Raw genomic sequence first — 111,898 nt, 5'->3', positions numbered from 1 at the left:
CGGGTTGTACAAGTCATGGACGCGGCCCCCGCCGAGCACGTAGCGTGCTGGTTCGCGCAGGGTTGCGCAGCAGTTGACCAGCTGCGATTGAGGACAGCAGGGCGGGTTGAGGGAGTGCTGGGGGACGACGCGGAGCTGACCGCCGCGGTGCTCGCGGCACAGGACGGGGACGAAGACGCCTTCCGTGCTGTGTACCGCGCCGTGCAGCCACGGCTGTTGGGCTACATACGGACACTGGTCGGGGAGCCGGACGCCGAGGACGTGGCGTCCGAGGCATGGCTGCAGATAGCCCGTGACCTCGGCCGCTTCAGCGGTGACGCCGACCGTTTCCGGGGCTGGACCGCCCGGATCGCGCGCAACCGCTCGCTGGACCATCTGCGGATGCGCAGCCGCCGCCCCGCGATCGGCGGCGACGAGACCGAGCTGACCGCGCGCCCCGCCGCGTCCGACACGGCACAGGACGCCATCGAGGCGCTGGACACCGGCCGCACCATGTCCCTCATCGCCCAGTTGCCGCAGGACCAGGCCGAGGCCGTCGTGCTCCGGGTCGTCGTCGGGCTGGACGCGAAGAGCGCCGCGCAGACCCTGGGCAAGCGGCCCGGCGCCGTGCGCACCGCCGCTCACCGCGGCCTCAAGCGGCTGGCCGAGCTCCTCGGCGCGGAGCAGCACGCGGTGGACCGGCCCGAGGGCGGCTCCCTCCCGGGTGCCACTTCGGCCCCGGAATCGGTTTCCGTCCCGGGCCCGAACCCGGCGGCGCTCCAAAGCCCGATCCCGGCCCCGATCCCGATCCCGGCCCCGATCCCGGCCCCGGTTGCGGGCCCGGCGGCGATCCCGGCCGTGAACCCGGGCCCGGCCTCGGCACGGGGCCCGGCACAGGCCCCGGCGCAGGGCGCCGACGGTGACGCGGGTCCGGAGGCGTGCGGCGGCGCGAGCCTCCGTGCCGTGCCCGCGCAGCGCCCCGGCCGGGGCGGTCCGGCAGCGCCCGCCGGGGTCGTTCCCGGTGTGACGCATTCGCGACCGTGGACGCAGAAGGACATGTGATGGCCGACGAGCACTACGAGTGGCTTGATGAGGACGCGGCGGAGAAACTGCTCCGCGGCGAACCTGTCGACCCCGTCGGCGACCAGGCCCGCACGGACGCCTTCCGGCTCGCGGAAGCACTCGGCACGGTCCGCGATGTTCCGCGGCCCCCGGCGGGTGAACTCCCCGGTGAGGGCGCGGTCCTCGCCGCGTTCCGGCAGGCCGGCCACGGCAGCGGCGCGGACCGGCTCGCCGGTGCCGGCCGGCCCGGCACGGCGCACGCCGTGCGTATCGGCTCCGCCCCCGAGAGCCCGGCCCGCCGCCCGCGCTGGAGCCGGCCGGTCCGCTTCGGCCTGGTCGCCTCGCTCGCGGGCTGTGCGCTCGGCGGGGTGGCGGTCGCCGCCGGTACGGGTGTGTTCACCGGGGCCTTCGGCGAGCTGGGCCCGCCCGCACCGGCCGCGTCCGTATCGGCTGCCGCGACCCCCGGTCCGCTGACGACCGACGGGTCCGCCGGCGATCCCTCGTCCCCGGCGGACCCGTCGGCGGCCGGCGAGCCCGAGGCGGCGTCCTCCGGGCCCGCGACCCGGGAATCCGAGAGGCCCGAGGAGTCCGACGGCGCGCGAACCGGCGACACCGGCCGTGAGGCCGGCGAGGACCGCCCGGGGCGCCCCGACGCTCCGGGCGGCGACGGCCCCCAGGAGACGGCCGGGGCCGGCGACGGCTACGACGACCGGCCCGGTGGCTCCGGCGACGACACGGCGGCCGGGGACTGGTACGGGAAGTCCGTCGAGGCGTGCAAGGACTTCCGCGGCGGCACTCTGGACGACCGGAGCCGACGCCTTCTGATCCGGGTCGCGAAGGGCGAGAGGAACCTGGAGAACTTCTGCGACCGCGTCCTCGACGGGGGCGACGGAAACGGCGGCTCCGGTGGAAACGGCGGCCCCGGCGGCTCCGGCGGGAACGGCGGGAACGGCAGCGGCCGGGACGACGAGGACGGCGGTGGCGAGAACAGGCCGGGCGACGGCGGCTCGCGGCCGCACGTCTCCTTCCGGCCCGCGCCGCGCTCCGTCGCGGCTCCGGCGACCGGGGGGACGGAGACGAGGACGGATGCCACGGCGGACACCGAGGCCCCGCCGCTCACGAACAGCACCGGCGCGGCCTCCGCGCTCACGCGCTGACCTGTGGTTCCGGGGGCGGGCGGGCGTCCCGGACGGCCAGGTGTGACGTTTTTCGGAAGCCGGGCGCTGTACAGAGTGAGCCGACTGGTCATCGGCCGCGCGACGAGCCGGGGTTCCCCCCGTACCTTCGGCTCCAGCGCATCGGCGCGGGCGGGACTCGTTCCCCCGGTCCCGCCCGCGCCCTCTCCTCTCCTCCGGCCGAGCGCCGGACGACCGGCAGCGGACCGACCGCGGCGGGCCACGGGACCACGGACAGCGGACTGCCGGCGGCGGACCAACCGTGAAGGGCCACCGGCAGCGGGCTGCCGGCGGCGGGTCCTGTCACCGGATCACCAGTAGACGACGACCTTGTCGCCGTTCTTCACCTGGTCGAACAGCGCCGCGACCTTCTTCTTGTCCCGTACGTTGACGCAGCCGTGCGACGCGCCGCCGTAGCCGTTGGCCGCGAAGTCGGCGGAGTAGTGCACCGCCTGGCCGCCGCTGAAGAACAGGGCGTACGGCATCGGGGTGTCGTAGAGCGTGGACACATGGTCCCGGGACTTCCAGAACACCGGGAAAACGCCCTCGCGGGTGGGTGTGTACTCCGAGCCGAAGCGCACGTCCATCGCGGAGACGACCCGGCCGTCGATCATCCATGCCAGGGTCCGGCTCTTCTTGCTGATGCACAGGACCCGGCCCGTCATACAGCGTTCGTCCGGCGCCGCCACCGGCCGCTCGGTCGGCGGGTCCAGCTCGGTGGCGGTCGGCACCCGGGTCATGGCCAGCAGCCGCTGCCAGGTGACCGCGTCGGTGCTTCCGGTGACCGCCAGCTTCCGCTTGGCCTGAAAGGACCGTACGGCGTCGGCGGTGACGGTGCCGTAGTAGCCGGTGGGGGTACGCCCGAAGTGGCCGATCTGCCGGAGCCGGGCCTGGAGCTCCCGCACCCGGTCGCTCTCGGACCCGATCCGCATCAGGACGCGCGGCGGAGGCGGGGCGCTCGGCTCCGGGGCCGGCCGGGCGGTGCTCGGGGCCGGGGCGGCGGTGGAGGCCGATGGAGCGGAAGGCGGCGCGGTGCGTGGCTTCGCGTCCTCCGTCGCGGGGGCGGCGGAAGGAGAGGAAGAAGGTGGGGGAGAGGCGGTCGGCGCGGCGGCCCGCGTGGCCCGCACCGGCGGCGGCGCGTCCTGCGCCCCCTCGGCGGTCCCGGGCTCGCATCCTGTCGCGAGGGCGGCCAGCGCGACGAGGGACACGGCGGCGACACGACGCCCCTGGGGCCTCGCCTCCCGCCCCGCGGCCGGCGCCGGAGCCCGGACTGAGGAGCGCGCCGGAGCCGGCGGCGGGACCGAGGCGCGCGCCGGAGCCCGAACGGGAGCCGGAACGGGGACTGAAGCGCGCGCCGGGGCCGGAGCCTGAAGCGGAGTCCGGGCCGAGGGCAGTGCCGGTCGTGCCGGTAGGGCTCCACCGTTCGCTCCCGCCGCTCGCGTCCCGCCCGCGCCCGTCGCTCTCCCCGTCCCCCGGCCGTCCCACCCGCTGTTCGTGTCCGCCATGATGCGGTCCCCCCTGGCTCACCCCGTCGGCCCCCGGCGCCTCCTGTACGGAATCCCGTCCGGCCCGGTCACCGAATCCTCCGTCGGACCCCCGCCGCGCGTCCAGCCCCCCCGGAGGGCCACCCGACGGATCCGGCCGGTCCGCCCGCCGGGCCCCCCGCCCCTTCGCGCGCGGCGGGGGCGGCCGGTGGCGCCCGGTGCAGCCCCCGGCGAGGGCCCGCACCGAGTCGGCGACCCGCACGGACGTGCGAGACTCCGTTCATGCTGGGTGTCACCGATCTTCCGACGTATCTCGCCGGTCTGGCACTGATCGTTCTCCTGCCGGGGCCGAACTCGCTGTACGTGCTCTCCGTCGCCGCCCGACGTGGCGTGCGCACCGGCTATACGGCCGCCGCGGGCGTCTGGACCGGGGACGCCGTCCTGATGACGCTCTCCGCGCTCGGCGCGGCTTCCCTGCTCCAGACCACGCCCCTGCTCTTCGCGATCGTCAAGTACGCGGGCGCGGGCTATCTGACCTGGATGGCGATCGGGATGCTGCGGGCGGCCGCGTCCCTGTGGCGCGAGCGGCACCGGCGTACCGCCGAGATGGTCGAGACGGCCGAGGCTCCCGGGGCGACGGCCTCCGCGGAGAGGCCCTACCGCCGGGCGCTGGCGGTCAGCCTGGTCAACCCGAAGGCGATCCTGTTCCTGATCTCCTTCTTCGTCCAGTTCGTCGACCCCGCCTACGCCTACCCCGCACTGTCGTTCCTGGTGCTGGGCACGCTGCTCCAGCTCGCCAGCTTCGCGTATCTCTCGGTGCTGATCTTCGGCGGCACCCGCCTGGCCGCCGCGTTCCGCCGTCGTAAGCGGCTCTCGGCGGGGGCCACCTCGGCGGCCGGCGTCCTCTTCCTCGGTTTCGCGGCCAAGCTTTCGATCAGCAGCGTGTAGCAGCGCGCGAGCCCGGTCACCCGGCGGACGCGCAGAGTTCACCCGCTGTCGTGGCGGGCGTCACCCGATCCTTCCGCCGTCGCCCTACGTTGTCGGGACCATGATCGAAGGCGAGGGCACGCGTGCCGAAACTGTCCGTTGTCGTACCGTTCCACAATGTCGCGGCCTACGCTCCGACCACGCTGGGCAGCCTGGTCCGCAACGCGGACCCCGGCATCGAGTTCCTGCTGGTCGATGACGCTTCCACCGACGGCACGCAGGACATCGTCGACCACTGGGCCGAGCGGCTGCCGCGCGCCCGGGTGATCAGGCACGGTACGAACGTCGGCATCGCGGCCGCCCGCAACAGCGGCATCGACGCCGCCGAAGGCGACTACCTCACCTTCCTCGACGGCGACGACTGGTACGCCCCCGGCCACCTGGACCGGCTGGTGCGCGCCGCCCAGGACCTCGACTGCGACTTCGCCCGCACCGACCACGTCCAGTCCACCGGCACCACCCGCGTCGTGCGACGCGCGCCCGCCCCCCTCCGGGACACCCTGCTCGACCCCCGCGAGGGGATAGGGGTGCCCGAGCGGGAGACCATGGTCGACTACCCGTTCGTCTGGGCCGGCATCTACCACCGGCGGCTCTTCGCGGACGGCGCCCAGCGCTTCGCCACCGAACTGCGCACCGCCGAGGACCGGCTGTGGATCTGGCAGCTGCATCTGCGCGCCCGCACCTACGCGGCGCTCGGGCTGTACGGCATCTTCTACCGGCGCGGGGTCGCCACCTCCCTGACCCAGATCAAGGACGCCCGCCAGCTCGACTTCTTCCCCGCCTACGACGCACTGCTCGACCAGCTGCGCGCGGACCGGGACGCCGCCACCCTGCTGCCGAAGGCCGTCCGCACCTACTGCGCGATGATCGCCTTCCACAACGAGAAGGCCGACGCCTACGAGCCCGCCACCGCCCGGCGGCTGCGCGCCGAGTCGGCCGCCGCACTGCACCGGATGCCGCAGGACGTGCTCGACCGCACCCTGACGATGATCGACGACAAGCGCGGCACGCTGCTCAGCCGCCTGCGCACCAAGCAGAAGGCCGCCTGACCCATGCCCGTGCGCACCCAGATCTTCCAGGTATCCACCCTGTACGGGGCGGCCACCCTCGCCGCCGCGCTCGACGCCGGACAGTTCGGCCGGGCCACCGACAGCCACCGCATCCTGCTGGTCTCCAACAACGCGGCCGTACCCGAGACGGCCCTGCGGCTGGAGGAGATGCGCGGCTACGGCTCCCTCGCCGCCCGCTTCGACGCCGTCGTCGACTGGAACGAGGCGATCAGCCCGCACCACCCCAGCGGCTGGGGCCCCCGCTCCGAGGAGACGGTCCTGTGGCAGCGGGCCTTCCGCCTGGCCTGGGACATCGCCCCCGAGGCCCCCGTCGACCTGGCCGTGGAGTCCATCCAGGTCAACCCGGCCCGCGCGCTGGCCGCGATCTTCTCCGAGAGCGCCGTGCACGTCTACGCCGACGGCCTGATGAGCTACGGCCCCACCCGCAACCGGCTGCCCCAGTCCATCGCCTGCCGCATCCGGCGCGTTCTCCACCTGGACCTGGTCACCGGTCTGCGCCCGCTCCTCCTCGCCGAGGCCGGCGTCGAGCCCGAGCTGGTCCCCGACGACGCCTTCCGCGCCGTCCTCTCCGAGATCGCCGCCGCGGCCGACGGGGACAAGGGCCTCGCCGCCGCCGAAGCCGCCGCCCCCACCGCGATGCTGCTCGGCCAGTACCTCGCCGCGCTCTCGATCCTCACGCAGGAGGAGGAAGAGGAGCTGCACATCCGGATGCTCCGCGGAGCCGCCCGGGCCGGGCACACCTCCATCCTCTTCAAGCCGCACCCCACCGCCCCGGCCAGCTACTCCCGCGCTCTGGACGAGGCCGCCGCCGACGCCGGCGTACGGCTCACCACCCTGGACGGTCCGCTGCTCGCCGAGACGCTGTACGAGCGGTGCGCGCCCACCCTGGTCGTCGGCTGCTTCTCCACCGCGATGTTCACCGCCGCCGCCTACTACGGCATCCCCGTCGCCCGCGTCGGCACCCGCCTGGTCCTCGACCGCATCACCCCGTACGAGAACAGCAACCGCATCCCGCTGACGATCACCGACCACCTCGTGCCCGACCTGGACGCGCACGGTGCCGGAGCAGTCCCCCTCCTGCCGCGCACCGCGCCGGACACCCTCGCCCCGCTGGTGCGGACCGTCGGCTACTGCATGCAGGCCAAGCTCCACCCCGGGCTGCGGCCCGAAGCCGAGGAGTGGCTGCGGGAGCGGCTCGACAACAGCACCCAGCACTACTTCAAGCGCCGCCGCCTGCAGAGCCTCACCCTGCCCGGCGGCGGCCCCCGGGGAGCCGCGGTCCGGCTGCGCCGCACCGTACGGCGCACCCGCAGCACCCTGGGCCTCTGACCCGGGGCCGGGGCGCGGACCCCGGCCGGCGGCCGACTCACAGAACGGCGGAACGAGCATGGGCCAGACCCTCACCGGGCTGCTCACGTCAGTACGTGCGATAGCGGGACGACCGGGGACGCCGGCCCCGGGGCGCCCCGGCGGCGGCCCGGACCCGGCGCTCCTGCCCGCCCTGCGGCTCTGCGGCGACCACCTCGCCGCCCTCGCCGCCTCCGGCCCCCTCACCGACGCCCGCCGCACCCGGCTCATCGCGTCGATCGGCACCCTGACCACCGCGTGCTCCACCCCGGGAGCCGACGCGTTCGACGCGCTGCTGCGGACCGGGCAGCAGGCCCTGGACAGCGGGGGCGACGCGGAGGCCCGCCTCGCCCTGGCCCTCGCCGAGGAGGCGACCGCCCTGCGCACCCGGTCCAAGGGCGCCTGGCGGCTGCGCGGCAACGCCCTGGACGCGCTCGGCCGGGGCGAGGAGGCGATCACGGCGTACGAACGCCATCTCGCGCTCCAGCGGAACATCGCCGCCTCACGGGACGTCGAACGCCGGATCGCCACCCTCCGCGCCGCCGGGGACCGCATCGACGAGGCGCTGGCGCTGTTCCGGGCGGGGGCCGGCACGGAGGCGTCCGGCGCTGCGGCCCGGCTGTCGCGCCACCTGCCCGCCGCCGAGGCCCGCGCGGCCTTCACCGACCTCGTCCGGCTCCTTACCGCCGAACGGGGCACCGCCGACCCGGCGGTGCGCCGCCTCGCCGCCCTCTACGCCGAGCACCGTCGCCTGTCGGACCGCGATCCGATGGCCGACCCGCTGCTGGGCGGCGCCGAGCCCATCGGGGTACCCGGTCTGCGCCGGCTCGTCGCGGGCCGGACGGTGTGCCTGGTCGCCGACACTCCGCGCACCGCCGAGCAGGAGCGGCGGCCCGGCAGCCCGCTGGCCGCCCTGATCGAGGGCTACGACCTCGTCGTGCGCTGTGACGAGGCGCACCACACCGCCCCCGCCGCCCGCACCGATCTGCACGCCTGCACCCTGCGCGGCGACGCCCCCTGGAAGGGCCCCCGCTGGGACCGGCGGGCGGGGGTCCGGCTGGTCTTCGGAGACCCGCTCCCGCAGTGGCGGCTCGCTCTGCGCAGCCGGCTCGTCCCGGGCGCGCAGGACCGCGTCGGCGACGCCTCGCTGCGCCGCCCGCTGCACGATCCGGCGCTGCTCGGCGAGGAGGCCGCCGGCGGCGCGGGACCCGCGAGCACCGCCTACACCGTGCTGCGGCTTCTCGACTTCCTGGGCACCCCCGCCCGGGTGGACCTCATCGGGTTCGAAGGACCTGCGGCCCTGTCCCCGGGCGAGCGGGAGTGGATCGGGGCGCGGACCGGGAACACGGACGACGCCGCAGTGAGGATCAGCCTGAGATGACGACGACCGAATCCGCGGCGGCGGCCCGTTCCGTGACGGCGGCCGGCTCCGTGACGGCGGCCGAGTCCGCAGCGGCGGGCGAGTCCGCCACCGGCACCGCCGCGACGGCCGCATCCGCCGACGACCGCCGCGCCGTAACCGGGAAGCGCCGGATCGCCTTCGCCGTGCACGTCGCCGGCGCGGACGACCTGCCCGGAGTCGGGACCCTCCTGCGCAGCCTCGCGCTGAGCAACCCGGCCCTCTGCGAGGACGTCGTCGTCCTGCACCCCGGCCTGCCGGACGCCGCCTTCGACGCCGCCCGCCGCCTGCACCCCCGGCTGGTCCCGCGCACGGCCGGCGGGCGCGACGACGTGTTCGGCCTCGACGGGTACGACACGGTGCTCGCCCTCACCCCCGCCATGGTCGTCCTCGGGCGGCTCGACGCCCTGCTGAGACTCCGTACGGGCGTGGCCGCCGTGCCGCGCCCCGGGCCCGACGGCGTTCCGGACCCGCGCGGCGGCGTCCCCGACGACGGGCTGCTGGTGATCCAGCGCCAGGACCTCGGCCCGGTGCCGTCCGCCGCGAAGGACCTTGCGGAAGACCTCCTCGTACCCCTGGCCTCCCGTGACGATTTCCGGGCGCGGCGGCTCCACGACGACCTGCCGGTTCCCGAGGACGTCGTCGTCCTGAACTTCGCCGGCGTCCCCGCGGCCCGTACCGGCCTCGCGCCCGCCCACGCCGCCAGGGACCGCTTCGACCTGGACGACGAGGCGTTCCGGGCCGCCTACCTCGCCCTCCCCGGCGCCAGGCACCCCGACCTGCTGCTGCACCTCGCGCTCCCGTTCCCCGCACGGACCCGGCCGCCGATCGACCTGGTCCGGCAGCTCGCCGAGATCCACCGGGGGCGCGGCCATCACGACCTGGCCGTCGCCCTGCTCGGCGAGGCCGTCGCGGGCCGCCCCGACCTGCCGCGCTGCCACGAGACGCTGGGCGTCTGCCTGATGGCGCTGTCCCGGTACGAGGAGGCCGAGACGCACCTGCTGCTGGCGACCGCATCGCCGGACTTCGCTCCTCGCGCCTTCGGGCAACTGGCCCGCCTGGCCTGGCTGCTGGGCCGGACCGAGGACGCCCGGGGCTACGCGCTCGCGGGCCTGGAGACCGACCCGGCCGACGCCAACTGCCGCGCCTGGTACGCCCGTACGTCCCAGATGCTCGCAGTCGGAGACAACCCCGGCGGCACCCCGCCCGGCGAACAGCTCGCCCACGTGGCCCTGTTCGCGGACGGCGAGGAGAACGCGGGCGACAAGGTGCTGCCCGAGGCGGTCCGCAGCTGCTTCACCGCCGACACCGGCCCCGGCAGCTGGCACCAGCAGCACGCGCACCTGCTGGTCGACGAGGCCGCCCTCGAACGCCTCAACGCCCGGCGCGCGGTCATCGTGGGCGGCGGGGGTCTCTTCCTCCCCGACACCGCGCCCAACGGCAACAGCGGCTGGCAGTGGAACATCCCCGACGACGTCCTCGCCCGGATCACCGCCCCCCTGGCGGTCTTCGCCGTCGGCTACAACGTCTTCGACGGCCAGCGCTACCGCCGCGAGCGGTTCGCGGCCTCCCTGCGGGCCCTGGTCGAGCGGTCCGCGTTCTTCGGGCTGCGCAACCACGGCTCCGTCGCCCGGGTCCGGGAGCTGCTGCCCGCGTCCCTCCGCGAGAAAGTGCGCTACCAGCCCTGCCCCACCACGGTCGCCCGGCACCTCGACCCCCGCCTCGCCGAACCGGCGGCGCGGGAGGACACCGTGCTGATCAACTGCGCGTACGACCGGGCCGGGCTCCGCTTCGGCCACGACTACGGGCACTTCCTCGCGGAGATGGCCACGGCGGTCCGGGCCGTGTCCGCGTCGGCGGACGTCCGTTACGCCGCCCACATGCCCGCCGACGAACGCTTCGTCGACGACCTCCGCCGGGAGCACGGCCTCACCCTCCCCGTGGAACCCCTCTACCTGCTCTCCAACGACGCCATCCGGGACCTCTACCGGCGCACCCGGCTGGTGATCGGGATGCGCGGGCACGCCGGGATGATCCCCTTCGGCTGCGGCACCCCCGTCATCAGCCTGGTCTCGCACCCCAAGCTGGCCTACTTCCTCGCCGACATCGACCGGCCCGACTGGGGCGTTTCCGTCCACGAGCGAGCCCTCGGCGCCCGGCTCGCGGAGCGGGCCCGCGCGATGCTGGAGGACCACGCGGCGGCGGTGGCCGACGTGCGGGACCGGCAGGACCTGCTGTGGTCGGTGACCCGGGACAACCTCGCGCGGCTCCGTGAACTGACCGGCCTGCCCGACCCGTTCGGCGGTACGGACGTGGTCCCCGCGCCCCGGTCCGCCGCCGACCGGGACCGTGCCGCCCGCCCCCGGAACCACGCGTGAGCCGCCCCGCCCCGTCCCGCCGAAGGCCGCGCGTGACGCGCCGGTCCCGCCCCGTAAGCCCTCCATGCGCCCCGCCCACCCCCTGAGGACCATGCCGACCACACCCCCCGCCGCCGCCCCGGCGCCGACGGTCCCCGAGACGCCCCGTCCCGTCCGCGAGCACCGCTACGACATCGACCTGATCCGGCTGCTCTGCTCCGTCGGCGTGATCGGCCTCCACGCAGGCTCCGCCTTCGTGAACGCCGTGGGCCGGACGGCGTCGCAGGGGCCGGGCACCTACTGGGCCGGGCTGACCGCCGATTCCGTCGGCCGCTTCGCCGTGCCCCTCTTCTTCGCCATCGCAGGCTGGGTGGTCCTGGTCGGGGCGCCGCCGAAGGACGGCGCACGGCTGCGGCGGCGCATCGTGCGGATCGTGGTGCCCCTCGCCGTCTGGACGGCGCTCTACCTCGCGTGGGGCAGGCTGCGCGGAACCAACGACGACCCGGTGGGCGAGCTGGCGCTGGACTCCCTGTTCGCGTCGGTCCGCCCCGCCTACCACCTCTGGTACCTGTACGCCTACCTCCCCGTGATCATGGTCCTGGGCCTGGTGGTGCTGGTCAGGTCGGGCAAGCGGCCGTGGGGCCTCGGCGCGATCCTGCTGGTCCTGGCGTCCGCCCCGTCGCTCTTCGGCGATCTGGCCGAGGCCACCGGACGCGAACTGCCGCGCTTCGGCTGGGCCTTCGGCCCGTACCAGCTGATCTACGCGGTGCTCGGGGCGCTGCTGCTCGCCGCCCCGGCCGGCACGTTCGGCCGACGACGGCTCCCCTGGCTGCTGCTGGCCGCGGCCGGACTGGCCGGGGTGATCGCGTACCAGCACGAGGTGCACTACGCGATCCCGTACGCGCACGTCCTGGTGGCCCTGTTCAGCTGCGGCGTCCTGGTCTCCCTGCACGGCCTGCGCGTTCCGGAGCGGCTGCGTCCCACGCTGACCCGGCTGGCCGACGCGTCGTTCGGCGCCTACCTCGTGCACGTCCTCGTGCTCGGCGTCCTCACCGACGCCTTCGTCCGGGCGGACCTGAGCGGCCCGGCCGCCGCGGCGCTCGTGGTCGGTGTCACCGCGGCCACGACGGCCCTGTCGTTCGGCGCGGCCATGGTGTGGGGCCGGGCGGGAGCGAGCAAGGTGCTGGGCTGAGTACCGCCCGGGGGCCGGGGCGCCTCGGCCTTCGCGGCTCCCGGGCCCCGCGCCCGGTCCGGGTGCACCGGGCCCGCTCCCCGGGGGCCTCGGCTCCCGGGCTCCCGCCGCTTCTCAGCTCCCGCCGCTTCTCAGCTCCCGCCGCTTCTCAGCTCGCGCCGCTTCTCAGCTCGCGCCGCTCCTCAGCGCCCGTGCCCGCCGGGCCACCCGGCGCAGGGTCGGGTTGCCGCGCAGGAACGCCAGCCGGGCCGGCACGACTCCGGGAAGCGCCAGCGAGGCCAGCCGGCGGCGCTTGAAGTAGCGCCAGGTGCGGCCGTCCAGCCGGTCGGACAGATAACGCTCGGCGGCCGGACGCAGATCGGGGCGCACCTTCGGCCGCATCGCGAAGCCGACGGCCGCGAGCAGGCCGTCCAGCCCGGCCTCGGCGCCGGGCCGCTGCCGGGCCACCGCGTCCGCGTCGGCCAGCTCCGGCAGCAGGGCGTCGGCGAGCGTCGCCGGTATCCGCTCGGCGTTCTCGTACGGGGTCAGGCGCTCCAGGAGCAGCCCCGTGCCGACGGTCGCCACCGGGAGACCGTGGAACCGGGCCGCGGCGAACAGCGCGGTCGAGGTGCAGCCGACGACCAGGGCGGGCCGCAGCCGGTGCAGCAGCACATCGGCCGTCACCGGCAGCGGCGTGTCCAGCACGGTCAGCTCGACGCCCAGCCGGCCCGCCTCGGCGAGCAGCGCGGCCGGGTCCTGCCGGGGCGTGTACGGATCGGGCGCGAACACCAGCCGGGTGTGGCCGAGGGCCGCGGCCCCGCGCACCATCTCCAGCCGCAGCCCCGCCTCCTCGGCCGCCGGGATCAGCCCGGCCCCGGCGAGATCCTGCCCGAGCAGCAGTGCGGGCGCCTCGACGGACGGCAGCTCCGCACCGGTCGACGCCACAGCCGCGTCCGCGAGTTCGGCGACGACCTTGCCGATCGCCTCGGCGGGCACGGTCTGCGGCTCCACCCCGTACTCGCCCAGCAGCAGCGGGCGCACCCCGGGGACCAGCTCCGGGTGCAGCAGCCGCCGCACCCGGGTCCCGGTCAGCGGCGGGATCTTCTCCCCGGTCGGGCCGAGGCCGCGGGGTCCTTCGGCGTACACATCGACCGGGACACCGGCGAAGACCTGGGCGAGAGCCCGCGCGGGGCCCGCGTGCGGCGCGTCCACGACGAGCTCCAGCCGCTCGTCACCGAGACCCCAGGCGCGCCGGAAGTGGCGCTCCCACAGAGGGGCGTCGTCCGCCCGGGGCAGCCAGCCGTCCGGATGGAAGGGGAAGATCGCCTCGTTCCACGAGAGGACCTCGTCGAACCGGGTGCGCAACCGCTCGAAGCCCGCGGTCTCCGAGACGTCGGCGACGGCCTCCGGGGCCGGGCCTGTCCGGGACAGCAGCAGCATCCGGCGGCCGGGCCCGGTGAAGCACCCCGCGTCGACCGCCGCGGCGAGCAGCAGCGTCGCGTCGGGCGTGGAGGCGTGGAAGATCCGGGTGGTCATGCGGCCGAGGCCCCCTTCGCGGCGACCGGACGGCGGCGCAGCCTGCGCACCCGGGTCGCCCGTGTCACGTCCATGGAATCGAGAGCCTCGTCCAGCAGCCGCTGCGGCAGGCGTCCCAGGGCCGCCGTGCCGCGCGACTTCAGTTCGCGGGCCACGGCCGGCTCGAATTTCCCGAGGTCGCCCAGATGGTGGGCGATGACCGCGCAGTAGGTGCGCACGGCCTTCGGCAGCAAGGTGTCCGCGTCGCGGTCGGCGGCCGTCTCGGCCACCACCTGGTCATAGGCGCGCAGGAAGTCGAGCTGGCGCACATCACCGATCTGGGTCAGCGAGGTGGCCACCCCGCGCCGGTAGAAATGGCTGAGCAGGCCCAGGGTGGCGAAGGATTCCGCCTCCCGGTGCAGACGCCAGATCCACGGCCGGTCCTCGGCCGTGCGCAGCCCGTCGGTGAAGTGCAGCAGACCCCGGTCCAGCAGCCGCCGGTGGTAGAGGCCCGCCCAGGCGAACGCGTAGTCCACCGACGTGGTGCGGTGGGCGGGCAGGATCGCGGCCCGGGGATCGCCCACCACCCCGTGCGTCCCGTGCGGAACCCGGCGTACGGACCGCGAACTGCCGTGCGCCTGGACGTGGTCGGTGCGCACGAAGTCGCAGCCCAGCGCCTCGGCCCCGGCCACCAGCCGCTCGTAGTGCCCGGGGGCCAGCCAGTCGTCGCCGTCCAGGAAGGCGATGTACTCGCCGCGAGCGGCGTCCAGGCCGGTGTTGCGCGCGGTCGCCAGCCCCCCGTTCACCTCGTGCCGCAGCAGTACGGCCCCGGGGATCTCGTCTGCGGCCCGGCGCAGCAGGCCGGGGGTCCCGTCGGTCGAGCAGTCGTCGACGAGAAGGAACTCGAAGTCCTCACGGGCGTTGGCCCGCAGACTTCTGAGCGTGTCGGGCGCGTAGGACCGCACGTTGAAGAACGGCACGATGACGGAGAGCTTAACCACGCGCATCACGTTAGGTGCGGCACCGGCCCTTTCCTTTTCCGCGAAGCGCCCGACAGGTGAACAACGCCCGACTCTCAGGTGAATCACCCTTCCCGGAGCGGGAATTGGGCGCGCATTCGGGGCCGTCCCCCAATCGTCGGCTCGCTGTTAACCATCTGTTGCCACCACGTTGGGCCGCGCATCGAAATGCCTTCCTAACTTCTAGGACGTGCCCCCACGTACCAGCAATGAGGCCGAACCGGCCGAAACCCCCGCCGTGCCCCGACCGGCGCTGCGGGTCGCCGTCCTCGCCGACTCCGACACCCGGTGGAAATGGGGCGCGCTCACCGCGCGCCGTCTGACCGCCGAGGCGGACGGCCGGGAATCGCGGCCCGTCGAGGTCAACGGGCTGCTGCTGCGCGGCCGGGCCACCCCGACCCCCCGCCAGCTCGCGGAGGTCGGCGAGGTCGGGATCGACGCGGAGCGGGTCCGCGAGGTCACCGCCGTCGAGTTCCTGCACACCGTGCGCGACGAGGGCTTCGACCTCGTCGTCCTCGCCCTCGTCGGCGGCGGCGTCCAGGCCATGCTGCACGGCCTCGCCGCCCTCGGCCTGCCGCGCCGGCCCGTCGTCGTCACCGGATACGTGGGCGTCGTCTACGAGAAGCTCGCCGACGGCCTCCTGCTCCGCCACGGCGCGGACGTCGTCCTCGCCAACTCCCGCCATGACGCCGAGCGTTTCCGCGCCGTGTACGAGGGAGTGGGCGCCGACGCCTCGGCCGTCACGGAGGCCGCCCTGCCCTTCCTCGGCGGAGCGCCCTACCGTCCCGAAGAGGGCCGCGACACCGTGGTGTTCGCCGCCCAGCCCTCCGTGCCGGCCTCCCGCGCCGACCGCACCTACCTGCTGCGCAGGCTCGTCGAGCACGCCAGGCTGCACCCGCGCCGCGAGGTGCTGCTCAAGCTGCGCTCCAAGCCGGGCGAGCACACCACGCACATCGAGGAACTGCCCTACCAGAAGCTCGCGCAGCGGCTGCCCGGCGGCCTGCCGCCCAACTTCCGCCTGGTGTACGGGCACATGGGCGAGGTCCTGGACCGCACCGACCTCCTGGTCACGGTCTCCTCGACGGCCGCGCTGGAGTCCCTGCACCGCCGGATCCCGACCGCCGTCCTCACCGACCTCGGCGTCCGCGAGACACTCGGCAACCACCACTTCGTCGGCTCCGGGCTCCTCACCTCCTGGGACCGCCTCGACGGAGGGACGCGGCCCCGGCCCGACGGGGAGTGGCTGGCCGGCCAGGGCGTCGCCGCCGACGGCTCCTACGGCACCGCCTACGACACGGCCCGCGCCAAGGTCGCCGCCCTCCTGGACGACGCCCGGCTCCCGCCGCTCGCCCCCTACTACACCCCGGCCACCGCCCCCGGCTACCTCCCCGGCATCCTCGGCCGCCACCACCTGGCCCCCGACGGCACGCCTCTGCCCGGCGCGGCCGCACCGCAGGAGACGGGGCGGGTCCGGGGCGCGGTGCGCGAAACCGTCCGCAACGCCGCGCGCGGCGCCTACCGCCAGGGCGTCCAGCGCGTCGCCCCCGTGATCCGCCGGATGGGCGACCTGTGACCACGCCGGCCGGGGGAGCCGCCCCCGCACCCGAGAACCGACCCACCGGGCGAACCGCGGTCACCACCTCGGAAGCCTCCACGACCCCAGGAGCAGCGATGCAGCCGCCCCCGACCGTCCTCGCCGTGATCCCCGCCCGCGGCGGATCCAAGGGCGTCCCCGCCAAGAACCTCGCCGAGGTCGGCGGCATCCCCCTGGTCGCCCGCGCCGTCCGCGCCGCACTCGGCGCCCCCGAGGTCACCGACGTCGTCGTCACCACCGACGACGGGACGATCGCCGAGGCCGCCCGGAGCGCCGCCGCCGACCTGGGGGCCGCCCACCGGCTGCACTGCGTCGAGCGCCCCGCCGCCATCGCGGGCGACACGGCGACCAGCGAGGCGGCCGTGCTGCACGCCCTGGACGTCTACGAGGCCGAGCGCGCCCGGAGCGTCGACGTGGTCCTCCTCGTCCAGTGCACCAGCCCGTTCGTCTCCCACGAGGACATCGACGGAGTCGCCAGGGCGGTGGCCCACGAGGGCGCGGACACGGCCGTCACGGTCGCCCCGTTCCACGGCTTCGTCTGGCGCGACGGGCACGCGGTCGAGGAGGGAACGTACGGCGTCAACCACGACAAGTCCGTGCGCCCCCGCCGCCAGGACCGCCCCCAGGACTACCTGGAGACCGGCGCCGCCTACGCGATGGACGCGGCGGGCTTCCGTACCCACCGCCACCGCTTCTTCGGCCACACCGCCCTCGTGCCCACCGACCCGGCGCGGGTGCTGGAGATCGACGACCCGCACGACCTGGCCCGCGCCCGCGCGCTCGCCCCGCTCCTGGACCCCTCGCCGCTGCCCTCCCTCGCGGACGTGGACGCGGTCGTCCTGGACTTCGACGGCACCCAGACCGACGACCGGGTCATGATCGACTCCGACGGCCGCGAGACGGTCGCCGTGCACCGGGGCGACGGGCTCGGCATCGCCGCGCTGCGCAAGGCCGGGGTGCCTCTGCTGATCCTCTCCACCGAGCAGAACCCGGTCGTCGCCGCCAGGGCCCGCAAGCTCCAGATCCCCGTGCTGCACGGCATCGACCGCAAGGACGAGGCACTCAAGCGCTGGTGCGACGAGCAGTCCATCGCACCCGACCGGGTCCTCTACGTCGGCAACGACGTCAACGACCTGCCCTGCTTCTCCCTCGCCGGCTGGCCCGTCGCCGTCGCGAGCGCCCACGACTCGGTACGCGCCGCGGCGCGCGCCGTCACGACCACCCCCGGGGGCTACGGCGCCATCCGCGAGATCGCGGCCTGGCTGCTCGGCCCCACCCTCACCACCACTTCCACCCCCGCTGTCCCCACCAAGTAAGGAAGCACCACCATGAGCACCTCCCGCCTGCGCACCTTCGGCACCCGCACCGCCGGCCCCGGCAACCCCGTCTACATCACGGGCGAGATCGGCATCAACCACAACGGCGAACTCGACAACGCCATCGCGCTGATCGACGCCGCGGCCGAAGCCGGCTGCGACGCCGTCAAGTTCCAGAAGCGCACCCCGGAGATCTGCACCCCGCGCGACCAGTGGGACATCGAGCGCGACACCCCCTGGGGCCGGATGACGTACATCGACTACCGCCACCGCGTCGAGTTCGGCGAGGACGAGTACACCGCCATCGCCGAGCACTGCGCCAAGCGCGGCATCGACTGGTTCGCCTCCCCGTGGGACACCGAGGCCGTCGCCTTCCTGGAGAAGTTCGACGTCCCCGCCCACAAGGTGGCCTCCGCCTCCCTCACCGACGACGAGCTGCTGCGCGCCCTGCGCGCCACCGGCCGCACGGTCATCCTCTCCACCGGCATGTCGACCCCGAAGCAGATCCGCCACGCGGTCGAGGTCCTGGGCAGCGACAACATCCTGCTCTGCCACGCCACGTCCACGTACCCGGCGAAGGCCGAGGAGCTGAACCTGCGGGTCATCAACACCCTCCAGCAGGAGTACCCCAACGTCCCGATCGGCTACTCCGGCCACGAGACCGGCCTCCAGACCACGCTGGCCGCCGTCGCGCTCGGCGCCACGTTCGTCGAGCGCCACATCACCCTGGACCGCGCCATGTGGGGCTCCGACCAGGCCGCCTCCGTCGAGCCGCAGGGCCTGACCCGCCTGGTCCGCGACATCCGCACCATCGAGCAGTCGCTCGGCGACGGCGTCAAGAAGGTGTACGAGTCCGAGCTCGGCCCGATGAAGAAGCTCCGCCGCGTCGCGGGCGTCGTCGCCGAGACCGAGAACACGCCGGCCCCCGAGCCGGTCGCGGTCTGAGCGCCGACCGGTGAACCTCGCCTTCGTCGAGAGCCCGGTCCAGCTCCTGAACGTCCTGGAGTGGGTTCACACCCAGGGGGGAGACGATCCGGCCGCCACCACGGTCGTCGTCCTCCCCCCGGTCGACCCGATGTCGCGCGGTCAGCTGCGCCGGATGGCGGAGCTGGCCCGCGACGAGGGCATCACCGTCCGCTGGCAGGAGGCGCGCGGCGAGTCCGGCGCGCCCCTGAAGGCCCTGCGCGCCCTGGCCGGTCTGGTCAGGCGCGCGGACCACATCGTCATCGGCGACCCGTTCTCCCGCTATGTGCAGCTCCTGCTGACGATGGTCCGCGCCGATCACCTCACGGTGGTCGACGACGGCACGGCCACCATGGAGTTCGTCGCCCAGCTGGCCCGGGGCGAGCGCCTCACCCGCTGGCACCGCCGGGGCCGCACGGGACCGCGCGAGCTGGTCCTGGCCCCGGTCACCGCCACGGCCCGCCGCCGCTTCACCCCGACGGCGAACCACACGGTCGACGTGTTCACCGCGATGCCGGTCGAGGCTCCGCCCGGCATCGCGGTCATCCCGAACACCTTCGCCTGGACCCGCGCCCGCTTCGGCCCGCCCAGCATCGGCAAGGGCGCGGACCTGGTCGGCACCTCCCTGGTCGAGACGGGCGTCGTCGACCCCGTCCCGTACCAGGAGGCGGTCACGGCCCTGGCCCGCACCCACGGAGCCACCCGCTACTTCGCCCACCGCCGGGAGTCCGCCGACAAACTCCACGCCCTGGAAGCCGCCACCGGCCTGGAGATCGTCCGCCCGGACCTCCCCCTGGAACTCATCGCCCGCCGCGGCCCCATCGGCCGCACGATCGTCAGCTTCCCCTCCACGGTCGTCCACACCCTCCCGCTGGCCCTGGCCGGCACCGGTGTGAACGTCGCGGTCTGCGACATCGACCCGCAGTGGCTCCGCTCCACCGCCTCACCCAGGGCCCAGGGCTTCCTGAGCGGGGTCACGGAGACGGCGCGGGGGGCGCAGCGGCTGTCGTCGACGGTCCACGCGTAGGGCTCCCGCATCGGCGGGAACCCTCAGGGCTGTCCCGCAATCCCTGGCGGGCGCGCGACGACGGCTACGGCACCTCGCCGCGTTGTCGGGACATCCACATACATCCGGTACGCGGACGCCCCTCCGCCTTGCGATGCACCGCATCCGACGCCGCGCGCCGATCCACCAGGGACTACGGGACAACCCTCAGCGGCGTGGCTCCAGCATCCTCTCCACCAGGTTCCGGGTGGCCCGCCGGACCTGCGGGTTGAGGTGGTCGGGTTCGTTCAGCGCGAGCGGCCAGTGGAACGTGCCCGCGACGAAGACGAGCGTTCCCTCGGCGTTCTCGCACAGGCTGGTGTTGTGCTCGCGACGGCCGCGGCCCCAGCTGTCGGTGTACGGGGAGGCCGCCAGGAGCGTCTGCTCGCTCCCGGCCGGGCGGGGCATCGAGGGGTCGAATCCGTCCGCTTCCACCCCCACCAGGTCCGGGATGCCGTCGCCGTCCCGCAGCCCGGTCCCCTTCCAGAACCAGTGGCCGCTCTCACGGACGACGAGAGGCACGGGTTCGGCGAGGATGCCGTTGTACTGCACGCCGAGCAGGCCCTGTTCGGCCTTCCGGCGCTTCTTGGCCAGTTTGCGCCAGCGCACGGTGGGGCCCGCCTCCCCCGCTTCGGGGTCCGACGCCTCCTTGTAGCAGGCCACCACCCGGCCCTCGCGGCCGTCGGCCGAGGGCTCGACGCGGATGTGGAAGTAGATGTTGTTCGAGGCGAGGAAGGCGAGGTGGGTGCCGGCCGCCACCGCGTCCTCGGCGCAGTCGCGCATCTCCTTGGACCAGTACTCGTCGTGCCCGGAGAAGACGACCGCCGTGTACGCGCCCGGGTCGATCCGCCCCTCGTGCAGGTCCACACTGCTCGCGTAGGTGATGTCGTACCCGGCCTCTTCCGCCCACCGAGCGGTGGCGGTGTCCATCTCGAACCACCGCGGCGCTCCGGTGTTCACGTACGGCCGGTCGAAGGAGACCCGGAAAGCCCGCTCGTCGTTCCCGCCGATCTCGCCCTCGGGGGTGTAGCCCTTGTACAGGTTCTTGCCGGTGCGGCCGTCGAAGGGCCAGATGTTGTACGCCTGGTACGTGGTGAAGGGCAGCACCATCAGCAGGTCGGACCGGCGCTCGGTGTCGCGTACGACGAACGGGGTGAAGCTGCGGAAACCCTCGCCCGAGGTGAAGACGGCCAGGTATATCCCCGAAACCCAGGCTTCCGGGACGTCCAGGGTCCAGGCGACCGGCCAGTCGCAGGCTATGAGCCCGGTGTCCGGATCGGGAACCGGCCGCTTCCCGGGTTCCACCCGGACCGGGTCGCTGGTCAGCAGATGCCGGGCGCCGTCGCCGCCGTAGTGCCCCACCCGGTGGACCGCCACGGTGCATTCCTGGGCGCGGTGGGCCGATATGTGAAAGTCGATCGATTCGCCGCGGCTCACCGACGTGGACGAGGCGTACCCCTGTATCTGCATCGTTCTGTCGTCGGCGGGGCGTGTGCCACCCTGCCCGACACGCCAATCCCGGCTTCCGGCGGAGCGGTTCTCCCGGGCGACGGGATTCTTCCCCGTACTGGCCGCCGGCCGTTTCGGCAGGGATTCGGCCTCGCCGCGCAGTTGGTATCCGGCTACCGCTATGGCTCCGACCCCGATGGTCCCGAGGGCGACACGACGGGACACTTTCGACACAGCACACACTCCGGGGCCCGGACGCCGGGCCTCACGCCGCACGCGTCGATACGTAGGCGACGGGTGGAGTACAGGGTTCGTGCCGCACCTGTCGACGATCGTTCATCGTAGGTGTGAAGAACAGAAGAGGGAGGTGTGGTGCATGTGTGCCTGGACACATCGCGGGGGCCGTCCGCCGATGCCGGTGCCGGTTCCCTCCTTCGAACACACTCCTCGGCCGCGTTCTCCCGTGCCGGCGCTCAGTGACGCGGCCCGGCGGACGCACGGATGTCAACGTCCCGCGCACCGGCCCGCACCGCCTGTGGAAAGCACCCGGTATACCCCCAACCCCCCTCCGTCACACACCCTCCCGGGAATTTTGTTCGCCTGAGCGGCTGAAGTTTTGGTGATCCATGGCCAGTTGAGGGGCCAAGGGGCCTACGCTTCGTAAGGTGAACCAGTTGAAGTCCCGCGCCTCCCGCCCCCACGACCCGGCCGGCCGGCCCGGGGGAGGTGAGCTGCCCGGCAGGCTCTCCGACGAGCTCCGCTCCGAGCTGATCGCCTTCCGCCGGGATCTGCACATGCACCCCGAGCTGGGAAACCAGGAGTTCCGCACCACCGCGGCGATCAAGGACCGGCTGGAGAAGGCCGGGCTGAAGCCGAGGGTCCTCGCCGTCGGGACCGGGCTCGTGTGCGACGTGGGGGAGTGGGACGGTGTCACGCCCATGCTGGCGCTGCGGGCGGACATCGACGCGCTGCCGATCCCGGACACCAAGGCGGGCGTGCCCTACCGGTCCACCGTGCCCGAGCGGGCGCACGCCTGTGGGCACGACGTGCACACCACCGCCGTGCTCGGGGCGGGGCTGGTGCTCGCCGGGCTCGACCGGGAGGGGCTGCTGCCCAACGCCGTGCGGCTGGTCTTCCAGCCCGCCGAGGAGGTCCTGCCCGGCGGAGCGGTCGACGCGATCGAGTCCGGGGTGCTGGAGGGCGTCGGCCGGATCATCGGCGTCCACTGCGACCCGAAGGTCGACGTCGGACGGATCGGGCTGCGGATCGGCGCCATCACCTCCGCCTGCGACCGCCTGGAGATCACGCTCGACGGGCCCGGCGGGCACACCGCCCGCCCGCACCTGACCACCGACCTGGTCACCGCCGCCGCCCGGATCGCCGTCGACGTGCCCGCGCTGCTCGCCCGCCGGGTCGACGCCCGCGCCGGGCTCGCGCTGACGTGGGGGCGGCTGGAGACGGGGTTCGCCCCCAACGTCATTCCGCAACACGCCGAGCTGTCCGGCACCGTCCGCTGCCTGAACCTGGACGCCTGGCGCGACGCGGCCGATCTGGTACACGCCGCCGTGGACGAAGTGGCGGGAATGCATCGGGCCAAGACGGTCATCAACTACGTGCGCGGCGTGCCGCCCGTGGTGAACGACGCCGAGAGCATCGGTCTGCTGGATGCCGCGATGACCGAGCGCCGCGGGTCGTACGCGATCGAGGACACCGAGCAGAGCCTGGGCGGCGAGGACTTCTCCTGGTACCTGGAGCGGGTGCCCGGCGCGATGGCCCGCCTCGGCGTCCGGACCCCGGGTGACACGCGCGGGCTCGACCTGCACCGCGGCAACTTCGACGTGGACGAAGAGGCCATCACCGTAGGAGTCGAACTGTTCACCGCCTCGGCGCTGCTCGACGGGAACCGTTAGCGGAGCGTTGACGCAGACTTCGCGGGCCGTTCGTGGACCGGCGGGGGGCCTTCTGTTCACGACGATCCGATAACGGCTTCCGTACGTGCTCTTATCTGACATCTACGCGCGTTACGATCGCCGCGAAACCAGCGCCGGAAGAGGCGCTTCGGTCAGGTTTGAAGGAGCCTTCCCTTGCGCCGGATCACCAGGATCACCACCGTGGGCATTGCGTCCGCGGCGCTCGCACTCAGCGTCACCGCCTGTGGCGGAAAGTCGTCCTCGGACGCCGATTCCGGCTCGGGCGGCGACAAGGCCGCCATCGCGTACGACATCGGCGGCCGTGGCGACCAGTCGTTCAACGACGCCGCCTACGCCGGACTCGCCAAGGCGGAGAAGGAACTCGACGTCAAGGGCAGCGAGGCCGAGCCCTCCGACGGTGAGGGCGACGCGGACAAGGTCCAGCGTCTCACCGAGCTGGCCCGCTCCGGCAACAACCCGGTGATCGGCGTCGGCTTCGCCTACGCTCCCGCCATCAAGAAGGTCGCGCCGAAGTTCCCGAAGACCACCTTCGGCATCATCGACGACGCCTCGGTGTCCGGCGACAACATCGCCAACATCGTCTTCAACGAGGAGCAGGGCTCCTACCTCGCCGGCGTCGCCGCCGCCAAGGTCACCAAGACGAAGACGATCGGCTTCATCGGCGGTGTCGAGACCCCGCTGATCAAGAAGTTCGAGGCGGGCTTCATCCAGGGCGCCAAGGACACCGACCCCGCGGTCAAGGTTCTCCCGCAGTACCTGACGCAGCCGCCGAACTTCGACGGCTTCTCCAAGCCCGACCTCGGCAAGGCCGCCGCCCAGGGTCAGCTCGACAAGAAGGCCGACGTGATCTACTCGGCCGCCGGCCTGGCCGGCTCCGGTGCCATCGAGGCCGCCTCGAAGGCCGGCAAGTGGAACATCGGCGTCGACTCCGACCAGTACAAGCAGAAGGGCCTCGCGGCCTACAAGGAGTCCATCCTGACCTCGGTCACCAAGGACGTCGAGGACTCGGTGTTCAACCTGATCAAGTCGGTCCAGGACGGCAAGCCGACCACCGGTGAGATCCGCTACGGCCTGGACAAGGACGGCGTCGGCCTGTCGATGTCCAACCCGGCGTTCGTCGAGATGACCGACGTCATCGCGGCCGTCGACAAGGCGAAGCAGGAGATCATCGACGGCAAGATCACCGTCAAGACCGCTCCGTAAGCAGCTCGGAACCTCCTGCCGTACGGCTGGTTTTCCCTGGCCCTGTCCGTCCCTCGCGCCGCGTTCCGGCCGGTGGACGGGCAGGGCCGCGGGCCCGTCCACCCCGGACGGACCGCAGCCCTGCGGCAGGAATGCGAAGTAGATCCGCCTCTCGCAGTGCTCCCCACCCGGTCCGGACCCCGCGTCCGGGCCGTGACGTGCAGCTGTGTTTCACGATTCGGCAGCGCTACGCGTGTAGACAGCCCTCCGGCGCGATAACTTCACCCCCGCCCCCCGGGGAGTGCCCCGCACTCCCGCCCCTCCGCCCCCGCTCCTGTCCGGCCAAGGAGAGTGCGTCATCAACGCGTCCAGCAGTCCCCCTGCCGTAGAACTGCACGGCATCACCAAGCGCTTTCCCGGCGTCGTCGCCAACCACGACATCGACATCACGATCGGCACGGGCACGGTCCACGCCCTCGTCGGTGAGAACGGTGCCGGCAAGTCCACCCTGATGAAGATCCTCTACGGCATGCAGAAGCCGGACGAGGGCACCATCGCGATCAACGGCGAGCAGGTCTCCTTCTCCAATCCGGGCGACGCCATCGAGCGGGGCATCGGCATGGTGCACCAGCACTTCATGCTCGCCGACAACTTCACCGTCCTGGAGAACGTCGTCCTGGGTGGCGAGAAGCTGTACGGCATCGGCTCCGGCGCCCGGAAGAAGATCAAGGAGATCTCCGACGCGTACGGCCTGGGCATCCGGCCCGACGCGCTCGTGGAGGACCTCGGGGTCGCCGACCGGCAGCGCGTGGAGATCCTCAAGGTGCTCTACCGGGGCGCCCGCATCCTCATCCTGGACGAGCCGACCGCGGTCCTCGTGCCGCAGGAGGTCGACGCCCTCTTCGCCAACCTGCGCGAGCTCAAGGCCGAGGGACTGACGGTCATCTTCATCTCGCACAAGCTGGGCGAGGTGCTCTCCGTCGCCGACGAGATCACGGTGATCCGCCGCGGCACCACCGTGGGCACCGCCGACCCGGCGTCCACCTCGACCAAGCAGCTCGCCGAGCTGATGGTCGGCAGCGAGCTGCCTTCGCCGGAGACCCGCGAGTCCACCGTCACCGACGTGCCGATGCTGCGCGTCCAGGAGCTGGCGCTCACGGTCGCCGACCCCGACGGAACCGTCCGCGATGTGCTCGCCGGCATCGACTTCACCATCCACCAGGGCGAGGTCCTCGGCATCGCCGGCGTCGAGGGCAACGGGCAGACCGAGTTGATCGAGGCCCTGATCGGGATGCGCGACCCGGACGCCGGGGTCATCACCCTCGACCAGGACGACATCTCGCACGCCCCCACCCGCAAGCGGCGCGAGGCCGGCATCGGGTACATCCCCGAGGACCGCCACCGCCACGGCGTCCTGCTGGACGCCCCCCTGTGGGAGAACCGCATCCTCGGCCATGTCACCGAGAAGCCCAACAGCCGGGGCTGGCTGCTGGACAACGGCGCGGCCCGCGCCGACACGGAGCGGATCGTGCGCGAGTACGACGTGCGCACCCCCGGCATCGACGTCACGGCGGGCTCCCTCTCCGGAGGAAACCAGCAGAAGCTGATCGTCGGCCGCGAGATGAGCCACGCCCCCAAGCTCCTGATCGCCGCCCACCCCACGCGTGGCGTGGACGTCGGGGCGCAGGCCCAGATCTGGGACCAGATCCGCGAGGCCCGCCGCGAAGGGCTGGCCGTCCTGCTGATCTCGGCCGACCTGGACGAGCTGATCGGGCTCTCCGACACCCTGCGCGTCATGTACCGCGGCCGACTGGTCGCCGACGCCGACCCGGCCACCATCACCCCGGAGGAACTGGGCTCGGCCATGACCGGCGCCGCCGCCGGTCACCTCGAAAGCCCGGAGGACGAGGCCCGATGAAGAAATTCGACAAGGACCGGCTGATCCTGGGCTTCGCCGGCCCGGTGCTCGCCCTGGTCGTCGCCCTCGCGCTGACGACCGTGGTGCTGCTGGCCTCCGGCCGTAACCCCTTCGAGCCGTACCGGATCATGTTCGAGTCGGCCAGCTACGTCGACGTTCAGGTCCTGATCGTCAACCAGGCCGGTACGTACTACCTCGCCGCCCTCGCGGTCGCCGTCGGCTTCCGGATGAACCTGTTCAACATCGGCGTCGACGGGCAGTACCGCCTGGCCGCCATGGTGGCCGCGCTGATCGGTGCGAGCGTCAGTCTGCCGGGGCCTCTGCACATCGCGCTGATCGTGATCGTCGCGATGCTGGTCGGCGCGTTCTGGGCGGGCATCGCGGGCTTCCTCAAGACCACCCGAGGGGTGAGCGAGGTCGTCTCGACGATCATGCTCAACTCGATCGCCACCGCCCTGGTCGCCTGGTTGATCCTGCCGAAGAACTTCGGCGAGCAACCGGCCGGCTCCAACAACCTGACCACCGGCGAGATCGCGGAATCCGGTTGGTTCCCGGGGCTGCCGATGGGCGACATGGCCGGGGAGATCTACGGCTTCACCTTCGTCGCCGCGGGCTGCGGCGTCCTGTACTGGTTCGTGCTGAACCGCACCCGGTTCGGCTTCGACCTGCGGGCCACCGGCGCCAGCGAGAGCGCCGCCCAGGCATCCGGTGTGGACGCCAAGAAGATGGTCCTCACCTCGATGCTGATCTCCGGCGCGGTCGCGGGCCTGGCAGGCATGCCGACGCTGCTCGGTGACACCCACACCTACAGCCTCGACTTCCCCACCGGTATCGGCTTCACCGGCATCACCATCGCGCTGCTGGGCCGCAACAATCCGCTCGGCATCGCCTTCAGCGCCCTGCTGATCGCCTTCCTGGACAAGTCGTCGGCCTCGCTCGACCAGTACGGGTACGAGAAGGAGATCGCCACGATCATGCAGGGCCTGATCGTGATCTCGGTCGTCGTCTCCTACGAGCTGGTCCGCCGTTACGGCATCCGCCGCCAGCAGCAGAAGGTCGGCGAGGAGCTCGCCGCCGGACACGCCCTCACGACCGAGAAGGAGGCGGCCCTGTGAGCACCAGCAAAACCATCGCCGCACGCCCCGCCCCCAAGAAGGGCAACGGCCGCCGCAAGCTCTCCCTGCCCGTCGTCCTGCTGATCATCGCGGGTGCGCTCGCCCTGATCTCGCTGGTCCGCCTCATCAGCGGCGCCAACGACATCACCTCGGTCGGCCAGGTCCGCGGCGCCCTGTCACTCGCCGTCCCGATCGGCCTCGCCGGACTCGGCGGCCTGTGGGCCGAGCGCGCCGGTGTCATCAACATCGGCCTCGAAGGCATGATGATCCTGGGCACCTGGTTCGGCGCCTGGGCCGGGTTCCAGTGGGGCCCGTGGGTGGGCGTCCTCTTCGGCATCCTCGGCGGCTGCCTCGGCGGCCTGCTGCACGCGGTCATCACCGTCACCTTCGGCGTGAACCACATCGTCTCCGGTGTGGCCATCAACATCCTCGCCGTCGGCGCCACCCGCTACCTCTCCAACTTCGCCTTCGACGGCATCCAGGGCGGCTCCTCCAAGCAGTCCCCGCGCATCGAACCGATCGACAGGATCACCGTTCCAGGGCTCTCGGACTGGATGCATGACCTACAGCAGCAGCACTGGTTCCTGATCTCCGACGTCGCCGGCATCATCGGCGGGCTCGTCACCGGCCTGTCGCTGCTCACCGTCGTAGCCCTGCTGCTGATCCCCGCCACCTGGTGGATCCTGTGGCGCACCCCGTTCGGGCTGCGGCTGCGCTCCTGCGGCGAGAGCCCCACGGCCGCCGAGACCCTCGGCGTCAACGTGTACAAGTACAAGTACATCGCCGTCACCGTCTCCGGCGGTCTGGCGGGTCTGGGCGGCGCGTTCCTCGCGATCGTCGCCACCGGCATCTACCAGGAGGGCCAGACCGGCGGACGCGGCTACATCGGCCTCGCCGCCATGATCTTCGGCAACTGGATGCCGGGCGGCATGGCGCTGGGCGCCGGGCTCTTCGGCTTCACCGACAGCCTCAAGCTGCGCGGCGGCGCGGAGAACGTCCACGCGATGCTGCTCCTGCTGGCGATCCTGCTGGTCATCGCGGCGTTCTGGCAGCTGTACCGGAAGAAGTACGTCTCCGCGGTGATCGCGGCGGCCGTCTCGGCGCTGCTGTTCACCTGGTACTTCCTGACCGACCAGGTGCCGAGCCAGTTCGTCGACGCCGCTCCGTACGTCACGACGCTGCTGGTCCTCTCGCTCTCCGCGCAGCGGCTGCGCATGCCCAAGGCGAACGGTGTGGCCTACCGCAAGGGAGAGGGCAAGTGACGCCGTCCGCCGAGGTACCGCCCACCGCCACCGCCACCGCCTTCGGCGAGGCCGACTGGGACGCTCTGCGGGAGGCCGCCCGGGACGCCATGTCCCGCGCGTACGTCCCCTACTCGGGCTACCCGGTCGGTGTCGCCGCCCGGGTGGACGACGGCCGCACGATCACCGGCTGCAACGTGGAGAACGCCAGTTACGGCCTCTCGCTCTGCGCCGAGTGCGGTCTGGTCTCCGCGCTCCACGCCACCGGCGGGGGCCGGCTGACCCACTTCGCCTGCGTGGACGGCAGTGGGGCGGCGCTGGTGCCGTGCGGCAGATGCCGGCAGCTCCTGTACGAGTTCGGCGGGCCGGAGCTCCTCCTGGAGACGCCCGACGGGCGGCGCACGCTGGACGAGATGCTGCCCCAGGCGTTCGGCCCGCAGCACCTCGGCTGAACCCCGTATCTCCCGGCGGTGGCCCTTCCCTCCTCGCGGAAGGACCACCGCCCCTCTCCTCCTCTATGCGCGTAGAGTCAGGGAACTCTCTTGCGCACCCACCCGGCCGGAAGGATTCCCATGGACGCCATCTCCGTCATCCGCACCAAGCGGGACCGAGGCGAGCTGACCCCCGAGCAGATCGACTGGGTCATCGACGCGTACACCCGCGGCGAGGTCGCCGACGAGCAGATGTCCGCCCTCGCCATGGCGATCCTGATCAACGGGATGAACCGCACCGAGATCGCCCGCTGGACCGCCGCGATGATCGCCTCCGGCGAGCGGATGAACTTCGACGCGCTCTCCCGCCCCACCACCGACAAGCACTCCACCGGCGGCGTCGGCGACAAGATCACCCTGCCGCTCGCCCCGCTGGTCGCGGCCTGCGGCGCGGCCGTGCCGCAGCTCAGCGGCCGGGGCCTCGGTCACACCGGCGGCACCCTGGACAAGCTGGAGTCCATCCCCGGCTGGCGGGCCCACCTCTCGAACGCGGAGATGCTCAGCGTCCTGGACGGCACCGGCGCGGTCATCTGTGCCGCCGGTGACGGGCTCGCCCCCGCCGACAAGAAGCTGTACGCGCTGCGCGATGTCACCGGCACCGTCGAGGCGATTCCGCTGATCGCCAGCTCGATCATGTCCAAGAAGATCGCCGAGGGCACCGGGGCGCTCGTCCTGGACGTCAAGGTCGGCTCCGGCGCCTTCATGAAGACCATCGAGGACGCTCGCGAACTGGCCTCCACCATGGTCGCGCTCGGCACCGACAGCGGGGTGCGCACGGTCGCGCTGCTCACCGACATGTCGACCCCGCTCGGCCTCACCGCGGGCAACGCGCTGGAGGTCCGCGAGTCGGTCGAGGTGCTGGCCGGCGGGGGCCCGCGGGACGTCGTCGACCTCACCCTCGCGCTCGCCCGCGAGATGCTGGACGCGGCGGGCCTCAAGGACGCCGACCCGGAGAAGGCACTCGCCGACGGCTCCGCCATGGACGTCTGGCACCGGATGATCTCCGCCCAGGGCGGCGACCCGGACGCCGCCCTCCCGGTCGCCCGCGAGCAGCACGTGGTGACCGCGCGCTCCTCCGGCGTCCTGACCCGCCTGGACGCCTACGACGTCGGCGTCGCCGCCTGGCGCCTCGGCGCGGGCCGCGCCCGCAAGGAGGACCCGGTGCAGGCGGGCGCGGGCGTCGAGCTGCACGCCAAGCCCGGCGACACCGTCACCGAGGGCCAGCCCCTGATGACGCTGCACACGGACACCCCCGAGAAGTTCGACTACGCGCTGAAGGCACTGCCCGAGGCGTACGACATCGCCCCGGCCGGCACGTCGTTCGCACCCCTGCCGGTGGTGCGGGAACGTATCGCCTGACCTGCGGTTTCCTCGTACGGGTGAACGGGACCGGTGGACTGCCTCCGGCACCTGCCGGGTCCTGCAAGCGGTCGAGTACGGCGGGAAGCCGGCCCTCCCCGAGCCGTTCGAGCCGGACCTGGACACCGGCGCCCTCCCGGTCGGCTGACAGGCGGACGGCCCGCCGCACGGAGAGGATCCGTGCGACGGGCCGCCGTCATGTGCGCGGTGAACTACCCGCGAGTCCCCGTCACTTGCCCAGGTACGCGCTGTAGATCTTCACCGACGAGGTGTTGCCCTTCTTGTCGGTGACCTTGGCGGAGAAGGAGATCGCCTTGCCCTTGGCCGGGTTCTTGACGGTGATCTTCCCCTTCTTGACGGCGACCTTCTTCCAGGTCTTGCCGCCGTTGTAACTGACGTACGTCTTCAGCGACTTCAGGTTCTTGCCCGCGGCAGCGCCGTGCACCTTCACCGGCACCGATACGGTCTTGCCCGCCTTGATCCGGCCGTCGGCGCCCACGGCCGGGGTGAACCGGACGGTGGAGACGGGCAGCATCGTGAACGCGGTCTTCTTCGAGCGGAACGTCCAGGCCGCGTCCACCCGGGTGGAGAGCGGGTTGACCTTCGCGCTGTGCCTGACCGTGGTCGTCAGCCGGTAGTCGGCCGCGCCCGCCGGGACTCGGAAGGACGCGCCGCCGCCCACCGGGTCGCCGTTCTGGCCGAGCTTCTTGCCGTTGCGGTACAGGACGGTCCTGGCCGACGTGAACAGCATCCCGCCCGCGTTGCCCCGGCCGTCGGCCAGCAGCGGGAGAGCGCCGGTGATCTCGTTGCCCTCACGGACGATGCCGTAGTCCTCGTCCACCAGTGGGCCGAACACCGCGGTATTCACGGACTTCGTGTACGTCCTGCCCGCCTTGTACGTCACCTCGTCGCCGACCCGGTAGTTGGCCTCGTACGTCGGCCACCCGTCCGCGTCGACCGGGCCCTGCTGGTCGAAGTCGAAGCTCCAGGCCACCTTGTCCGCGGTGGAGACGTACAGCGTGCGGGTGCCGGGCAGCTTCTGATCGATCGAGGTCGCCCAGTTGCCGCCCTGCGTGGGCAGGAAGGGGAAGGCGGTGATCGACCCCTTCTTCTTCGGCGCGGCCGAGCCCATGGTGATCTTCACCTTGGCCAGCTGCGCCGCGGTGAACTTCCGGTCGAAGCCGGTGGCGAGCTGCTTGACCGTGCCGCCGACCGCGATGTCGTACTCGGTCGACGCGCCCCTGCTCCAGGTGCCCGACCAGTGCTGGGCGAGCGAACCGTCGGTGATCTTCGGGCCGGCGTGGAGCGTGCGGATGCCGGTCGGCGACTCCATCACCCAGCCGAAGGAGACCGCGTCGTTCGCCGCCTCCACCACGTAGTCCGGAGAGAACAGCTGAGCCTTCGCCTTCGCGTCCGGCACCGTGACGTTCACCGGCTTCGCCTTGCGGGCGTCGAACGTCAGTGAGGTGCTCCTGGTGACCGCGATCTTGGGCTGCGCGATCCAGTCGGCGCCCTTGGTGACGTCGTCCGGGTCGTTGTAGACCGTGGAGTTGACCACGTACGTGCCCTTGGGCACCCGGATCTTCGCGGTGCCGTCGACGACCCGCGGGCTCAGGAACGGGCCGCCCGCCCCGGCGTCGAAGCGGTAGAGGGTGCTGTCCACGTAGCGAGCCGGACGGCCGTCCCGCCCGATGTGCTTGACGGTGAGGTCGTAGCTCTCCACCTCACGCTCGACCGCGGCGGCCGTGCGCACGGTCTGCCCGCCGCCGGTGGCCACCAGATACGCGGAGTACGTGCCGTCGGCGGTGCCGCCGAGCCGGGTGTCGGCGGTCAGCGTCGCCTCCGCCGTGCCGCCCGCGGGGACGGTGACCCGGTCCGCGCCGAGTGCGAAGAAGCCGGCCGGAGCGGGCTTGCCCCCCGGGCCCGTGCCGGTCACCTTCAGATCGAGGGTGATGTCGCTCGTACCGAGGTTGCGGTACGTGATCTTCTCGGTGGCCGGCTCGTCATCGGTGTGCGGCCACTGCTGCACCCCGAAACTCACCGAGACCGGTTCGGCGACGACGGTCTGGGCGATCGCCCGGTCCACCGCGATCCGGCCGGAGCCCTGCTGGAACGGGTTGTACGCGCCGGGCTTCGTGGACGCGGTCAGCGCGCCCTTCAGCTCGGTGTGCGCCCAGTCGGGGTGCTGCTGCTTGAGCAGGGCGGCCGCACCCGCCACATGCGGAGTGGCCATCGACGTACCCGAGATCGTCGCGTAGCCGGCGGGCTTCTCGCCCACCTCCTTCGCGATCAGCGAGCCGGGCGGGATGGCCGCCGTGGTGTCCACGCCGGGGGCCGTGACGTCGGGCTTGACCGCCCCGTCCCCGACACGCGGGCCCCGGCTGGAGAAGTCCGCCAGCGCGTCCCGGTCGTCCACCGCACCCACGGTCAGCGCGGCCTCCGCGCTGCCGGGCGAGCCCACCGTGCCCGCGCCGTCGCCCTCGTTGCCCGCCGCGATGGCGAACAGGACGCCCTTCTCGGCCGACAGTTTGTCGACCGCCGCCTCCAGCGGGTCCACCTCCGGGGTGTCGGTCCCGCCGAGGCTCAGGTTGACGATGTCGGCGCCCTGGGCGACCGCCCACTCCATTCCGGCCAGGATGCCGGAGTCCTCGCCATAGCCGTCGTCGTCGAGCACCTTGCCCGCGAGCAGCTTGGCGTCCGGGGCCACGCCCTTGAACTTCCCGCCCGACCTCGCGCCGGTGCCCGCCGCGATCGAGGCGACGTGCGTGCCGTGGCCGACCCGGTCCTTCGTGTCGGCGGAGGCGCTGAAGTTCTTCTCCGCGAGGACCTGGCCCTTGAGGTCGGGGTGGGTGGTGTCCGTCCCGGTGTCGAGGACCGCGATCTTGACGCCCTTGCCGGTGAAGCCGGCCTTCCAGGCCGCCGGGGCGCCGATCTGCGGGACGCTCCTGTCGAGGCTCGCCCGGCGCACCCCGTCCAGCCAGACCCGGTCGATGCCGGCGGCGGTGGTGACCCGCTCACCGGCCGCGCTCCGGTCGGTGAGCGCCTTCCAGATGGCCGGCGCGTCCGCGGTCGGTGTGGTCACCGATTCGGCGTTCAGCGAGGTGAGGCTCCGGCCGACCTCGGTGGAGCCCGCGTCGCGGACCTGCGCCTTCGCGGTGGCGGCCTGCTTGCCCCGGTAGCCGACGATCAGCTTCAGACCGTCCCGCTGGGCCCGGAGGTTCTCCGGGCGGCTCAGCTCGGTGACGTCGAACAGCCGCCGGTCGAGCTTGCCGGAGACGACCAGCCGGTGGGCGTCGGCCGGAATGACGAGCGTGTGCCCCTTGCTGCTCATCCGCTGGACCGGGATGTTCTCCCGGCCCTTCGCGGGCCGGAAGGCGACCGGCTTGCCCTGGGCGTCGACGGTGACCCGGTCCCCGGTGACCAGAGTCAGCTGACGCACCTCCCGTTCCCGGTCCTGGGCCCGGGCGCCAAAAGCCCCCCTCGGATCCGGCTGGGCGACGGCGGACTGGGTCATGCCCGCTGCCAGTGCCACGGCCACGGCTGTGGCGACCGCCGGTATGCACGCGTTTCTCACGTGTCTGCGCAACTCTCCCCCTGAGAAAGTCGATGGTTGCTCGATCCGCCGGTCCGCAGAGACGCCGAAAGGACGGCTGCGGCCGTCGGTTCACCGAACTAGAGGGAGAGTTGGGGGAATTGGTTCACAGGATGGGCACAGGGAGTCCGTAGTTGACGCGAAACGGCCCCTCCGCGACGGACGCCGTGCGGAGGGGCCGATGAATTTCGCCCGCCGGTCCGGTCTGCCTGGTGTGGATGCCGAGAATCCGATCGCCCTGACCGTGACCGGCCGGGTCAGCCGTGCCGCCGTGCCCGACCTCTGCGCCGAACTGGAGCGCGCCCTCGCGGCTCCCCGCGAAGCCGCCCCCGCCCCCGGCGTGGCGGTGGACTGCGATGTGGGCGGCGTGATCCGGCCTGATCTGGCCCTCGTCGAGGCGGTGGCCCGGCTGGGGCTCGTGGCCCGCCGCTCCGGACGCACCCTGCGGCTGTGCCGCGTACCCCCCGAACTCCGTGCGCTGCTGGACCTGGTGGGCCTGGCCGACGTGGTGACCCTGGAGGAGGGACCGGAGGAACGGGTACCGGACGACGCGCACTGACGTACGAGCCGGGGGCGTGCGGGCCCGGCGCGCACGGGCTCGCACCGGCGTACGCACGGCCGCCGGGTCCGGGCCCCGGGTGTCCCCCCGGTGCCCGGACCCGCCCCGTGGCTCCTACGCGTCGGCCGGGAGCCGGTCCGGCAGGCCGAACAGCGGGAACCAGCGCGGGACGTCCAGGAAGCAGTGCATCCCGGTGATCGCCCCGTCCTGGATGTCGATGACCTGGACCGCCCACGGCACGAACCCGGACCCGTCCTCGGCGGGCTTGTAGTGCGCGAAGCCGGGGGACCCGTTGGCCGAGACGGGCACCAGCCTGGAGCCCGCGCACGCCGCGCCGATGGAGGTCATGAAGCCCGTGATGTCCCCGGTGCCCCGGAGCCACAGGTCGAACGGCGGCATCGTCATCACCGCGTCCTCGTGGAGCAGCGCGGTCAGGGCGGCCATGTCATACCCCTCGAACGCCTTCACATAGCGCTCCAGGAGCCGCTGCTGCTCCTCGTCGAGCGGGTCTGCCGTATCGCCCGCCCGGGTCTCCGTCTCGGTCAGCGTGGCGCGGGCCCGCTGGAGGGCGCTGTTGACGGAGGCGACGGAGGTCTCCAGCAGTTCGGCCACCTCCGCGGCCTTCCAGGCGAGGACCTCGCGCAGGATCAGCACGGCACGCTGCTTGGGCGGCAGGTGCTGGAGGGCGGCGACGAAGGCCAGCCGCACCGACTCGCGCGCCACGGCCGCCTCCGCCGGGTCCTCGACCGAGGGCAGGATCCGGCCGTCGGGCATCGGCTCCAGCCAGACGTTCTCCGGGCGGGGGCTCAGCGCGGCCTGGGCGAGCGGGGTCGGGCCCGTCAGGTCGACCGGGCGGGCCCGCTTGTTGCCCGCGTTCAGCATGTCCAGGCAGACGTTGGTGGCGATCCGGTAGAGCCAGGAGCGCAGGGAGGAACGGCCCTCGAACTTGTCGAAATTCCGCCAGGCCCGGACCAGGGTGTCCTGCACCGCGTCCTCGGCCTCGAAGGCGGACCCGAGCATCCGGTAGCAGTACCCCGTCAGCTCGACCCGGTGCCCTTCGAGGCGGCTGTCGATCCCGGCGGCATCGGGGCCCCCGTCACCCGCCGCCGCTCCTGTGGCCGTCGTCGTGGTCAGATCGCTCATCGCTCCACCCCTGTCGCGCGCAGCCGCGCTGTGGCATCCGTCACCCGGTACGACGGAAGCTACCGCAGGCCACTGACAGCCGGGGCGGAAAGAGGACAAGGGGAGCCGGGCGGCCGCGGCTCCGGCCACGATCCGCCCGGCGCCCCCGGCGAGGTCCCGCCGTACCGGGCGCGCCGCTCAGGTCCCGGGCTTGCGCCCGTACACGTACACGTCGTCGCCGTTCTTCAGCAGTTTCCAGTATGCCTTCGCGTCGGCGGGGCGCATGTTGACGCAACCGCCGGAGCCCGGGGGGTTGTACATGGACTTGGTGACCGAGTGGAACGCCTGGCCGCCGTCGAAGAACTGGGAGTACGGCATCCAGACCTTGTAGATGGTCGACCAGTGCTTGATGTTGCGCCAGTAGACCTTCTTGGCCCCGGTCCGGGTCTCCGCCCCGTCCCGGCCGGTCCGCACCGGCACCGGCCCGTACTTCAGCTTCTTGCCGTCCTGGATCCAGCTCAGCTGCCGGGTCAGGTCGACACAGGCGATGCGCCCCTTGTCGGTAGGGCACTTCTTCGCCTTGTCGGGATTCTTCCCGGCCGCCTTCTGGGCGAGCATCGTGTTCATCGTGCGCCAGGTCAGCGGACCGGCGTAGCCGATGGTGGGGGTGATCCCGTGCTTCTTCTGGAACTTCTGGGTCGCCCTGCAGTCGGCCGTCGACTGCCGGCCGTCCACGGGCCGCTTCAGGAACTTCTCGACCTGCTTCTGGTACGGCCCCGTCGACGTGGTGCAGGACGCCGCGTGGGCGCCGGTGCCGGTGCCCAGGACCAGGGCGGGAGCGGCCACGAGTCCGGCGACGGACAGTGCCACCCCCTGCCGCAGTCGTCTTCCGGGTATCTTCGCCGTGACAGCCATGCGCGCCAACTCCCCTTCGCCCACAGTGCGTTGTTGGTTACGCCTGGTAGACGAGCGAAGGGGGGCGGTGGTTGCGCGCCGGTATGTCTCGGTTGCGTCCCGGTCGGGCGCGGTCGGGGTCACGGCCTCCGGTTCAGCGCGTGGCCGGGACGAGCGCCCGCCGCTCCGCCCGCGCCACCCGGGTCCCGTACAGGGTGATCGAGACGACGCCCAGGACCGCTAGCAGGCCCAGGGCCACCGTCGCCGCCCAGCCCCCGGCGTGGAAGGCGACCGCGCCCAGCGTGCCGCCCGCGCTGGAGCCCAGGTAGTACGCCGACTGGTAGAGCGCCGACGCCTGCGCCCGGCCCGTCGTCGCGGTCCGGCTCACCGAGGACGAGGCGACCGCGTGCCCGGCGAAGAAGCCGGCCGTGATCAGCACCAGGCCCAGCAGTACGGCGGCCAGCCGGTCGCCCAGCGAGAGCAGCAGTCCGGCCGTCGTGGTGGAGACCGCCAGGTAGAGCGCGCCCCGGCGGCCGAGACGGGCCACCAGGCGCCCGGCGGCGGCGGAGGAGGCCGTGCCGACCAGGTACACGAGGAAGATGGACCCGATGACGCCCTGCGGCAGGCTGAACGGCTCCTCGGCCAGGCGGTAGCCGATCACCGTGTAGACCGCGCCGAACACCGTCATGAACAGTGCGCCGATCGCGTACAGCCGCACCAGCAGCGGGTCGGCCAGATGCGTGGCGACGGTCTTCGCCAGGGCCTTCGGGTTCAGCGAACCGGGACGGAAGTTGCGGGCCTTCGGAATGAGGAAGTGGAAGGCGACGGCGCACACCAGCGCGAGCAGCCCGACCGCCCCGAGCGCGGCGCGCCAGCCCCATGCCTGGGCGACCCATCCGGTGAGGATGCGCCCGCTCATGCCGCCGATGCTGTTGCCCGCGACGAACAGCCCGATCGCGGCGATCAGCGCCTTGGGCCGCACCTCCTCCGCCAGGTACGCCATCGCGGAGGCCGGCAGCCCGGCGAGCGCCGCACCCTGGACGGCGCGCAGGGCGATCAGCGCGCCCATCGAGGGGGCGAAGGGCACCAGCAGTCCGACCAGCACCGCGATCACCAGCGACGCCGTCATCAGCTGCCGCCGCCCGAACCGCTCCGAGAGCGCGCTCAGCGGCAGCACGAACAGGGCCAGCGCCCCGGTCGCCGCCGAGACCGTCCAGCTCGCCTGACCGGCGGTCGCGTCGAACGACGCGGAGACGGCGGGCAGCAGCGCCTGGGTGGAGTAGAGGAGGGCGAAGGCCGCGACACCGGCGGCGAAGAGGGCGAAGCTCATCCGGCGGTAGCCGGGGCGGCCGGGCTCCAGGCGCTCATGGGTGGCGGCGGCGGGCGCGGCGGTGGTGGTGACGGGGGACGACGGGGCAGAGGCATCCACGGTGAGGGTGGATGCCCCGGTACTGGCGGGAGGCATACGTCGAAAGTAGAGGGAGGCGTTTCATGCGTCCAATGCACAAAACTGCCATAATCAATCCCATGGTGCATGAACGCAGCTCAGGGCCTCGGCTGTCACCAAGCGGTTACGAAGAAGACATCCGCGCCGTGCTCGCGCCACGCCTCGCGTACTTCGCGGCGGTCGCCCGGCACGAGCATGTGACGCGTGCCGCGCACGAGCTGGGCGTCCCGCAGTCCACGCTCTCGCGGGCCATGGTCAGGCTCGAAGCGGACCTGGGCGTCGCCCTGTTCGCCCGCAAGGGCCGTACCGTCTCGCTCACCCCGGCGGGCCGCACCTTCCTCGGCTCGGCCGAACGGGCCCTGGGCGAGGTCGAGAAGGCCGCCGAGTCGGTCCGGGCGGACGCCGACCCGACGACGGGCCGGGTCTCCTTCGGCTTCCTGCACACCATGGGCTCGGAGACCGTGCCGGCCCTGATCCGCGCCTTCCGGGCCGACCACCCCAAGGTCCGCTTCCAGCTCGTGCAGAACTACGGCGAGGCGATGATCGAGCGGCTGCGCGCCGGCGGCCTCGACCTCTGCCTCACCTCACCCGTGCCCGACGCCCCCGACCTGGTCGCCCGCCGCCTCGACGAACAGCGGCTGCGGCTGGTGGTCCCCGACGATCACCGCCTCGCGTCCCGCCGCAGGGTCCGCCTCGCGGAGGCCGCCGACGAGACGTTCGTCACCCTGGAGCCCGGTTACGGGCTGCGCCGGATCACCGACGACCTCTGCGCGGAGGCGGGCTTCACGCCGCGCGTCGCCTTCGAGGGCGAGGAGGCGGAGACCCTGCGCGGGCTGGTCGCCGCCGGGCTCGGCGTGGCGCTGCTGCCGCCGCCCGCCGTCGCCCGCCCCGGGGTCGTGGAGCTGACGGTCACCGCACCGCGCGCGGCCCGCGAGATCGGGGTCGCCTGGCTGGACGGGCACCCCGACACCCCGCCCGTCGCCGCCTTCAAGCGCTTCCTGCTCTCGCGCCGGGGCAACCTGCTGCCGGACTGAACCGCCGCCGGACCGGAAGCGGCCGGAGCGCGCGTCCGGGGGCGGGCCGACGCCCGGGTCCGGTACCCCCTCCGACGCCCGGGTCGGACCTTTTTCCGACGCCCGGGTCCGGCCTCCCCTTCTGTTCGTCGTACGGAATGGCGAGAATGCCCCGGTGACCCGTGCCCACTCCGCCGCGCCCTCGTGGCCCCCGCCCCCGACCGCCTCCGCCGGTCCGAAGGGCGTCGTGCTCGCCGCCGTGGTCGGCTCGGTGATGCTGCTGGCCTCGGCGGTGCTCTGCGCGCTGCTGCCCGGCCAGCTCTCCGAGGCCCGCGACTTCCGGGCGGCGCGCCCGTGCGCGGAGATCCGGGGCTCGGTGGCCGAGAACGGCGACTGCCTCGCCGAGTGGCCCGCCACGGTGCTCTCCACGGAGGCCCGCCGCCAGGGCAACGGCTACGCCCGCTGGGCCACCCTCGATCCGGGCCGGGACGCCGAGCCGCTCCGCGTGCGGCTGCGGGGCGAGCGGCCGGTGTGGGAGAAGCTGGCGCCGGGCGTCCGGGTCACCGTCGCCACCTGGCGCGGCACGACGGTGTGGGTGGGAGCGGGGGAGGCGCGCCAGGACGCGGCCGGCCGGCCCGGCCCCGGTGCGATCGTCCGGCTGGCCGTGGCGCTCGCGCTCTTGATCGTCGGAGGCGTCTTCCTGCGGTCGGCGTTCTGGTGGAACGGCCGCCGCGCTCCGGGCACTTCGGCACTCCGTACGGCACAGATCGCCGTGCCGGCGGTGGCCACGGCGTTCGCGGTGGGCATCGCGGTCACCGCCGCGGTCACGCTCGAAAGCCTGCCCCTGGTGCTCCTCGTCACCGCCGCCGGATGCGCGGTCGCGTGGACGGCCGCGGCACGGCTGCTCCGGCGGCCGGCGCACGGCCGCGGGGCCTGAGAGCGAAGCCGTACGGCCTGCGAGCACGAGCACAGCCGCACGGCCCGCGACGAGCCCCGTACGGCCCGCGGAGGCGAGGCCCGTACGCCCGGTGAGGCGCCCGCGCCCGGAGACGTACGGACTCCGCGGCCCTCAGCGCCGCAGCGACCGGCCGAACCCGGCGGCCAGCGGCATCCGCAGCCCCAGCGGCGGTGGCGCGGCGAGCGCGTCCGCGACCGGGCGGGCGTAGGACCGGGCGAAGAGCGAGCCGCGGACGAAGTCGGCCGCCAGTGCCGCGACTTCGGAGCGGTGCTGGCGCAGGGAGTGCCCGTCGGAGTGCACCTCGAAGCGGCAGGTGTCCCGGTTGGACTTCTTCGCCCGCTCGGCCAGCCGGTAGGACAACTCCGGGTCGGTGCGCTCGTCGTTGGTGCCGTGCACGATCAGCACCCGCCGCCCCGCCAGCTGCTTCACCGGCTCCGGCTCGGCCGCCGTCCGCTCCGGCAGCCACGGGGCCATCGCCAGGACGGAGGTGACCGCGCTGTGCCCGGCGGCCCGCAGCGCCGCCCGCCCACCCATCCCGTGGCCGGCCAGGCAGACCGGCACGTCCCCGTACCGGCGCTGGACCTCGTCGGCCGCCCAGACCGCGTCCTCGGCGGGATGCGCGTCGTCCGCGTTCCAGCCGCGGCAGCGGTAGCGCAGCACATGCACCGCCAACCCGTCGCCCAGCCCGGCACGGGCCAGGGAGCGGGCGAACGGCAGCTGTGCCGCGTACGACAGGGTGGAGGGGCGACGACGTGAGTCGGCCTCGCCGTCCGGGAGCAGCAGGACCACGCCGCTCACCTCGTCCGTTGCTCCGGCCGTCTGAACGGCCCGTCCCAGCCTCGCGGGTGCCAGGGGGAGTGCGCGCTGTCCCATGACAGAACAGTGTCAGAAGGAGAGGTGTACTCCACCCGACTTCGCGGTCACTGTTACGTATCGACCCCCAGTGCTCTACGCGCGTAGGCGTTAGAGTGCCAAGATGACGAGCCAGACCCCGAATGTCCCTGATTCCGACCAGATCCGGCGCGCTCCCAAGGTGCTGCTCCACGACCACCTCGACGGCGGCCTGCGGCCGGGCACCATCGTCGAGCTGGCCCGCGCGCAGGGTTACGACTCCCTCCCCGAGACCGAGGCCGACAAGCTCGGCGTCTGGTTCCGCGAGGCCGCCGACTCCGGTTCGCTGGAGCGCTACCTGGAGACGTTCGCCCACACCTGCGCCGTCATGCAGACCCGTGACGCGCTGTTCCGGGTGGCCGCCGAGTGCGCCGAGGACCTCGCCGAGGACGGCGTCGTCTACGCCGAGATCCGCTACGCCCCCGAGCAGCACCTGGAGGGCGGCCTGACCCTCGAAGAGGTCGTCGAGGCCGTCAACGCGGGCTTCCGCGAGGGCGAGCGCACCGCCCGCGCCAACGGCCGCCGCATCCGCGTCGGCGCCCTCCTCACCGCGATGCGGCACGCCGCCCGCGCACTGGAGATCGCCGAACTCGCCAACGGCTACCGCGACCAGGGCGTCGTCGGCTTCGACATCGCGGGCGCCGAGGCCGGGTTCCCGCCCACCCGCCACCTCGACGCGTTCGAGTACCTCAAGCGCGAGAACAACCACTTCACGATCCACGCGGGCGAGGCGTTCGGCCTGCCGTCGATCTGGCAGGCCCTCCAGTGGTGCGGCGCCGACCGGCTCGGCCACGGGGTGCGGATCATCGACGACATCGAGGTCGCCGAGGACGGCTCGGTCTCGCTGGGCCGCCTCGCCTCCTACGTGCGCGACAAGCGGGTGCCGCTGGAGATGTGCCCGACCTCGAACCTGCAGACCGGCGCGGCCGCCTCGTACGCCGAGCACCCGATCGGGCTGCTGCGCAAGCTGCACTTCCGGATCACCGTGAACACGGACAACCGGCTGATGAGCGGGACCAGCATGAGCGGAGAATTCGAGCGGCTGACCGAGGCTTTCGGATACACGCTCGACGACATGCAGTGGTTCACAGTCAATGCGATGAAATCAGCTTTCATTCCTTTCGATGAACGTCTCGCGATGATCAACGACGTCGTCAAGCCCGGATACGCGGAGCTGAAGTCGGAGTGGCTTTTCCGGCAGACCGCTGTGACCAGCGGTTCCGCCGCCTCCGCGGGCTGAGGTCCACGACAGCTGAAAGGGCCGGGAGGCGAAATCCCGGCCCTTTTCCGCGTGTCGGCATGTTTGCGGTGGGGGCGGTGGGATGGCTAGCTTGCAGAGCCGCTCACATCCCCTTCCCCAAGGATGAATTCGCCATGAAGAAGTCTGCTGCCAAGACTCTCGGTGTCGCCGCCCTCGGCGCCGCTTTCGCCGCCGCCGCTGCCGGCAGCGCCTCCGCCGCCCCCTCGCTGCCGCTGGACAGCGCCGCGGGAGTGCTCCCGGTCTCCACGATGGCGCTCGACACCGTCGCCACGTCGGCTCAGAACGCACCGGTCCAGGAGACCGTCGGCAAGATCCTCGGCGGTGACGCCACCGACGCGGCCGCCCCGGTCACCGGCCTGCTCGGCGGACTGCCCACCCAGGGCCTCAGCGCCAACGGGATCCCGCTCGGCGGCTGAACCGTCCCGTGCGCCGGGCCTCCGGCGCCGCCCGCACCTGCCCGTGGGGCGCACACCCTGATCCAGGGCGTGCGCCCCACGGCGCGTTCTCACTCCCCCGCGCGGTGCGCCTCCGGGGCGTCGCTTCACCAGGCCGTCGCGGAGGAGGAGGACTTCTCCGAGGGCAGCAGGGCCCACAGCGCCAGGTAGAGCAGGAACTGCGGGCCGGGCAGCAGGCAGGAGACGACGAAGATGACGCGCATCGTGCTCGCGGAGGTACCGAAGCGCCGGGCGAGGCCCGCGCACACTCCGCCGATCATGCGGCCTTCGCGGGGGCGGACAAGTGCGGCCATGGTGGGCTCCTTCGCGAACCGTTGCGGGAGGAGCAGGGTCTCTGCTCCCTGATGTATCCATGGTGCCGCCGCGAAGGGGTACAAAACATCGCTCTACGGGGCGAGGCCGACCCCGGTAATCGTCGGGGTCGAACCCGCAGGGGCCTCGTTCCTGAGTCGGGTCTCCTGCCGGTAGCGGGGCAGGTCCCGCACCCCCGGCAGCCCCCGGCGGCGCAGCCGCGCCCGGCAGGCCGGGACGACCAGCAGATGGGCCAGTACCACCCCGGTGGTGTTCAGCAGGAGCGAGTCGATGTCGACGGTCTGACCGGGCACCCCGGTCTGACCCAGCTCGATGGCCAGCGAGATCAGCGCCCCGGCGGCGACCGTACGCAGCAGCGAGACCCAGGGGGAGACGAAGATCCGGCCCCCGGCCATCGGCAGCAGCACCCCGAGCGGGGCCAGCAGGAGCAGCGCCCCGCCGATCCGCCGGGCCGCCTCGGCCGGGCCCAGCGCGAGGTCCGCCCTGATCCCGGCGAGCGGCTCGAAATTCGCCGCCGTCATCCAGGGAACGTCCAGCGGGCGCAGCGTCAGCCACCCGACGAACAGCAGATGCGCGACCAGGAGAGTGACGCCCGCCGCGCGGAAGTGGATGACGGTCTGACCGTCCGAGCTCTGACGCACGCCCACCAAGACGCCGCGACCGGCGGGATCGGTTCCGTGCCGTCGCGTCCGCTGTGCGGACGCTCTCCAGGACCGCCCTCCAGGGCCGCCCTCCAGGGCCGCCCTCCAGGGCCGCTCTCCAGGACCGCCCCCTCAGCAGGGCCGGAGCCGCCGGGCCGGGCCGGAGCCGCCCTTCGGCCAGGGCGCAGCCGCCCCCTCAGCCGGGCCGGGGCCGTGTCAGTCCGGACGGAGCGCGTCCGGCGTGGCGAGGTCCCCGGGCCGGGTCTTCGTCTGCGAGGTGCACAGATAGCCGCGCGGCGGGTAGTCCCCGGGGCCGCCCAGGACCACCGAGCCGTCCCGGACCAGCGTCTCGCTCTCCGCGTACGTGCACACCAGCTGGGCCAGCGCCTCCGCCGTCAGGTCCTCCGGCTGGCTGCTCAGCCGCAGGGTGCCCGCCGGGTCGCCGTCCCGGGACGGCTCCACCCGCAGCCCCGCCGGCACCGCGGTGGCGAACCCGGCCCTCCGCTCGCTCGCGGGCGGCGCCTGCTGGACCTCCTTCAGCAGCGCGCGGGCGACCACCACCGGATCGGTGCCCGCCGCGTCCGCCGGAACCGGACGGTCCACGGTGACCAGCTGGGAGGCGCACACCAGATACACCTCGGCACTCCTGCCGTCCGGCGGCCGGGTGGCGACGTCCGACGAGGACACCCGGCACGGCACCCGGGAGGGCGCGGCCCCCGCGTCCACCGGCACCGACGTCGTACGGATTCCGCATCCGGAGGCCAGCGTCGCGGCCGCCAGCAGGGCCGTCAGCGAGACGGCCGTACGCCGCCCGAGCGGGCTTCGCCGGTACGTGACCTCGCCGCGCTTCACGTCGCTCCGTCCTCGTCCGGGGCTTCCGTGCCCGGTTTGTCGCCATTCGCGAGCTTCTCGGCGTCGCGCGGCAGCCGCAGTTCGAAGACGGCACCGCCGTCCGGACAGTTCGCCGCCGTGATGTCGCCGCCGTGGATGTGCGCGTTCTCCATGGCGATGGAGAGGCCGAGCCCGCTGCCCTCCGACCGCGGCCGGGAGGCGCTGGCCTTGTAGAACCGGTCGAAGACGTGCGGCAGCACGTCCTCGGGGATGCCCGGACCGTGGTCCCGTACCTCGATGACCAGCTCCTCGCCCTCCGTCCGCACCCGCACGTCCACCGGAGAGCCCCCGTGCTTGAGGGCGTTGCCGATCAGATTGGCCAGGATCACGTCCAGCCGGCGCGGATCGAGCCGGACCATCATGCCGCGCTCCGCGTCCAGGTCCACCGCGTCCAGCCAGGCCCGCGCGTCGATGCACGCGGTCACCTGGTCGGCGACGTCGACCGTGTCCAGCACCAGACGGGCCGTGCCCGCGTCGAAGCGGGTCACCTCCATCAGGTTCTCCACGAGGTCGTTCAGCCGCCGGGTCTCGCTGACCACCAGGTGCACGGCGGGCGCGATCATCGGGTCGAGGGTGTCCGCCTCGTCCTCCAGCACCTCGGCCACCGCGGTGATCGCGGTCAGCGGGGTGCGCAGCTCGTGCGACATGTCGGCGACGAACCGGCGGCTCGCCTCCTCCCGGGCGCTCATGTCCGCGACCTTCTTCTCCAGCGAGCGCGCGGTCCTGTTGAACGTACGGGAGAGATCGGCGAGTTCGTCCGTGCCCGAGACCACGAGCCGGGTGTCGAGCTTGCCCTCGCCGAGCTTGCGGGCCGCGTCGCCGAGCCGCTGCACCGGACGCAGCACCGTCGTCGCGGCGGCCTGCGCGAGCAGTGCCGAGCCGATGAGCGCGAGGGCGGTGGCGATCCCCAGCGACCAGGCCAGCGAGTTGAGGTCCTGCCGCTCCTGGTCGAGGGACTTGAGCATGTACCCGGTCGGGCCGCCGCCGATGACTCCCGTGCCCGCGACGAGATACGGGGTTCCCGCGATGCTCGTCCGCTGCCAGAACAGGTGGTACTCGTGCTCGTTGCTGGAGGTCAGCGGCTGCTTGCGGGACACCTGCTCGCGCAGCGAGTCCGGCACGTCGGCCAGGGTGAAGGTGTCCAGGTCGGAGTAGCCCACGATCGGCTTGCCGCGCTCGCGCTCCGCCTCCAGCAGCACGCTGTAGCCCGGGCTGCTGGACGCCATGTCCCCGGCGGCCCGCTGGAGGTCGTCCCTGGTGGGACGCACCGGCAGCGCCGCCCCGGTGTCCTGCATCTGCCGCCGGAAGTCGTCGAGCGCGGCATCCTGGGTGCGGGTCAGCACGGCCTCGCGGTTGAGCCAGTACGCGATACCCGAAGCGGAGACCGCGGCCGTCAGCGCCACCAGCGCGAACACCACGACCAGGCGCAGCCGCAGACTGGTCCAGCGCAGACCGGCGCGCAGGGACCGCTTGGCGGATTCGGTCACTGAGGCGAGTCCAGCCGGTAGCCCACGCCCCGCACCGTACGGATCAGGGTCGGCGAGGACGGCACGTCCTCCACCTTCGCGCGCAGCCGCTGCACACAGGCGTCCACCAGACGGGAGTCGCCCAGGTAGTCGTGCTCCCACACCAGGCGCAGCAACTGCTGCCGGGACAGTGCCTGGCCCGGCCGGCGGCTCAGCTCCAGCAGGAGCCGCAGCTCGGTCGGCGTGAGCTGCAGGTCCTCCCCGTCCTTGGTGACGGTCATGGCCGAGCGGTCGATCACCACGTTGCCGAAGGTCGCCGAGTCGGTCGACTCACGCTCCCCCCGGCGCAGCACCGCCCGGATCCGGGCGTCCAGCACCCGGCCCTGGACAGGTTTCACCACATAGTCGTCGGCGCCGGACTCCAGTCCCACCACGACGTCGATGTCGTCGCTGCGCGCGGTCAGCAGAATGATCGGCAGCTGGTCGGTGCGGCGGATACGCCGGCACACCTCGAAACCGTCGATCCCGGGCAGCATCACATCCAGCACGACCAGGTCGGGCCGCTGCTCGCGCAGCAGCTCGAGGCCGTCCTCTCCCGTCGCCGCGGTGGCCACACGGTGGCCCTGGCGAGACAGCGAGAGTTCGAGGGCCGTGCGGATGGCGTCGTCGTCCTCGATCAGCAACAGGAAAGGCACGGACGTCATTCTGGCCCATGGTGGCGCTTCAGTTCGACCTGCGGTCCGGACCGATTGCCCGGGCACGGCCACAACGGCCCCTGTGACAGGTCTGTGACAGTCGGGGAACACCGCCATGAAACTGCCCCGGCAAGCTCTTGGACAGCAGGGAACGAACGGACTCCACCGATAGGGGGCGCGAGATGAACGCACTGCACAGCACCGGCTCAAGCGCAGTTGTCACGCGTCTCCACGACGTCGGCCGGAGCACGGAGAAGTCCGGTGTGACGAACCTGCGGGGGCGTGTTCGGAGCACCGGGCGTCAGCACGCGACGGCTGCGGAGCAGGCGCGCAAGCCGTACATGGCGGTCGTTGACGCGCCCAGGGGGGCGGCCGGCGCGTACGGGGAGGCCACGGGGGACCGCGGAACCCGGGTGGAGGACGCGGACGCCGAAGCGGCGTTCACGGCCTACGTCCAGGAGCGACGGGCCTCCCTGTACGCGACCGCCTACCACCTGACCGGTGACCGGTTCGAGGCCGAGGACCTGCTGCAGAGCGCCCTCTTCTCGACGTACCGGGCATGGCACCGGATCAGCGACAAGGCGGCGGTCGGCGGCTATCTGCGCCGCACCATGACCAACCTGCACATCAGCGCCTGGCGCAGGCGCAAGCTGAACGAATACCCGACCGAGGAGCTGCCGGAGACGGTGGGCGACACGGACGCGATGCGCGGCACGGAGCTGCGGGCGGTGCTGTGGCAGGCACTCGCCCGGCTGCCCGAACTCCAGCGCACCATGCTGGTCCTGCGGTACTACGAGGGCCGCACCGACCCGGAGATCGCGTCGATCCTCGACATTAGTGTCGGCACGGTGAAGTCCAGCATCTGGCGCTCCCTGCGCCGGCTGCGCGAGGACCAGGTCCTCAGCTTCGGACGTGACGAGCAGGAGTCCTTCGGCGAGCTGGTGGCCTGAGGCAGCGGGGGAATGGGGGAGGACGGCCACTGCTTCGGGGGAGGCGGCGGCTACGGGGGAAGCACGGGGGAGCAGGAAAGAACGGGGACCGAGGGGACCCGGGGGAACACGGGGAACGGTCCGTCGCTTCGGGGGAGGCGCGGGCCACGGGGGAGACACAGCGGGGTCGTACGGGCCGGGGGGTCCTGTACGGCCCCGCTGCCCGTGCGGGGGGCCGGGAACGCCGCTTGTTAATCTGATCGGACCACGTCAAACGTGGGATCGAGGAGGACCCGTGGGGGGTAAGTGAGCAGCCGGGCGGGCGATCCGATTCCAGCGAGTGACCAAGCGAGCGCAGCGGGCGGCCGCGAGCGGTCGGCGGGGAAGGCCCGGGCTGTCGTGGTCGCCGCCGTCCTGGCGCTGGTGGTCGGCGGGCTGCATGTCTGGCGCAACACCGACGTGCTGACGGAGGACCGGCTCTGCGGAGGGCTGGTGTCGGCGGCGCGGGCGGACGCGGTCCTTCCCGGGTCCGGTCGTCTCGACGCCGATGGGGACGGGCTCGACGAGGATCTGACCGACATGGTGTGCCGGGTCGGGAAGTCGTCCGTCGTGCTCGGGTCGGGCAAGGGCGAGTTGACGGTGCGGGTCTGGGCGGAGCAGGGGGACGAGCTCCTCGGGACCGACCGGTCGCCGGAACTGTCGAAGACGTGGTTCTTCGCCGGAGAGGTCACCGGCGGAGTCGACGCGTATGCCGGGTGGGTCCTGCTCCCCGAGAAGTGCTGGACGACCCAGCCGGTGATCGCCAGGGTCAGTTCCAGTGAGCCGGTCTCCGACCGCGGGGCATTCGCCGCCCTCGCCACCGACACCGCACGCGCCGTCGCGGCCCGGGCGAAATGCGGTGACCTTCCCGAGAAGCCCGGGACGCTGTCGCCGCCCCGCTCCGACACCGCCCGCCCGGTTTCCGAGGGACAGGTGTGCGGCTTGGACGGCTTGTCGGTCCGGGGCCGGGTCCCGGCGGGTGTGAAGGTGCTGGAAGCGGGCCAGAAGGCCCCTGCCGGCCTGTGGTCCTGTCGGCTGTTCCTGGACGACGACTCCTCCGGCATCGTCCGCACGGACGGCTTCATGGCGTACACGGCGACCCGCGACCCCTCGCTCGTCGCCGCCGTCCGGAAGGCGCCGGGCACACGGAACGGCAAGGCGCCCGGCGGCCGGGAGGCCGACGTCGTCAACTCGCGGACGATGATGCTGCGCTGCGCCCGGGGCGGCCCTCTCTACCTGGCGATGGACCCGAGCCTGCAGTATCTGAAGGCGCGCGAGCCCTCTGGCCTTCCCGTACCGGACGCGTACTTCAAGTCCTTCGTGAAGGCCGCCGCCAAGACCTTCGGCTGCGCGGCCCCCGCCGGCTGAGCGTGGACGGGCCGCCCGCCCTACTCCGGGACCGGCGCCCCCACGCTCGCCCGGCGGCACCGTCCCGCCGCCGCGGCGGCGAACCGTCCCAGGGCTTCCTCCTTGCCGCAGGGGTAGGCCCCCAGGGCCGTCTGGCGGGCCACGATGCGCCGCTCGGCCCGCATCAGCCGCCAGCCGCGCCGCAACAGGAACGGCACCGACTTGCGGCCCTCGCGCAGATCCCGCACCAGCCGCCGGCGGAACGTCGTGGACGGGCGGCCGCGCAGGCACAGCGCGTCCGCCAGCAGCCCCAGACCCTGGCAGCGGCCGACGATGTCCGCCGCGAAGATGCCCTCCGCGACGAACAGCGGCGAGCGCTCGATGTGGAAGGACTCGTGGCCCGTCCTCGAACTGGTGGCGATGTCGTACACCGGAACGTCCGTACGGCCGGACCGGCACAGCTCGGCGATGGCGGCCACCGCCGCGTCCGCGTCCCAGGACTCGGCGGAGTCCCAGTCGATGTCCGTGGAGCCGGGGACCTGGGGCAGGGTCGGGTCGCCCGCTTCCTTGTAGAAGTCGTCCAGGCGCAGCACCGGCAGACCGGTGCGGGCGGCGAGGGACGACTTGCCGGAGCCGGAGGGGCCCGCGAGCAGGACGACGCGGGTCGGGATCGGTTGGGAACTCACAGAACAGAAGTGTGAGGCATTGACCCGCGCAGGGGACCCCTCGGGCCTCCTGTTGGTATCCAGCGTCACACCTCAACTACTCTGCGCGCACAGACGATTACCCGACCAGGCTCGATCAGGTGGAAAACATGGCACTTCATGCACGTAAGCCCGAACGTCGCGTCCTGTTGCGCGCCGGTCTGACCGTCACCGCGCTGGGCGCGGCTCTGGGGGCCGGTGCGGGCTCCGCGTCGGCCGTCCAGCTGCCCGCCGTCGCGGAGGTGCCGGAGCAGGGCGCCTCCGCCCTCCAGGCGGTCGGTGAGACGGCCGGGCCCGCGGTGACCAGCGCGCTGGGCACCTCGCTGGCCAGCAGCGTCGCCCCGGTCACCGACCTCCAGCTGGACCCGCTGGCCAATACCGGGGCGGACCCGCTGGACAACGCGGTGGGCACCCAGATCGGAGACTTCAAGCCGGTGACCACGGCCGTCCTCACGGACCCGATCACCAGCGGCGGTGCGCTGAACGACCTGCCCGTGGTGGGGGAGGCGACCCGGCTGATCACCGGCTGACGCACGGAAGACCTGACGCGCGGACGGGCCGGCACCCGAAGGAACGGCGGACGGGGCCGCCCGGGGTGGGCGGCCCCGTCCGGGCGCCGGGTGTGCGGCGCCGGCCGGACGTCAGTACGAGGAGCCCGAGGCTCCCAGCGCTCCGGTCGGGTGCCACACCGTCTTGGTCTCCAGGAAGGCCGTCAGCCGGTGCGTGTCGGGCGAGGCCGTCCAGTCGGCGGGGTCGCCTCCGCCGTCCGGGTCCACGGGGGCGTGGCGGGCTACGGACGGGCGCAGTACGCGCTTCAGGTTGTCCGCCGCCGCGATCTCCAGCTCCTTCGCCAGGGCGGCGTCCGCCCCGGTGAGGTCGATCGCGTTGACGTCCTGGTGGGCAGCGAGCGGAGCCGCCAGCTCCGCCGTGGCGCCGGACAGGATGTTGACCACGCCGCCGGGGACGTCGGAGGTGGCCAGCACCTCCCCCAGCGACAACGCGGGCAGCGGGGCGTCCGCCGAGGCGACGACGACCGCCGTGTTGCCGGTCGCGATCACCGGGGCGACCACCGAGACCAGCCCGAGGAACGACGACTCCTGCGGCGCGAGGACCGCGACGACGCCCGTCGGCTCGGGGGTGGAGAGGTTGAGATACGGTCCCGCGACCGGATTCGCCCCGCCCACGATCTGCCCGATCTTGTCGGTCCAGCCCGCATACCAGACCCAGCGGTCGATCGCCGCGTCGACGACGGCCCCGGCCTTGGACTTCGACAGCCCCTCGGCGGCCACCTCACGGACGAACTGGTCCCGGCGGCCCTCCAGCATCTCCGCGACGCGGTAGAGGACCTGGCCCCGGTTGTACGCGGTCGCGCCCGACCAGCCGGCGAACGCCTTGCGCGCGGCCACGACCGCGTCGCGCGCGTCCTTGCGGGAGGACTGCGGCGCGTTCGCCAGCCACTGGCCCTTGGAGTCCGTCACCTCGTACACCCGGCCGCTCTCGGAGCGGGGGAACTTGCCCCCGACGTACAGCTTGTAGGTCTTGAAGACGCTCAGACGGTTCTGCTCAGACATCGAGGTACGCCTCCAGGCCGTGGCGGCCGCCCTCGCGGCCGTAGCCCGACTCCTTGTAGCCGCCGAACGGCGACGTCGGGTCGAACTTGTTGAACGTGTTGGCCCAGACGACGCCCGCGCGGAGCTTGTTCGCCACCGCGAGGATGCGGGAGCCCTTCTCCGTCCAGATGCCGGCCGAGAGGCCGTACTGACTGTTGTTGGCCTTGGCGACGGCCTCGTCCGGGGTGCGGAACGTCAGGACGGAGAGGACCGGGCCGAAGATCTCGTCCCGGGCCACCGTGTGCGCCTGGGTGACATTGGTGAAGAGCGTCGGGGCGAACCAGTAGCCGGACGACGGCAGTTCGCAGGGGGCGCTCCAGCGCTCCGCGCCCTCCGCCTCGCCGGTCTCCGCCAGGGCGGTGATCCGGGCCAGCTGCTCGGCGGAGTTGATCGCGCCGATGTCGGTGTTCTTGTCCAGCGGGTCGCCCAGGCGCAGCGTGGACAGCCGGCGCTTCAGGGCGTCCAGCACCTCGTCCTGGACCGACTCCTGGACCAGCAGCCGGGAACCGGCGCAGCAGACCTGGCCCTGGTTGAAGAAGATCCCGGTGACGATGCCCTCGACGGCCTGGTCGACCGGCGCGTCGTCGAACACGATGTTCGCGCCCTTGCCGCCCAGCTCCAGGGTGACCTTCTTGTCCGTGCCCGCCACGGAGCGCGCGATCGCCTTGCCGACGGCGGTCGAGCCGGTGAAGGCGACCTTGTTCACGTCGGGGTGCGTGACGAGCGCCTCGCCCGCGTCGCCGTACCCGGTCAGGATGTTGACGACGCCCTTCGGAAGACCGGCCTGGCGGCAGATGTCCGCGAAGAACAGGGCGCTGAGCGGGGTCGTCTCGGCGGGCTTCAGGACCACCGTGTTGCCCGTGGCGAGCGCCGGGGCGATCTTCCACGCGAGCATCAGCAGCGGGAAGTTCCACGGGATGACCTGGCCGGCCACGCCCAGCGGGCGGGGGTCCGCCCCGTATCCCGCGTGGTCCAGCTTGTCGGCCCAGCCCGCGTAGTAGAAGAAGTGCGCCGCGACCAGCGGGAGGTCCGCGTCGCGGGTCTCCTTGATCGGCTTGCCGTTGTCGAGCGTCTCCAGGACGGCCAGCTCACGGCTGCGCTCCTGGATGATCCGCGCGATCCGGAACAGGTACTTGGCGCGCTCGGAGCCGGGCAGCGCCGACCACTTCTCGAACGCCTTGCGGGCGGCCCGCACGGCCCGGTCCACGTCCGCCGCGCCCGCCCGGGCGACCTCGGAGAGGACTTCCTCGCTGCTCGGCGAGACCGTCTTGAAGACCTTGCCGTCGGCGGCCTCGGTGAACTCGCCGTCGATGAACAGCCCGTAGGAGGGCGCGAGGTCGACGACGGCGCGGGACTCCGGCGCCGGTGCGTACTCGAATGCGGATGCCATGGCTATCAGTCCACCGTCACGTAATCGGGGCCGGAGTAACGGCCGGTGCTGAGCTTCTGGCGCTGCATCAGCAGGTCGTTGAGCAGGCTGGAGGCGCCGAACCGGAACCAGTGCGGGTCCAGCCAGTCCTCGCCCGCGGTCTCGTTCACCAGCACCAGGAACTTGATCGCGTCCTTGGCGGTGCGGATGCCGCCGGCCGGCTTCACACCGATCTGGGTGCCGGTCTGCGCCCGGAAGTCGCGGACGGCCTCCAGCATGAGGAGCGTGTTGGCGGGGGTGGCGTTGGTGGCCACCTTGCCGGTCGAGGTCTTGATGAAGTCGGCGCCCGCCAGCATCCCGATCCAGGAGGCCCGGCGGATGTTGTCGTACGTGGACAGCTCGCCGGTCTCGAAGATCACCTTGAGGCGGGCGGCCCCGCACTCCGCCTTCACGGCGAGGATCTCCTCGTACACCTTCAGGAACCGGCCGGAGAGGAACGCCCCCCGGTCGATCACCATGTCGATCTCGTCGGCCCCGGCCGCCACGGCGTCGCGGACGTCCGCGAGCTTGACGTCCAGCGCGGCACGCCCGGCCGGGAAGGCGGTCGCCACGGACGCCACCTTCACGCCGGAGCCGGCCAGCGCGGCGGCGGCGACGGCCGCCATGTCGGGATAGACGCAGACCGCGGCGGTGTGCGGGGTCCTGCGGTCGGGCTCGGCGTCCAAGGGGTCGGAGGAGAGCCGAGGCGGAGCGTAGCGGAGCGGGTCGGGGTTGACGGCCTTGGCGGCGAGAGCCCGGACCTTGCCCGGGGTGTCCGCGCCTTCCAGCGTCGTCAGGTCGATCATCGAGATGGCGAGATCGATGGCGTACGCCTTGGCCGTCGTCTTGATCGAACGGGTTCCGAGGGAGGCGGCGCGCGCTTCGAGGCCGACGGCGTCGACGCCGGGCAGCCCGAACAGGAAGCGGCGCAGCGCACTGTCGGACGCCGTCGCGTCGGAAAATGCGGGAGCAGTGGTGGGCATGGTCACCAGAGGAGCATATCTACGCGCGTAGCGACCTGTACAGGGGGCCGAGCCGTCCGCGGGTCCCGCGGTCCGCCCCTCCCCCACCGGGCCTTCCGGCCGCCACGGCCGGATGGCCGTGCGGTGCGGCCGCCCGGCCGCCCGCCGCCCCCGTCAGGCAGAATCGGCCCCATGACGAGCCCCACACCTCCCGCAGAGCCGCCCCCCGCGACACGGACCTACCGTTCCGTCGCCGCACTGGTCTGCGGGTCGCTGCTGCTCCTGCTGATCGCCTGGATGGCCGGGGACGCCATGATCCGGGGCGAGGGACGGGTGCCCTGGCTCGCGGCCGCCGCGCTGCTCCTCGCGGTGCCGCTGGTCGTGGCGTTCACCCTGCGGCCCGCCGTCTTCACGGACGACGAGCGCATCCGGGTCCGCAACCCGTTCCGGACGATTCAGCTCCCCTGGACGGAGGTCGCCGACGTGCGGGCCTCGTACTCCTCCGAGCTGCTCGCCCGCGACGGCTCGAAGTACCAGCTGTGGGCGATCCCCGTCTCCCTGCGCGCCCGCAAGCGCGCGGCCCGCGCCGCGTCCCGCGCGGCGCACGACGACCCCTACGGCCGTACCTCGGTCAGCGCCGACGTCGGCGACACCGCCGGGCGCACCGCCTCCGCCGACCAGACCGTGCGGGATCTGCGGGACATCGCCGAGCGGGCCGGCGACACGACCGCCGAGGGCGCGGACCGGGGCTCCGTGCGCTGGGCGTACGAGGTGATCGCCCCGGCCGTCGCCGGCGCCGTCCTGCTCGTCGTGGTGGGGGCGATCGGCTGAGGCCGACGGAACGGAACGCCGAAGGGCCGGTCCCCCGGGAGGGGGCCGGCCCTTCGTGTGCGGCGGCGCGTGCGTGTGCGGCGGCGCGTCAGATCCCCGCCGCCGCCGCCAGGTCCCGCTTGATCCCGGCGAGCAGTTCGGCCCCCCGGCCCCGCGCGGCGGGAAGCCCCGCCGCGTCCGCCACCGGGACCACGACCTCCAGGTAGCACTTCAGCTTCGGCTCGGTGCCGCTCGGGCGGACGATCACCCGGGCCCCCTCCAGGCGGTAGCGCAGCCCGTCGGTGGGCGGCAGCCGGTCCGTGCCCCGCGCCAGGTCCTCGGCCGAGGTGACGGCGAGGCCCGCCAGCGAGGTCGGAGGCTGCTCGCGGAGCCGGGTCATGGCGTTCGCGATGACCGTCAGATCCTCCACCCGCACCGAGAGCTGGTCGGTGGCGTGCAGGCCGTGCGCGAGCGCCAGGTCGTCCAGCAGGTCCAGCAGCGTACGGCCCCGCTCCTTGAGCACGGAGGCGAGCTCGGCGACGAGCAGGGCGGCGGTGATGCCGTCCTTGTCGCGGACGCCCTCGGGGTCGACGCAGTAGCCGAGCGCCTCCTCGTAGCCGTACCGCAGGCCGTCCACCCGGGCGATCCACTTGAAGCCCGTCAGCGTCTCCTCGTAACCGAGGCCCGCCTTCTCCGCGATCCGGCCCAGCAGCGAGGACGACACGATCGACTCGGCGAACACGCCGCTGACGCCCCGCTCCACCAGGTGCGCGGCGAGCAGCGCGCCCACCTCGTCGCCGCGCAGCATCCGCCAGCCGCCCTCCGCGGCGGCGTCGGGCACCGCGACGGCGCAGCGGTCCGCGTCCGGGTCATTGGCGATGATCAGGTCCGGCGCCGCCCGGCGGGCGGTGGCGAAGGCGAGATCCATCGCGCCGGGCTCCTCCGGGTTCGGGAAGGCCACGGTGGGGAACGCGGGGTCCGGCTCGGCCTGCTCGGTGACGAGCACCGGCGCGGGGAACCCGGCCCGGGCGAACGCCGCGGTCAGCACCGAGGTGCCGACGCCGTGCAGCGCGGTGTGGACGGTGCGCGCCGTCCGGGGGCCCTCGGGGTCCAGGACCGCGTCCGTGCGCGCGAGATAGGCGTCCAGCACCTCCTCGCCGAGGATCTCCCAGCCGCCCTCGGGACGGACGACACCCGCCAGCGGGCCGACCGCGGCGATGGCGGCGGCGATCTCGCCGTCGGCCGGCGGCACGATCTGCGAGCCGTCGCCGAGGTAGACCTTGTAGCCGTTGTCGCGCGGCGGGTTGTGGCTGGCGGTGACCTCGACCCCGGCGACCGCACCCAGATGCCTTATGGCGTACGCCAGTACGGGAGTGGGGAGCGGGCGGGGCAGCACGGCGGCGCGCAGCCCGGCCCCGGTCATCACGGCCGCCGTGTCACGCGCGAAGTCGGCGGACTTGTAGCGGGCGTCGTAACCGATGACGACGAGCCGGCCCTCCTCGCCCCGCGCCTTCAGGTAGGCGGCGAGGCCCGCCGCCGCCCGGATCACCACGGACCGGTTCATCCGCATCGGCCCGGCTCCCAGCTCCCCGCGCAGCCCGGCGGTGCCGAACTGGAGCGTGCCCGCGAAACGGGCGGCCAGCTCGGCCGTGTCACCCGCCTCGATGATCGCGCCCAGCTCCGCACGCGTATCGGGATCGGGGTCCTCGGCCAGCCAGGTCCTGGCCTGCGCGATGAGGTCGTGCTGCACGGGGTCCGCCTTTCGGGGTGTGCTGAAGGGAGTACGGGGAGTCGGGAACGGGCGGGAGCGGGCGGGGTGCGGGGCCCCGCCCGGGGCTCCCGGCCGGAGGCTCAGATGCGGTCGAGCACCCGTGCCAGCAGCGCGCCCATCCGGGTCGCCGAGTCGCGGCCGGCCTGGAGGACCTCCTCGTGGTTGAGGGGTTCTCCGGACAGGCCCGCCGCCAGGTTGGTGACGAGGGAGAGGCCGAGCACCTCGGCGCCCGCCTCGCGGGCCGCGATGGCCTCCAGGACCGTGGACATGCCCACCAGGTCGCCGCCGAGCACCCGGACCATGTTGATCTCGGCCGGGGTCTCGTAGTGCGGGCCGGGGAACTGGACGTACACGCCCTCTTCGAGGGTGGCGTCGATCTCCTTGCACAGCGCGCGCAGCCGCGGGGAGTACAGATCGGTCAGGTCGACGAAGTTCGCGCCGATGATCGGGGAGGCGGCCGTCAGGTTGATGTGGTCGCTGATCAGGACCGGCTGCCCCGGGCGCATGCCCTCGCGCAGACCGCCGCAGCCGTTCGTCAGGACGACGGTCCCGCAGCCCGCGGCCACCGCCGTACGGACCCCGTGGGCGACGGCGGCGACGCCCCGGCCCTCGTAGTAGTGCGTGCGGCCGAGGAAGACCAGCACCCGCTTCTCGCCGATCCTGTAACTGCGGACCGTGCCGCCGTGGCCCTCGACGGCGGGCGCCGGGAAGCCGGGCAGCTCGGTCACGGGGAACTCGGCCTCGGGGACGCCGAGTGCCTCGCCGGCGGGCGCCCAGCCGGAGCCCATGACCAGGGCGACGTCATGGGTCTCGGCGCCGGTCAGCTCGCGCAGGCGGGCGGCGGCCCCGGCGGCGGCTGCCCGCGGGTCGCCCTGGATGTTGTCCGGAATAACAGATGCGTTCACGCGGACGAGCGTAACCGCTGAATCCCTACGCGCGTAGATGTACTGGCGCAAAGACGCGCCACAGGTCTTTGTGCTTTTGCACGAAGACGGCGGGGGCGGGCCCCGGACCGCGGGGATCACGCCCTGGTCAGCAGGGGCGCTTGCGCAGTTCCATCGCGTAGTCGTGAGGGGCGCCGGCGGATTCCGCGGCGTCCGCGATCTCGCCCAGATAACGCGCCGAGGGAAGCCCGCCCTCGTACCCGTTCAGCACGTACATCCAGGCCGGCTCCTCGCCGTCCAGAGTGTGCACCCGCACCCGCATCCGCCGGTAGATGTCGAGCCCGACGCCCTCCCAGCGGTCCATGGAGTCCTCGTCCATCGGCGCCAGGTCGTACAGCGCGACGAAGACCTGGGAGCGCGGCGCCTCCACCACGGTGGCCAGCGCTCCCTCCCAGCCCATCTGCTCCCCGCCGAAGGTCAGCCGCCAGCCGTTGAGCCAGCCCGTGCTGCGCATCGGTGAATGCGGGGCGCGGCGGGTCATGAGCCGCGCGTCGAGGTTGCCGGCGTACGCGGCGTAGAGCGACATGGGACCGAGGGTACGGGAGGTGGGCGTGGGAGCGGCGGTTCCTGTGACAAAGGCCCCGGTCGGGGGAGTGCGCGCCGTGCCCGCGAAGCCCTTTTCGCCGGCCCGGCCCCGTGCGGCGGACGCTCTTTTTCCCGAATGGAGGGCCCCGGGGCGAACCGCTTTGGCGGGTGCGGGACAATGGAGTACGTACTGCATCCCCCGGGGCGATCCCCCGGACCCCCGGCCGGGGTGGCGGACGGCCGCGGGTTACACAACGCGAGGCGGACTTTTCGTGACCCGGATCGTGATCATCGGCGGCGGCCCCGGCGGCTACGAGGCAGCCCTGGTGGGCGCCCAGCTCGGCGCGGAGGTGACCGTCGTCGACTGCGACGGTCTGGGCGGGGCCTCGGTCCTCACCGACTGCGTGCCATCGAAGACCCTGATCGCGACGGCCGAGGTGATGACCACCTTCGACTCCTCGTACGAGGAACTGGGCATCATCGTCGCGGACGACACCCCGCACGTGGAGCAGGCCGCGCGGGTCGTGGGGGTGGACCTGGGCAAGGTCAACCGCCGGGTCAAGCGCCTCGCGCTCGCCCAGTCCCACGACATCACCGCCTCCGTCACCCGGGCCGGCGCCCGCGTGATGCGCGGCCGGGGCCGGCTCGACGGGCTCCAGGCCACCGACGGCTCCCGCCAGGTCGTCGTCACCGCCGCCGACGGCACCGAGGAGCGGCTCACCGCCGACGCCGTGCTGATAGCGACCGGCGGCCACCCCCGGGAGATCCCGGACGCGCAGCCCGACGGCGAGCGCATCCTGAACTGGACCCAGGTCTACGACCTCGACGAGCTCCCCGAGGAGCTGATCGTCGTCGGGTCGGGTGTCACCGGCGCCGAGTTCGCCGGGGCCTACCAGGCGCTCGGCTCGCGCGTCACCCTCGTCTCCTCCCGGGACCGCGTGCTGCCCGGGGAGGACCCGGACGCCGCCGCCGTCCTGGAGGACGTCTTCCGCCGGCGCGGGATGAACGTCATGGCCCGCTCCCGCGCCCAGTCCGCCAAGCGCGTCGGCGACCGGGTCGAGGTGACGCTGGCCGACGGCCGGGTCATCAGCGGCTCGCACTGCCTGATGGCGGTCGGCGCGATCCCGAACACCGCGGGCATGGGCCTGGAGGAGGCCGGCGTACGGCTCAAGGACTCCGGGCACGTCCTCACCGACCGGGTCTCGCGCACCAGCGCCCCCGGCGTCTACGCGGCCGGCGACGTCACCGGCATCTTCGCGCTCGCCTCGGTCGCCGCGATGCAGGGCCGGATCGCGATGTACCACTTCCTGGGCGACGCGGTCGCCCCGCTGAACCTCAAGGCCGTCTCCGCCAACGTCTTCACCGACCCGGAGATCGCCACCGTCGGCTACAGCCAGGCCGAGGTCGACGCGGGCAAGATCGAGGCGCGGGTGGTGAAGCTGCCGCTGCTGCGCAACCCGCGCGCCAAGATGCAGGGCATCCGCGACGGCTTCGTCAAGATCTTCTGCCGTCCCGGTACGGGGATCGTGGTCGGCGGCTGCGTGGTCGCGCCGCGCGCCAGCGAGCTGATCCACCCCATCTCGCTCGCGGTCGACAACAATCTGACGGTGGAGCAGATCGCCAACGCCTTCACCGTGTATCCGTCCCTGTCGGGATCGATCGCCGAAGTGGCCCGGCAGCTGCACACCCGGAAGCTCACGGACGAGGGCTGAGACCCGGGCCGCCCGGAGTCTCCGGCGGCTGGCCGCGACCTGACGGCCGTCCGGGCGGTGCGGTGACCGGCGGTCCCCGCCGAACGGTGAAGGGGCCTCCTATACCACTGGGAGGCCCCTTTGAAGTACAACTTCCGTTATTCGGTGCAAACTGCTGAAAACCCATCGGCAGCCAGGTTACTGTCAGTTTCGTGTTCGCTGCAGAACGTCGTCAGTTGATCCTCGAAATGGTGCGTGCCAACGGGGCGGTATCGCTCCGTGAGCTCGCCCGCGTCGTCCAGACCTCCGAAGTGACCGTACGGCGGGACGTGCGGGCACTGGAGGCAGAAGGACTCCTCGACCGCCGGCACGGCGGTGCGGTCTTGCCGGGCGGTTTTACGCGGGAGTCCGGCTTTCCGCAGAAATCCCATCTCTCCACCGCGGAGAAGACGGCCATCGCCGACCTGGCCGCGGGTCTCGTCGGCGAGGGCGAGGCCATCGTGGTCGGCGCCGGCACGACCACGCAGGAGCTGGCCCGCCGGCTCGCGCGGGTCCCCGGCCTGACCGTCGTCACCAACTCGCTGCTGGTCGCCCAGGCCCTGGCCCATGCCAACCGGGTCGAAGTCGTCATGACCGGCGGCACCCTGCGCGGGAGCAACTACGCGCTGGTGGGCAGCGGGGCCGAGCAGTCCCTCCAAGGGCTGCGGGTCTCCCGGGCCTTCCTCTCCGGGAGCGGCCTCACGGCGGAGCGTGGCCTGTCCACCTCCAACATGCTCTCGGCCAGCGTCGACCGTGCTCTCGTGCAGGCCGCCGCCGAGGTGGTGGTCCTGGCGGACCACACCAAGCTCGGCTCGGACACCATGTTCCAGACGGTGCCCACCGAGCTGATCACCCGCCTGGTGACGGACGAACCGCCGCTCCACGACGAGCGGGCCGCCGCCGAACTCCAGTCCCTGGCGGACCAGGGCGTGGAGATCACGGTGGCCGGTCCGGAGGCGGACGCGACCGGCGGTGACGGCACCCCTCCGGGGCGCCGGCCCCGTCGTGACATGCCGCTGCCCGGTCAGCGGCGCACGCCGAACGGCGGCCTCGGGCCGCAGCTCCGCAGCGCCTCCGCGCTCGCGGACGTCCCGGCAGAGCGGGCGCGGGTCGCGGACCTCCGGCGGCGGTAGCCCCCGGCCGGGGCGCCGCCCCCGGTTCCGCGCTGCCGGAACGCCGAAGCCGCCGGCGGGCGGTCCCGCTACTTCAGCCCGCGCAGCGTCAGCCGCAGCAGCCGGTCCGCCAGTTCCGGGTCGTCGGGCGACTGCTCGGCCGCCAGGGCGATCGCGTTGGTGAGCTGAAGCAGATCGTCGATCGAGACGTCGGCCCGCACCGCCCCGCTGTCCTGGGCCCGGCGCAGCAGTCCCGAGCCCGCCTCCCTCAGCGGCAGATGGCACTGCGCGAGTGCCGAGGTCTCGTCGCGCGAGGCGGACATCAGGCCGTGGGCCAGGCCGCGGTACTCACCCGCATGAGTGATGATGGCGCGCAGCCAGTCCACCAGTGCCCGGCACGGCGTTTCCGCCGCCGCCAGCTCCCGGGAGCGCTCCAGGATCGAGCACAGGGCGTCCTGGAACACCGCGTTCATCAGGGCGTTCCGGTTCGGGAAGTGCCGGTAGAGGGTGCCGATGCCCACGCCCGCCCGCCGGGCGATGTCCTCCAGCGAGGCGTCCGTACCGTGCTCGGCGAAGGACCTGCGCGCCTCGCCCACCAGCCGGTCGTGGTTCCGGCGAGCGTCCGCGCGCATCGGCCGGGCCGGCGGCTGTGCCGGGCTTGTCTCCATGGGGATCGCCCCTGCCATGACTTCCGCCCCTCCCTCGGTCCTCGGACCCTTCTGACCACTCGGACCCTCGGCCCCTGGTGGGTTCCAGGATGCCACTGCGGCGGAGGGCCGATGCCACGGTGACGGAGACCGGCGCCACGGGGGCGAGGAGTCCGTGCCGCGGGTGGCGGGGCCGAAGGGCGCGGTGGCGAGGAGCCGGGGCCGCGGGGACGGGGCCGGGCGGCACCGTGGCGGCGATCGATCCGGCGCCCGGCGCCCGGCCGCCCGGCGGCGAAGGGGCCCCGGCGGCGAAGGGGCCCGTACCGTGTCGTGGCGACACGGTACGGGCCCCTTCGGGGCGTGCGGGACGGTCAGTCCTTGATCTCGCAGATCAGGGCGCCGGACGTCACGGAGGCGCCGACCTCGGCGGTGAGGCCCTTGACGGTGCCGGAGCGGTGCGCGTTGAGCGGCTGCTCCATCTTCATGGCCTCCAGGACGACGACGAGGTCGCCCTCCTTGACCTCCTGGCCCTCCTCCACCGCGATCTTGACGATGGTGCCCTGCATGGGCGAGGCGAGGGAGTCGCCCGAGGCGGCCGAGCCGGCCTTCTTCGCGGCGCGGCGCTTCGGCTTCGCGCCGGCGGCGAGGCCGGTGCGGGCCAGCGACATGCCCAGCGAGGAGGGCAGCGAGACCTCCAGGCGCTTGCCGCCGACCTCGACGACGACGGTCTCCCGTCCGGCCTCGTCCTCCGCGTCCGTGTCGGCGGGTGCGGCGAAGGGCTTGATGTCGTTGACGAACTCGGTCTCGATCCACCGCGTGTGCACGGTGAACGGGTCGGCGGTGAAGGCGGGGTCGGCGACGACGGCCCGGTGGAACGGAATGGCGGTGGCCATGCCCTCGACCGTGAACTCGGCGAGCGCGCGGGCGGCGCGCTGGAGCGCCTGCTCGCGGGTCGCGCCGGTGACGATGAGCTTCGCGAGCAGCGAGTCCCAGGCCGGGCCGATGACCGAGCCGGACTCGACGCCCGCGTCCAGGCGGACGCCGGGGCCGGTCGGCGGGGCGAAGGCGGTGACGGTGCCGGGGGCGGGCAGGAAGCCCCGGCCCGGGTCCTCGCCGTTGATGCGGAACTCGAAGGAGTGACCGCGCACCGCGGGGTCGCCGTAGCCGAGCTCCTCGCCGTCGGCGATGCGGAACATCTCGCGTACGAGGTCGATGCCCGTGACCTCTTCGGTGACCGGGTGCTCGACCTGGAGGCGGGTGTTGACCTCCAGGAAGGAGATCGTGCCGTCGACGCCGACGAGGAACTCGACCGTCCCGGCGCCGACGTAGCCGGCCTCCTTGAGGATCGCCTTGGACGCCGCGTACAGCTCGTCGTTCTGCGCCTGCGAGAGGAAGGGGGCCGGGGCCTCCTCGACGAGCTTCTGGTGGCGGCGCTGGAGCGAGCAGTCACGGGTCGAGACGACGACCACGTTGCCGTGCTGGTCGGCCAGGCACTGGGTCTCCACGTGGCGCGGCTTGTCGAGGTAGCGCTCGACGAAGCACTCGCCCCGGCCGAACGCCGCGACGGCCTCGCGGACCGCGGAGTCGTACAGCTCCGGGATCTCCTCCAGGGTGCGGGCCACCTTCAGACCGCGCCCGCCGCCGCCGAAGGCGGCCTTGATCGCGATGGGCAGCCCGTTCTCCTCGGCGAACGCGACGACCTCGTCGGACCCGGAGACCGGGTCCGGGGTGCCGGCCACCAGCGGGGCGCCCGCGCGCTGGGCGATGTGCCGGGCGGCGACCTTGTCGCCGAGATCGCGGATGGCCTGCGGGGGCGGGCCGATCCAGGTCAGCCCGGCGTCCAGGACGGCCTGGGCGAACTCCGCGTTCTCCGACAGGAATCCGTAACCGGGGTGGATCGCGTCCGCCCCGGAGTCCGCGGCGGCCCGCAGCACCTTGGCCATGTCCAGGTAGCTGGCGGCCGGGGTGTCACCGCCCAGGGCGAACGCCTCGTCTGCGGCCCGGACATGCAGTGCGTCCCGGTCCGGCTCGGCGTAGACCGCGACACTCGCGATCCCCGCGTCCCGGCACGCCCGAGCAACGCGGACAGCGATTTCGCCACGGTTGGCGATGAGCACCTTGCGCACGATGACTCCCTCCTCGAAACAAGCTGAGTTTAGGGACTACCGACACGGCCGTACGACCCGTCCCCAATGGTGAGCTTGCCCACACGGAGTGTGATCCGAGGCTTGCCCCAGTAGTGAAATCCCTTGTGGCACCACGGTACGCCGCGATCCTCAACCGCACAGTAACCATCGGGTGTGGTGCAGGTCTCTGTCTTTAGGGTCAACGCCTGACGGCGTTTCTTTGTGGAGTTCCTACGAACGGCCGATGGATTCTTTGCCCGGCGTACGGACCGGCCCATCCCCTTGTCCGCGGGAATACCCATGAGTAGGGTCCGCGCTACGCACGTACTGCAGGTAACAGGGGGGTGGCTCCGTCATGCGCAGACCGGTGGCGATCGTGACCGCGCTCGTGTTGTTCGGGGAGGCGGTGGGCATCGTGCTCATCAACGCCGTCCTGGCCACGGTCGCGAAGAACCAGCAGATGTCGCTCGCGGGCCTGGACCCGGACGCGATGTCGGCCGGCACCTGGGCGATGGGCGGAGTCTTCGGGCTGCTGCTGGTCCTGTGCGGGCTCATCGCGCTGCTGTCCGGTGCCCGCGACCGCGCCCCGGGGCGGGTCGGGCGGATCGTCCTGACCGGCTGCGCGGTCGTGCACGGTGTTCTCGGGGCGGTCACCGTCGGCCTGGTGGGCTGGGACGCCTTCGCCCTCATGATGCTCGTCCTGGCCCTGCTGGTGCTCACCCTGCTGGCGTACGGGCCCGAGCCCCGGGCCGACGGGCGGGCGGGCGAGGAGGCGGTCGCGGCGTCGGCCTGAGCCGCTCCCCAGCCGCCCCCCCCGAGCCGGTGTCCCTCAGACCCACAGCTCCGTGACCGGGACGCCCAGCTCGCCCAGGAGGCGGCGCAGCAGCGGCAGCGAGAGCCCGATGACATTGCCGTGGTCGCCCTCGATGGAGTCGACGAACGGCGCCGAGCGGCCGTCCAGGGTGAACGCACCCGCGACATGGAGCGGTTCCCCCGAGGCGACGTAGGCGGCCACCTCGGCGTCGCTCGGCTCGCCGAACCGCACGACCGTGGAGGCGGTCTCCGAGGCCGTACGGCCGGAGGCGGTGTCGATCACGCTGTGCCCCGTCCGCAGAATCCCCGACCGGCCGCGCATCGACTTCCAGCGGGCGGTGGCCTCCTCGGCGTCGGCCGGCTTGCCCAGGGCCTGGCCGTCCAGCTCCAGCACCGAGTCGCAGCCGATGACCAGGGCGCCCGCCGCCTCGGGGCGCTCCGCGACCGCCCCCGCCTTGGCCCGGGCCAGCACGAGCGCCAGGTCGGCGGGGGCCGGTGCGCTCAGGGAGTCCTCGTCCACACCGCTGACGATCACCTCGGGGGCGAACCCGGCCTGGCGCAGCAGACCGAGACGGGCGGGGGAGGCGGAGGCGAGCACGAGACGGCGCTGATCAGTCATACGGGCCATCGTAGAAGGGCCGGGGCCGGACCCCCATCCCGCCGGGGACCCACCGGGCCCGCCGGGGAAGCCGGGGGCGCCCCCGGCCCCCGGGACTCAGCCAATGCCCAGCACGAACATCGCCACCAGCATCGCCAGCGCCAGCAGGAGCCCCGCGCGGCGCAGCATGGCCTGGGCGTCGCGCAGTTCCTTCGGCGGCTTGTTCTCGGGGTCGGACCAGAGCATGCCTCCGATCCTGCTCCGCCGCCCGCGCCCACGCCTGAGTACGGGTACTCAATGCCGCCCCCGTGTGCACGGGGGCGGCTCGCGGGTGTTCCGACGGGTCAGACCGGCCAGTACGTCCGGGCCCACGCCCGGGGGCCGGGCCTGGGGCGGCCGGTGCGGGCGATGCGGCCCGGGTCGGACCACTGCTCGGGCGGCAGCGGCGCTCCGGACGACACGGCGGACGCCGCCGCGGCGCGAGCCCGGACCACCGCCAGTGCGGCGGCCAGCTCCTCCGGGGTGGGGTTGCCCCGTACGACCTTGATCATGGGCAGACCTTTCTGCGAACGGGCGAACGTACGGCTGCGGTTAGAGCGGGATGTTGCCGTGCTTCTTCGGAGGCAGGGATTCCCGCTTCGTACGCAGCTGACGCAGCCCCTTGACGATATGGGCCCGGGTGTCGGACGGCATGATCACCGCGTCGACGTAGCCGCGCTCGGCCGCCACGTACGGGTTGAGCAGCGCGTCCTCGTACGCCGTCATCAGCTCCGCGCGCGTGGCGTCCGGGTCCTCGGCGGCGGCGATGGTCCGCCGGTGCAGGATGTTCACCGCGCCCTGCGCCCCCATGACGGCGATCTGCGCGGTCGGCCAGGCCACGTTCAGGTCCGCGCCCAGGTGCTTGGAGCCCATCACGTCGTACGCGCCGCCGAACGCCTTGCGGGTGATGACGGTGATCAGCGGGACCGTCGCCTCCGCGTAGGCGTAGATCAGCTTCGCGCCGCGCCGGATGATGCCGCCGTACTCCTGGTCGACGCCCGGCAGGAAGCCCGGCACGTCCACGAAGGTGATGACGGGCACGTTGAACGCGTCGCAGGTGCGGACGAAGCGCGCCGCCTTCTCGCTGGCGTCGATGTCCAGGCAGCCGGCGAACTGCATCGGCTGGTTGGCGACGATGCCGACCGGGTGGCCCTCGACCCGGCCGAAGCCGGTGATGATGTTCGGCGCGAACAGGGCCTGGGTCTCCAGGAACTCCGCGTCGTCCAGCACGTGCTCGATCGCGGTGTGCATGTCGTACGGCTGGTTCGCCGAGTCCGGGATGAGCGTGTCCAGCTCGCGGTCCTCGTCGGTGGTGGCGAGGTCCGCCTCCTCCGGGAAGGCCGGGGCCTCGGACAGGTTGTTCGAAGGGAGGTAGGACAGCAGCGACTTGACGTACTCGATGGCGTCCTTCTCGTCGCCCGCCATGTGGTGCGCCACCCCGGAGGTGGTGTTGTGCGTACGGGCGCCGCCCAGCTCCTCGAAGCCGACGTCCTCGCCGGTGACCGTCTTGATGACGTCGGGACCGGTGATGAACATGTGGGAGGTCTGGTCGACCATCACCGTGAAGTCGGTGATCGCGGGGGAGTAGACCGCGCCGCCCGCGCACGGGCCGACGATCAGCGAGATCTGCGGGATCACCCCGGAGGCGTGCACGTTGCGGCGGAAGATCTCGGCGAACAGGCCGAGCGCGGCGACGCCTTCCTGGATACGCGCGCCGCCGCCGTCGTTGATGCCGATGACCGGGCAGCCGGTCTTCAGCGCGAAGTCCATGACCTTGACGATCTTCTCGCCGTAGACCTCGCCGAGCGAACCGCCGAAGATGGTGAAGTCCTGCGAGTACACGCAGACCGGGCGGCCGTCGACCGTGCCGTAACCGGTGACGACTCCGTCCCCGTACGGGCGGTTCTTCTCGATGCCGAAGTTGGTGGAGCGGTGCCGGGCGAACTCGTCGAGCTCCACGAAGGAGCCCTCGTCCAGGAGCAGCTCGACCCGCTCGCGGGCGGTCAGCTTGCCCTTGGCGTGCTGCTTCTCGACCGCGCGGGCCGAACCGGCGTGCGTCGCTTCGTCGATGCGGCGCGTCAGGTCCGCGAGCTTGCCCGCGGTGGTGTGGATGTCGCTTAGCGGCTCGGACATCGGGGGGCGGCTCCCTGCCTGGTCACGGGGACGACGTCTGGGACCGGTCACGGGGGGACGGCCAGCCGTCAGTCCGGCTCTGGCTACTGACTCGTAGGGTATCGGCGCGTCTCCGGAAAGGCAGTGCGTCCTTTGCCACACCTAGGCTGGGTTGCATGACACCACCGGATGCGCCACACAACCGCTGGTCGGACCTCGACCGGCCGCCCCTCAACGTGACGGCGCTGCGGCGCGGGCTGCTGCGGCCGGACGCGCTGTGGACGTCCCTGGAGGTGGTGGAGTCCACCGGGTCCACCAACACCGACCTCGCCGCCCGGGCCCGTAGCGGCGCGGCGGGCGAGGGCACGGTCCTGGTCGCCGAGGAGCAGACGGCCGGGCGCGGACGGCTGGAGCGGACCTGGACCGCGCCGCCCCGCTCCGGGCTGTTCCTCTCGGTGCACCTGGAGCCCGGCGACATCCCCGTGGAGCGGTGGGGGTGGTTGCCGCTGCTGGCCGGGGTCGCCGCCGCGACCGGGCTCGCGAAGTCGGCGGGTGTCGACATGTCGCTGAAATGGCCCAACGACCTGCTGGTCGTGATCCCCAAGGGCTCCGACAAGCCCCGTCCAGGAGAGGCCCCGCCGGGCGAGGAACGCAAGACGGGCGGCATCCTCGGCGAGTTCGCCGGAGACGGCATCGTCGTCGGGCTGGGCGTCAACGTCTCGCTCCGCGCCGACGAGCTGCCCGCCCCCACCGCCGGTTCACTGGCGCTCGCCGGAGCGGTCTCCACCGACCGGGAGACCCTGCTGCGCGCCGTCCTGCGCTCGCTGGAGCACTGGTACGGCCGGTGGAAGGCGGCCGGCGGTGACGCCGCCGCGAGCGGGCTCCAGGCCGCCTACGCGGCGGGCTGCGCGACGCTGGACCGGACCGTGCGGGCCGAGCTCCCGGGGGGTGCGTCCCTGGTCGGCGAGGCCGTCGCGATCGACGGGGACGGGCGCCTCGTCCTCTCCACCGAAGGCGGACTCCAGCAGCCGGTGTCGGCCGGGGACATCGTCCACCTGCGGGGCGCGGCCGGCGGCCTGACGTGAGGCGGCCCCCGGCTCCCGGCCGGCGCACCGCCGGATACCGCGTATGCCTGAGATGTCACGCGCGACGCACCGGTGACGGACGGCCAAGGACGTGAGCTGGGGCACACCTGCCGTATCGTTGAGGCGATCCAGCGACAGATCGGCAGGGCAGTGCGCAGGGAACGGGCAGGAGGCGGCTGGTGACCGTCGGCGACACCACCTCCGGCGCGGGTGAGGAGCCCGGGTCGGACTCCTCGGTCCACGCCACACCCCACCACGAGGTCGACCACACGGTGGAACCGACGGACGACCCCCTCGCCATCCGCCTGGAAGCGCTGATCCTGGGCGCCGACCGGCGCTACACGCCCTTCCAGGCGGCCCGCACCGCCGGGGTCTCCATGGACCTGGCCTCCCGGTTCTGGCGGGCCATGGGCTTCGCCGACATCGGTCAGGCCAAGGCGCTCACCGAGGCCGACGTGCTGGCCCTGCGGCGGCTCGCCGGTCTCGTCGAGGCGGGGCTGCTGAGCGAGCCGATGGCGATCCAGGTCGCCCGCTCCACCGGGCAGACCACCGCCCGGCTGGCCGAGTGGCAGATCGACTCGTTCCTGGAGGGCCTGACCGAGCCGCCCGAGCCCGGCATGACCCGCACCGAGGTCACGTATCCGCTGGTCGAGCTGCTGCTCCCGGAGCTCCAGGAGTTCCTCGTCTACGTGTGGCGGCGCCAGCTGGCCGCCGCCACCGGCCGGGTCGTGCAGGCCGCGGACGACGAGGAGATGGTCGACCGGCGGCTCGCCGTCGGCTTCGCGGACCTGGTCGGCTTCACCCGGCTGACCCGGCGGCTGGAGGAGGAGGAGCTCGGCGAACTCGTCGAGTCCTTCGAGACGACCGCCGCCGACCTGGTCGCCGCGCACGGCGGACGGCTCATCAAGACCCTCGGCGACGAGGTCCTCTTCGCCGCCGACGAGGCGGGCACGGCCGCCGAGATAGCGCTCCGGCTGATCGAGGCGATGGCCCAGGACGAGACGATGCCCGCGCTGCGCGTCGGCATCGCCTTCGGCACGGTCACCACCCGGATGGGCGATGTCTTCGGCACCACGGTGAACCTCGCCAGCCGGCTCACCTCGATAGCGCCGAAGGACGCCGTCCTGGTCGACGGGGCGTTCGCCAAGGAGCTGGTCCGGCACGGTGACGCGCCGGAGTCGGAGGCGCAGGCCGCCGAGGCCGCCGCGGCCGCGGCGGAGCGGGCCCGGGTCGCCGAGAAGGAGGGCCTGGAGCCCGGCGACGAGCCGCCGCTGCCGACGTACCGCTTCGGGCTCCAGCCGATGTGGCAGCGTCCGGTGCGCGGGCTCGGCGTGGTGGAGCCGTGGCTGCTGGCCCGGCGCGGGAAGACCGGCTCCTGAGCGCGGCCCACCACTTCGCCGCGCCTCTGCCGTCCTGCCTCTCTGCCGTCGCACCTCTGCCGTCGCACTTCGGCCGCCGCGCCTCTGCCGTCGTGCCTCCGCCGTCCACCTCTGTCCCGGTCGTCACGTCCGCCCCTGTCCTCGTCCCCCGGCCCGCCCTGTCGCGGGCGGGGGCTTCGTGTCTAGGATCCGTGGCGGTAACGCTCGTTAACAGGCCGTCCATGACAGGGGTGCAGCCATGACCGTCACGTCCGAGCAGCGGTACGGGGATTTCGTCGTCGTACGGCGGCACGAGGGGCAGGACCACGTCGCCGAGCTGGTCCTCGACCGGCCGAAGGCCATGAACGCCGTCTCCACCGACATGGCCCGATCGCTCGCCGCGGCCTGCGAGGCGCTCGGCGCCGACCGGGACGTCCGGGTCACCGTCCTGACCTCCAGCCACGACCGGGCCTTCTGCGTGGGCGCGGACCTCAAGGAGCGCAACTCCTTCACCGACGCCGACCTCGTACGCCAGCGGCCCACCGCCCGCGCCGCCTACACCGGGGTCCTGGAGCTGCCGATGCCGGTGATCGCCTCCGTGCACGGCTTCGCCCTCGGCGGCGGCTTCGAACTCGCCCTCGCCTGCGATGTGATCGTCGCCGACGCCACCGCCGTGGTCGGGCTGCCCGAGGTGTCCGTGGGCGTCATCCCGGGCGGCGGCGGTACGCAGCTGCTGCCGCGCCGGGTGGGGGCGGCGCGCGCCGCCGAGCTGGTGTTCAGCGCCCGCCGGGTCGAGGCCGCCGAGGCGCGCGCGCTGGGGCTGGTGGACGAGCTGGTCGAGGCCGGGCGGGACCGCGAGGAGGCCCTCGCGCTCGGCGGCCGGATGGCCGCCAACTCGCCGGTCGGGCTGCGGGCGGCGAAGAAGGCGCTCCGGCTGGGGCACGGGCTGGATCTGCGGGCGGGCCTGGAGGTGGAGGACGCGGCCTGGCGGTCGGTCGCTTTCTCGGGGGACCGGGCGGAGGGAGTCGCCGCGTTCAACGAGAAGCGGCGCCCCGACTGGCCCGGCGAGTGAGACCGGACGGTGCGGTGAGGGGCACCGGACGGTGCGGTGCGAGCGGGGCCGTACGGTGCGGTGCGAGCGGGGCCGGAGGTGCGGCGCGAGCGGGGCCGGAGGTGCGGCGCGTGAGCCCCGAACGCACAGCGATGGCGCGACGATGACACAGTGTGAGCGGCGCGCGGAAAAATAGTTGAAATTAGTTACGCATCAAACTGATCAAAAGGGGACAAATCTACATAGGCTGTAGAAATGGGTGGTGACGATGCGCGGCTGCGGGCCGTGGTTTCGCTGGCGCAGACCATGGCTGCGGCCTACACGCCGCGAGAGTCGTGGCGGGCTGCGGCGCTGGGCGCCTGCGAGGCGCTGAGCGGCAGCTTCGCCGCGCTCTCGGTGTGGGAGCGGGGTCGGGGCAGGCTGCGGGTGCTGGTGAACGCGGGGCAACGGGCCGAAGGGGAGGAGGAGTTCCCCGAGGAGGAGGCGTACCCGGTCCACGAGTTCCCGGAGATCACCGAATTCCTGCACGAGCGCTGGGCCGGCGGCGGTGAGCCCGACGCCTGGGTGGAGACCGCCGACGGGCTGTCCGGCGCGGGCGGACCGGCGCGCGGCACTCGCCCGTACTGCCACCAGCGGGTCGCCGCGCTGCGGCGGCGCGGCCGGGGCTGCTGCGTGGTCGCGCCGATCGTGCTCCACGGCCGGGCGTGGGGCGAGCTGTACGTGGCGCGGCCGGCCGGGCAGCCCGTCTTCGACCGGGCCGACGCGGACTTCGCGACCGTGCTCGCCGCCGTCGTGGCCGCCGGGATCGCCCAGACCGAACGGCTGGAGGAGGTCCGCAAGCTGGCCTTCACCGACCCGCTGACGGGTCTGGCCAACCGCCGCGCGGTCGACATCCGGCTCGACGAGGCCATCGAGCGGCACCGCGTCGACAACACGGTGGTCAGCCTCGTCGTGTGCGACCTCAACGGCCTCAAGGCGGTGAACGACACCCACGGCCACGCCGTCGGCGACCGTCTGCTGGAACGTTTCGGCTCCGTGCTGTCCCTGTGCGGGGCGATGCTGCCGGAGGCGCTCGCGGCCCGCCTCGGCGGCGACGAGTTCTGCCTGCTGGCGGCCGGCCCCCCGGCCGACGCGGTGGTCGGCGTCGCCACCGAGCTGTGCGACCGGGCGGCGGTGATCGAACTGGGTGACGGGGTGGCCTGCGGGGTCGCTTCGACCGGCGACCCGATCGGCCCGGTGCGTTCGGCCCGGCGGCTGTTCCGGCTCGCGGACGCGGCCCAGTACCGGGCCAAGGCCGCCCGTTCGCCGGCCCCTGTGGTGGCGGGCCGGGACGGCGGGGTCGTCCGGCTCGCGGACTCCCCGCCGAAGCCGGCGCACGACCGGCGAAGGCTGCGCGGCAGCCGCCCGTGAACGCCCGGGGTGTCCCGGGGGGGCGTGGGCCGGGGCCGGGTCGCGCCGCCGGGGCTGCCATGCCGGGCGCTCCCCGGGGATGCCACGCCGCTCGGTCGGGGTGGTGGTGGTCGGGGGGCGGGGGCACCGTGCCGGTCGCTCGGCCGGGGCCCGCCGCGACGCCGTTCGCCCGCCCGGGACCCTCGACGCCGTTCGCTAGCCGGGGCCCGCGACGCCGTTCGCCCGGCCGGGGTCGCGGCGCCGGTCGCTAGCCGGGGGGCGCCGTGCCGGGCGCTCCGTTCAGTGGGGCGGCGGCATCCGCTCCAGGGCGTTCTCGATGGTGCAGCCGCCCTCCCCGGGCATGCGCTGTATCCGGGACGGCACCCACACCTCGGTGGCGCCGGGGGCCACGCGGGCGAGGAGGCAGTCCTGCGGGTCGTAGCCGTTGCCCCGCACCGACAGGAGGACGCCGATCCGGCCGCCGTCCGCCCTCACCTCGGTGCGTATCGCCGGGTCCAGGTCCAGCGCGGCGAGCGCCCGGCGGACCCCGGCCTCCTCCGCCCGGCCCCCCTCCGGCACCCGGGGGAGTTCCGCGCGGAGCTCCTCGGACGGCAGCCGGGGAGGTTCGGGCGGCGGGGCGAAGGTGGGCCGGGGGCCGTCCGGACAGCCCACGTCACGGGGGTCCTCGCGCCACTCCGACTTCGGCGACACCCGCACCTCGAAACAGCGCCGCACGGTGACCGGATCGGGATCTAACCTCTGGTTGTACGCCGATCCGGACGTGCGGACGACCACGTGGACGCCGTCCCCGTCGTGGGTGGAGGTGCCGTTCACCCGCAGGACCTCCACCCCGTCGATGCCGGAGGCGGCGTACCCGACCTCCTCCGCCGTACGCGGACGCTGGCTGTAGAGCCGCTCGCCCGCCTTCCTGGCCGTGTCCCGGGCGGAGTCCGCGGCCTCGCTCTCGGAGGACTGGAGCACTCCGCAGGCGGAGACGGTGAGCAGCAGGAGCGGGGCGAGCGGCAGGAGTCGGCGCATGGGCACAGCCTCTCCGCCTCGCGGCGCGGCGGGCAAGCGTTCATCCGCTCGGACCGGCGCGGGAGGTTGTGCGACGGCCACGGGCCGATCCGGGCCGCGGGCCATCCCGGGCGACGGGCCGCCCCGGGCGACGGGCCGCCCCGGGCGACGGGCCGCCCCGGGCCGTGGGTCATCCCGGGTCGGGGGCGCATCCGTCGGCGGGCGCCCAAGGGCTTCGTCGGCATGTCCAGGGGCCCTGCCGGCAGGCCGGGGGCCGCGTCGGCAGGTAAGGAGTCCTGTCCCGAACCCCTAGTGACATGAAGGGTTTCAATCCGTACGCTGCTGAATATGGATATGCACACTGTTGTGGTGGGGACGTCCGGAACCACCGCCGAGGACGTCGTTGCCGTAGCCCGCCACGGCGCCCGGGTGGAGCTCTCCGCCGCCGCCGTGGAAGCCCTGGCCGCCGCACGTCTCGTCGTGGACGCGCTCGCCGCCAAACCGGAGCCCGTCTACGGCGTCTCCACCGGATTCGGCGCCCTCGCCAGCCGCCACATCAGCCCGGAACTGCGGGCGCAGCTCCAGCGCAACATCGTCCGCTCCCACGCGGCCGGCATGGGCCCCCGCGTCGAGCGCGAGGTCGTCCGCGCGCTGATGTTCCTCCGGCTCAAGACGGTCGCCTCCGGGCACACCGGCGTACGCCCCGAGGTCGCGCAGACCATGGCCGACCTGCTGAACGCGGGCATCACGCCCGTCGTCCACGAGTACGGTTCGCTCGGCTGCTCTGGCGACCTGGCCCCGCTCTCGCACTGCGCGCTCACCCTGATGGGCGAGGGTGACGCGGAGGGCCCCGACGGCACGGTCCGCCCGGCGGGCGAGCTGCTCGCCGCGCACGGCATCGTCCCGGTCGAGCTGCGCGAGAAGGAGGGCCTGGCCCTCCTCAACGGCACCGACGGCATGCTCGGCATGCTCGTCATGGCCCTCGCCGACCTGAAGAACCTCTACACCTCGGCCGACATCACCGCCGCCCTCTCCCTGGAGGCGCTGCTCGGCACGGACAAGGTCCTCGCCCCCGAGCTGCACGCCATCCGCCCGCACCCCGGCCAGGGCGTCAGCGCCGACAACATGCTGCGGGTGCTCGCCGGTTCGGGCCTGACGGGCCATCACCAGGACGACGCGCCCCGGGTCCAGGACGCCTACTCGGTGCGCTGCGCCCCCCAGGTCAACGGCGCGGGCCGCGACACCCTCGACTACGCCGCCGTCGTCGCGGGCCGCGAACTGGCCTCCTCGGTCGACAACCCGGTCGTGCTTCCCGACGGCCGGGTCGAGTCCAACGGCAACTTCCACGGCGCGCCCGTCGCGTACGTCCTGGACTTCCTCGCGATCGTCGCCGCCGACCTCGGCTCGATCTGCGAACGCCGCACCGACCGGCTGCTCGACAAGAACCGCTCGCACGGCCTGCCGCCGTTCCTCGCGGACGACGCCGGGGTCGACTCGGGCCTGATGATCGCCCAGTACACCCAGGCCGCCCTGGTCAGCGAGATGAAGCGGCTCGCGGTCCCCGCCTCCGCCGACTCCATCCCGTCCTCCGCGATGCAGGAGGACCACGTCTCCATGGGCTGGTCCGCCGCGCGCAAGCTCCGCACCGCTGTGGACGACCTGGCCCGGATCGTCGCCGTCGAGCTGTACGCCGCAACCCGCGCCGTCGAGATCCGCGCCGCCCAGGGCCTCACCCCCGCCCCCGCCTCACAGGCCGCCGTGGACGCGCTGCGGGCCGCCGGCGCCGAGGGCCCGGGCCCGGACCGCTTCCTCGCCCCGGACCTGGCCGCCGCCGACACGTTCGTGCGGGAGGGGCGCCTGGTCGCGGCCGTGGAGCCGGTCACGGGACCGCTGGCCTGAGCCGGTCCCGTACGTCCGGGAGAGGTCCGGGAGAGGCCCGGGGGGAGCAGTGCCTCTCCCGGACGTACGGCGAAGCGGCGCTTGTCCCGGACGTACAGGAGAGGCGCCACGCCGGGACCAGCGGATTCCCGGCGCCGTCCTACCCGGCGTACGGGGTCAGAGCGCCGGAAGCATCCCCGGGCCGGCACGGCGTACCGAGTAGGTGACGAAGCCGGCGCCGATCCCCAACAGGGCTGTGCCGCCGATGAGATACGGGGTGGTGTCCCGGCCCGGCCCGGTGTCGGCGAGGCGTGCCCCGGAGGCGTCTTCGGCATGGCCGTCGGTCAGGCCGGACGTGGCGGCGGCGGTGGTCAGGTCCGACGTGGCGACCTGGGCGCCCTGTGCGGCGTTCTCACCGGTCGCGTTGGCCGACGGGACGAACCAGAGAGCGGCCAGCAGGGTGCCTGCGGCGGTGGCGGTCAGCAGTGTGCGACGAGCGACGGACACAGATTCGATCCCCTTGCGACAAGCATGAGTTAGCCCCGTGGGCCGATGCTAAGCAAAGCAGCGGGTCGGTGGAAAGTCGCGGGCCCGCCGGGCCTTACGCTCCGGCCTATGAGCACAGAAGAGACATCCAGGTTTGTTCGACTTCGCGTGGAGATGGTGCTGGAGATCACCGACCTCGACGCCCTGACCGGCACCGCCCTCGAATCCATCGCCGCCGAGTACGGAGAGCCCGTCGCGGCGGTCGCCGGGGGCGACACCGCCGAGGAGCGGATGCATGCCGAGGCCACGGTCCGGGCAGACGGTGCGGAGGCCCTCGCCTCGCTGGTCGACCCCTTCGACCTGGTCAGCGAGGTCCCCGGGGTCGAACTCGCCCAGGCGTCCTGGAGCAGCGAGAGCATCGAGTACGACCCCGACGCGGAGGGCTGGGACGACGCGGACGACGGCGAGGAGGGCCTCTTCCTGCCCCGGGACGGCGGCGACGAGGAGGGGTACGGCGACGCGGTCGCGCACAATGGAGAGAGGGACGGCGAGGACGGTGACCCCGCGCAGCGGGTGTGACGTGTGAGAACACCGGCCCCGGCCCCGCTCACCGGCGGACCGGGGCCGCACTGTGCGACAGCGGAAAACCGGGGTCCCGTCGCGGGAACCACCGCAGCCGGGACCGCGTCGATGAGTGGTGTTCCCCACATCTGTCGTGGATGTGGAACGGAGCACCCTTTCCGGGTGTTCTTGGAACATTGACGGGGAATAGCCGCCCGGCGGCCCCGTCCGGGGATTTTGGGGAGTCGGCAACGATGGAGAAGCGTGTGATGACGGACAGCAAGCGGCGCAGGGGCCTCGTGGTCGTGTCCGCACTGCTCGGCGGCGTGCTGGTGCTTTCGGCCTGCAGCGACGACGGCGACAAGGGCGGAAAGACGAACGCCGGGAGTTCGGAGTCGTCGCAGCGGGAGGTGGACGAGGCGGCGGCCGCGGACGCCTCCGAGGCGCAGATAACGATCAAGCCGAAGGACCGTGCGACCAACGCCAGCATCAACAACGCCGCCCAGGTCTCCGTCACCAAGGGCAAGCTGACCGAGGTCGTCATGACCACGGCGGACGGCACCCCGGTCGAGGGCACGCTGGCGGCCGACGGGTCCAGCTGGAAGCCCGCGGGCCAGCTGGAGCGGTCCACCACCTACAAGATCGACGCCACGGCCGAGGACGCGAAGGGCCGTAAGGCCCACGAGAACAGCTCCTTCACCACCGTCTCGCCCGACAACAGCTTCATCGGGAACTTCACCCCCGAGGACGGCTCCACGGTCGGCGTCGGGATGCCGGTCTCGATCAACTTCAACAAGGCGATCACGGACAAGAAGGCCGTCCAGGACGGCATCACCGTGACCTCCAGCAGCGGCCAGGAAGTCGTCGGCCACTGGTTCAACGCCCAGCGCCTGGACCTGCGCCCGAAGGACTACTGGCAGGGCGGCTCGACCGTCACCCTGAAGCTGGCCCTCGACGGCGTCGAGGGCGCTGACGGCGTCTTCGGTGTCCAGCAGAAGACCGTGACCTTCAAGGTCGGCCGCAGCCAGGTCTCCACCGTCGACGTGAAGACCAAGACGATGACGGTCACCCGCGACGGCAAGACGATCAAGACGATCCCGATCTCCGCGGGCTCCCCCGAGAACCCCACGTACAACGGTCAGATGGTGATCTCCGAGAAGCACAAGGAGACCCGGATGAACGGCGCCACCGTCGGTTTCACCGATGACGACGGCAAGGGCGAGTACGACATCAAGGACGTGCCGCACGCCATGCGCCTGTCCACGTCGGGCACCTTCATCCACGGCAACTACTGGGGCAAGGGCATCTTCGGCAACGCCAACACCAGCCACGGCTGCGTGGGCCTCGCCGACGTGAAGGGCGCCAACGACTCCAGTGCGCCCGGCGCCTGGTTCTACGACAACTCCCTCATCGGCGACGTGGTCATCGTCAAGAACTCCCCGGACAAGACCATCACCCCGGACAACGGCCTCAACGGCTGGAACATGAGCTGGTCCGAGTGGACGGCCGGCTCGCAGGTCTGATCCACCCGCTCACGTCCTCCTTCTCCGCACCACCCCCTCCCCGCCCGAAGGCGGCGGTCCCGGAAGACTCCGGGACCGCCGCCTTCGGCGTGTCCGGGCCCCTGTTCCGCCGCGACCTCGCATCAGGTGGACCGCGTTCGAAGGCGCCGTCGAGGGCGGCGAGTTCACGGGGTCGTCGCACGAGGCCCGCGCACGGTCGCCGGAGCGACCCGCCGGCCCGGCCCGGGAGCCACGCCGTGCGGGCCCCGTCCGCCACCGACGACGGCCATGCCCTGCCCCCGGCAGTCGCTCCCGTAGCGACGGCCAGGCCCTCCCCCCTCGGCACCGCACCTCCCGCTGACCCCGCCCGGGACCGCTGCCGCCGTCAGGCCGGCAGCATGTGCCACCTGTTCGGGCTCCGGCGGCCGGGCGGCGTCATTCTCCCGAGGGCAGGGGCAGCAGGCTGCCGCTCCAGCGCTCCTCGTCCGCCCCGGCAGGCGTCAGGCGCAGCCCGAAGGCGTCCTCCGCGAGAGCCAGGACGCTGCGCAGCGGAGCCGGCTCCCCCGGCAGGAGTCCCAGAGGACTCATGAAGGCATCCAGCCGGTGGGGACCCAGGCCGGTCGGTGCGATCGGCTGAAGGGTCTGGAAGTCGACGACGACGCGTCCGTCGACCGCGTACTTGAACCAGTGCATCGGCTTCTCGTTGTAGTGAAGCGCGACCGCCTCCGTCCCCCGCGAGACCCTCGACAGCACTCCCTCGTCCAGCCCGTGAAGGCCGCCCTGCTCCCATGCCCAGGTCCACTCGCCGTCGGTTCCGGCCGTAGCCACCGGCTCGTCCTCGTCAAGGAGGGTGTCACCGAAGTCATCCTCCAGGCCCAGGAGGTCACGGAGCGCCAGCGTCCCGGGGTCCACTCCCATCCGGGTCAGCAGCTCCGAGGGAGGCAGCCCCTTGGCGAAGGTGAGTGTGTAGAAGGGAATGTCCGCACGCAGAGCGTCGAGACCACGAGTCGTACGAGTGCCCGGCATGTTCAGATCCTGACACGCCGCACTGACAGACCGGTCACCCGACCATCGTGCCGTGACCGCCGTGACCGCCGTGACCGCCGTGACCGCCGTGACCGCCGTGACCGCCGTGACCGCCGTGACCGCCGTGACCGCCGTGAACCCCTGAACCGTGCCGCCGTGCCGCTGTGCCGTGCCGTGCCGCGCCGTGACCGCCGCGCCTCGCCTCACCTCTCCCCAGGAGCGGGCGAGTCGGCGCACCGCGGTCCCGAAGCCCCGGGCCGTGGAAGACTCCGGCGGGTGCCTCACTGGATAACTCCGCGCCGCCTGGGCGCGACCGCGGCTCTGTACGCCGTCTTCGTCAGCGGCTGGTACCTCGGCCAGCCCCTCCCTCACGTCGGCTGCCAGGACGAACCGGCAGTCCACTCCACCGCCCCGGTGGCTCTCGGGGAACCCGGCGACCTTTCCGGCGGCTTCAGCCGGATGGCCCGTGATGTCGGACAGGTCGTCACCTACGACATCGTCGCCACCGACGCGATCGTCGCGTGCGACCCGTACACGCCGCACTCCCGCCTGGTGGCCTGGCTGACCGGCGACTGGCGCTGAAGGGGCGGCTGCGGGCCCTCGCCGGCAGGTGACCGGGGAAGAAGCTCAGTCCGTACGTCTGCGTACCGCCGCCCGGTAGGTCCGCAGGTCGCTGCTCCGGACCTGGCGCACCCCCGCGAGGTCCTCGGGCGGTTCGGCGGGGCGGCCCGGGGTCCTCTCCGGGCCACTGAGCGCCGCCGGGCCGTGGCGGAGCCGCCGCCAGGGCCCGAGCGGCAGCCAGAGGAGCCCGTACAGCCAGCGCAGCACCAGCCGGCGGAAGCCCGGCCGGCCCGCGTCGGGCAGCCGGATCACCCGGACTCCCATGATCAGCTTCCCGGCGCTCGCCCGGACGGCCATCGTCAGCAGCACCTGGTTGGCGAACGACAGCGCGACCAGCTGGACGGCCAACAGGGCGACCGCACGCCCCGCCCCGCCGGAGTTCAGACAGAACCGCACCAGGAGCCCGGCGGCCAGCAGGCACAGATAGCAGTCGAGCCCCACCGCCAGACAGCGCCGCATGTCGCCCGTGCCCCGGGGGACGCGCGGCCGCCCCCGGCGCCCTGGGGCGGGATACGGCGAGGGGCGGGCGTACGCGGGACACGCCGCGCGCGGAAGTGCGCCCCCGTCGGGCGGCGGAGGCGGTGCCGCGAGCGGTTCCGGACGGGCCCGAGCGGCCCCGCTCCCGTACCGGCGCGCTCCGTACAGCGCCCGCAACTCGTCAGGAGGCTGCCCTCTCCGACGCCCCCGCGGCTTCGTCATGGGGGCATCATGACTGATCGTCAGGCGGGTGTCCCCGTTCCTGGCGGGTAACTCCCGCACCCCGGTTCTGTACCCCGGTTCTGCTTCACGGGACCCTTACGGTTGCCCTCCTCCGGCCGCACAGGTGGTTCAACCGCGCGCCGGCCCCGCCCACGGCCGCACCGGTACCCACCCGCGCCGGCGTGCGCCGCTCCCTTCTCGCGGCGCGCTCCGGCCGACAGGCTGGACGTATCACCTGGACGGAGGTATCAACCGCCATGAAATCCTGCTCCGGCTCGTGCTGGCCGCCGCCCTCGCAGCCAACGTCGTCCTCGGCTTCGCGGTGGAGGAGAGCGGCCTCCGGATCGCCCTGAGCATCGTCGTCGGCGTCACCGTGCTCGCCGCCGCGGGCCGGCCTGTGGGCGCTGCGCGGCCGCGTGCGAGCCGATCCGCAAGGTGACCTTCGTCACTCCGGGTATCGTGGCCGGGGAACGGGTCCGAGGCGCGAGGACCGTCCGGAACAGCGGATCGGCGGCCGGTGGAGACTCGGCGCGGCGGTCCGGGCGCTGATCAAAACGGCTGATCGCGGCCAATATGTGGATGGTCCTCGAAGATCATCGGGCCGCACGCGAGAATCGGACCGTACGACGGTCCTGCGCATCGCCCGGCCGGGCGACGGCCGCGTGGTCCTCCCGAGGGGGAGTCCGCGGGGCTCCGGCGGGGGAGGCGGACCGGTGGCGCTCTCCGGGACGGGGGCGCCGAAGCGCACGAGCCGACCACGGAAGGTCTTGATCAGATGCCGGTCATCCACGACTCGCCCGACTCCGCCCGCACGCACGATGCCGCCGCCCGCGTCATCGAGCCGCTCTACGCCGAGATCCTTCGCCGCAACCAGGGCGAGGGGGAGTTCCACCAGGCGGTACGCGAGGTCCTGGAAACGCTCGGACCGGTGCTGACCCAGCGCCCCGAGTTCGTCGACGCGCGCATCATCGAGCGGATATGCGAACCCGAGCGCCAGCTGATCTTCCGGGTGCCGTGGTCGGACGACTCCGGCGACATCCACGTCAACCGGGGCTTCCGGGTCGAGTTCTCCAGTTCGCTCGGCCCCTACAAGGGCGGGCTGCGGTTCCACCCCTCGGTCAACCTCGGCATCGTGAAGTTCCTCGGCTTCGAGCAGATCTTCAAGAACGCCCTCACCGGCATGCCCATCGGCGGCGGCAAGGGCGGCGCGGACTTCGACCCCAAGGGGCGGTCCGACGCCGAGATCATGCGGTTCTGCCAGTCCTTCATGACCGAACTCCACCGCCACCTGGGGGAGTACACCGACGTCCCGGCCGGTGACATCGGTGTGGGCGGCCGGGAGATCGGCTATCTCTTCGGCCAGTACAAGAGGATCACCAACCGTTACGAGTCCGGCGTCCTCACCGGCAAGGGCCTCGGCTGGGGCGGCGCACAGGCCCGTACGGAGGCCACCGGCTACGGCACGGTCATGTTCACCGCCGAGATGCTGCGCAGCCGGGGCGAGTCGCTGGAGGGGCAGACCGTCGCGGTCTCGGGCTCCGGCAACGTGGCGGTCTACGCCATCGAGAAGGCCCAGCAGCTCGGCGCGACCGTGGTGACCTGCTCGGACTCCGGCGGCTATGTCGTCGACGAGAAGGGCATCGACCTCGCCCTCCTCAAGGAGATCAAGGAGGCCGGCCGGGGGCGGGTCTCGGAGTACGCCGAACGGCGCGGCGCACACGCCCGGTTCGTATCCGGTACGGGTGTGTGGTCGGTCCCCGTGGACGTGGCCCTGCCCTGCGCCACGCAGAACGAACTCCACGAGTCCGACGCGCAGGACCTTGTGCGCAACGGGGTCAAGGCGGTCGCGGAGGGCGCCAACATGCCGACCACGCCGGAGGCGGTCCGCGTGTTCCAGGAGGCGGGCGTGGCCTTCGCCCCCGGCAAGGCCGCCAACGCGGGCGGGGTCGCCACGAGCGCGCTGGAGATGCAGCAGAACGCCTCCCGCGACTCCTGGACCTTCTCGCACACCGAGGAGCGCCTCGCCGAGATCATGCGGCACATCCACGACTCCTGCTTCACCACCGCCGAACGCTACGGGAGCCCCGGCAACTACGTGGTGGGCGCGAACATCGCGGGCTTCGAGCTGGTCGCGGACGCGATGCTGGCGCAGGGGCTGATCTGACCGTACGCGGCGAGGCTCCGGCGCCGGCGCGGTCGCCGCCGGAACCGCTACCCCGCGCGGGCGAGGCCGCCAGGTGCGGCCTCCCTCGCGCGGGGGAGCGGGTTGGCTCGCTCGGGTGATTCCTCGTCATGCCTGCTCCGCGAGGGTGGAGTCATGACGCTGAAGATCCTTCACCGCCCCCCGTCCGTCGGTGACACCGAGCGGCCCGTTCCTCGGTGGGCGATGTGCCTGGCCTACGCGCTTCCGCTGCTTCTGCTGCCGGCGTGCCTGTGGCGGCTGCCCTTCGCTCTGCACTTCACGATGGGGCAGGAGGCCCAGGAGGGCAGTCTGCCCGCCCTCTGGCTGAGCATCCCGTACGTTCTCGGGCTCAGCGTGCTGACGGAAGTGGTCGCGATCCTGACCATCGGGCTGGTCCGGGGCTGGGGGGAGGTGGCGCCCGCCTGGATACCGGTCATCGGCGGCAGACGCGTCCGGCCGATGGCGGCCGTCGTCCCCGCCGTGCTCGGCGGCCTGATCCTCACCTTCCTGTTCACCGCCGTCCCACTGGGCGATGATCGCGACCTCACCCTGTACGGCGTCGTCGACTCCATCGGGTACGCCAACGACGCCTGGCAGGCGCTGGCGTCGGTGTGCGGGACCCTCCTCGCCGCTTGGGGACCCATCACCGTCGCTCTCGCGATCGCCTACTACCGGCGTCGAGTCTCCGCCGTCGCCGGGTGAGCACGCCGCCCGCTCTCGTGTCGTCTCCCCGCAGAGACGCCGCTGTCAGGCGTGACGACAGCGGCCGTCCCCCGGTACCGCCCGTCCCGGTACCGGCCGTCCCGGTACCGCCCGTCCTGGTACCGGCCGTCCCGGTACCGGCCGTCCCGGTACCGGCCGTCTGTCACGCGACTTCGCCATCAGCAGATCCGCCCCGAGCGCAACGCGCGAACCGTGCGGGGAGCGGTGTCGTGCTCCTAGGCTGGGGCGGTGAGCATCCGAGCGACGAACCAGGCCCACGTGATCCCCCTGCGCCCGCTCCCGGCGGCTGTCCCGGCCCCGCCCCGGGAACCGCTCTGGCGAGACCTCGTCGGGGAGGTGCTGCGCCGCGAACGCCGGGCGCAGGGCCGGACGTTGAAGGATGTGTCCGACGCGTCCCGGATCTCCATGGCGTACCTCTCCGAGGTGGAGCGGGGCCGCAAGGAGGCATCCTCCGAGGTGCTGGCCGCCGCGGCCCAGGCGCTCGGCCTGAGCCTCGCCGACGTTCTGGCGCTGGCCGGGGAGCAGCTGGTCAGCCTTGCCGCCGCCCGGTCCCGGTCCCGTGGGCTCGGGTCGGGGGCGGCCGGCGGACACCGGTCCTCCGTGCGATCGGCCGGTCCGGCACGGTCGAGCGGCCCGGCGGGAGCGATGCCCCCGGCGGGCCCGATGGGCGGAGTGCTGCTGGCCGCCTGACGTGAGGCTCGCCGGGAGCCTGCCGTCGGGGTCGGCTGCCCGGCGGGAGCCTCCGGTGGAGGAGCCCTCAGGGGCGGCCGCCGACCCTGTCCCGGTCGGCGAGTGCCCGGACCTCGGCGGCGACGGCGGCGTGCCGCTCGCGCGGGATGTCGTGGCCGACGCCGGGCTGGAGGACGAGCCGGGCGTCGGGGATCGCCGCGGCGGTGGCGCGGCCCGCGGAGGGCTTGAGCAGCGGGTCGTCCGTGCCGTGCAGCACCAGCGCGGGAACGCGCAGTCCGGCCAGGGACGGGCCGTGCCACGCCGCGCCGATCTGGCGGGACTGGGCGTCCGGGTCGGCGATGCCCGTGTCGGCGTCGGCGGTGATCCGCTCCAGGGTCCCCGCCTCGTCGAACGGGTAGCCGGGCGAGGCGCAGAGCCGCGCCACCGCTAGCCCCGCCGCGATCCGCTCCTCCCGGTCCCGGGCGGGCTTGACGCGGGCGAGCTTCGCGAGCGTGCCGAGCCGCAGATGGCGGAAGGCGCCCAGGCCGCGGACGTCGCTGGGCAGCGCGGCCGACGAGGTGAGCGTGCGGACCCGGTCCGGGTGGCGCAGCGCGACGCGCTGGGCGACGACCCCGCCCAGGGAGTGCCCGAAGAGGTGCGCCGACTCCCAGCCGAGCGCGTCCATGACGGCGACGGCGTCGTCGGCCATGTCCTCGGCGGTGTAGGCCGCGCCGCGGCCGGCGGCCAGGGCGGCGAAGGGGTTGCCGCGGGTGGCGCGCTTCGGCAGCCGGGTGGACTCGCCCGCGTCCCGCTGGTCGTAGCGGGCGACGGCGAACCCGGCGTCGGCGAAGGCCGTGCACAGCTCCCCGGGCCACCAGTGCCGGGAGACGGCCAGCCCCATCACGAGGAGGAGCGGTTCGCCGTCCGCGCCCTCCTGGAGCCGGTCGTGGGCGAGCTCGACCGCACCGTTGCGGGCGAAGCGGCGTTCGGTCCAGGTCATGGCGGGCTCCTCCGGGACTGGGATACTGCGAATGGTGTTCGCAGTATTAGACTACAGCCAGCTCCGGAACCCCGGACGGGGACCCGAAGGGAAGTGGCGGACCGTGGCCGACCGCGAGACCCGGCCGACGACCGTCTGGTCACGCCCCGAGCGCGGCGCCCGCGGGCCCGCGCCCGAACGCAGCCGCGCCCAGATCACCGGGGCCGCCCTCGCCCTCGCCGACGCGGAGGGCCTGGCGGCCGTGTCGATGCGCGCACTCGCGCAGAGGCTGGGCACGGGGCCCGCCTCGCTCTACCGCTACGTGGGCAGCCGGGACGAGCTGCTGGACCTCATGGCGGACGCGGTCGCGGGCGAGCTGGACCTCTCCCGGCCCACCGGTGGCGACTGGCTGGACGACCTCGTCGGCCTGGCCCTCCAGTCCAGGGCCGCGCACCTCCGGCACCCGTGGCTGGCCGATCTCAACGACCGGCGCGGCGAGGTGCTGGGCCCGCACGCGATCGACTACCTCGACCACGCACTCGCGATCCTGGCCCCCGCGCCCGGCACCGCCGGACAGAAGCTGGAGGCCATCGGCCTCCTCGGCGGCCTGGCGGTTCTCTTCGCCCGCCGCGAGACCGCCGCGACGGGCGCCGTCGGCGACCCCTCCGCCCAGGCGGCCCACCTGGCCGCCGTCGCCGCCGAGGGCCGCCACCCGCACCTGCTCGCCGCCCTCACCGCGGCGGGCGCCCCGCCCCCGGCCGACCGGGACGCCCTCTTCGAACGACTGCTGCGGCGACTGCTCCCGGCAATGCTCGGCCAGGGCACGCCGTAGGCCCCGCGCAGCGGGACCGCGGGTCGCCTAGGGCCCCAGCGGTCAGCAGGGCCGCGGGTCGCCGCAGGGCCCCCGCGGTCAGTGGGATCGCGGATCAGCCCTCGACCGGGGCCACGCCGATCGGGCAGGAGACGCCCGTGCCGCCGATGCCGCAGTAGCCGCCCGGGTTCTTTTCCAGGTACTGCTGGTGGTATGCCTCCGCCGGCCAGAACGGGCGGCCCTCGGCCGGGAGGATCTCCGTGGTGATCTCCCGGTGACCCGAGGCCGTCAGGACCTTCTGGTACGCCTCGCGGGAGGCGTCGGCGGCCGACGCCTGGGCGGCGGAGTGGGTGTAGATCGCGGAGCGGTACTGGGTGCCCACGTCATTGCCCTGGCGGAAGCCCTGCGTCGGGTTGTGCGACTCCCAGAAGAGCTTCAGCAGCTCCGTGTACGGGACGACGTCCGGGTCGAAGACCACGCGTACCGCCTCCGTGTGCCCGGTCAGACCCGAGCACGCCTCCTCGTACGTGGGGTTCTCCGTGTAGCCGCCCTGGTAGCCGACGAGCGTCGTCCAGACGCCCTCGGTCTGCCAGAACTTCCGCTCCGCACCCCAGAAGCAGCCCAGCGCGAAGTCCGCCACCTCCAGACCCTCCGGATACGGGCCCGCCAGCGGATTGCCGAGGACCGCGTGGTGGGAGGGGACGGTGAATTCGGGGACGGGGCGGCCTCGCAGGGCCTGCTCCGGGGTGGGGAGCTCGGGGGTGCGGTGGTTCAGGAACATGCGGGGCTCCTCCGGGGGTCGGTGTTCGGTACCTACAACAAAGGAGCGGCCGCCCGGATTCCGGGCGGCCGCACGGGGCGGCGGTCAGTGCGGCAGTGTCGCCGGGCTGCCGCCGTTCGCCTCGTACCCCGCGACCGCCAGCGCCCGGTAGACCGTGTACTGCGCGGCCGGGTCCGGGTCCTGGCTCCACGGCAGGGCGCCCACGTGGCCGTCGACGTGGACCAGCTGGAGCATCGCCTCCGACCAGCGCTCCATGTGGACCAGGAACAGCACCAGGAGATGACGGACATGCGCCAGCATCGGGTCGTCCGGACGGGCCGCGTGCACCGCGAACATCGCGCCCTCGACGGCCTTGGTCACCACCTGGCCGCGGTAGAAGCCCTGTACGAGGTTGACCTCCGGCAGGTGCTCGTACACCGCGAACAGCGGCAGCGCGGCGAGCAGGGAGCCCCGCGGGGCGCGGGCGGCGGCGGCCGTGGCGAAGGCGTCGGCCTCCGCGCGCGAGCCGTGCCACTTCTCGCAGTGGAAGTGCAGCGCCGCGATGTGCGCCCCCATGTGGGCCGGGGCCCGGTCGATGATCTTCGCCCAGAGCTGGTCGAACTGCTCGGGGGTGTAACCGAGACCCCGGGCCACCGCCAGCTCCACGATGTACGGGACCGGGTCGCCGGGCGCGAGGAGGGCCGCCTCGCCGCAGACCGTACGGGCCTCCTCCAGGATGATCCGGAAGTCGTCGCTGCCCGCCGCCGAGGACCGCCACGCCTGCTGCACCAGGAACTCCGCGTGCACCGCAGCGCCACCCGCGTCCTTCGGGGACTCCGCCCGCCAGGTCCGCAGCCACGCGCCGCCCGCCCCGGGCCGCTGCGCCAGCTCCAGCGAGGCCGCGCCCGCGAAAGCCTGGATGCGCTGCCAGCGCACCTCGCTCTCCTTCGGCGTCCCGGCGAGCAACTGGGCGGCCGCCCGCCAGTCCTGGGTGCGCTGGACGACGTCGAGCACGTCCAGGAGGTCCTGGTCGGGCCCCGGCATCCGGACGTCCAGTTCCTCCTGTCGGGCGAAGCCGTACGTGTCCGGGTCGGCGGCGTCCGGCGAACCGGGGGCGACCTGGCGGATACCGCCCCGGCTGCGCATGACCCACGGGCCGATCACCGCCGCGAGGATGCACATCGCGAGCAGGAACAACAGAATCTCCATGGCCCCATTGTCCCCGGAGCGGCGAGTGGCCGGTAAGGGCCCTCTCCACGAACTACGCTCGGCCTCATGAGCGACCAGCACAGCTTCGAAACCCTCGCCATCCACGCGGGAAACACCGCCGACCCCTTGACGGGCGCGGTGGTTCCGCCGATCTACCAGGTGTCCACGTACAAGCAGGACGGCGTGGGCGGGCTGCGCGGCGGCTACGAGTACAGCCGCAGCGCCAACCCGACCCGCACCGCGCTGGAGGAGAACCTCGCGGCCCTCGAAGGCGGCCGTCGCGGCCTCGCCTTCGCCTCCGGCCTCGCCGCCGAGGACTGCCTCCTGCGTACGCTGCTGACCCCCGGCGACCACGTGATCATCCCGAACGACGCCTACGGCGGCACGTTCCGGCTGTTCGCGAAGGTCGCCTCGCGGTGGGGCGTGGAGTTCTCGGTGGCCGACACCTCGGACGTGGCCGCCGTGCGGGCCGCGGTCACCCCGCGCACCAAGGCGGTCTGGGTGGAGACCCCGTCCAATCCGCTGCTCGGCATCACCGACATCGCCGCCGTGGCCCAGGTCGCCCGGCAGGCCGGGGCCCGCCTCGTCGTCGACAACACCTTCGCCTCCCCCTACCTCCAGCAGCCCCTCGCGCTCGGCGCGGACGTCGTCGTGCACTCCACCACCAAGTACATGGGCGGCCACTCCGACGTCGTCGGCGGCGCGCTCGTCGTCAGCGACCCGGAGCTGGCCGAGGAACTGGCGTACCACCAGAACGCCATGGGCGCGGTCGCCGGTCCCTTCGACGCCTGGCTCGTGCTGCGCGGCATCAAGACCCTCGCCGTCCGCATGGACCGGCACACCGAGAACGCCACCAGGATCGCCGACCTGCTGACCCGGCACCCGAAGGTCTCCCGGGTCTTCTACCCGGGCCTGCCCGAGCACCCCGGACACGAGGTCGCCGCCAAGCAGATGAAGGCGTCCGGCGGCATGGTGTCCTTCCGCGTCGTGGGCGGCGAGGAGGCGGCGGTCGAGGTCTGCAACCGGGCGAAGCTCTTCACGCTCGGCGAATCCCTCGGCGGTGTGGAGTCCCTCCTGGAGCACCCCGGCCGGATGACGCACGCCTCCGCCGCCGGCTCCCCGCTGGAGGTCCCGGCCGACCTGGTGCGCCTCTCCGTCGGCATCGAGAACGGCGACGACCTGCTCGCCGACCTCACCCAGGCACTGGGCTGAGCCCCCGGGCCGGGGCCTCCACCGGCGGCCCCGGCCTCACCAGCCCTCCAGCGGCGGAGTGACCTGGGCGGGCTCGGCCGCCCACGGCTGTTCCACCCCGATCCAGATGAGCAACGCGGCGAGCGCCGCCCCCAGCAGCCAGCCCGCCGTGCGGTGCACGGTGCGGCGCACCCGCAGCAGGCGTCCGCCGTGCCGGACCGCCCGCGCGGCCAGGTCCGGCGGCAGGGCCGGATGCGGGCCGTCCAGCATCCTGCGGACCTGTTCCTCGCGGGAGTCCCGGCGCTCGGCGCTCACGTCGCCCCCGGAGGACCCGGCGTCGCCCCCGGCCCGGGCCCGGCCGTGCGGCGCGGGGAGGCCGCCCCCGGCCCGGCGGCCCCCTGTCCCGCTCCGGCGGTCCCGGGCCCTGCGCCGGGCGTTCCGCGCCGCCCCGCCCCCGGCGTGCGCAGCCGCGCCATCGCGCGGGCGCACACCGCGCGGACCCGGTCGCCCGGCAGCCCGAGCAGGGCCGCCGTCTGCTCCTCGCCGATCTCCTCGTACACCCGCAGGACGAGAACGAGCCGTTCGACGGGGGTCAGCAGGTCCAGCGGACCGCCGAGCGGCCGCTGGTGGCGCCGGGCCTCCCGGGCGAACCGGAGGGCCAGTTCCCGGCGGGCCCGGTCGTAGGGGTCGCCGCCGCGCAGCCGGTGCCAGTCGGCGTACGTACGGGCGAGAGCCGCGTGCAGCAGCCGCTCGGCCCGGGGGTGGGCGCCCGGCGGTTCGGACGGTTCGCCGGTGAACAGCGTCGCCGTGTGCAGCAGGCGTCCGCCCGCGCCCGCCACGAAGGTCTCGAACTCCAGGGCGCGGAGCCGGTCCCGGTGGATCGCCCGCTCAGCCATGGACCACATACGAGCCCCGGTGCACCGCCCCGGTCAAGAGTCCCGACACGGCCGGTCCGGGGATGCGCCGGGAAGGGCCGGGGACGCGCGCCGGGCGAGGGCCTGGGGGCGGCCGCCCCGGCCGTCGTGACCCGAAGGCGGTGACAGAGCGGCCAGAACGGCGACAGCGACGCGAACAGGGGCAGGGCCGGGCCGGGGGCGGTCGTGCGTTCGCCGTCAGTCGGACTGCGGCAGCTGGTGCGCGGCCTGGCGGTCGGCGAGCGAGGAGTTGAAGCGGGTGAGCAGGGTGCAGAACGTGTCCCGCTCCTCCCGCGTCCAGCCGTCCGTCACCTGGGACATCAGCTCGCGCCGCGAAGCCCGCACCTCGTCCAGGCGGGCCTGGCCGCGCGGCGACAGCTGGAGCACCACGGCCCGGCCGTCCTCCGGGTGCGAGGTCCGCTTGACCAGACCGGTGTCGACGAGCGGCGCGACCTGCCGCGTCACCGTCGAGGAGTCGATGCCCATCCCGGCCGCCAGCGCCTTGACGCCCATCGGACCTTCCCGGTCCAGCCGGTTCAGCAGCAGGTACGCCGCCCGGTCCATCGAGTTGCGGACCTGGCCGACACCGCCGAGGCGGGTCTGTTCGGCACGGCGGGCGAAGACCGCCACCTGGTGCTGGAGCGAGTCCAGCAGGCGGTCGGGGCCCGGGTGTTCGGGGGCGGCGCCCCCGGAAGGAGACGCAGCAGTCGTCATGTCCTGAGGGGGCATGGCCGGGGGCTCTCTTCATGCGGTGTCGGATGGGTGGGGGACAGAGTACGCGGCCCCGGGGCAACGCGTACCAGTGCCGCACAAACCTGCGGACACCACCGCAGGCCGCCATGAGACAAGTCTGCCGCGCGCCCTTCGAGCTGCAAGACTTGCGGACATGAGCTTCCGCGCGACCACCCCCCACCCGGCCCTGATCCTCGACGACGTCCGGGGCGCGCAGAAGATGCTGTCCGGGGTGGCGAGGGTGACCGCCCTGGAGGGCAGCCGCCATCTGACCGAGCTGGTCGGCGCCCCGGTCCACCTCAAGTGCGAGAACCTCCAGCGCACCGGCTCCTTCAAACTGCGCGGCGCCTACGTCCGGATCTCCGGGCTCACCCCGGTGGAGCGGGCGGCCGGGGTGGTCGCCGCCAGCGCCGGGAACCACGCCCAGGGCGTCGCGCTCGCCTCCTCCCTCCTCGGAGTGCGCTCCACGGTCTTCATGCCCGTCGGAGCGCCCCTGCCCAAGGTCGCCGCGACCCAGGAGTACGGGGCCGAGGTGCGGCTGCACGGCCAGGTCGTCGACGAGACCCTCGACGCGGCCCGGCGGTACGCGGAGGAGACCGGCGCGGTCTTCATCCACCCCTTCGACCACCCCGACATCATCGCCGGTCAGGGGACCGTCGGGCTGGAGATCCTGGAGCAGTGCCCGGAGGTCCGCACGATCGTCCTCGGCGTCGGCGGGGGCGGCTTCGCCGCGGGCGTCGCCGTCGCGGTGAAGGCCCTGCGCCCCGACGTCCGGATCGTCGGCGTCCAGGCCGAGGGGTCCGCCTGCTACCCGCCCTCGCTGGCCGCCGGCCACCCCGTGTCGCTCGACTCCCCGGCCACGATGGCGGACGGCATCAAGGTCGGCCGCCCCGGCGACGTACCGTTCGCCCTGGTCGAGGAGTTGGTCGACGAGGTCCGTACGGTCACCGAGGGCGAGCTGTCCAGCGCGCTGCTGCTCTGCCTCGAACGGGCCAAGCTGGTCGTCGAACCGGCCGGAGCCAGCCCGGTGGCCGCGCTGCTCAGCGACCCGAAGGCGTTCCGTGGGCCGGTGGTGGCCGTGCTGTCCGGCGGCAACGTCGACCCGCTGCTGATGCAGCGCATCCTGCGGCACGGGATGTCCGCGGCAGGCCGCCACCTGAGCCTGCGGCTGCGGCTCACCGACCGCCCGGGGGCGCTGGCCACCCTGCTGGCCGCACTGACCGTGGCCGACGCCAACGTCCTCGACATCAGCCATGTGCGTACCGACCCGCGCCTCGGGCTGACCGAGGCGGAGGTGGACCTGCGTCTGGAGACGAAGGGCCCGCGGCACTGCGCGGAGGTGGAGGAGGCGCTGCGCGCGGCGGGCTACCGGGTGATGGGCTGAGGAACCCGCCCCCGGGAACGGGGAGTCCCGCCCCGGGAACGGGGAAGTCCCGCCCCGGGAACGGGGAAGTCCCGGCCCCGCACCGTGCCGTGCCGTGCGATGCCGATGTGCCCGTTCACCGGGCGGCGGGGGCCCGCCGATCCTAGGATCGGCGGAGAAAGCCGCCACCGGCGACACCACCCGCGAGTGACGGGGGAATCCCTCCATGCCAGGTGCGATCCATGCCGAAGGTCTGGTCAAGACCTTCGGCGACGTACGAGCCCTGGACGGCGTCGACCTCGACGTCCCCGAGGGCACGGTCCTCGGGCTGCTCGGGCCCAACGGCGCGGGCAAGACCACCGCCGTGCGCGTGCTGACCACGCTGCTGCGCCCGGACAGCGGCACGGCTGTCGTGGCCGGGATCGACGTATTGAAGAAGCCCAACGAGGTACGCCGCTCGATCGGGCTCTCCGGACAGTTCGCCGCGGTCGACGAGTATCTGACCGGCCGGGAGAACCTCCAGATGGTCGGGCAGCTCTACCAGCTGAGCGCCCGGGACGCGAAGGCCCGCGCGGGCGTCCTGCTGGACCGGTTCAACCTCGGCGACGCCGCCGACCGCACCGCCAAGACGTACTCCGGCGGTATGCGCCGGCGCCTCGACCTCGCGGCGGCGCTCGTCGTGTCGCCGCCCGTGATGTTCATGGACGAGCCGACGACCGGCCTCGACCCGCGCAACCGGCAGCAGCTCTGGGACGTGATCGAGGATCTGGTGGCGGGCGGTACGACCCTGCTGCTGACCACGCAGTACCTGGAGGAGGCCGACCGCCTCGCCCACGACATCTGCGTCATCGACCACGGCAAGGTCATCGCCCGCGGGACCTCCGACCAGCTCAAGGCCCGCACCGGCGGCGAGCGCGTCGAGGTCGTCGTGCACCGCCCGGACGAGATCGAGCGGGCCCGGTCCGTGCTGACCGCCCTCGGCAAGGGCGAGGTCACCGTCGCCCGGCTCTCCCGCAAGCTGACCGTCCCGGTGAGCGGCGGGGCCAAACTGCTGGCCGAGATCATCCGCGACCTCGACGCCCAGGGCGTGGAGATCGACGACATCGCTCTGCGCAGGCCCACCCTGGACGACGTCTTCCTCTCCCTCACCGGCCATGCGGCCGAGGCTCCCGAGCACGCGGACGAGGAGTCCGGCGGAGCGGAAGCGGAACGGTCCCGTGACTCCCGGAGCAAGGAGGAAGCCCAGTGAGTGCGATCGCCAAGGACGCTCCTTCATTGGTTCCGCGCCCCTCCGGGGGCGTCCTGCAGTCCGCGAAGGACTCCCTCGTCGTCGCGAAACGGAATCTGATCCGGATGACCCGGATTCCCGAGATGGTGATCTTCGGGCTCATTCAGCCGATCATGTTCGTGGTGCTGTTCACCTACGTCTTCGGCGGCTCCATCAGCATCGGCGGCTCCACCGACCCGCAGCTGTACAAGGAGTTCCTGATGGCGGGCATCTTCGCCCAGACCGTCACCTTCGCCACCGCGGGAGCCGGCGCCGGCATCGCCGACGACATGCACAAAGGGCTTATCGACCGCTTCCGGTCGCTGCCGATGGCCCGGGGCGCGGTCCTCACCGGACGGACGCTCGCCGACCTCGTACAGACCACGCTCACCCTCGTCGTGCTGGCGGGAGTCGCCCTCATCGTCGGCTGGCGCGCCCACGAGAACATCGGCAAGGTGTTCTGCGGCTTCCTGCTGCTGCTCCTGCTCGGCTACGCGTTCTCCTGGATCGGGGCCCTGATCGGCCTGTCCGTGCGCACCCCCGAGGCGGCGACCTCCGGCGGGCTGATCTGGCTGTTCCCGCTGACGTTCATCTCGAACGCCTTCGTGCCCGTCACCGGCATGCCGGCGTTCCTCCAGCACGTGGCCGAGTGGAACCCGTTCAGCGCCACGGTGGCGGGGGCCCGGGAACTCTTCGGGAACACGATGCCCGGCGTGCCGAAGTCCGTCACCGGGGCCTGGCCGATGGAGCACCCGATCCTGGCCTCGATCAGCTGGTCCGTGCTGATCATTCTGGTCTTCCGCACACTCGCGGTCCGCAAGTACCGCTCGGCCGCCGTCTGACGTCCGCCCCCGGGCCCGGGGCGCCGTGCGACGGCGGGAGACGGCACGCGCGGGAGGGGCGGGAGGCGCGGCCTCCGGGCGCGGCGCAGGACGCACGGGAGCCCCGGCCTCGCTGAGGCCGGGGCTCCCGTGTCGTTCCGTCTCGTGCGGCCGATCAGCCGGTGTAGGGCTTCGCCGCCAGGATCTTCACCGAAGCGGTCTTGCCGTTCGGCAGCTCGTACTCCGCCTCCTCGCCCGTCCGCTTGCCGTTCACGCCCAGGCCGAGCGGGGACTGCGGGGAATACGTCTCGATCTCCGTGCTGGCGTATTCACGGGAGGCGAGCAGGAAGGTCAGCGTGTCGTCCTCATCGCCGTCGAAGGCGATCGTCACGACCATGCCGGGCTCGACCACGCCGTCATCGGCCGGCGCCTCGCCGACCTTCGCGTGCTCCAGGAGCTGGGTCAGCTGGCGCACCCGCAGCTCCATCTTGCCCTGCTCCTCCTTTGCCGCGTGGTACCCGCCGTTCTCCCGGAGGTCACCCTCCTCACGGGCCGCCGCGATCTTGACGGCGATCTCCGTGCGCGCGGGACCAGACAGGTACTCCAGCTCGGCCTGGAGCTGGTTGTACGCCTCCTGCGTGAGCCAGGTGACGTTTTCGCTGGTCTGGGTCACAGGTGCTCCTCGTCGGTGCTGGGAATACAAAGCATCGCCCTACCCAGAAGCATGTGCTTCTCCGGGTGGGCGAAACCACAAGCCTAACAATTCCGCAGGAAAAGGGGGAGAAGGTAAACGGTCACACGCCAGGGCCTCCCACAGGGTCCCGTATCGGCGCAGGTCACATGGGGTGCGGCCGGGTCAGTCGGCCGGGCCGTCGTCGGCCGTGCAGCCCATCGGCTCGACCGCGGTCGCCCTGGAGCGGGTCACCACGGTCACGAGCTCGTCGATCCGGTTCTCGGCCCGGTCGAACCGGACCTCCTTGCGGCCCACCTCGGAGCCGTCCTCGCTGAGCGCCCGCACCAGGCAGTAGCCGTGGCCGTCGCGGTCCTTGCGGACCTCCAGGTGGACATCGGCCCGGGCGTCGGAGACGATCTTGAACTTGATCATCTCGGCGCTGATGCCCTGGCCGCCCACGTAGTCGAAACCGATCCACCCGATCACCCCGAGCAGGGCGACGCCCAGGACCGATCCGACGATCTTCAGCTTGCGGTCCGCACGCTGATCCTCGCTCCGGCCGTACCGCCCCTCGGGCGTGGCCTCGCGAACCGTCGTCATGATCGTTCCCTCCGGGGCGGGCATCGAGGAATTTTCCGGCCCCTCGTTCAGTCACTATAGAAGCCGCCCGTCCGCCACCCGATCGCGCCCCACATCGATGCAGTGCCGGCAGGCGCCTCTCCGAGAGAAACCGGATCGACCCGAGCGACCAATGACTGAGGATCGAGCTTTGACTGAGCAGCTGCGACTGATGGCCGTTCACGCCCACCCCGACGACGAGTCGAGCAAGGGCGCGGCCACCATGGCCAAGTACGTGTCCGAGGGGGTGGACGTGCTGGTCGTGACCTGCACGGGAGGCGAGCGCGGCTCCATCCTCAACCCGAAGCTCCAGGGCGACGCGTACATCGAGAAGAACATCCACGAGGTGCGCAAGAAGGAGATGGACGAGGCCCGGGAGATCCTGGGGGTCCAGCAGGAGTGGCTCGGATTCGTCGACTCGGGGCTGCCCGAGGGCGACCCGCTGCCGCCGCTGCCCGAGGGCTGCTTCGCCCTGGAGGACCCGGAGGCCGCGGCGGGGCGCCTGGTGGCGAAGATCCGCGCGTTCCGGCCGCAGGTCATCACCACGTACGACGAGAACGGCGGCTACCCGCACCCCGACCACATCATGACGCACACGATCTCGATGATCGCGTTCGACGGTGCGGCCGACGCGGAGCGGTTCCCCGAGGACGAGTTCGGCCCCGTCTGGACGCCGCGGAAGCTGTACTACAACCAGGGCTTCAACCGGCCGCGCACCGTCGCGCTGCACGAGGCGCTCCTCGCCCGGGGGCTGGAGTCCCCGTACGGCGAGTGGCTGGAGCGCTGGAAGGAGTTCGAGCGGGTGGAGCGCACCCTGACCACGCACATCCCCTGCGGTGAGTTCTTCGAGATCCGCGACAAGGCGCTGATCGCGCACGCCACGCAGATCGACCCGGAGGGCGGCTGGTTCCGGGTTCCGATGGACGTCCAGCGCGAGGTCTGGCCGACGGAGGAGTACGAGCTGGCCAAGGCTCTGGTCGATACCTCCCTCCCCGAGAGCGACCTCTTCGCGGGCATCCGCGACAATGCCTGATATGTACGCGACCCAGGCACTGACGCACCTCGTCCCGCTCGCCGCCGAAGAGCTCGACAAGAACAAGGTCACCCCCGGCGTCCTCGGCTTCCTCGTCTTCGCGGCCCTCGCCGTCGGCGTGTGGGCGCTGATGAAGTCGATGAACCGGCACATGGGCCGGGTGAACTTCGAGGAGGCCCCCGACCCGGCGGCCGTGGCCGCCGAACCCGTCGGCGACGGGACGGCCTCCCCCCGGAAGTAACCCCCGCAGGGGGCCGCGCGTACGGGAAGGGCGTCCGGCCCCGGTGCCGGACGCCCTTCCCGTACGGAAGGGGCGCCGGCGCCCACCCGGCCGGCCGACCCCGGCCGCCGCTCGGTACCCGGATGCCGCTCGGCTCACCGACGCGCGTCCGTCCGCCGGGGAGCCCTCGCGGAGACCGGCCTCAGCCGACGGGCGCTCGGGCGAGAACGCCGCGCATGGGTTGCAGCGCGGGTCAGTCAGCAGCCATGAAGGAAGCACGGAGCACGGGCACAGGCCCCCCGGTGATCACGGAGCGTCGCAACTCCATGATCACCGGGGCCTGGGCCCGACGTGTCGCCGGGGGCTTCCCGCGCCGCCTGTCTGCGCGATTGTGGCGGATTACCGATGGGCCGCCAGGTGACGGAAGTCCCACAAGGCGACCATCAAGCGGAATGTGCTGGCGCCACCCACTGCTGCGGCTTCGGGATGTCGCAGACGAGGGCGTGGAGGCTGTCGCTGGGACGATCAGCGTCGCCGCAGTGCCGGGTCCAGCAGCGCGGGCGGGGTGTCGTTCTTCTCGTGTGCGGCGAGATCGGTGCCGGGGGCGACGATGCCGTCGATCGCGTCGAGTACGTCGGCGGAGAGCGTGATGTCCGCGGCGGCGAGCTGCGCGTACAGGTGGTCCGGCGTGCGAGGGCCGAGGAGGGCGCTGGTCACGCCGGGGTGCGCGGTCACGAAGCCGAGTGCGAGCTGGATCATCGTCAGGCCGGCGTCGTCGGCGACCTTGGCCAGTTGCTCGACGGCGTCGAGCCTGGCCCGGTTGGAGGGGATGGTGGTGTCGAAGCGCTGCGGCATGAAGGTCGAGCGGCTGGTGGTGATCTCACCGCCCTCGCGGATCGCGCCCGACAGCCAGCCCGAGGCCAGCGGGCTCCACACCATCACTCCGAGCCCGTACTGCTCGGTCACGGGCAGGACGTGGGTCTCGATGCCGCGTTGCAGGATCGAGTAGCTGGGCTGCTCGGTGACGTAACGGCTCAAGCGGTGTTCGTGGGCGGCCCACTGGGCTTGCACGATGCGGTGGGCAGGAAAGGTCGAGGAGCCGAAGTAGCGGATCTTTCCCGCGCGTTGCAGGTCGGTCAACGCCGACAGGGTCTCCTCGTCGCTGGTGTTCGGGTCCCACCGGTGGATCTGGTAGAGGTCGACGTGGTCGACGCCGAGCCGACTCAGGCTGTCCTCCAGCGCGGTGACCAGCCAGCGGCGGGAACTGCCCCGGCGATTGCGCTCGTCGCCCATCGGCATGGTCGCCTTCGTGGCGAGCACGAGGTCGTCGCGGCGCCCGGCTATGGCCTTGCCGACCATCTCCTCCGACTCGCCGCCGCTGTACACGTCGGCAGTGTCGATCAGGTTGATCCCCGCCTCCAGCGCGGCGTCGACGATGGCGGTGACCTCGTCCTGGGTGGTGCGCCCGATCTTTCCGAAGTTCATCGCGCCGAGCGCGAGGGTGCTGACCTGCACGCCGGTGCGGCCCAAGATGCGGTACTGCATGACCGTGTCTCCTCATGAGGGGTGTAGCGGTGCATTGCACGGCTTGGTTACCGGGCCCTGCTCTGACATCATGAGCAAAGCGGAACCTTGTTCCGGTAACGATACGGAACATCGTTCCGCTTTTGCAAGCGGCGAGTGGAAGGAGTATGCGGTGAGCGACGGCGACGAGGGCGCAGGACAGGTGGCCCCGGCCGGGCGGAAGGACGCCCGGCGTAACAAGGAAACCCTGCTCGATGCGGCCGCCACGGTCTTCGTCACGTCAGGCGTGGACGCGCCGGTACGCGAGATCGCGGCCAAGGCCGGCGTCGGGCTGGGCACGATCTACCGCCACTTCCCGACGCGAGCAGACCTCATCATCGGCGTCTACCGGCACCAGGTCGACGCCTGCGCCGACGCCGGTCCGCCCCTGCTGGCGACTGGCTCTCCGCACACAGCCCTAGGGCAGTGGATCAACCTCTTCGTCGATTTCCTGGTGACCAAGCACGGACTCGCCGCCGTGCTGCAGGCCGACAACGCCGACTTCGAGGCGCTGCATGCCTACTTCCTCGACCGCCTCCTGCCCGTCTGCACCGAACTGCTCGAAGCCGCAGCCGTCGCCGGCGAGATCCGCCCCGACATCGACGCGTACCAGCTCATGCGCGGCGTCGGCAACCTCTGCATCGGCGCGGAGAGCGATCCCCGCTACGACGCACGCCGCATGGCCGAACTCCTCGTCGCAGGGCTACGCCGACCACACCACTGACCTCGGCGACCTCGCGCGTGCGGCTCTGCTCAAGAGGTCGCACGATCGCCGCCCCGGGCCGACCGCTTCCCTCGGCCGCTTCGGCACCGCCGAGGAAGCCGCCGCCCCGGCCCTCTTCCTGACGGCCAACAGCGCCAACAGCCACGTCTCACCGGCCGGATCATCACCGTCGATGGCGGCGAATCACTCGGCCGGCACCGCCCCGCACCACCCGGCTCAGACCTGAGCATGAACGCAACGCATGCGCGGGTCTGCCCAGTGATCACTGAGCGTCGCCACTTGGCGATCACCAGGATCTGTGCCCGCCTCGTCGCCAAGGGCTCCCCGCGCCGCCTATCCGCGCCGCCTCCCAGTCCGGCTCTGCTGCGGCACGGTGGCGGCGGCGAGCAGGCCGGCCAGCCGCGTGAGTGCGTTCAGCCGGTGCGGTTCGCGCAGCACCACGGGTCGCCGCGTCTCGGGGTACTCAAAGGTCAGCACGCCCTCGTGCAGCCACCACCGGTCAAGGCCCTGTTCGAGAGTCGCCGCGCGCACCTGCTCGGTGACCGCCGCCCCGGCACGGACGGGATCGGCGCTGACGATCCGGTACCTGCGGTCGAAGCCGCGGTCTCCGGTCTTCGCTCCCCGGCCGGGGAGGAGCGGCCCCAGGACGCGGTTCCGGGGAAGCAGCCGGATGTCCGGCGACTCCGCGGTGGCGAGGGTCTGCCGGGTCCGTACGTGGATGAGCACGCTGTGCACCTCCTCGACGGCGGCGGGCGAGGTCCTTCGCGTCGTCCGGCAGACCAGCCAGACATGTCCACCGCTGACACTCCTGCCCGCCACGAGCCATGCGTCGTCCCCGACGAGGTCGCGCCGCACCACGGGCGGCAGGGTGTGCGAGTCCTTCTTGGCGCGGTGCCGGCCGTCGGCGAGGATCTGCCGCTTCAGCTCGTCCGTGGCGGCCTCCCGGACTCCCGTCGTCGGCACGCACAACTGCCGTACAGGCGGGAAAAGGCTCCGTGGTGGCGGTGCGTCGACCCTGGTCACGGGGCTTCGAAATGCGTCACGGCCAGCGCCTTGTCCACCCGAGCGGCGGCCAGGTCGTCGTGGCGGATCACGAAACTCGTGTAGTACTCCTCGTAGACCGCGGCTTCACTGGCGAGCGCTATCCACTCGCTCGTCAGCCGGTGCTTTTCCTTCTCCAGGTGGGAATACCATTTCGCGATCGGGATGGCGGGGATCTCGCCTGCCTTCTCGCGTCCCGCGAGGGTCTGCTCCGCGATGCTGTCGATCACCTCGTCATCGGCGTACCCGCCGATGACAACGTAGGCGCCGGACGGCCAGAGGTCGTGAGCCAGCGCCCGAAGTTCGCCCAGGTGCGGCAGGTCACGCTCCATGTACCGGACCAACTGCTGCTGGAAGGGCGACATGTCCTCCCAGTCGAGATCCTCCCAGAACTCGTGCCAGTCCTCGTCCTCGCTCTCCTGGAGCCAGAGGGGCAGTTCGGCTCTGAGCTCGGCGCTGACGTCGAGCTGCTCGCGGACACACTCGGGACTGGGGGCTTCCGCGACCGCGGTTTCGGTGCCGTCCGGTACGTAGACGACTCGCGCGTACTTCCCGGAACTGTCCTCGTGGTCCATTTCCTGGTCCACGAAGAAGAGCAGCGTCCCGTCCGCCGGCAGGTCGAAGCCGTCGACTCTCGGCAGCGCCCCACAATCGACGGACAGGAGCAACGGCAACGGAATGTCCCCGGCGGACGGCCAGTTCATGCCCACCGGCAGCCGGGGCGACCCACCGATCTGCCCGACCGGAGAACCGCCGCCCACGGACAACCCGATCGACAGACGAAGGTGCCGGCTGAATCTGCTGATCTCGTCGTCCGGGATGCCCAACTCAAGCGCTGCCCGACGAAACTCTCCCTGGTGATCCATGCCCGAGAACATAGGCCCTTGCCGACACGCCTGTGCCATCAGGGGAGTTGGTGGGCGCAGTGCCGCGTCAGTTCGACGCTTCCTCCCGTCGCCCCCGTCGCCCCCGTCGCCGCCGGCGCCGCCGGTACGAGTCGGTGCGTCGGGGGTGATCGCCGCGAACGCGGACACGCCTTGCGACCGAGCCGGAGCAGCCACTCGGGGGGTGCTCCGGAGCACTGCCGAGGCTGACGTCCACCACGGCATGCCGCATGAGCGCAAATCGGCCAAGCGGACGCGGGGCGCAGGGGCGTCGTCCGGGATTGCACAGGTGATCAGTGCCGTGACCACCGCGGTCCGGGCCGCCGTCAGTAGCGGCACCACCCTGAGGCGAGAAGCGCCGATGCAGACGTGAGGTCTTTCGCCTCTCAGGTGGTTCCGAGGTCGACAGTGACGGGGAACGGAGCAGCAGTCTTGATCGCGCCGGTGAACATTTCGCCGTCCCGGTAAGCCTTGGTGGCTGGGTCGAGAACGCACGTGTAGATGATCGGGACACCGGTGGCGGCCTGCTCAACCCGCCAGTAGAAGGGAATGCCTGCCTTGGCGTACTGGTCGACCTTCACGATCCGGTCCGTCGTCTCCGAGCCGGGCGACACGACCTCGACGACCAGCAGTACGTGTTCCGGACGGGTGGGCGTGAGGTCGATGGTTTCCGACCGGTAGACGATGACGTCCGGACGGCGGTTGGTGAGTGGAACGTCCTGCAGGCGAACGTCGAAGTCCGTGTCGGCGTTCCAGTCCGGGCCCGCGGCGGCGTCCAGGGCGTTGGCCAGGATGCGGACCAGCCGGTTGTGGCGCTTGGAGGCGCTCGGGCTCACGACGACCATCCCGTCCACGATCTCGATGCCGGCGCACTGTTCCTCGGACCAGGAGTCGTACTGCTCCGCGCTGATCTGCGTATGCATCCACGCGGGCGCCACCATCTCGGCGGTCATGGTGTACCTCCTTCGAGCTGCCTCGGCAGGTCCGGCGCTCCTGCGCCAAGCCTACTGTTTCGAGGTACCGGGCTGCCTGACTCGGAAGGGATGGAGTCGCCCACCACGGCATGCCGCATGAGCGCAAATCGGCCAAGCGGACGGAGGTGCGCGGGCTTCGCCGTCAGGGAGGGGGCGTTGTGAGAGGCTGGTCCGATGAACCGGCTGGCTGGTGTGACCTCGCCTTATCTGCTTCAGCATGCTGAGAACCCCGTCGACTGGTGGCCCTGGGGAGCGGACGCTTTCGAGGAGGCGAAGCGGCGCGACGTCCCCGTCCTGCTGTCCGTCGGCTACTCCGCGTGCCACTGGTGCCACGTGATGGCCCACGAATCGTTCGAGGACGAGACCGTGGCCGCCTACCTCAACGAGCACTTCGTGCCCGTGAAGGTCGACCGCGAGGAGCGGCCCGACGTCGACGCCGTCTACATGGAGGCCGTCCAGGCGGCTACCGGGCAGGGCGGGTGGCCGATGACCGTCTTCCTCACGCCGGACGCCGAACCCTTCTACTTCGGGACCTACTTCCCGCCCGAGCCCCGGCACGGCTCGCCCTCCTTCCAGCAGGTGCTGGAAGGCGTGGCGGCGGCCTGGACCGACCGGCGCGAGGAGGTCGCGGAGGTCGCCGGGCGGATCGTCGCGGACCTGGCGGGGCGTTCGCTGGTGCACGCGGGCGACGGGGTGCCCGGCGAGCAGGAGACCGCGCAGGCGCTGCTCGGGCTGACCCGGGAGTACGACGAGCAGCACGGCGGATTCGGGGGCGCGCCCAAGTTCCCGCCGTCCATGGCGGTGGAGTTCCTGCTGCGCCATCACGCCCGTACGGGGTCGGAGGGGGCGCTCCAGATGGCCTCCGACACCTGCTCGGCGATGGCCCGGGGCGGGATCTACGACCAGCTCGGCGGGGGCTTCGCGCGCTACTCCGTGGACCGGGAGTGGGTGGTGCCGCACTTCGAGAAGATGCTCTACGACAACGCTCTGCTGTGCCGCGTGTACGCCCACCTGTGGCGCACCACCGGGTCGGACGAGGCCCGCCGGATCGCCCTGGAGACCGCCGACTTCATGGTGCGGGAGCTGCGGACCGCCGAGGGCGGGTTCGCCTCCGCGCTGGACGCGGACAGCGAGGACGCGGACGGCAGGCACGTCGAGGGCGCCTTCTACGTGTGGACGCCCGGCCAGTTGCGCGAGGTCCTGGGGGAGGACGACGCCGCCTTCGCCGCCGCGCACTTCGGGGTGACGGAGGAGGGGACCTTCGAGGAGGGGTCCTCCGTGCTCCGGCTGCCGGGGGACGCCGGCCCCGCGGACGCCGCCCGGGTCGCTGACGTACGGGCCCGGCTGCTGGCGGCCCGCGCGGAGCGGCCGCGTCCGGGGCGGGACGACAAGGTGGTCGCCGCCTGGAACGGGCTGGCCATCGCCGCGCTCGCCGAGGCCGGCGCGTACTTCGGCCGGCCGGACCTGGTGGAGCGGGCCACCGAGGCCGCCGACCTGCTGGTCCGGGTGCACTTGGGCGAGGTGGCCCGGCTGACGCGGACCTCCAAGGACGGGCGCGCGGGCGACAACGCGGGCGTGCTGGAGGACTACGGCGATGTGGCCGAGGGCTTCCTCGCGCTGGCGGCGGTCACGGGGGAGGGCGCCTGGCTGGAATTCGCCGGCTTCCTGCTGGACATCGTGCTGGAGCAGTTCACCGGCGAGGGCGGGCAGCTCTACGACACCGCACACGACGCCGAGCAGCTGATCCGACGCCCCCAGGACCCCACCGACAGCGCCACCCCGGCCGGCTGGACGGCGACGGCGGGCGCGCTGCTCTCCTACGCCGCGTACACCGGCTCGGAGGCGCACCGTACGGCCGCCGAGGGCGCGCTCGGCGTGGTGAAGGCCCTGGGTCCGCGCGCCCCCCGGTTCGCCGGCTGGGGCCTGGCGGTGACCGAAGCGCTGCTGGACGGGCCACGTGAGGTGGCCGTGGCCGGGCCCGTTGGCGGGGAGCTGCACCGTGCGGCGCTGCTGGGGCGGGCCCCGGGCGCGGTGGTCGCGGCGGGGGAGGGGCCGGGCGCGGCGGCCGAGTTCCCGCTGCTGGCGGACCGGCCGCGGGTCGGCGGACGGCCGACCGCCTACGTCTGCCGCCACTTCACGTGCGACGCGCCGACCACGGACGCCGCTGAGCTGGCGGTGAAGCTGGGCGGCTGAGTGCCGTCGCGGCACGGGTGAGGGGCCGGTCGTCGGATGCGACCGGCCCCTCGTCCGTCACCCTCCGTGCCTACCCGTGCTGGTAGGCGACCAGGGAGATGCCGACGTAGTGGGCGATGAACGCCGCCAGCGTCAGCGAGTGGAAGACCTCGTGGAAGCCGAACCAGCGCGGCGACGGGTTCGGCTTCTTGATCCCGTAGATCACGCCGCCCACGCTGTAGAGCAGCCCGCCGACCACGACCAGGACCAGGACCGCGATGCCGCCGGCCCGCATGAAGTCGGGCAGGAAGAAGACCGCCGCCCAGCCCATCGCGATGTAGCACGGGGTGTAGAGCCAGCGCGGCGCGCCGACCCAGAACACCCGGAAGGCGATGCCCGCCAACGCGGCCGCCCAGACCGCCCACAGCAGGGGCCGGGCGGTCGACTCGGGGAGCAGGAGCAGGGTCAGCGGGGTGTAGGTGCCCGCGATGATCAGGAAGATGTTCGCGTGGTCCAGGCGGCGCAGCACCGCCTCGCCGCGCGGCCCCCAGGTGCCGCGGTGGTAGACCGCGCTGACCCCGAACAGCAGGCACGCGCTGAGGATGTACACGCCGCAGGCGATCCGGCCCGTCGTGCTGTCGGTGAGGGCGATCAGGGTGATCCCGGCGATCACCACCGCGGGGAACATTCCGGCGTGCAGCCAGCCGCGCATCCGTGGCTTGACGGGGACGGGGTCGAGTGCGACGGGGCCGGGGGTCGCGGCGCTAGCGGCGGCGTCAGTCATATCCGCATGCTACCTACGCCACCGTAGGTAGCGGATATGGGGCGCAAATGAGTGGCGATGCTCACGTGTGAGGCCCCCTGGACATATGGGCGCAACGGTCGGATGATCAAATGAGTGCAGTCGGCACCGGATGAGCGCCAGGGGAATTCGAAGGGTACGAAGCATCCGGGTCGCAGCCCCCACGGGGCCTTAAGACAACTGACACCCTCAACTAGGAGCGATCGTGGCGCGCGACATCGCGGCTCCCCTCACTGTCCCCACCCACCACCAGGAGCTGGTCTCCTGGGTCGACGAGATCGCAGCCATCACCCAGCCCGACCGGGTGGTCTGGTGCGACGGCTCCGAGGCCGAGTACGAGCGCCTGTGCGGGGAGCTCGTCGCCAAGGGCACGTTCACCAGGCTGGACGAGACCAAGCGGCCGAACTCGTACTACGCCGCGTCCGACCCGAGCGATGTCGCCCGCGTCGAGGACCGCACGTTCATCTGCTCCAAGGAGGAGAAGGACGCGGGCCCCACGAACCACTGGAAGGACCCCGCCGAGATGCGGGAGGTCTTCACGGGGGAGAAGGGTGTCTTCCGCGGCTCCATGCGTGGCCGCACCATGTACGTCGTGCCCTTCTGCATGGGGCCCGTCGGCTCGCCGCTCTCCGCGATCGGCGTCGAGATCACCGACTCCGCGTACGTCGCCGTCTCCATGCGCACCATGACCCGCATGGGCCGGGCCGTCCTGGACGAGCTGGGCGCCGACGGCTTCTTCGTGAAGGCCGTCCACACCCTGGGGGCTCCTCTTGAGGAGGGCCAGGAGGACGTTCCGTGGCCCTGCAACACCACCAAGTACATCTCGCACTTCCCCGAGGACCGCGAGATCTGGTCGTACGGCTCCGGCTACGGCGGCAACGCCCTGCTCGGCAAGAAGTGCTACGCCCTGCGCATCGCGTCCGTCATGGCCCGCGACGAGGGCTGGCTCGCCGAGCACATGCTGATCCTGAAGCTCACGCCGCCGCGCGGTGAGTCGGAGGGCCCCAAGTACATCGCGGCCGCCTTCCCCTCGGCCTGCGGCAAGACCAACCTCGCCATGCTGGAGCCCACCATCCCCGGCTGGACCGTGGAGACCATCGGCGACGACATCGCCTGGATGCGGTTCGGCGAGGACGGCCGCCTCTACGCGATCAACCCCGAGGCCGGCTTCTTCGGCGTCGCGCCCGGCACCGGCGAGCACACCAACGCCAACGCCATGAAGACCATGTGGGGCAACTCCGTCTTCACCAACGTCGCGCTCACCGACGACGGCGACGTGTGGTGGGAGGGCATGACCGAGGAGCCGCCCGCCCACCTCACGGACTGGAAGGGCAACGACTGGACCCCCGAGTCCACCACGCCCGCCGCCCACCCCAACGCCCGCTTCACCGTCCCCGCCGGACAGTGCCCGATCATCGCGCCCGAGTGGGAGGACCCCAAGGGCGTGCCGATCTCGGCGATCCTCTTCGGCGGCCGCCGTGCCTCCGCCGTCCCGCTGGTCACCGAGTCCTTCGACTGGCAGCACGGCGTCTTCCTCGGAGCCAACGTCGCCTCCGAGAAGACCGCCGCCGCCGAGGGCAAGGTCGGCGAGCTGCGCCGCGACCCGTTCGCCATGCTGCCGTTCTGCGGCTACAACATGGGCGACTACATGAAGCACTGGGTGAAGGTCGGTGCGGACAAGGCCGACCAGTCGAAGCTCCCGAAGATCTACTACGTGAACTGGTTCCGCAAGAACGAGGCGGGGAAGTTCGTCTGGCCCGGCTTCGGCGAGAACAGCCGCGTCCTGAAGTGGATCGTGGAGCGCCTGGAGGGCAGGGCCGAGGGCGTCGAGTCCCCGATCGGCATCCTGCCGGCCAAGGGCGCGCTCGACACCGAGGGCCTGGACCTCTCCGAGTCCGACCTCGACTTCCTCCTCACCGTCGACAAGAAGGTCTGGCGCGAGGAGGCCGCCCTGGTCCCCGAGCACCTCAACACCTTCGGCGACCACACGCCCAGGGAGCTGTGGGACGAGTACCACGCGCTCGTCGAGCGCCTGGGCTGACCCCGGCGCTCCCGCGGAACCCCGCGGCCGGGCCCGTCGGACATCCGCCCTGACCTGTGGGGCCGAACGGCCCGCCGCGGTACGGGGCCCGTCCTCGCGACGGCCCCCGGGGGTGTGTCCCCGACCACGGACACCCTCCGCCCGGCCCCCGGAACCCCCTCACGGTTCCGGGGGCCGCCCCTCTTCGGCGGAAGTGCGCCGCAGGACGCCCCCGCCCCGGTCCTCCAGGTATCTCGTGTGCGACCGCTGACGCAGCTCCTCCGCCTCCCGCAGCCCGTCCACCAGCTCCCGCGCCTCCCCGTGCAGCAGCGCCACCTGCCGCTCCAGCTCCTCCTCCGGAGCCCGTCCGCCCGGCGCGAGCCGCGTCCACCACCGGGTCCGCAGATACGCGTCGACGGACTCCGGGACGTCCCGGCGCACCGCCCGCGCCACCACGTGCACGCCCTCCGGATCCTCCGCCAGCGCCTCGGAGGCCCAGCCGGGGGCCAGCAGCCCGTCCAGCAGACCGGCCAGCGCGGTGAGCCGTTCCGTCGCGGCGGCCGGCAGGTCCACCCGGTCCAGATACGCGCGCAGGGTCACCAGGTCGGCCCGCAGCTCGTCCAGCCGGGACGACGGCCCCTCGAACGCGGGGGCGGGCGGCCGGCGAGGCGGGGCGAGCAGCGCGCCCGCCCCGTACAGCCCGCCGACGACCACCGGCCAGTACGCCCCGGCGAACCCGGCGAAGGTGAGGGCGAGACCGCCGAGGGCCGCGGCGCTGCCGGTCAGATTCGCGGCCGACTCCAGATAGCCGGCCGCCCGGGCCGCCACGGACCTGCCTCCGCCCCGGCTCCTACTGGTAGCCACGGATCTCCTCGAACGCCCCGTCCAACGAGCCCGCGCCCTCTTCCTTCGTCCCGTCGAAGAGCCGGCCGCCGGTCAGCTCGGCGATCGCGTCCAGCTCCGAGCGGTCGGAGTCGCCGAACACGATCGGGAACACCGGGGTGACCTGCCGGGCGGCGGGCAGCGCCCGGTAGAACGCCGCGAACTGGGCCGCCGACCGGCCCGCCGTGTTCTCGCCGTCCGTCATCAGCACGATGGAGGTGAACGCCGACTCGGTGTCCGGGCCGAGGTGGTCGTAGGCCGCGGCGAGCGACGAGTAGATCGCTGTGTCCCCCTCGGCCGTCAGCGCGGCGGCGTCCGCCCGGATCGCCGCCGGGCCCGCCTTCGGGTCGGCCGGGTCGACGGTGTGCGTGCGGACCTGCTTGACGCTGGACCCGAACGGCAGCAGCGTGACCTGTTCACGCTCCCGGAAGCCGCCGGTCAGGCCCTTCAGCGCGGACTTCAGCTGTGCCAGCCGCCGGCCCTTCATCGACCCGGAGGTGTCCAGTACGTACACGGTCCGCGAGGGGCGCCTCAGCCGGTGCTCGTACGAGGACAGCAGCCCGTCCGCGACCGAGCGGGTGCCGGGGAACGGCAGTTCGCGGCGCTGCTCGGGGGAGAGCGGGTCGGCGGGGCGCGCGGCGGCGACGACCGGGCGGCGCAGCGTCAGCGCCGTCATCTCCCGCTGTGCCGCGGTGGACCGGAAGTGCTCGGCCAGCGTCCGTACGGCGTCCCGGGCGTCCGGAGAGGCCGAGGTGAGGGCGCTCAGCGGGTAGTCGGCGGTCACCACCCCGTCGCGCGGGCGGATCACCGTCAGCCCGGCGTCGCTGTCCCGGTTCAGCGACAGCAGCACCGACTCGTAGTTGATCAGCGCGTCCACGGTGGAGCGCCGGGCGTACGCGGAGGCCAGCCAGCCCGAGGAGCCGGAGGTCAGCCGCTGCCCCGTGAAGAACTCCTTGAGCTTCGGCCCGGCCTTGCGGACGTCGGCGTCGGTGAGCGCCGCCTGCGCGCCGGAGAGCCCGGACGCCACCGAGATCAGCGCGGCGAAACCGGAGTTGGAGCGGCTCGGGTCGGTCATCCCGTACGTCAGGTCCCCGGCCGCGACCGCCCGGTGGACCTGCGCCCAGCTGACCGCCTCGGGGTCCCAGCCGAGCCGCCGCACCGCGGCGGGCCGCACTCCGAGGGCGACCGGGGAGGCCATCAGCGGGGTCTCCGAGGCGATCTCGCGGGCGGCCGCCGGGTCCAGTCGCAGATAGTCGTTGGACGACAGCCACACCGCGTCGAACTCCCCGTCCGCCTTCCCGGACGCCAGCCGCTCGACGGCGTCCAGGGTGCCGGCCCAGGTGGGCCGCACGGTGATCCCGGTCGCCGCCCGTGCCTTCTCCAACAGCGGTTTCATGTCGCTGAGTTCGCTGGAGGCCAGGACGCGGAGCGTCCCCGTGCGAGCCCGGCCGTCGTCGCCCCGGTCCGGGCCACGGCCGGCGCCTTCGTCCGCCGTGCAGGCGGCGAGCGGGACGAGCAGGGTCGCGGCCAGCAGCGGGAGGAGCACACGCCGCAGGCGGCGGCGGGGCGGCCGGGCGACGGCGCCGGTGCGCCGGGACCGGTGTGCGCGCTCGGGCCGGCCGCTCATGAACGGCCCCCGTCCAGCGCCGCGTCCGCGGTGCGGCTGCGTTCCAGCCGGGCCCCTGCCTCCTGGAGCTCGGCGGTCAGCGACGCCACGGTGGCGGCCATCGTCTCGGTCGCCCGCGCCTTGTAGGTGTCGATCGCGTCGAGCGTCGTGTAGATCTGCCCGAACGCGGCACGCAGGGTCTCGACGCCGACCGCCGGGTCGGCCGCGACGCGCTGGATCTCCCCGCTCTGCGTGGCGAGCATCTCGGCGTTGCCCCGGATCAGGTCCTCGGTGGTCGAACGCAGCACCCGCACCTGTTCGGTCACCCGGCGCTGGCTCTCCAGCGCCGAGGACAGCATCACCGCGATCCGCAGCGCGGACACGGTGGTGGTGGCCGCCCGGTCGACGCCCTTGATCAGCTCGTCGTTGTTGCGTCGTACGACGTCCATCGCCAGGTACCCCTGGGCGCAGACCGCGATCTGAGTCAGCAGGTCCTGGTGCTTCTGCCGTACGGGGAAGAGGACGTCGGCCCGCAGCGCGTCCGCCCGCACGGGATCACCCGCCGCCTCGGCCTCCGCGACGCGCCGCTCCACGACGTCGTCGAGGGCCTCGGTGAGGACCGCGTACTCCTGCAACTTCCCCATGGAGTCCCACAGGCGGGTGCGCTCGGTGTGCAACGCGGCGTTGTCGCGGCGCAGTTCGTCCTGGCCGCCGCGGAGCGAGCCGACGATCCGGTCGAGGGTGCCCCTGGCGGAGGCGTACGCGGCGACGTGGTCGCGCAGCCGCCGCCCGCCCGGGAGCCGGGACAGCAGCCGGCGGGCCCCGCGCCCCGGGGTGTCGCGCGGGTCGAGGTCCTCCACCGTGCGGCGCAGCTCGACCAGCGAGGACCCCACGCGGGCCGGGGCGTCGCCCTCGCCCGAGGCGAGCGAGCGGACGGTGCGGTCCAGCATCCGGTTGGACTGCTGGGCGGCACCGCGGATGTCGCTCTGTCCGAGCGCGGCGATCTCACCGACCCGGGCGCCGAATTCGGGGGAGCGGGCGTCGAGCCCGGCGAGGCCGTCGACGTACTCCTCGGCGCGCCGGACCATGTCGGCGCGCACGTCTTCCCCGACCGGGACGAGTCCGGCGGCCTGCTCGGTGCGGACCGGGGCGACGGGCGCGGGCGGGGTGAGCACGAGCGGGGTGGTCGGCGGATCGAACGGCAGTCGAGGGTCCTGGGGTCCGGCGTCCTGGGGCATGGTGGCGGTCTCCTGTACTGCGATGACGGGTCCGGGGGCCGGGCGCGGGGCCGGCCCCCGGGGCCGCGGGAACAGGGCTGGGTGCGGGCGCGGGCGTCGTCAGCCGCGGGCCCGCCGTGCCATCGAGCGCAGCACCTCCGCGGTCGGCACGGGCGCCTGGCGTACGCCGGTCAGCCGCTGGTCGATGTAGGCGGTGTGGTCCGCGGTCGCGGCGCTGAACTCGGCCGCCGCGCCCTGGGGCCGGAAGCCGTGCCGCACCGCCAGTTCCCGCAGACCGGGGTCGGTGGACAGCAGCTCGCCCAGCTCGCGGCCGTGGTCGCTCAGCGGTACGAGGGTGTGGTCGCTGGACACCGTGGTGTCCGGGTACAGGACGACGAGGTCGCCGACCTCCTGCCGCTGGCCGTTCAGCAGGAGGGAGGCGACCTGCGACTCGTAGACCAGTACGAGGGGATTGCCGACTCCGCTGACGAAGTCGCGGAACGGCGCGTCGCTGCTGGACTGCTGCGCGCCCTGCACCTGGACGAGCTTGCGCAGCAGCGGCGCGGTGCGCTCCACGGCCTTCGCGTCGGTGGCGACCCGGCCGCCGTCGGCGACGTACGAGGCGGCGGCGAGGTAGAGGGCGCCGGAGTTGGACGTGACGGGGTCCGTGCTCGTGATGAACACCGTGCCGCTCAACTCGGCGTGCCCGGAGGCCCCTTCGAGCTGCTGCCAGGTGCGGTCGTCCCCGGCCGCCGCCAGATAGGGGCCCATGAGCAGGGTCCCCTGCGTGGTGAACTTCGATCCGCTCTCGGCTCGCAGCCGGGCCAGACCGTTGTCCGCGAGGACCTCGGCCGCGTTGCGGTGGGCCACCACGACGAGCGGCGAGTAGAAGGGCCGCAGCGGACCGCCGTGGCTCCCGGACGCCCGGCGCAGCTCATCGGCCGGGGCCTTGGAGCCGGGGAAGGCGAAGTCGTACCCCTTCAGGGGCAGCCGGTCCATGGCCCAGGACCCGGAGGTCTCCGTCCGGACGGTGAACCCCTTGGCGGCGAGGGCCTTCACGGTGTCGGGGTCGGCGAAGAACTCCGCCTTCTCCGACCCGATCACTCCGCGCACGGTCTTCGCGGCCGTGCCGCTGTCCCCGCTGTCGCGGCCCAGGGCGACGGCCGCGGCCACACCGGCGATCAGCAGGACCGCCAGGACGATTCCCACGATGCGTCTCACCCGCGCAGCGTGCTCGCGGAAACCCACATTCCGGGTCGAGTTGAGTGGACGGCGGATGAATGGGCCATCCCAGAACGCAACGGTCCCGGCCGGGGGCCCCGGGGCGAGGTCGTGGCACCCGGTCCGCACGCCTGCGCGGCACGCGGACCGGGGCCGTCAGTGGGCGCCGACCAGCCGCCCGGAGGGGGCGGGCCCGGCGAGGGCGGCGAGGGCCGCGGTGTGGGCGTCCATCCGCTCGGCGGAGAGGATGGCGGCGGTCGTGTCCGCGCGGGAGGCGGCCACCAGCAGGGCGCGGCCCGCGAGGGCGTGGGCGCGGCGGTGGAGGTCCGCGGGCGCGGCGTCGGTCAGGCCGGCGTGCCGGGCGGGCGGGGCGCCGCGCAGCCGGGCCACCTGCTCGGCGATGCGGTCGCCCGCCGCGCTCAGGCCCAGTTCGTCGGTGACCGCGAGGAGGGCTGCCAGATGCCCGGCGAGCTGGATGTCCAGCTCGTCCTCGCGGCTGCGGTGCGGAAAGTCCGCGCGGTCGGTCGGCGTGTGGACCGATGTGCTGCGGATCGGCTCGTACATGGATGGCCTCCCGATGATGCGTGGAACCATCCTACATTGGAATGAGTCTAAAGTTGTGCACGATCCGGAACGGGGGGGCTGGGGCGGTCCGGAACGGGAGTCCTAGGGCTGTCCGTAGCCGTCCAGAAAGGTGCCGATCCGGGTCACGGCGTCGGTCAGGTCCTCGACGGCCGGCAGCGTGACGATCCGGAAGTGGTCGGGCTCGGGCCAGTTGAAGCCGGTGCCCTGCACGACCATGATCTTCTCGGTCCGCAGCAGGTCCAGCACCAGCTGCCGGTCGTCCTTGATCCTGTAGACCTTGGGGTCGAGCCGGGGGAAGAGGTACAGCGCCCCCTTCGGCTTCACGCAGGTCACCCCGGGAATCGAGGTCAGCAGGTCGTACGCCGCGTCCCGCTGCTCCAGGATCCGGCCGCCCGGCAGCACCAGGTCCTCGATCGACTGCCGCCCGCCGAGCGCGGTGGCCACCGCGTGCTGCGAGGGCATGTTGGCGCAGAGCCGCATGTTGGCGAGGATCGTCAGCCCCTCGATGTACGAGGAGGCGTGCGCCTTCGGGCCGCACACGGCCATCCAGCCGGAGCGGAAGCCGGCCACCCGGTAGTTCTTGGAGAGCCCGTTGAAGGTCAGCACCATGAGGTCCGGAGCCAGCGCGGCCGTGGGCGTGTGCGTCGCGCCGTCGTAGAGGATCCGGTCGTAGATCTCGTCGGAGCACACGATCAGGTTGTGCCGCCGGGCGATCTCGGTGAGACCGCGCAGCATCTCGTCGTCGTACACCGCGCCGGTCGGATTGTTCGGGTTGAT

General features: G+C 72.7%; 103 protein-coding genes (1 of these 103 only partly in view). 53 read left to right on the top strand and 50 right to left on the bottom strand.

Annotated features, from left to right (window positions below):
- Nucleotides 1-114: 114 nt before the first annotated feature.
- Together ACIQMU_RS04140 and ACIQMU_RS04135 are read left to right on the top strand one after the other, a co-directional pair.
- Nucleotides 115-1,041, top strand: a complete 927-nt coding sequence (locus ACIQMU_RS04140) for an RNA polymerase sigma factor (protein ID WP_402688165.1) — start codon at nt 115-117, stop codon at nt 1,039-1,041.
- Entirely contained in the window at nt 1,041-2,198 is a 1,158-nt protein-coding gene (locus ACIQMU_RS04135) for a hypothetical protein (protein WP_352240349.1), read from the top strand. Before ACIQMU_RS04140 ends, ACIQMU_RS04135 begins: the two co-directional genes overlap by 1 nt.
- A gap of 329 nt (nt 2,199-2,527) precedes the next feature.
- On the opposite strand, the gene ACIQMU_RS04130 is transcribed toward ACIQMU_RS04135, so the two are convergent.
- The gene (locus ACIQMU_RS04130) at nt 2,528-3,721 is read right to left on the bottom strand and encodes a L,D-transpeptidase family protein (protein ID WP_402688164.1); all 1,194 of its coding nucleotides are present in this window, start codon (nt 3,719-3,721) and stop codon (nt 2,528-2,530) included.
- Between the two features lie 261 nt (nt 3,722-3,982).
- On the opposite strand from ACIQMU_RS04130, the gene leuE reads away from it, so the two are divergent.
- The 6 genes from leuE (at nt 3,983) to ACIQMU_RS04100 (ending at nt 12,052) form a co-directional block, all read left to right on the top strand.
- Complete coding sequence (gene leuE, locus ACIQMU_RS04125) at nt 3,983-4,648, top strand: leucine efflux protein LeuE (RefSeq protein WP_352240351.1); 666 nt, start codon at nt 3,983-3,985, stop codon at nt 4,646-4,648.
- Between the two features lie 122 nt (nt 4,649-4,770).
- Nucleotides 4,771-5,736 (top strand): glycosyltransferase family 2 protein, encoded by a 966-nt coding sequence (locus tag ACIQMU_RS04120; protein ID WP_352240352.1) that lies wholly within the window; start codon nt 4,771-4,773, stop codon nt 5,734-5,736.
- Between the two features lie 3 nt (nt 5,737-5,739).
- On the top strand, nt 5,740-7,086 hold the full coding sequence (locus ACIQMU_RS04115; RefSeq protein WP_352240353.1) for a polysialyltransferase family glycosyltransferase: 1,347 nt from the start codon (nt 5,740-5,742) through the stop codon (nt 7,084-7,086).
- Nucleotides 7,087-7,144: 58 nt separating this feature from the next.
- Nucleotides 7,145-8,485: a tetratricopeptide repeat protein gene (locus ACIQMU_RS04110; protein ID WP_402688163.1), complete on the top strand. Its 1,341-nt coding sequence runs from the start codon at nt 7,145-7,147 to the stop codon at nt 8,483-8,485.
- Entirely contained in the window at nt 8,482-10,881 is a 2,400-nt protein-coding gene (locus tag ACIQMU_RS04105; protein WP_402688162.1) for a polysaccharide pyruvyl transferase family protein, read from the top strand. The genes ACIQMU_RS04110 and ACIQMU_RS04105 overlap by 4 nt, the downstream gene beginning before the upstream one ends.
- 91 nt (nt 10,882-10,972) lie before the next feature.
- Nucleotides 10,973-12,052: an acyltransferase gene (locus ACIQMU_RS04100; RefSeq protein WP_352240356.1), complete on the top strand. Its 1,080-nt coding sequence runs from the start codon at nt 10,973-10,975 to the stop codon at nt 12,050-12,052.
- Between the two features lie 165 nt (nt 12,053-12,217).
- Here ACIQMU_RS04100 and ACIQMU_RS04095 read toward each other — a convergent pair whose 3' ends face one another.
- Complete coding sequence (locus ACIQMU_RS04095; protein WP_352240357.1) at nt 12,218-13,567, bottom strand: polysialyltransferase family glycosyltransferase; 1,350 nt, start codon at nt 13,565-13,567, stop codon at nt 12,218-12,220.
- On the bottom strand, nt 13,564-14,547 hold the full coding sequence (locus tag ACIQMU_RS04090; RefSeq protein ID WP_352240358.1) for a glycosyltransferase family 2 protein: 984 nt from the start codon (nt 14,545-14,547) through the stop codon (nt 13,564-13,566). The genes ACIQMU_RS04095 and ACIQMU_RS04090 overlap by 4 nt, the downstream gene beginning before the upstream one ends.
- Before the next feature lie 208 nt (nt 14,548-14,755).
- Here ACIQMU_RS04090 and ACIQMU_RS04085 point away from each other — a divergent pair, with 208 nt between their 5' ends.
- The 4 genes from ACIQMU_RS04085 to ACIQMU_RS04070 all read left to right on the top strand — a co-directional run bounded on the left by ACIQMU_RS04085 (nt 14,756) and on the right by ACIQMU_RS04070 (nt 19,465).
- On the top strand, nt 14,756-16,138 hold the full coding sequence (locus ACIQMU_RS04085) for a DUF6716 putative glycosyltransferase (RefSeq protein ID WP_352240359.1): 1,383 nt from the start codon (nt 14,756-14,758) through the stop codon (nt 16,136-16,138).
- A gap of 98 nt (nt 16,139-16,236) precedes the next feature.
- Nucleotides 16,237-17,475, top strand: a complete 1,239-nt coding sequence (locus tag ACIQMU_RS04080; protein ID WP_352240360.1) for an acylneuraminate cytidylyltransferase — start codon at nt 16,237-16,239, stop codon at nt 17,473-17,475.
- A gap of 12 nt (nt 17,476-17,487) precedes the next feature.
- Complete coding sequence (locus ACIQMU_RS04075) at nt 17,488-18,420, top strand: N-acetylneuraminate synthase family protein (protein ID WP_352240361.1); 933 nt, start codon at nt 17,488-17,490, stop codon at nt 18,418-18,420.
- Between the two features lie 10 nt (nt 18,421-18,430).
- Nucleotides 18,431-19,465 (top strand): hypothetical protein, encoded by a 1,035-nt coding sequence (locus tag ACIQMU_RS04070; protein WP_352240362.1) that lies wholly within the window; start codon nt 18,431-18,433, stop codon nt 19,463-19,465.
- A gap of 186 nt (nt 19,466-19,651) precedes the next feature.
- On the opposite strand, the gene ACIQMU_RS04065 is transcribed toward ACIQMU_RS04070, so the two are convergent.
- The gene (locus ACIQMU_RS04065; RefSeq protein ID WP_352240363.1) at nt 19,652-20,953 is read right to left on the bottom strand and encodes a N,N-dimethylformamidase beta subunit family domain-containing protein; all 1,302 of its coding nucleotides are present in this window, start codon (nt 20,951-20,953) and stop codon (nt 19,652-19,654) included.
- A gap of 653 nt (nt 20,954-21,606) precedes the next feature.
- On the opposite strand from ACIQMU_RS04065, the gene ACIQMU_RS04060 reads away from it, so the two are divergent.
- The 7 genes from ACIQMU_RS04060 (at nt 21,607) to ACIQMU_RS04030 (ending at nt 30,169) form a co-directional block, all read left to right on the top strand.
- The gene (locus ACIQMU_RS04060) at nt 21,607-22,842 is read left to right on the top strand and encodes an amidohydrolase (protein ID WP_352240516.1); all 1,236 of its coding nucleotides are present in this window, start codon (nt 21,607-21,609) and stop codon (nt 22,840-22,842) included.
- Nucleotides 22,843-23,016: 174 nt separating this feature from the next.
- Nucleotides 23,017-24,066 (top strand): BMP family ABC transporter substrate-binding protein, encoded by a 1,050-nt coding sequence (locus tag ACIQMU_RS04055; RefSeq protein ID WP_352240365.1) that lies wholly within the window; start codon nt 23,017-23,019, stop codon nt 24,064-24,066.
- Between the two features lie 313 nt (nt 24,067-24,379).
- Nucleotides 24,380-25,963: an ABC transporter ATP-binding protein gene (locus ACIQMU_RS04050; protein ID WP_402688246.1), complete on the top strand. Its 1,584-nt coding sequence runs from the start codon at nt 24,380-24,382 to the stop codon at nt 25,961-25,963.
- On the top strand, nt 25,960-27,078 hold the full coding sequence (locus tag ACIQMU_RS04045; protein WP_352240366.1) for an ABC transporter permease: 1,119 nt from the start codon (nt 25,960-25,962) through the stop codon (nt 27,076-27,078). Before ACIQMU_RS04050 ends, ACIQMU_RS04045 begins: the two co-directional genes overlap by 4 nt.
- Nucleotides 27,075-28,340 (top strand): ABC transporter permease, encoded by a 1,266-nt coding sequence (locus tag ACIQMU_RS04040; protein ID WP_352240367.1) that lies wholly within the window; start codon nt 27,075-27,077, stop codon nt 28,338-28,340. The genes ACIQMU_RS04045 and ACIQMU_RS04040 overlap by 4 nt, the downstream gene beginning before the upstream one ends.
- A gap of 89 nt (nt 28,341-28,429) precedes the next feature.
- Nucleotides 28,430-28,771 (top strand): cytidine deaminase, encoded by a 342-nt coding sequence (locus tag ACIQMU_RS04035; RefSeq protein ID WP_402688245.1) that lies wholly within the window; start codon nt 28,430-28,432, stop codon nt 28,769-28,771.
- A gap of 120 nt (nt 28,772-28,891) precedes the next feature.
- Entirely contained in the window at nt 28,892-30,169 is a 1,278-nt protein-coding gene (locus ACIQMU_RS04030; RefSeq protein WP_352240369.1) for a thymidine phosphorylase, read from the top strand.
- Nucleotides 30,170-30,398: 229 nt separating this feature from the next.
- Here ACIQMU_RS04030 and ACIQMU_RS04025 read toward each other — a convergent pair whose 3' ends face one another.
- Nucleotides 30,399-33,683, bottom strand: a complete 3,285-nt coding sequence (locus ACIQMU_RS04025) for a S8 family peptidase (RefSeq protein WP_402688244.1) — start codon at nt 33,681-33,683, stop codon at nt 30,399-30,401.
- Nucleotides 33,684-33,942: 259 nt separating this feature from the next.
- On the opposite strand from ACIQMU_RS04025, the gene ACIQMU_RS04020 reads away from it, so the two are divergent.
- A complete protein-coding gene (locus ACIQMU_RS04020) occupies nt 33,943-34,320 on the top strand; it encodes an STAS domain-containing protein (protein ID WP_352240370.1) in 378 nt (125 codons plus the stop codon).
- Nucleotides 34,321-34,434: 114 nt separating this feature from the next.
- Here ACIQMU_RS04020 and ACIQMU_RS04015 read toward each other — a convergent pair whose 3' ends face one another.
- The 3 genes from ACIQMU_RS04015 to ACIQMU_RS04005 form a co-directional block, all read right to left on the bottom strand.
- On the bottom strand, nt 34,435-35,463 hold the full coding sequence (locus ACIQMU_RS04015) for a sigma-70 family RNA polymerase sigma factor (RefSeq protein ID WP_352240371.1): 1,029 nt from the start codon (nt 35,461-35,463) through the stop codon (nt 34,435-34,437).
- Between the two features lie 177 nt (nt 35,464-35,640).
- The gene (locus ACIQMU_RS04010; protein ID WP_352240372.1) at nt 35,641-36,357 is read right to left on the bottom strand and encodes a L,D-transpeptidase; all 717 of its coding nucleotides are present in this window, start codon (nt 36,355-36,357) and stop codon (nt 35,641-35,643) included.
- Between the two features lie 133 nt (nt 36,358-36,490).
- A complete protein-coding gene (locus ACIQMU_RS04005) occupies nt 36,491-37,801 on the bottom strand; it encodes an MFS transporter (RefSeq protein WP_352240373.1) in 1,311 nt (436 codons plus the stop codon).
- 62 nt (nt 37,802-37,863) lie between these two features.
- On the opposite strand from ACIQMU_RS04005, the gene ACIQMU_RS04000 reads away from it, so the two are divergent.
- A complete protein-coding gene (locus ACIQMU_RS04000) occupies nt 37,864-38,817 on the top strand; it encodes a LysR family transcriptional regulator (RefSeq protein WP_352240374.1) in 954 nt (317 codons plus the stop codon).
- 154 nt (nt 38,818-38,971) lie between these two features.
- On the top strand, nt 38,972-39,733 hold the full coding sequence (locus ACIQMU_RS03995; protein ID WP_352240375.1) for a hypothetical protein: 762 nt from the start codon (nt 38,972-38,974) through the stop codon (nt 39,731-39,733).
- 132 nt (nt 39,734-39,865) lie between these two features.
- On the opposite strand, the gene ACIQMU_RS03990 is transcribed toward ACIQMU_RS03995, so the two are convergent.
- Complete coding sequence (locus ACIQMU_RS03990) at nt 39,866-40,627, bottom strand: alpha/beta hydrolase (RefSeq protein ID WP_352240376.1); 762 nt, start codon at nt 40,625-40,627, stop codon at nt 39,866-39,868.
- A gap of 103 nt (nt 40,628-40,730) precedes the next feature.
- Between ACIQMU_RS03990 and ACIQMU_RS03985 the strand changes: the two genes are divergently transcribed.
- Together ACIQMU_RS03985 and ACIQMU_RS03980 are read left to right on the top strand one after the other, a co-directional pair.
- Nucleotides 40,731-41,885, top strand: coding sequence for an adenosine deaminase (locus ACIQMU_RS03985; protein ID WP_352240377.1), 1,155 nt, complete (start codon nt 40,731-40,733; stop codon nt 41,883-41,885).
- 134 nt (nt 41,886-42,019) lie between these two features.
- The gene (locus tag ACIQMU_RS03980; protein ID WP_352240378.1) at nt 42,020-42,322 is read left to right on the top strand and encodes a hypothetical protein; all 303 of its coding nucleotides are present in this window, start codon (nt 42,020-42,022) and stop codon (nt 42,320-42,322) included.
- Between the two features lie 125 nt (nt 42,323-42,447).
- On the opposite strand, the gene ACIQMU_RS03975 is transcribed toward ACIQMU_RS03980, so the two are convergent.
- The 5 genes from ACIQMU_RS03975 to afsQ1 form a co-directional block, all read right to left on the bottom strand.
- On the bottom strand, nt 42,448-42,654 hold the full coding sequence (locus ACIQMU_RS03975; protein ID WP_356722707.1) for a PspC domain-containing protein: 207 nt from the start codon (nt 42,652-42,654) through the stop codon (nt 42,448-42,450).
- A 93-nt stretch (nt 42,655-42,747) separates the two neighbouring features.
- Nucleotides 42,748-43,320, bottom strand: a complete 573-nt coding sequence (locus ACIQMU_RS03970; RefSeq protein WP_402688161.1) for a VanZ family protein — start codon at nt 43,318-43,320, stop codon at nt 42,748-42,750.
- Nucleotides 43,321-43,530: 210 nt separating this feature from the next.
- Nucleotides 43,531-44,166: a hypothetical protein gene (locus tag ACIQMU_RS03965; RefSeq protein WP_402688160.1), complete on the bottom strand. Its 636-nt coding sequence runs from the start codon at nt 44,164-44,166 to the stop codon at nt 43,531-43,533.
- Nucleotides 44,163-45,692 (bottom strand): ATP-binding protein, encoded by a 1,530-nt coding sequence (locus tag ACIQMU_RS03960; RefSeq protein WP_402688159.1) that lies wholly within the window; start codon nt 45,690-45,692, stop codon nt 44,163-44,165. Before ACIQMU_RS03960 ends, ACIQMU_RS03965 begins: the two co-directional genes overlap by 4 nt.
- Nucleotides 45,689-46,366: a two-component system response regulator AfsQ1 gene (afsQ1, locus tag ACIQMU_RS03955; RefSeq protein WP_006127084.1), complete on the bottom strand. Its 678-nt coding sequence runs from the start codon at nt 46,364-46,366 to the stop codon at nt 45,689-45,691. Before afsQ1 ends, ACIQMU_RS03960 begins: the two co-directional genes overlap by 4 nt.
- 182 nt (nt 46,367-46,548) lie before the next feature.
- On the opposite strand from afsQ1, the gene ACIQMU_RS03950 reads away from it, so the two are divergent.
- Nucleotides 46,549-47,316 (top strand): SigE family RNA polymerase sigma factor, encoded by a 768-nt coding sequence (locus ACIQMU_RS03950; RefSeq protein ID WP_352240383.1) that lies wholly within the window; start codon nt 46,549-46,551, stop codon nt 47,314-47,316.
- Nucleotides 47,317-47,694: 378 nt separating this feature from the next.
- The gene (locus ACIQMU_RS03945; RefSeq protein ID WP_402688158.1) at nt 47,695-48,702 is read left to right on the top strand and encodes a hypothetical protein; all 1,008 of its coding nucleotides are present in this window, start codon (nt 47,695-47,697) and stop codon (nt 48,700-48,702) included.
- A gap of 20 nt (nt 48,703-48,722) precedes the next feature.
- On the opposite strand, the gene ACIQMU_RS03940 is transcribed toward ACIQMU_RS03945, so the two are convergent.
- Nucleotides 48,723-49,367: a uridine kinase gene (locus ACIQMU_RS03940; protein WP_352240385.1), complete on the bottom strand. Its 645-nt coding sequence runs from the start codon at nt 49,365-49,367 to the stop codon at nt 48,723-48,725.
- Between the two features lie 128 nt (nt 49,368-49,495).
- Here ACIQMU_RS03940 and ACIQMU_RS03935 point away from each other — a divergent pair, with 128 nt between their 5' ends.
- Nucleotides 49,496-49,915 (top strand): hypothetical protein, encoded by a 420-nt coding sequence (locus tag ACIQMU_RS03935; RefSeq protein ID WP_352240386.1) that lies wholly within the window; start codon nt 49,496-49,498, stop codon nt 49,913-49,915.
- 111 nt (nt 49,916-50,026) lie between these two features.
- Here the strand turns inward: ACIQMU_RS03935 and ACIQMU_RS03930 are convergent, their stop codons facing one another.
- From ACIQMU_RS03930 to deoC, 3 genes are read right to left on the bottom strand one after another with little or no spacing between them, the layout of a single operon-like run.
- Nucleotides 50,027-50,956 carry an aldehyde dehydrogenase family protein gene (locus tag ACIQMU_RS03930; protein ID WP_352240387.1) on the bottom strand — a complete coding sequence of 310 codons (930 nt, stop codon included), beginning with the start codon at nt 50,954-50,956 and terminating at the stop codon, nt 50,027-50,029.
- Nucleotides 50,949-52,385 carry an aldehyde dehydrogenase family protein gene (locus ACIQMU_RS03925; protein WP_352240388.1) on the bottom strand — a complete coding sequence of 479 codons (1,437 nt, stop codon included), beginning with the start codon at nt 52,383-52,385 and terminating at the stop codon, nt 50,949-50,951. Before ACIQMU_RS03925 ends, ACIQMU_RS03930 begins: the two co-directional genes overlap by 8 nt.
- A gap of 5 nt (nt 52,386-52,390) precedes the next feature.
- Nucleotides 52,391-53,386, bottom strand: coding sequence for a deoxyribose-phosphate aldolase (deoC, locus tag ACIQMU_RS03920; RefSeq protein ID WP_352240520.1), 996 nt, complete (start codon nt 53,384-53,386; stop codon nt 52,391-52,393).
- Nucleotides 53,387-53,557: 171 nt separating this feature from the next.
- Here deoC and ACIQMU_RS03915 point away from each other — a divergent pair, with 171 nt between their 5' ends.
- Nucleotides 53,558-54,196, top strand: a complete 639-nt coding sequence (locus ACIQMU_RS03915; protein WP_352240389.1) for a PH domain-containing protein — start codon at nt 53,558-53,560, stop codon at nt 54,194-54,196.
- Nucleotides 54,197-54,284: 88 nt separating this feature from the next.
- Here the strand turns inward: ACIQMU_RS03915 and ACIQMU_RS03910 are convergent, their stop codons facing one another.
- From ACIQMU_RS03910 to ACIQMU_RS03900, 3 genes are all read right to left on the bottom strand, one after another.
- A complete protein-coding gene (locus ACIQMU_RS03910; RefSeq protein WP_352240390.1) occupies nt 54,285-55,925 on the bottom strand; it encodes a phospho-sugar mutase in 1,641 nt (546 codons plus the stop codon).
- Between the two features lie 101 nt (nt 55,926-56,026).
- Nucleotides 56,027-56,851: a purine-nucleoside phosphorylase gene (locus tag ACIQMU_RS03905; protein ID WP_352240391.1), complete on the bottom strand. Its 825-nt coding sequence runs from the start codon at nt 56,849-56,851 to the stop codon at nt 56,027-56,029.
- 127 nt (nt 56,852-56,978) lie between these two features.
- Nucleotides 56,979-57,416: a gamma-glutamylcyclotransferase gene (locus ACIQMU_RS03900; RefSeq protein WP_352240392.1), complete on the bottom strand. Its 438-nt coding sequence runs from the start codon at nt 57,414-57,416 to the stop codon at nt 56,979-56,981.
- A 271-nt stretch (nt 57,417-57,687) separates the two neighbouring features.
- Between ACIQMU_RS03900 and ACIQMU_RS03895 the strand changes: the two genes are divergently transcribed.
- Together ACIQMU_RS03895 and ACIQMU_RS03890 are read left to right on the top strand one after the other, a co-directional pair.
- On the top strand, nt 57,688-59,127 hold the full coding sequence (locus ACIQMU_RS03895) for an NAD(P)H-quinone dehydrogenase (RefSeq protein WP_352240393.1): 1,440 nt from the start codon (nt 57,688-57,690) through the stop codon (nt 59,125-59,127).
- Between the two features lie 191 nt (nt 59,128-59,318).
- The gene (locus tag ACIQMU_RS03890; protein WP_352240394.1) at nt 59,319-60,278 is read left to right on the top strand and encodes a DeoR/GlpR family DNA-binding transcription regulator; all 960 of its coding nucleotides are present in this window, start codon (nt 59,319-59,321) and stop codon (nt 60,276-60,278) included.
- A 68-nt stretch (nt 60,279-60,346) separates the two neighbouring features.
- On the opposite strand, the gene ACIQMU_RS03885 is transcribed toward ACIQMU_RS03890, so the two are convergent.
- Nucleotides 60,347-60,943, bottom strand: coding sequence for a helix-turn-helix domain-containing protein (locus ACIQMU_RS03885; protein ID WP_352240395.1), 597 nt, complete (start codon nt 60,941-60,943; stop codon nt 60,347-60,349).
- A 332-nt stretch (nt 60,944-61,275) separates the two neighbouring features.
- Nucleotides 61,276-63,030, bottom strand: coding sequence for a biotin carboxylase N-terminal domain-containing protein (locus tag ACIQMU_RS03880; RefSeq protein WP_352240396.1), 1,755 nt, complete (start codon nt 63,028-63,030; stop codon nt 61,276-61,278).
- Nucleotides 63,031-63,385: 355 nt separating this feature from the next.
- On the opposite strand from ACIQMU_RS03880, the gene ACIQMU_RS03875 reads away from it, so the two are divergent.
- Nucleotides 63,386-63,823, top strand: coding sequence for a hypothetical protein (locus tag ACIQMU_RS03875; RefSeq protein ID WP_352240397.1), 438 nt, complete (start codon nt 63,386-63,388; stop codon nt 63,821-63,823).
- Between the two features lie 36 nt (nt 63,824-63,859).
- Here the strand turns inward: ACIQMU_RS03875 and ACIQMU_RS03870 are convergent, their stop codons facing one another.
- The 4 genes from ACIQMU_RS03870 to ACIQMU_RS03855 all read right to left on the bottom strand — a co-directional run bounded on the left by ACIQMU_RS03870 (nt 63,860) and on the right by ACIQMU_RS03855 (nt 66,613).
- A complete protein-coding gene (locus tag ACIQMU_RS03870; RefSeq protein WP_352240398.1) occupies nt 63,860-64,471 on the bottom strand; it encodes a nucleoside triphosphate pyrophosphatase in 612 nt (203 codons plus the stop codon).
- Between the two features lie 87 nt (nt 64,472-64,558).
- Nucleotides 64,559-64,687, bottom strand: coding sequence for a morphogenic membrane protein MmpB (gene mmpB, locus ACIQMU_RS03865; protein WP_352240399.1), 129 nt, complete (start codon nt 64,685-64,687; stop codon nt 64,559-64,561).
- Between the two features lie 98 nt (nt 64,688-64,785).
- Nucleotides 64,786-64,992, bottom strand: coding sequence for an acyl-CoA carboxylase epsilon subunit (locus tag ACIQMU_RS03860; RefSeq protein WP_352240400.1), 207 nt, complete (start codon nt 64,990-64,992; stop codon nt 64,786-64,788).
- 40 nt (nt 64,993-65,032) lie between these two features.
- The gene (locus ACIQMU_RS03855; protein WP_352240401.1) at nt 65,033-66,613 is read right to left on the bottom strand and encodes an acyl-CoA carboxylase subunit beta; all 1,581 of its coding nucleotides are present in this window, start codon (nt 66,611-66,613) and stop codon (nt 65,033-65,035) included.
- 155 nt (nt 66,614-66,768) lie between these two features.
- On the opposite strand from ACIQMU_RS03855, the gene ACIQMU_RS03850 reads away from it, so the two are divergent.
- From ACIQMU_RS03850 to ACIQMU_RS03835, 4 genes are all read left to right on the top strand, one after another.
- Entirely contained in the window at nt 66,769-67,677 is a 909-nt protein-coding gene (locus ACIQMU_RS03850) for a biotin--[acetyl-CoA-carboxylase] ligase (protein ID WP_402688157.1), read from the top strand.
- Between the two features lie 179 nt (nt 67,678-67,856).
- Nucleotides 67,857-69,056 (top strand): adenylate/guanylate cyclase domain-containing protein, encoded by a 1,200-nt coding sequence (locus ACIQMU_RS03845; RefSeq protein ID WP_352240403.1) that lies wholly within the window; start codon nt 67,857-67,859, stop codon nt 69,054-69,056.
- A 238-nt stretch (nt 69,057-69,294) separates the two neighbouring features.
- Nucleotides 69,295-70,107 carry an enoyl-CoA hydratase-related protein gene (locus ACIQMU_RS03840; protein WP_352240404.1) on the top strand — a complete coding sequence of 271 codons (813 nt, stop codon included), beginning with the start codon at nt 69,295-69,297 and terminating at the stop codon, nt 70,105-70,107.
- Nucleotides 70,108-70,341: 234 nt separating this feature from the next.
- Complete coding sequence (locus ACIQMU_RS03835; RefSeq protein WP_352240405.1) at nt 70,342-71,496, top strand: GGDEF domain-containing protein; 1,155 nt, start codon at nt 70,342-70,344, stop codon at nt 71,494-71,496.
- Nucleotides 71,497-71,775: 279 nt separating this feature from the next.
- Here ACIQMU_RS03835 and ACIQMU_RS03830 read toward each other — a convergent pair whose 3' ends face one another.
- The gene (locus tag ACIQMU_RS03830; protein WP_402688156.1) at nt 71,776-72,513 is read right to left on the bottom strand and encodes a translation initiation factor IF-2; all 738 of its coding nucleotides are present in this window, start codon (nt 72,511-72,513) and stop codon (nt 71,776-71,778) included.
- A 327-nt stretch (nt 72,514-72,840) separates the two neighbouring features.
- Here ACIQMU_RS03830 and hutH point away from each other — a divergent pair, with 327 nt between their 5' ends.
- Nucleotides 72,841-74,391 carry a histidine ammonia-lyase gene (gene hutH, locus ACIQMU_RS03825; protein ID WP_352240407.1) on the top strand — a complete coding sequence of 517 codons (1,551 nt, stop codon included), beginning with the start codon at nt 72,841-72,843 and terminating at the stop codon, nt 74,389-74,391.
- 156 nt (nt 74,392-74,547) lie between these two features.
- Here the strand turns inward: hutH and ACIQMU_RS03820 are convergent, their stop codons facing one another.
- Nucleotides 74,548-74,877 (bottom strand): hypothetical protein, encoded by a 330-nt coding sequence (locus ACIQMU_RS03820; protein ID WP_352240408.1) that lies wholly within the window; start codon nt 74,875-74,877, stop codon nt 74,548-74,550.
- 153 nt (nt 74,878-75,030) lie between these two features.
- On the opposite strand from ACIQMU_RS03820, the gene ACIQMU_RS03815 reads away from it, so the two are divergent.
- The gene (locus ACIQMU_RS03815; protein ID WP_352240521.1) at nt 75,031-75,435 is read left to right on the top strand and encodes a hypothetical protein; all 405 of its coding nucleotides are present in this window, start codon (nt 75,031-75,033) and stop codon (nt 75,433-75,435) included.
- Between the two features lie 236 nt (nt 75,436-75,671).
- On the top strand, nt 75,672-76,940 hold the full coding sequence (locus tag ACIQMU_RS03810) for an Ig-like domain-containing protein (protein WP_352240409.1): 1,269 nt from the start codon (nt 75,672-75,674) through the stop codon (nt 76,938-76,940).
- A gap of 414 nt (nt 76,941-77,354) precedes the next feature.
- Here the strand turns inward: ACIQMU_RS03810 and ACIQMU_RS03805 are convergent, their stop codons facing one another.
- Entirely contained in the window at nt 77,355-77,945 is a 591-nt protein-coding gene (locus ACIQMU_RS03805; RefSeq protein ID WP_352240410.1) for a DUF6461 domain-containing protein, read from the bottom strand.
- A gap of 276 nt (nt 77,946-78,221) precedes the next feature.
- On the opposite strand from ACIQMU_RS03805, the gene ACIQMU_RS03800 reads away from it, so the two are divergent.
- The gene (locus ACIQMU_RS03800) at nt 78,222-78,527 is read left to right on the top strand and encodes a hypothetical protein (RefSeq protein WP_352240411.1); all 306 of its coding nucleotides are present in this window, start codon (nt 78,222-78,224) and stop codon (nt 78,525-78,527) included.
- A 45-nt stretch (nt 78,528-78,572) separates the two neighbouring features.
- Here the strand turns inward: ACIQMU_RS03800 and ACIQMU_RS03795 are convergent, their stop codons facing one another.
- Entirely contained in the window at nt 78,573-79,025 is a 453-nt protein-coding gene (locus ACIQMU_RS03795) for an RDD family protein (RefSeq protein ID WP_352240412.1), read from the bottom strand.
- A gap of 517 nt (nt 79,026-79,542) precedes the next feature.
- Between ACIQMU_RS03795 and ACIQMU_RS03790 the strand changes: the two genes are divergently transcribed.
- From ACIQMU_RS03790 to ACIQMU_RS03775, 4 genes are all read left to right on the top strand, one after another.
- Nucleotides 79,543-79,704 carry a hypothetical protein gene (locus ACIQMU_RS03790; protein ID WP_402688155.1) on the top strand — a complete coding sequence of 54 codons (162 nt, stop codon included), beginning with the start codon at nt 79,543-79,545 and terminating at the stop codon, nt 79,702-79,704.
- Nucleotides 79,705-80,040: 336 nt separating this feature from the next.
- Nucleotides 80,041-81,429, top strand: a complete 1,389-nt coding sequence (gdhA, locus tag ACIQMU_RS03785) for an NADP-specific glutamate dehydrogenase (protein WP_352240414.1) — start codon at nt 80,041-80,043, stop codon at nt 81,427-81,429.
- Nucleotides 81,430-81,582: 153 nt separating this feature from the next.
- Nucleotides 81,583-82,149 carry a hypothetical protein gene (locus ACIQMU_RS03780; RefSeq protein WP_402688154.1) on the top strand — a complete coding sequence of 189 codons (567 nt, stop codon included), beginning with the start codon at nt 81,583-81,585 and terminating at the stop codon, nt 82,147-82,149.
- Nucleotides 82,150-82,398: 249 nt separating this feature from the next.
- On the top strand, nt 82,399-82,860 hold the full coding sequence (locus tag ACIQMU_RS03775; RefSeq protein ID WP_402688153.1) for a helix-turn-helix domain-containing protein: 462 nt from the start codon (nt 82,399-82,401) through the stop codon (nt 82,858-82,860).
- Between the two features lie 67 nt (nt 82,861-82,927).
- Here ACIQMU_RS03775 and ACIQMU_RS03770 read toward each other — a convergent pair whose 3' ends face one another.
- The gene (locus tag ACIQMU_RS03770; protein WP_352240417.1) at nt 82,928-83,839 is read right to left on the bottom strand and encodes an alpha/beta hydrolase; all 912 of its coding nucleotides are present in this window, start codon (nt 83,837-83,839) and stop codon (nt 82,928-82,930) included.
- A 103-nt stretch (nt 83,840-83,942) separates the two neighbouring features.
- On the opposite strand from ACIQMU_RS03770, the gene ACIQMU_RS03765 reads away from it, so the two are divergent.
- Nucleotides 83,943-84,650 carry a TetR/AcrR family transcriptional regulator gene (locus tag ACIQMU_RS03765; RefSeq protein WP_402688152.1) on the top strand — a complete coding sequence of 236 codons (708 nt, stop codon included), beginning with the start codon at nt 83,943-83,945 and terminating at the stop codon, nt 84,648-84,650.
- A 94-nt stretch (nt 84,651-84,744) separates the two neighbouring features.
- Here the strand turns inward: ACIQMU_RS03765 and msrA are convergent, their stop codons facing one another.
- The gene (gene msrA, locus ACIQMU_RS03760; protein ID WP_352240420.1) at nt 84,745-85,410 is read right to left on the bottom strand and encodes a peptide-methionine (S)-S-oxide reductase MsrA; all 666 of its coding nucleotides are present in this window, start codon (nt 85,408-85,410) and stop codon (nt 84,745-84,747) included.
- An 84-nt stretch (nt 85,411-85,494) separates the two neighbouring features.
- On the bottom strand, nt 85,495-86,598 hold the full coding sequence (locus tag ACIQMU_RS03755) for a hypothetical protein (RefSeq protein WP_402688151.1): 1,104 nt from the start codon (nt 86,596-86,598) through the stop codon (nt 85,495-85,497).
- Between the two features lie 66 nt (nt 86,599-86,664).
- Here ACIQMU_RS03755 and ACIQMU_RS03750 point away from each other — a divergent pair, with 66 nt between their 5' ends.
- Entirely contained in the window at nt 86,665-87,810 is a 1,146-nt protein-coding gene (locus ACIQMU_RS03750; protein ID WP_352240422.1) for a cystathionine gamma-synthase, read from the top strand.
- A gap of 36 nt (nt 87,811-87,846) precedes the next feature.
- Here the strand turns inward: ACIQMU_RS03750 and ACIQMU_RS03745 are convergent, their stop codons facing one another.
- The 3 genes from ACIQMU_RS03745 to ACIQMU_RS03735 all read right to left on the bottom strand — a co-directional run bounded on the left by ACIQMU_RS03745 (nt 87,847) and on the right by ACIQMU_RS03735 (nt 89,432).
- Nucleotides 87,847-88,104 carry a hypothetical protein gene (locus ACIQMU_RS03745; RefSeq protein WP_352240423.1) on the bottom strand — a complete coding sequence of 86 codons (258 nt, stop codon included), beginning with the start codon at nt 88,102-88,104 and terminating at the stop codon, nt 87,847-87,849.
- On the bottom strand, nt 88,101-88,685 hold the full coding sequence (locus ACIQMU_RS03740; RefSeq protein ID WP_352240425.1) for a sigma factor-like helix-turn-helix DNA-binding protein: 585 nt from the start codon (nt 88,683-88,685) through the stop codon (nt 88,101-88,103). Before ACIQMU_RS03740 ends, ACIQMU_RS03745 begins: the two co-directional genes overlap by 4 nt.
- Nucleotides 88,686-88,901: 216 nt before the next feature.
- Complete coding sequence (locus tag ACIQMU_RS03735) at nt 88,902-89,432, bottom strand: MarR family transcriptional regulator (protein WP_352240426.1); 531 nt, start codon at nt 89,430-89,432, stop codon at nt 88,902-88,904.
- A gap of 157 nt (nt 89,433-89,589) precedes the next feature.
- Here ACIQMU_RS03735 and ilvA point away from each other — a divergent pair, with 157 nt between their 5' ends.
- The 3 genes from ilvA to ACIQMU_RS03720 all read left to right on the top strand — a co-directional run bounded on the left by ilvA (nt 89,590) and on the right by ACIQMU_RS03720 (nt 92,907).
- Nucleotides 89,590-90,819 carry a threonine ammonia-lyase gene (ilvA, locus tag ACIQMU_RS03730; RefSeq protein ID WP_402688150.1) on the top strand — a complete coding sequence of 410 codons (1,230 nt, stop codon included), beginning with the start codon at nt 89,590-89,592 and terminating at the stop codon, nt 90,817-90,819.
- 205 nt (nt 90,820-91,024) lie between these two features.
- Nucleotides 91,025-92,047, top strand: coding sequence for an ATP-binding cassette domain-containing protein (locus ACIQMU_RS03725; RefSeq protein ID WP_352240428.1), 1,023 nt, complete (start codon nt 91,025-91,027; stop codon nt 92,045-92,047).
- Nucleotides 92,044-92,907, top strand: coding sequence for an ABC transporter permease (locus ACIQMU_RS03720; RefSeq protein ID WP_352240429.1), 864 nt, complete (start codon nt 92,044-92,046; stop codon nt 92,905-92,907). The genes ACIQMU_RS03725 and ACIQMU_RS03720 overlap by 4 nt, the downstream gene beginning before the upstream one ends.
- Before the next feature lie 154 nt (nt 92,908-93,061).
- On the opposite strand, the gene greA is transcribed toward ACIQMU_RS03720, so the two are convergent.
- On the bottom strand, nt 93,062-93,559 hold the full coding sequence (gene greA, locus ACIQMU_RS03715; protein ID WP_402688149.1) for a transcription elongation factor GreA: 498 nt from the start codon (nt 93,557-93,559) through the stop codon (nt 93,062-93,064).
- Nucleotides 93,560-93,742: 183 nt separating this feature from the next.
- Nucleotides 93,743-94,159 (bottom strand): DUF4307 domain-containing protein, encoded by a 417-nt coding sequence (locus ACIQMU_RS03710; RefSeq protein WP_352240431.1) that lies wholly within the window; start codon nt 94,157-94,159, stop codon nt 93,743-93,745.
- Nucleotides 94,160-94,328: 169 nt separating this feature from the next.
- On the opposite strand from ACIQMU_RS03710, the gene mca reads away from it, so the two are divergent.
- A complete protein-coding gene (gene mca / locus ACIQMU_RS03705) occupies nt 94,329-95,210 on the top strand; it encodes a mycothiol conjugate amidase Mca (protein ID WP_352240432.1) in 882 nt (293 codons plus the stop codon).
- 1 nt (nt 95,211) lies between these two features.
- On the top strand, nt 95,212-95,451 hold the full coding sequence (locus tag ACIQMU_RS03700; RefSeq protein ID WP_352240433.1) for a hypothetical protein: 240 nt from the start codon (nt 95,212-95,214) through the stop codon (nt 95,449-95,451).
- Between the two features lie 504 nt (nt 95,452-95,955).
- Here ACIQMU_RS03700 and ACIQMU_RS03695 read toward each other — a convergent pair.
- Entirely contained in the window at nt 95,956-96,975 is a 1,020-nt protein-coding gene (locus ACIQMU_RS03695; RefSeq protein WP_352240434.1) for an aldo/keto reductase, read from the bottom strand.
- 151 nt (nt 96,976-97,126) lie between these two features.
- Between ACIQMU_RS03695 and ACIQMU_RS03690 the strand changes: the two genes are divergently transcribed.
- Entirely contained in the window at nt 97,127-97,717 is a 591-nt protein-coding gene (locus ACIQMU_RS03690) for a TetR/AcrR family transcriptional regulator (RefSeq protein WP_352240435.1), read from the top strand.
- 333 nt (nt 97,718-98,050) lie between these two features.
- On the opposite strand, the gene ACIQMU_RS03685 is transcribed toward ACIQMU_RS03690, so the two are convergent.
- From ACIQMU_RS03685 to ACIQMU_RS03675, 3 genes are all read right to left on the bottom strand, one after another.
- Complete coding sequence (locus ACIQMU_RS03685) at nt 98,051-98,680, bottom strand: hypothetical protein (protein WP_352240436.1); 630 nt, start codon at nt 98,678-98,680, stop codon at nt 98,051-98,053.
- A gap of 56 nt (nt 98,681-98,736) precedes the next feature.
- Nucleotides 98,737-99,624, bottom strand: coding sequence for a DUF1963 domain-containing protein (locus tag ACIQMU_RS03680; RefSeq protein WP_352240437.1), 888 nt, complete (start codon nt 99,622-99,624; stop codon nt 98,737-98,739).
- A gap of 404 nt (nt 99,625-100,028) precedes the next feature.
- Nucleotides 100,029-100,595, bottom strand: a complete 567-nt coding sequence (locus ACIQMU_RS03675; RefSeq protein ID WP_352240438.1) for a Uma2 family endonuclease — start codon at nt 100,593-100,595, stop codon at nt 100,029-100,031.
- Between the two features lie 195 nt (nt 100,596-100,790).
- On the opposite strand from ACIQMU_RS03675, the gene ACIQMU_RS03670 reads away from it, so the two are divergent.
- Complete coding sequence (locus ACIQMU_RS03670) at nt 100,791-102,809, top strand: thioredoxin domain-containing protein (protein WP_352240439.1); 2,019 nt, start codon at nt 100,791-100,793, stop codon at nt 102,807-102,809.
- Nucleotides 102,810-102,879: 70 nt separating this feature from the next.
- Here the strand turns inward: ACIQMU_RS03670 and ACIQMU_RS03665 are convergent, their stop codons facing one another.
- Nucleotides 102,880-103,572, bottom strand: a complete 693-nt coding sequence (locus tag ACIQMU_RS03665; protein ID WP_352240440.1) for a hemolysin III family protein — start codon at nt 103,570-103,572, stop codon at nt 102,880-102,882.
- Nucleotides 103,573-103,795: 223 nt separating this feature from the next.
- Here ACIQMU_RS03665 and ACIQMU_RS03660 point away from each other — a divergent pair, with 223 nt between their 5' ends.
- The gene (locus ACIQMU_RS03660; protein WP_352240441.1) at nt 103,796-105,631 is read left to right on the top strand and encodes a phosphoenolpyruvate carboxykinase (GTP); all 1,836 of its coding nucleotides are present in this window, start codon (nt 103,796-103,798) and stop codon (nt 105,629-105,631) included.
- 159 nt (nt 105,632-105,790) lie between these two features.
- Here ACIQMU_RS03660 and ACIQMU_RS03655 read toward each other — a convergent pair whose 3' ends face one another.
- The 6 genes from ACIQMU_RS03655 to ACIQMU_RS03630 form a co-directional block, all read right to left on the bottom strand.
- Entirely contained in the window at nt 105,791-106,474 is a 684-nt protein-coding gene (locus ACIQMU_RS03655; RefSeq protein WP_402688148.1) for a hypothetical protein, read from the bottom strand.
- Nucleotides 106,461-108,119, bottom strand: coding sequence for a substrate-binding domain-containing protein (locus ACIQMU_RS03650; protein WP_352240442.1), 1,659 nt, complete (start codon nt 108,117-108,119; stop codon nt 106,461-106,463). Before ACIQMU_RS03650 ends, ACIQMU_RS03655 begins: the two co-directional genes overlap by 14 nt.
- On the bottom strand, nt 108,116-109,336 hold the full coding sequence (locus tag ACIQMU_RS03645) for a toxic anion resistance protein (RefSeq protein ID WP_352240443.1): 1,221 nt from the start codon (nt 109,334-109,336) through the stop codon (nt 108,116-108,118). Before ACIQMU_RS03645 ends, ACIQMU_RS03650 begins: the two co-directional genes overlap by 4 nt.
- A gap of 99 nt (nt 109,337-109,435) precedes the next feature.
- The gene (locus ACIQMU_RS03640) at nt 109,436-110,563 is read right to left on the bottom strand and encodes a hypothetical protein (RefSeq protein ID WP_352240444.1); all 1,128 of its coding nucleotides are present in this window, start codon (nt 110,561-110,563) and stop codon (nt 109,436-109,438) included.
- A gap of 129 nt (nt 110,564-110,692) precedes the next feature.
- Nucleotides 110,693-111,100, bottom strand: a complete 408-nt coding sequence (locus tag ACIQMU_RS03635; RefSeq protein ID WP_352240445.1) for a hypothetical protein — start codon at nt 111,098-111,100, stop codon at nt 110,693-110,695.
- Nucleotides 111,101-111,202: 102 nt separating this feature from the next.
- Nucleotides 111,203-111,898, bottom strand: partial view of a pyridoxal phosphate-dependent aminotransferase gene (locus ACIQMU_RS03630; RefSeq protein WP_352240446.1) — the 3' portion only. Its footprint extends 516 nt past the window's final position; 696 of the gene's 1,212 nt are visible here — the last part of the coding sequence; the start codon falls outside the window, past its right edge — the gene reads right to left on this strand; it ends in the stop codon at nt 111,203-111,205.

The sequence above is a fragment of the Streptomyces sp. NPDC091649 genome, assembly GCF_044756785.1.
GTDB lineage: Bacteria > Actinomycetota > Actinomycetes > Streptomycetales > Streptomycetaceae > Streptomyces.
Note: the sequence above shows the minus strand (reverse complement) of the source record. Positions and strands in the feature narration are given on the sequence as shown.

Bases quoted from the DNA above. Each gene is read 5' to 3' on its own strand.
- ACIQMU_RS04010 (WP_352240372.1), bottom strand. From the start codon at position 36,357: ATGGCTGTCACGGCGAAGATACCCGGAAGACGACTGCGGCAGGGGGTG.
- ACIQMU_RS03670 (WP_352240439.1), top strand. From the start codon at position 100,791: ATGAACCGGCTGGCTGGTGTGACCTCGCCTTATCTGCTTCAGCATGCT.
- ACIQMU_RS03695 (WP_352240434.1), bottom strand. From the start codon at position 96,975: ATGCAGTACCGCATCTTGGGCCGCACCGGCGTGCAGGTCAGCACCCTC.
- ACIQMU_RS04035 (WP_402688245.1), top strand. From the start codon at position 28,430: ATGTCCCGCGCGTACGTCCCCTACTCGGGCTACCCGGTCGGTGTCGCC.
- ACIQMU_RS03710 (WP_352240431.1), bottom strand. From the start codon at position 94,159: ATGACGACGGTTCGCGAGGCCACGCCCGAGGGGCGGTACGGCCGGAGC.
- ACIQMU_RS04020 (WP_352240370.1), top strand. From the start codon at position 33,943: ATGAATTTCGCCCGCCGGTCCGGTCTGCCTGGTGTGGATGCCGAGAAT.
- ACIQMU_RS03935 (WP_352240386.1), top strand. From the start codon at position 49,496: ATGGCACTTCATGCACGTAAGCCCGAACGTCGCGTCCTGTTGCGCGCC.
- ACIQMU_RS03650 (WP_352240442.1), bottom strand. From the start codon at position 108,119: ATGAGCGGCCGGCCCGAGCGCGCACACCGGTCCCGGCGCACCGGCGCC.
- ACIQMU_RS03810 (WP_352240409.1), top strand. From the start codon at position 75,672: ATGGAGAAGCGTGTGATGACGGACAGCAAGCGGCGCAGGGGCCTCGTG.
- ACIQMU_RS03850 (WP_402688157.1), top strand. From the start codon at position 66,769: ATGACACCACCGGATGCGCCACACAACCGCTGGTCGGACCTCGACCGG.
- ACIQMU_RS03925 (WP_352240388.1), bottom strand. From the start codon at position 52,385: ATGGCATCCGCATTCGAGTACGCACCGGCGCCGGAGTCCCGCGCCGTC.
- ACIQMU_RS04045 (WP_352240366.1), top strand. From the start codon at position 25,960: ATGAAGAAATTCGACAAGGACCGGCTGATCCTGGGCTTCGCCGGCCCG.
- ACIQMU_RS03875 (WP_352240397.1), top strand. From the start codon at position 63,386: ATGCGCAGACCGGTGGCGATCGTGACCGCGCTCGTGTTGTTCGGGGAG.
- ACIQMU_RS03975 (WP_356722707.1), bottom strand. From the start codon at position 42,654: ATGGCCGCACTTGTCCGCCCCCGCGAAGGCCGCATGATCGGCGGAGTG.
- ACIQMU_RS04115 (WP_352240353.1), top strand. From the start codon at position 5,740: ATGCCCGTGCGCACCCAGATCTTCCAGGTATCCACCCTGTACGGGGCG.
- ACIQMU_RS03805 (WP_352240410.1), bottom strand. From the start codon at position 77,945: ATGCCGGGCACTCGTACGACTCGTGGTCTCGACGCTCTGCGTGCGGAC.
- ACIQMU_RS03770 (WP_352240417.1), bottom strand. From the start codon at position 83,839: ATGACCTGGACCGAACGCCGCTTCGCCCGCAACGGTGCGGTCGAGCTC.
- ACIQMU_RS03780 (WP_402688154.1), top strand. From the start codon at position 81,583: ATGACGCTGAAGATCCTTCACCGCCCCCCGTCCGTCGGTGACACCGAG.
- ACIQMU_RS04025 (WP_402688244.1), bottom strand. From the start codon at position 33,683: ATGACCCAGTCCGCCGTCGCCCAGCCGGATCCGAGGGGGGCTTTTGGC.
- ACIQMU_RS04110 (WP_402688163.1), top strand. From the start codon at position 7,145: ATGGGCCAGACCCTCACCGGGCTGCTCACGTCAGTACGTGCGATAGCG.
- ACIQMU_RS04075 (WP_352240361.1), top strand. From the start codon at position 17,488: ATGAGCACCTCCCGCCTGCGCACCTTCGGCACCCGCACCGCCGGCCCC.
- ACIQMU_RS03860 (WP_352240400.1), bottom strand. From the start codon at position 64,992: ATGATCAAGGTCGTACGGGGCAACCCCACCCCGGAGGAGCTGGCCGCC.
- ACIQMU_RS04130 (WP_402688164.1), bottom strand. From the start codon at position 3,721: ATGGCGGACACGAACAGCGGGTGGGACGGCCGGGGGACGGGGAGAGCG.
- ACIQMU_RS03735 (WP_352240426.1), bottom strand. From the start codon at position 89,432: ATGCCCCCTCAGGACATGACGACTGCTGCGTCTCCTTCCGGGGGCGCC.
- ACIQMU_RS03950 (WP_352240383.1), top strand. From the start codon at position 46,549: ATGAACGCACTGCACAGCACCGGCTCAAGCGCAGTTGTCACGCGTCTC.
- ACIQMU_RS03645 (WP_352240443.1), bottom strand. From the start codon at position 109,336: ATGCCCCAGGACGCCGGACCCCAGGACCCTCGACTGCCGTTCGATCCG.
- ACIQMU_RS03755 (WP_402688151.1), bottom strand. From the start codon at position 86,598: ATGGAGATTCTGTTGTTCCTGCTCGCGATGTGCATCCTCGCGGCGGTG.
- ACIQMU_RS04095 (WP_352240357.1), bottom strand. From the start codon at position 13,567: ATGACCACCCGGATCTTCCACGCCTCCACGCCCGACGCGACGCTGCTG.
- ACIQMU_RS03930 (WP_352240387.1), bottom strand. From the start codon at position 50,956: ATGTCTGAGCAGAACCGTCTGAGCGTCTTCAAGACCTACAAGCTGTAC.
- ACIQMU_RS04080 (WP_352240360.1), top strand. From the start codon at position 16,237: ATGCAGCCGCCCCCGACCGTCCTCGCCGTGATCCCCGCCCGCGGCGGA.
- ACIQMU_RS04105 (WP_402688162.1), top strand. From the start codon at position 8,482: ATGACGACGACCGAATCCGCGGCGGCGGCCCGTTCCGTGACGGCGGCC.
- ACIQMU_RS03750 (WP_352240422.1), top strand. From the start codon at position 86,665: ATGAGCGACCAGCACAGCTTCGAAACCCTCGCCATCCACGCGGGAAAC.
- hutH (WP_352240407.1), top strand. From the start codon at position 72,841: ATGGATATGCACACTGTTGTGGTGGGGACGTCCGGAACCACCGCCGAG.
- ACIQMU_RS03990 (WP_352240376.1), bottom strand. From the start codon at position 40,627: ATGGGACAGCGCGCACTCCCCCTGGCACCCGCGAGGCTGGGACGGGCC.
- ACIQMU_RS03835 (WP_352240405.1), top strand. From the start codon at position 70,342: ATGGGTGGTGACGATGCGCGGCTGCGGGCCGTGGTTTCGCTGGCGCAG.
- ACIQMU_RS04065 (WP_352240363.1), bottom strand. From the start codon at position 20,953: ATGCAGATACAGGGGTACGCCTCGTCCACGTCGGTGAGCCGCGGCGAA.
- ACIQMU_RS03900 (WP_352240392.1), bottom strand. From the start codon at position 57,416: ATGTCGCTCTACGCCGCGTACGCCGGCAACCTCGACGCGCGGCTCATG.
- ACIQMU_RS03725 (WP_352240428.1), top strand. From the start codon at position 91,025: ATGCCAGGTGCGATCCATGCCGAAGGTCTGGTCAAGACCTTCGGCGAC.
- mmpB (WP_352240399.1), bottom strand. From the start codon at position 64,687: ATGCTCTGGTCCGACCCCGAGAACAAGCCGCCGAAGGAACTGCGCGAC.
- ACIQMU_RS03830 (WP_402688156.1), bottom strand. From the start codon at position 72,513: ATGCGCCGACTCCTGCCGCTCGCCCCGCTCCTGCTGCTCACCGTCTCC.
- ACIQMU_RS04000 (WP_352240374.1), top strand. From the start codon at position 37,864: ATGGTGCATGAACGCAGCTCAGGGCCTCGGCTGTCACCAAGCGGTTAC.
- ACIQMU_RS03980 (WP_352240378.1), top strand. From the start codon at position 42,020: ATGAAGAAGTCTGCTGCCAAGACTCTCGGTGTCGCCGCCCTCGGCGCC.
- ACIQMU_RS04015 (WP_352240371.1), bottom strand. From the start codon at position 35,463: ATGAGCGATCTGACCACGACGACGGCCACAGGAGCGGCGGCGGGTGAC.
- ACIQMU_RS04005 (WP_352240373.1), bottom strand. From the start codon at position 37,801: ATGCCTCCCGCCAGTACCGGGGCATCCACCCTCACCGTGGATGCCTCT.
- ACIQMU_RS03740 (WP_352240425.1), bottom strand. From the start codon at position 88,685: ATGGCTGAGCGGGCGATCCACCGGGACCGGCTCCGCGCCCTGGAGTTC.
- ACIQMU_RS03870 (WP_352240398.1), bottom strand. From the start codon at position 64,471: ATGGCCCGTATGACTGATCAGCGCCGTCTCGTGCTCGCCTCCGCCTCC.
- gdhA (WP_352240414.1), top strand. From the start codon at position 80,041: ATGCCGGTCATCCACGACTCGCCCGACTCCGCCCGCACGCACGATGCC.
- ACIQMU_RS03855 (WP_352240401.1), bottom strand. From the start codon at position 66,613: ATGTCCGAGCCGCTAAGCGACATCCACACCACCGCGGGCAAGCTCGCG.
- ACIQMU_RS03840 (WP_352240404.1), top strand. From the start codon at position 69,295: ATGACCGTCACGTCCGAGCAGCGGTACGGGGATTTCGTCGTCGTACGG.
- ACIQMU_RS04135 (WP_352240349.1), top strand. From the start codon at position 1,041: ATGGCCGACGAGCACTACGAGTGGCTTGATGAGGACGCGGCGGAGAAA.
- ACIQMU_RS03985 (WP_352240377.1), top strand. From the start codon at position 40,731: ATGACGAGCCAGACCCCGAATGTCCCTGATTCCGACCAGATCCGGCGC.
- deoC (WP_352240520.1), bottom strand. From the start codon at position 53,386: ATGCCCACCACTGCTCCCGCATTTTCCGACGCGACGGCGTCCGACAGT.
- ACIQMU_RS03680 (WP_352240437.1), bottom strand. From the start codon at position 99,624: ATGGATCACCAGGGAGAGTTTCGTCGGGCAGCGCTTGAGTTGGGCATC.
- ACIQMU_RS03915 (WP_352240389.1), top strand. From the start codon at position 53,558: ATGACGAGCCCCACACCTCCCGCAGAGCCGCCCCCCGCGACACGGACC.
- ACIQMU_RS03815 (WP_352240521.1), top strand. From the start codon at position 75,031: ATGGTGCTGGAGATCACCGACCTCGACGCCCTGACCGGCACCGCCCTC.
- ACIQMU_RS04100 (WP_352240356.1), top strand. From the start codon at position 10,973: ATGCCGACCACACCCCCCGCCGCCGCCCCGGCGCCGACGGTCCCCGAG.
- ACIQMU_RS03675 (WP_352240438.1), bottom strand. From the start codon at position 100,595: ATGACCGCCGAGATGGTGGCGCCCGCGTGGATGCATACGCAGATCAGC.
- ACIQMU_RS03795 (WP_352240412.1), bottom strand. From the start codon at position 79,025: ATGCGGCGCTGTCTGGCGGTGGGGCTCGACTGCTATCTGTGCCTGCTG.
- ACIQMU_RS04030 (WP_352240369.1), top strand. From the start codon at position 28,892: ATGGACGCCATCTCCGTCATCCGCACCAAGCGGGACCGAGGCGAGCTG.
- ACIQMU_RS03665 (WP_352240440.1), bottom strand. From the start codon at position 103,572: ATGACTGACGCCGCCGCTAGCGCCGCGACCCCCGGCCCCGTCGCACTC.
- ilvA (WP_402688150.1), top strand. From the start codon at position 89,590: ATGAGCTTCCGCGCGACCACCCCCCACCCGGCCCTGATCCTCGACGAC.
- ACIQMU_RS03885 (WP_352240395.1), bottom strand. From the start codon at position 60,943: ATGGCAGGGGCGATCCCCATGGAGACAAGCCCGGCACAGCCGCCGGCC.
- ACIQMU_RS03635 (WP_352240445.1), bottom strand. From the start codon at position 111,100: ATGTACGAGCCGATCCGCAGCACATCGGTCCACACGCCGACCGACCGC.
- leuE (WP_352240351.1), top strand. From the start codon at position 3,983: ATGCTGGGTGTCACCGATCTTCCGACGTATCTCGCCGGTCTGGCACTG.
- ACIQMU_RS03700 (WP_352240433.1), top strand. From the start codon at position 95,212: ATGTACGCGACCCAGGCACTGACGCACCTCGTCCCGCTCGCCGCCGAA.
- msrA (WP_352240420.1), bottom strand. From the start codon at position 85,410: ATGTTCCTGAACCACCGCACCCCCGAGCTCCCCACCCCGGAGCAGGCC.